The organism is Lentzea sp. NPDC051208 (genome assembly GCF_040682435.1).
Classification (GTDB): Bacteria; Actinomycetota; Actinomycetes; order Mycobacteriales; family Pseudonocardiaceae; genus Lentzea; species Lentzea kristufekii.
Genome location: NZ_JBFBAW010000003.1, coordinates 331,981 through 442,383, shown reverse-complemented (window position 1 = coordinate 442,383; position 110,403 = coordinate 331,981). Strand labels below are relative to the sequence as shown.

Here is a 110,403-nt window from a genome sequence, read left to right as displayed (position 1 = left end):
GGCCGCCAGGGTGACGGTGAAGGACGAGCCCGCCTACTCGTGGCGGCCGGCCGTGACGGCGGGGGAGCACGTGCCCATGCTGCCGGTGATGCCGGAGTTCGGGTACGAGGTGAAGTCGAGCACCGGCGCGTTCTTCGACCTCGCCGCGGCGTCGGCGCTGGACCGGCTGGCGAGCGATGACGAGGCGGGCAACTGCGACCTGATCGACGCGCTCGGCGCGGTGGGTGGCGGCCGTGGCCCGGCCAACGTGACCGACGCCAGGTCCGGGTTGAACGTCGTGGCGTTCTCGACGGGCTGGGGTGACGGGGTCTACCCGACGTGGGTCGGCCGCAACACCGCGGGCGACCCGGTCGCGTTCGTGACTGATTTTTTCGTGATCAACCGGGTCTAGCAGCGGGCGGTACCGGCCGTTTTGGCGTTTCAACGCGTCGAAGGTGGGTACGCGATGGTGATGAGCGAAGCAGAGGAGTCCGATCAGCGCAGACTCGCCCGCAACCTCAACGAGCTCCTCCAGGAGCTCCGCGTGGCCCAGGCCGGCGTGCAGATCCTGTTCGGCTTCCTGCTCTCCATCGCGTTCACCGGCAAGTACGCCTCCGTCAGCGGCTACATCCGCATCACGCACCTCGTCACCGTGCTGTGCGCGGCCGTGGCCGTCGCCTTCCTGACCGCCCCCGCCGCGTGGCACCGCGTCCTGTTCCGCCAGGGCCGCCGCGAGGAGGTGGTCCGCTCGGGCAACACGTTCGCCCTGACCGGCCTGGCCTTCCTGGCACTCGCGATGACCGGCACCGTCCTGCTGCTCGCCGAGGTGATCCTGGGCGGCTGGCCGGCGGTGGTGGTCGGCGTGCTGGCGTTCGTCGTCTTCGCCGGCCTGTGGTTCGTGCTGCCGATCGCCTCAGCCCATGGTGCTCAGGACGGCGAGCGCTCCTAGTCCTATCGCCGCCGGCACCGCGATCAGCACGTTCTTGCGCGTGGGTCGCGGCTGCTCCCGCAGCACCTGGATCCCCAGCGGCACCAGCGCAACGCACAGGCCGGCCGTGCCGACGATCGACAACATCTCGGTGCCCTTGAGAACCCCGAGAGGCAGCAGTCCCATCGTCGCCAGCGCCACCGCCCGGACCTTGCCGAGCACGCCGCCGCGATACGTCCCGATCGCCAGCACGAACCAGCCGAACATGATCGTGAACGACAGGAAGCTGACCAGGTGCAGGTCTCCGTACCCGCGCGCCACCAGTTCCGTTGCTCCCTCGGCCCCCAGGTGCCTCGTGGCGCTGAACGCCGCCTGGTCGACCCCGGCGTGGAACGTCCGCCCGAAGAGGCCGATGGTCACCAGCACCCCACCCCAGGCCGCCCACCTGCGATTTCGAGCCCCGATCTCGTGCGCCAAGTGCGCCACCGCCGCCCACATCACGACGTTGCCCGCCAGGAACGCGGTGTAGGCAGCTGCCATCAACCCCGGATGCTCGGCCACCGCCCGCAGCTGGTCGGGGAAGAAGAAGTGGAACGGCGACCGCAACAGCGTGCCCGCCAGCATCAGCACCGGTCCGGCGATCAGCGCCGCGCCACCAACCCATCCGTTCGGAAACCTCATGGTCGTAGACGCTGTCACCGTCGTGGCGACTTCTGATCGGCCCGCGGTCCGACTTCCTCCTCGGCCCGTGGTCCTAGTCCCCTAGGGGGCACCCTGCTTTCTCCCTGATTCCCGGAACCGGTTTCCCCGCAACGAGTCCGGTGCTCTCTACCGTCAGTGCATGAGAGCCGCCGTGCACACGAGTTTCGGCCCGCCCGACGTCGTCCAGGTGGTGGAGAAGCCACTCCCCACCCTGCGTCCCGGTGACGTCCTGATCAAGGTCCACGCCACCACCGTGACCTCGGCCGAGTGCGCGATGCGCCGCGGCGAACCGTTGTGGGGCCGCGTGATCCTCGGCCTGCGCCGACCACGTGCGGCGCTGCGCACCCTGGGCCTCGAAGTGGCCGGCGTGGTGGATTCGGTCGGTTCCGCGGTGACGGGTTTCCGGGTGGGCGACGAGGTCTTCGGCTTCACCGGTTTCGCGGTGGGCGCCCACGCCGACTACGTCCGCCTTCCCGCCACCGGCTCGCTGGCCCCGAAGCCCGCGAGCCTGACCTTCGTCGAAGCCGCCGCCGCGGTGGACGGCGCCACCACGGCACTGTTCTTCCTGCGCGACAAGGCAAAGGTCCGCCCCGGTGACCGCGTCCTGGTCAACGGCGCGTCCGGCAGCATCGGCACCTACGCCGTCCAGCTGGCCAAACACCTGGGCGCCACCGTCACCGCGGTCTGCGGCCCGTCGAACGTCGAGTGGGTGAGGTCGCTGGGCGCCGACGAGGTGATCGACTACACCGCGCACGACTTCACCGCCGACGTCGACAGCTACGACGTCGTCTTCGACACGGTGACCAAGTCTTCGTTCCGCGCGTCCCGACGTTGTCTGCGCGCCGGCGGCAAGTACCTTCCGACCACCGGTCTCCCGAACAACTTCCGGGCCCTGTGGACGGCATTGCGCGGCGGCAAGCGCGTCGTCGTCGGCATGTCCGTCAACAAACGCGCGGCCTTGCCCGTGATCAGTTCTCTGCTGGACGACGGAAAGCTGCGCGTGATCGTCGATCGCACCTACCCGCTGGCCCGGATAGCCGACGCGCACCGCTACGTCGAGGCAGGTCACAAGCGCGGCAACGTCGTGGTCACCGTGGCGGAGTGATCCGGTAGGCCGCCGACCCGTTGTGCAGGAACCGCGCCCGCCCGCGTTCGTCCTCGCCGACCAGCGAGAACACCTGGTAACCGTCACTCGTGGGAGTCACGGCGATGACCGAGCTGTCGCCGTGCCGCACTACCTCGACGCGTTTCGCCCGGCCGAGTTCGGTGCGCGGCCGGTAGATGAGGACGGTTCGGCCGTCCGCGGTGGTGAGCGTGATGTCGTACAGCTGGTTGCGGTAGGTGCCGTACATCCGATCCGCGATCTCTCCGGGGTTCACCGCCGGCGTTGGCGGCGCATCAATGCTTTTCAGCACCTCGGTGAAGATTTCGTGCGCCAGCGGTTCGCTGTCCGCGCTGTTGGCAAGCACGGCCACCGCGGTTCCGGAGTCCGGCGCCACACGAAGAAAAGCCTTGTGCCCCTTCGCAACCCCGGTGTGGCCGACAACGCCGTCCCGGTAGAGCATCCACCCCAGACCCCACCCGAGGACCCCTCCTCCGAAGTCCGGAACGGCCTCGACCTGCGTCTCCCGCAGCACTGCGAGCTTCGGGTCGTCGAGATGCAGTCGCACGAATCGCAGCAGCTCGCGAGCACTCATCGCGAAGTCCGAAGCCCCAGGCGCCGTGCCGTGACCAACCTCGGTGACAACCGTCCGCAATCCCAGCGGCTGCACCAGGCGTTCGCGCAGCACGTCGTGAAAAGGCCTGCCGCTCAACACCTCCACCAGCCTGCCGAGCACCACGAACCCGCTGTTGGAGTAGGAGAACACAGTGCCGGGCGGGATGGGGTGCTCCGCCGTCGCGAGTGCACTGGCGTACCTCGCGAGCGCGTCGTCGCCACGCCCGATGCCGAAGAAGTGGTTGCTGTCGAGCCCGCCCGTATGAGTGAGGAGATGACGTGCCGTGAGTGACGGCGCGAACCCCGGCAAGTACCGGCAGACCGGACGATCAGGATCCAGCAGCCCTTCGTCCACCAGCCGCTGCACGAGCGTCGCCGTCCAGATCTTGGTGATCGAACCGACCCTGAACGCGGAGTCGCTCGTGACCTGATCGCCGGTGCTCGACACACCCGCGGACTCGTCCCGGATCTCCCCGCCCGTGAGCACGGCCACCTGGGCGCCCGGCACGTCGTACTTCGCGATCAGCTCGCCCAACCCCATGCGGAAAAACTACGGCCGACCGTGTCGATTCCGGGTCTGGCCGTTCGACGCACAGGTGGATGGACCGGAAAACCGGGATGAGACCAACGCGGCGATGAGAGAGACTCGGGTGTACCGATGAGTTCCTTCGACGCTGCAGGTCTTCTCCGGTGTCACGAAGAACCTGATGCCAGCAACCTAGTGAGGGCCTGACATGCCTGCTGCGATCCAAGACAAACCCACCGCACAAGCGGGCAAGACACCGCTGGTGGTGCGCCTGCTGGTGCTGGCGACGTTCGTCGTGATCCTCAACGAAACGCTGATGATCAACGCGATTCCGCGCCTGATGGAGTCGCTGCACGTGACCGAACAGGCCGCCCAGTGGGTCTCCACCGCGTTCATGCTCACCATGGCCGCCGTGATCCCCGTCACCGGCTGGTTCCTGCAGCGGGTCACCACCCGCCAGGGCTACGCGATCGCGATGGGCGTCTTCCTGGCAGGCACCGCCCTCTCCGCAGCGGCGCCGACGTTCGCGATCCTGCTGGTGGGCCGCATCGTGCAGGCCGCGGGCACGGCCGTGATGATGCCGCTGCTGATGACCACGCTGATGACCGTCGTCCCGGAACAGGACCGAGGCCGCGTCATGGGCAACGTGACCCTGGCGATCTCGGTGGCCCCGGCCCTCGGCCCGGCCATCTCCGGCCTGATCCTGCAACTGGGCTCCTGGCGCCTGCTCTTCGTCGCCGTCCTCCCGATCGCCGGCGCCGTGACCTACTTCGGCCTCCGCCATCTGGACAACATCGGCGAGCCGAAGGTCAGCACCCTCGACTGGGCATCGGCCGCCATGGCCACCCTGGGCTTCGGCGGCCTGGTCTACGGCCTGAGCCTGTTCGGCGAGCGCGAGTCCCACCTCGGCCCGAGCATCGGCATCGTCATCGCAGGCGCGGCCCTCATCGCGTTCTTCGTCCTCCGCCAGCTCAAGCTGCAGCGAACCGGCGCCCCGCTGATGGACCTCCGCACCCTCAAGCACCGCACCTTCACGCTGTCGCTGGCCCTCATGTGCATCGCGTTCCTGACGATGATGGGCTCGATGATCCTGCTGCCGCTCTACCTGCAGAACCTGCGAGGCCTCACCCCGCTGCAGACGGGCCTGCTCCTCATGCCCGGCGGCCTCGCAATGGGCCTCCTCGGCCCCACGGTGGGACGCCTCTACGACCGCCTGGGCAGCCGCCCCCTGGTCCTCCCGGGCTCGATCGGCATCGTGCTCTCCCTGGCAGGCTTCACCCAGATCTCGATGACCATGCCGTACTGGCAGGTTTTGGCCCTGCACGCCCTGCTGATGGTGAGCCTGGCAGCAACCTTCACCCCGATCTTCACCCTCGGCATGGGCGCCCTCCCGCCGAACATGTACCCGCACGGCAGCTCGATCCTCGGCACCCTCCAACAGGTGGCAGCAGCCCTGGGCACCGCCCTCGTCGTCACCGTCATGTCGGCCCGCGCCACCACCCTGGTCGCCGAGGGCGCCGCCGCGGGCGCGGCACAGTTGAGCGGCATGAAGCTGGCCTTCGTGATCGCAACGGTCCTGGCCGTGGTGACGATCGTCGTCGCGTACATGCTGCCGAGCCGCACCGCCACGTCCGGCGACGTCGTAGCCCACTGACCCCTGGGTCGTCGCCTTACATCGCTGGGGGTTCGGCCGTAGGAACCGAAGCAGGCTTGCAGGCCCTGCACGGTTCCTACGGCCTCGCCACGTCGCGACTGGTGAGACGGCATCGACCAGATGCGAAATCCTGCCAGGACCTCGAACACTGTCGAGTGTGGTCGATCTTGACCCTTCTTCTTTCCTGTGCCTCTGCCAGAACCCGAAGTTTGCGAATCTTGCTTGGTAATCCACTGTGGATATTTGCCGATACTTGTTGTGAGCTTACGGTCATCATGACTCTTGTTGCATGCGGCCCTTTGTGGACATTCGACGTCATAAACGAGCGGCAAGCGGAGGATCAGCCCATGACGTCATGGGCTGATCAGCTCGGGTAGAGGCCCGCAACTGCTTCAGCCACCAAGGGCACGAGTTGAGCAGGCCGGGCAGCCTTGTTCTCTGGGTCGGATTCACGGAGGGCACCGTTGATGTAGGCGTACGCGTCGTCAAGGGTGCTGTAGCCCTCAGGAACGCGCTGGTACCACCTGTAGCCACGAGGCGGGCTCGGTACCTGGGCGCCAGTCAGGTACTCGTCAACCCCATCGTCGATCATGTCCTGGTCGACCTGGCCCCGCGGCTCACTCGTCCTCGTTGCGGTTCCGTCTTGGACGGTGGTAACGGCGACGGTGTGCAGCTCGCAATCGGGTAGACGGGCCAGATTTTTCGGTCCGACCAACCATGCAATGAGCATGCTCAAGCCAGTGTCGGGAACCCTGCCGTAGACGGCGCCGTCGACCTCAAGATGAGCAGAATCCGGACGACCGGCAACTGAGGTAACCGCTACGTCGCTGGAGACCTCGGGCACCTGCTCCCAGCGCTCTGGGCTGTGCTCACATACCGATGCTTCCTGGCCCATGTCTCTCGTGCCTCCAATCTGTGCCAGCAGGGCTGCGAATAGCAGGCGAACCGGCCCCGCGCACCACGCGCGAGGCCGGCCACATGGTCCCGGACGGTATCGGTTAGTTCACGACCCGATCAGACGAGTCACGGGTAGTTGCAGTTGTCCCGGCCGTAGCAGTTGAAATAGGCGCCTTGCAGCGCGCCCATTGTGTAGCCGGGGTACCCGCTGGGCGTGAACGAGCCGTTCACCGCGCCGTCGTACTCATTGGAGTTGTTGAGCCGGTTGCCGTAGATGATGTTGCTGTCCCAACGGCCCTGGACGTTCGGCGTCCCCGCACCATGAACCCCACAACTGTTGCCCGGCCAGTTGTTGATCTCTTCCTAGCAGTTGACCTGCGCGTTGGAGAACGAGAGCAGAGGACCGGAATCACGGATCAAGGCCACGTGCCACTGTGCTTGACGGTGACCTTCCGTACGCTCCGCTGCACGGTTGCGACCCTGCTCGATGAGACAGGCGTGACTGCCGGCGGATCGCCAATGTGCTCGGCCACGCGCGGCCCTCGATGACCCAGGACGTGCACATGGGACGTCGTGCGCCTGGCCGTGCCGCTGCTGACGCGCTCGGTGCGGTGATCGGCGGTGATGCGCATAAGTGAGGGGTAAGCGGGGTCTTTGATCTTGCAAAGCGAAACCCCCAGGCCTGTGACCTGGGGGTTTGGTGGGCCGCCAGGGACTCGAACCCTGAACCCGAAGATTAAAAGTCTCCTGCTCTGCCAATTGAGCTAGCAGCCCTCGCCGGGACAGCCTACCGATCTCCACCTCCGCATGTCCTCCGGGTTCCAACCTCACGGTTGACGCACTGGCCACCCCGACGGAGTCGTCGAACGTCTGCCGCCGAGCCGCGTCCGCCACCGGGGTAGAGCCTGCTCCACCCCAAGGACGGAAGCGTGCGTGACTGCGCGGACACCCCCTTGATTGGAAATCTGTCCTCACCACGGCAAGGGGAGGCACAAGATGAAGAAGACGCTGGTAGGAGTGCTGGCAACGGCCATGCTGTTCACCGGGACGGCGATGGCCACGCCGCCGAGCGATGTCCAGAAGCAGCTCGACGGGCTCACGAAGCAGCACGAGTTCCCGGCTGCACTGGCGACGATCACCGAGGGCAACGGCCGGACGGCCGCCTACACTTCGGGCACGTCCGAGCTGGGCAAGCGCACGGCTGTTCCGAGGAACGGGCAGGTGCGCGCCGGGTCCAACACCAAGGCGTTCGTCGCCACGGTGGTCATGCAGCTCGTCGGTGAGGGCAAGGTCGAGCTCGACAAGCCGATCAACCACTACCTGCCGGGCGCGATCAAGGACGACCGGATCACGGTCCGGCAGTTGCTCAACCACACCAGCGGGCTCGCGAACTACACGAACTACCTGGGGCTGGAGAAGTTCGAGGAGGTGCGGCACCGGTACCTCGAGCCGCGTGAGCTGCTCGACATCGGCAACGCGCACCCCGTCACCAACCAGCCGGGTGAGAAGTTCAAGTACAGCAACACGAACTACGTGCTGCTCGGCCTGTTGATCCAGAAGGTCACCGGGCGGCCGGTCGCGGAGAACGTCGACCAGCGCATCGTGCGGAAGCTGAACCTGAACGACACCTACTGGCCCGGTGTGGGTGAGCAGGGCATTCGCGGCAAGCACCCGCACGGGTACGCCAAGACCGGCAACGGCATCGAGGACGTGACCGAGCTCGACCCGAGCTGGGGCTGGGCGGCCGGGCAGATCATCTCCACGACCAAGGACCTCAACGCCTTCTACCGCGGCCTGCTGAAGGGCGACCTGCTCAAGAAGGCTCAGCTGGACGAGATGAAGAAGACCGTCGACACCGCCGGCGAGATGTGGCCGGGTGTTGAGTACGGGCTCGGGATCGCCAGTGCGCCGTTGTCCTGTGGTGGCCGGTCGTGGGGTCACGGTGGCGACATCCACGGTTACGAGACGCGGGGTGGGGTCACCGACACCGGTCGTGCGTTCTCCGTTGCTGTCACGGCGTTGCCCGGCACGTTCCAGGACACGCAGGAGGAGGCCGGCAAGGCCCACGAGGCTGTTCTGGCCACTGTGGACGCTGCTTTGTGTGGTGCCAAGTGATCGCGATGGCCGCGCTCACGGCGCTGACTCTCCTTGTCCCCCAGCAGCTCGCTCAGATCGTCGAGGACAAAACGCCCGGCGTCGAGGCCCACGTCCACGGTCGCAACCACGTGGCGGGCAAGGCTCCGCTCAACGGGCAGGTGCGGATCGGCAGCATCACGAAGTCGTTCGTGGCGGTCGCGACGCTCGAACTCGTCGCGGAGAACAAGGTCGAGCTCGACGGGCCCGTGAACAGGTACGTGCCGCACATCAAGGACGACCGCATCACCGTGCGCCAGGTCCTGCAGCACACCAGCGGGTTGCCGGAGTACGTGCTCGAGATCGGCGTCCCGAAGATCGCCGACATCCGGGACCGCTACTTCGCGCCGCACGACCTGCTGGACGCCGCCCTGCGGCTCCCGCCGAGCTTCTCGCCGGGCGAGAAGTACGCGTACAGCAACACGAACTACGTCGTGGCCGGGCTGCTGATCCAGAAGGTGACCGGGCGTCCGATCGGTGAGGCGATCCAGAAGGTCATCACCGAGGCCGGCCTGAAGGACACGTACTGGCCTGGCCAGGGCGAGCAACGCATCCGCGGCCGCCATGCGCAGGCCTACGCGCTGAGCGACCTGCTCGACCCGAAGTCCGCGGTCGTCAACGCGACGGAGATCGAGACGTCGGCGGCTTGGGCGTCCGGTGCGATGGTCTCCACGCCCGCGGACGTCGCCAAGTTCTTCAGGACGCTGCTGAACGGCGGCCTCCTCGCGAAGCCGCAGCTCGACGAGATGCGCAAGGCCGTCACGGTCGACGAGAAGAGCGCCTACGGGCTCGGGCTGGAGAGCACCAAGCTGAGTTGCGGCGGGGTCTGGTGGGGGCACGGCGGGTCGATCCACGGCTGGGCGTCGCTCGGCGGTGCGACCGATGGCGGCAAGAGCGCGGCGATCACGCTCACCGCGCTGCCCGGCACGTTCGGTGACGACCCGGCGAAGAAGTTCCAGCAGGTGTTCGACGTGATGGACACCGCGTTCTGCAAGAAGTGACGTCAGCGGACGTACCGGAGCACCCAGAGCATGTCCTGCTCGGTAACCGGTCCGTCCGCGACGCACGCCAGCAGCCAGTCCGTCAGCGCTTCCGGATCGATGCCCGCCCCGATCAGCACCAGCTGAGTCGGGGCGTCGTCGACGGGTTCGAAGGAGACGTAGGCGCCGACGGTGTGCAGCATGAACGTGCCGCCTGGGAACCGCACGAAGCCCTTGGCGCGGAACAACCCCTCCGGCCGCGCGCTCAGGAAGTCCATGAACAGCTTGGGGTGCAACGGATCCGGCCACTCGAACGACACGCTGTCGTAGCGGGCGTGCGCGTGGGTGGAGTGGTCGTCCAGGTCGTCGAACGACAGCTGCCGCGGCCCCAGGTCCGGCGGCCGCACCTCGAACAACAGCGCCGGATCGATCCGCCCGTAGGAAACCGGAAGCACCGGTGCCGAACAGGGCAGCGAGGGCAACGACGACACCCGGTCGACCTTGTTCAGCACCACCAGGTCAGCCAGCGCGAGGTCGCGAGAAAGGTGCGGCACGGCGTCGAGCTCCACGGCGTCGACCACGTAGATCAGCCCGCCGTAGGCCACCCCCGGCGCCTGCAACACCATCCGCACCATCGCCGCCGGCTCGGCGAGACCGGACGCCTCGATCACGATGACGTCCAGGTCCGCCGAAGCGAGCTTCGCCAGCATCCCGTCCAGTTCGGTGCCGTCGACCGCGCAGCACAGGCAGCCGTTCGACAGCGACACCATCGAGTCGACCTGGGCCGAGACGGCGAACGCGTCGATGTTGATCCGCCCGAAGTCGTTGACCACGACGCCGATCCGCGTGCCGCCGGACGTGCGCAGCAGGTGGTTGAGCAGGGTGGTCTTGCCGGAGCCGAGGAAGCCGGCGAGCACGACGACGGGGATCACGACGTTCCAGGCTAGCCGGTGAACTCCGAGTTCCTCTTCAAGACCTCTTCCACCGTGCCGTCGAACATCGGCGGGTAGATCACGAGCTCGTCCACGCCGAGGTCCTCGTACTCGCGGATCACCGAGGCCGACAGCGGGACCTGCGCGGACACGCTGATCCGGAAGCCGTCGGGTCGCGAGGGGAACTTGGCGAGGTGGCCGCGGATGTCTTCGGGCGTGCCGATGCCGAACCACCCCTGGGCACGCGTCACCGCCCGCCGGATCGCCGAGGCGCTGTGGCCGCCGACGACCACGCGCACGTTCGACGGGCGGGGGTGGGCCTCGACGCCGGAGAACGACACGAACTCGCCCTGGAAGGACGGCTCCGGCGCGTGCCAGAGCTGGTCCATCGCGTCCAGGTACTCGTCCGTCCTCTTGCCACGGTCGTTGAACGACACCCCGACCGCGGCCATCTCCTGCGGAACGTAACCCGCGCCGACGCCGAGCGTCATGCGCCCGCCGCTGAGCAGGTCGAGCGACGCCACCTGTTTCGCCAGCACGACCGGGTTGCGCTGCGGCAGGATCACGATGCCGGTCGCGAGTTGCAGCGTGGATGTGACCGCCGCCACATAACTCAGATGTGCCAGCGGATCCACGATCACGGTGTCAGGCTCTGACGGCGACGGGTCGACGCGTGGGCTCGGCAGCACCACGTGATCCGATGCCCACCACGAGCGGTAGCCGAGTGATTCAGCCAGTTGGGCGAGCCGTCGCGTCTCGTCCGGTCCGGCGGTGTCGCCGGTGTTCAGTCCCTGCACCCCGATGTCCATGATCGGGACAACGATCGATCGGCATCGATGATTCCCGGAAGTGCAACGGATTCGGAGTTTCGCGCATCTGAGTGTCGAGATAGGGGGCGATGATGACCGAGTTCCTGGCTGCCGCGGTGGCGTTTCCGACCGTGGTGTTCAGCCTGCTGGTGCTCGTGGTGCTGGCGTACTGGCTCACGGTCGCGTTGGTGGGCCTGGACTTCGACGCCCCGGTCCTCCCGATCTCGATCTCGCTGTTCATCGTGATCACCTGGTTCGCCGCGCTGGTCGGCACGGTGTTCACGCCGGAAGGTTCGTTGCGGTACGCCGTCCTCGCCGGTTCGCTGCTCGTGGGCGCGCTCGTCACGAAGATCCTTTCCATCCCGCTCCGGAACTGGACGAAACCGGAGAAACCGGCGTCCCGCAACGACTTCGTGGGCCGCACCGCGATCGTCAGGACGTCCACGGTCACCGAGCGGTACGGGCAGGCCGAGGTGACCGCAGACGACGGCGGCACGGCGGTCGTGCAGGTGCGAGCGGCGCAGAGCACCGAACTGAAGGCGGGCCAGACCGCGCTGATCTTCGACTACGACGCAGAGGGCGAGTTCTTCTGGGTCGTGGACATCACCACAGGGGGCTGACAATGGGTGCGATCTCCACCGGGCTGATCGTGATGATCGCCGTGATCGCGGTTGTGCTGATCTTGGCGCTGATCACGCTGAGCAGGCTGTTCAAGAAGTGCGAGCAGGGCAAGGCGCTGATCGTCTCGAAGATGCGCAAGGTCGACGTGACCTTCACGGGCACGGTCGTACTACCCGTGCTGCACAGATGCGAGACGATGGACATCTCGGTGAAGACCATCGAGATCCGCAGGGCCGGCAACGAGGGCCTGATCTGCAAGGACAACATCCGCGCCGACATCCGCATCACGTTCTTCGTGCGGGTCAACAAGACCGTCGAGGACGTCATCAAGGTCGCGCAGGCGATCGGCACCGAGCGCGCGAGCCACGAGCAGACGCTGCAGGAGCTGTTCAACGCCAAGTTCTCCGAGGCGCTCAAGACCGTCGGCAAGCAGCTCGACTTCGTCGACCTCTACACCCACCGCGACGAGTTCCGCGACCGGATCGTCCAGGTCATCGGCACCGACCTCAACGGCTACAGCCTCGAGGACGCGGCCATCGACTACCTGGAGCAGACGCCGCTCAAGCAGCTCGACCCGGCGAACATCCTGGACGCGCAGGGCATCCGCAAGATCACCGAGCTGACCGCGATCGAGCACGTCAAGACCAACGAGTTCACCCGCAACGAGGAGAAGGAGATCACGCGCCAGAACGTCAGCGCGCGTGAGGCGATCCTGGAACTCGAACGGCGCCAGGCCGACGCGGAGATCAAGCAGAAGCGCGCGATCGAGACGGCCCGCGCGCAGCAGGAGGCGGAGACGCAGAAGGTGCAGGCCGAGGAGCGTCTCAAGGCCAACACCGCGTTCATCCGCACCGAGGAGCAGCTCGGCATCCAGACCGAGAACAAGGCCCGCGAGATCGCCGTCGCCGAGAAGAACCGCGAGCGCGTGATCGCCGTCGAGACCGAGCGCATCGAGAAGGACCGCATGCTGGAGGTCATCGCCCGCGAACGCGAGACCTCGCTGCGCATGATCGAGAAGGACAAGGAGCTCGAGCACGAGCGCCGCGCGATCGCCGACCTGGTGCGCGAGCGCGTCGCCGTCGAGAAGACGGTGGCCGAGCAGGAGGAGAACATCAAGCGCCTGCGCGCGGTCGAGGAAGCCGAGCGCGACCGCCAGCAGATCATCATCAGGGCCGAGGCCGAGGCGCAGGAGTCGCTGGTCAAGGACATCAAGGCCGCCGAGGCCGCCGAGCAGTCCGCGCAGCACAAGGCCCGGGAAGAGGTCGTGCTCGCCGAGGCGCGCAACAAGGCCGCCGAGCTGGACACCCGCTCCAAGATCCGCCTCGCGGAGGGCACGCAGGCCGAGGCCGCGGCCAAGGGCCTGGCGGACGCGCTGGTCAAGGAACGCGACGCCGCCGCGTCCGAGGCGTTCGGTCGCGCCGAGGCCGTGGTCGACCGCGAGAAGGCACTCGCCGACGCCGAGGGCATCAAGGAACGCCTCAAGGGCGAGGCGGAAGGCCTGTCGCACAAGGCGGAGGCGATGGCCGCGCTCGACACAGCGACCCGCGAGCACGAGGAGTACCGGCTCCGTCTCGAGGCGGAGAAGGAGATCCGGCTCAGGGGCATCGACGTGCAGCGCGAGATCGCCGAGGCCCAGGCCATGGTGCTCGCGGCCGGCCTGGAGAAGGCCGACATCGACATCATCGGTGGTGACTCGATGTTCTTCGACAGGATCGCCAGCTCGATCACCGCGGGCAAGCAGGTCGACGGCTTCGTCGGGAACTCCGACGTGGTCCAGGCGCTGGGCTCGAAGTGGATGGACGGGTCGGCGAACTTCCCGGAGGACCTGACCAAGATCCTCAGCTCGTTCACCACGGGTGACGCGCAGAACATCGCCGCGGCGATCGCGCTGACCCAGATGGCCAAGAACAACGGCCAGAACGCATGACCGTCCTCGACGCGGGCACCTACGAGGTGCTGCGAGCCCGGCTGGCCGAACAGGCCACCGGGCTCGCCCGGAGCACGGAAGCGCTGAACGCCCAGCGCGTCGAGACGTTCGGCAGCACGGCCCTCGAACTCCTCGCCACCGAACGCATCCGCACCGAGAACAACTGCGTCCCGCGCGACATCGTCGCTCTCGGCGACGTGATGCTGTTCGGCTACAACGTGTTCATGGGTCTCAAGCCCGAGACCAAGGTCAGCGACGTCTTCGCGGTGCACGGCAGGGACTTCGCCACGGTCGAGGCGGAGTTCCTGCAGGACCCGAGGTTCCGCAACGACTTCGCGGAGCTGTACCGGTACTACCGCGAAACGCGGCTGCTCCAGCTGCGCACGGTCGAGTCACGGCTGCTCGCGGTGTTCCAGACCGGCGCGCAGATCGAGGACATCCGCGTACTGCGCTGGGACATCAAGGTCGACGGCACGGTCACCTACGTCGACAACCGCGGCGACCGCGATCACGTCTTCCCGCCCTCGCACGACTTCACGTGGGTCGAGACGACCCGCGAGCAGCACGTGCTCGGCCGGCACCCGCACATCGCGATCGACGACGAGGTCTTCGTCGAGACGGTCGGCGGCACGCTGACCGTCAAGATCGAGAACAACACCGAGTCCGGCCAGGGCGTGTACGAAGAGCCCGTCGACGAGCCGTTGCAGAGCCTCGCGGACGCCGACGTGCACTACGCCCGCGTCGGCCCGCTGATCCTGCTGCGCGTCCTGCCGTACAAGGAGACGGTGTGGCGGCACCTCGTCTTCAACACCCGCACCAAGGTGGTGACGCGGCTCGACGGCATCGGTCAGGCGTGCCAGCGCCTGCCGGAGGACCAGGGGATCATCTTCCCCGGCGGCTACTACCTGGTCACGGGCGCGGACAAGACCTTCGACGTCGACACCGACGAGCTGGAGTTCGAGCGGGTCGTCCGGTCGGCGAACGGCGAGGACGTGCTGTTCGTCTTCCACGCCCGCAGGGAGGGCCGCAGCCTCCTGTTGCCCTACAACGTGATCCGCAAGGAGGTCGCGACCCCCATCGTCTGCCACGGCTACTCGCTCTTCGCCGACGGCACGCTGGTGGTCTTCCGCGAGACCGGCTCAGAGGCCGTGCGCGTGCACCCGATGCAGGTGTGGCGCACGCCGTTCGTCCTCGACGAGGTGCTGCCCGACCAGGCGGGCCCGCTCGCCCGCATCGGCAACGCCGAACTCGTCCGCGGCATCTCGGACTGCCTGTCCATCACCAGGATGAGCGCCGAGATGACCCCGAGCGTGCCGGTGTTCGAGGGCCTGATCGCCCTGTGCACCAGGGTGATCGACGGTGTCCACTGGCTCGACGAGCTGGGGCTCAAGCAGGACGTCCAGGCCGTGCGCGCCACGGCCGAGCAGGTGCTGGACGAGTTCGAGGCCGTCCGCACGCTCACCGAGCACGCCGCCGAGCAGCTCCACCAGGCCGCGGAGAAGCTGGCGAGCCTGATCAGGCTCGCCAGGTCGGCCGCGCCGCGCAGCGCCGACGAATGGGTGCGGCTGCTGGCCGACCTGCGGTCCGCCCAGGGCCGGCTGATCACCCTCAAGGACCTGAAGTACGTCGACGTCGAGGAGATCGACCGGCGCGAAGCCGAACTGGTCGAGGAACTCGGCGCGTCCGCGCGCCGGGCCGTCGCGTTCCTCAGCGGCGAGGGCGCGTTCGCCCAGTACCACGAGGAGATCGACCGGATCGCGGCCGCGGAGCTGACGACCGCCGCCGAGGCGAAGCCGTTGCGCGAACGGCTCGCGCAGCAGCAGGCCGGACTGGAGGTGCTGACCGAGGTCGTCAGCACCCTCGACGCCGCCGACACCACGACCCGCACGCAGATCCTGGCGAGCATCGGCGAGGTGCTGGCCGCGGTCAACCGCGCACGCGCCACCGTGGACGGTCGCCGCGCCCAGCTCGCGAACGTCGAGGGCCGCGCCGAGTTCGCCGCGGAGTTCGCGCTGCTCGGCCAGGCCATCACCGGCGCGCTGTCGGTGGCGGACACCCCGCAGCGGTGCGACGACCAGCTCGGCAGGCTGTTGCTGCAACTGGAGAACCTGGAGTCGCGGTTCGGCGAGTTCGACGACTTCCTCGCCCAGGTCGGCGCCAAGCGCACGGACGTCTACGAGGCCTTCTCCGCCCGCAAGCAGACGCTGCTCGACGAACGCGCCCGCAGGGCCGACAGGCTCGTGCAGTCCGCGGAACGGGTGCTCGGCACGATCCGGCGTCGCGTCGGGAAGCTGACCTCGACCGACGAGATCAACACGTACTTCGCCGGCGACCCGATGGTCGCCAAGGTCCGCGCGGTCGCCGAGCAGCTCAGGGAACTCGGCGACGGCAGGGCCGACGAGCTCGACGCGAGTCTGCGCGATGCCCGGCAAGAGGGAGGCCGGGCACTGCGCGACCGGGCCGATCTGTACGACGGCGCGTCGATCGTGCTCGGTCGCCACCGCTTCCCGGTGACGACCGAGCCGATGAACCTCACCCTCGTGCCGCGCGACGGCAGGCTGTTCTACGCGGTCACCGGCACCGACTACCGCAGCGAGGTCACCGACCCCGCGTTCGAGGCCACCAGGCCGTTCTGGGACCAGCTGCTCGTCTCGGAGACGCAGCACGTCTACCGCTCGGAGCACCTCGCGGGGAGCCTCCTCGCCGAGGGCCGCACCGACGTCGCGAACGCCGCCGCGGAACGCTACGACGAGGGCTACGAGAAGGGCGTCCACGACCACGACGCCGAGAAGATCCTCGCTGTCCTGCAACGGCTCCACGCCGGTGCCGGACTGCTCAGGTACCCGCCGCACACCCGCGCGGCGGCACAGATCTTCTGGGCCGGGCAGCCCGAGGACCAACGCGCTGTGTGGGCGCGCAAGGCCGAGTCGCTGGCCCGCGCCCGCACGATCTTCGGTGGCACGCACGGGATTCCCGAGCTGTGCGGGCAGTTCGGACTCGAAGAGCTCACCGCCGAGTACCTGTTCGAGGAACTCGCCTGCGAGCCCAGGGGATTCGTCACCAGCAAGGCCGCCCGCGCGGTGATCGACAGGTTCCGCGCCGTGGTCACCGAGGAACTCCACGACCGCGACCTGATCGAGGCGTGGCTGCGCGCGTTCCTGAAGGACGAGGACTGCCCGGAGTTCCCCGAGGTCGTGGCGATCCTGCTCACCGACCTGCCGCGCTACGACTCCAGCGCGGCGCTGACCGAGACCGTCTCGGGCCTGCTCGGCACGCATCCCCGCGTGCAGAACCAGTCGATGGACCTGCGCCTCGACGAGGCCCTGACCAGGCTCAGGGCCTTCCGCACCGGACAGGTGCCGGCCTTCCGCGCGTACCAACGCCGGCGCGACGAGCTGCTGGCCGGGGAACGGCGCAGGCTCAGGCTCGACGACTACCAGCCGGCCGTGCTGAACACGTTCGTGCGCAACAGGTTGCTGAACGAGGTCTACCTGCCGTTGATCGGCGACAACCTCAGCAAGCAGCTGGGCGACGGCACCGGCCTGCTGATGCTGATCTCCCCGCCCGGCTACGGCAAGACGACGCTGATGGAGTACGTCGCGAACCGCCTGGGCATGGTGTTCGTCAAGGTCAACGGCCCGGCGCTGGGCACCGGCGTCACCTCGCTCGACCCGCAGGAGGCACCGAACGCCACGGCACGGCAGGAGGTCGAGCGGATCAACTTCGCGTTCGCCCTGGGCAGCAACGTCCTGCTGCACCTCGACGACATCCAGCACACCTCACCGGAGCTGCTGCAGAAGTTCATCTCGCTGTGCGACGCCCAGCGCCGGGTCGAGGGTGTCTGGGACGGCGAGCCGCGCACGTTCGACCTGCGGGGCAAGCGCTTCGCCGTGTCGATGGCAGGCAACCCGTACACCGAGACCGGCCGGGCGTTCCGGGTGCCCGACATGCTCGCGAACCGCGCGGACGTGTGGAACCTGGGCGACGTGCTGTCCGGTCGCGACGCCCTGTTCGCGTTGAGCTACCTGGAGAACGCCTCCGGCTCGAACCCGGCATTGGGTGGCGTCGACGTGGAACCGTTGGTGCGCATGGTGAACGGCGAGAGCGTCCGGCACGAGTACGAAACCGTCGAACTCGAACGCATGCTGTCCGTCGTCCGGAAGCTGCAACGGATCCAGCAGGTCGTGCTCAAGGTCAACCAGGCGTACATCGCCTCGGCGGCGGAGGAGTCCGAGCGGCCGTTCCTGTTGCAGGGCAGCTATCGCAACATGAACAGGATGGCCGCGCGGATCGTGCCGGCGATGAACGACGACGAGGTCGAGGCGTTGATCGACGACCACTACCTCGGCGAGGCCCAGCTGCTCGGCGCACTGGCGGAAGCGAACCTGGCGAAGCTCAGGGAGCTCAAGGCCTAGCGTCGTCGTCGCAGCTCAGCTCGAACCGGTCGAACCGGCCACCGTCCGGCCCGTGCAGGTCGATCGGTTCGAGCTGGTGCTCCTCCAGGAACTCGCAGAGCTCCTCGGCGTCGAGCGGCCACTTCAGGCAGTGCTTGAAATCGTCGCCGAAGATCTTCGAGTCGCAGCGCAGCAGGTCGTGCAGGTCGGGCCGGGGCTTGCCCGGTCGCGGCGGAGGTGGCGGCCGGCGCCCGGGTTGCGGAGGCGGTGGCCGGTCGGCGGCTCCGGGGGGAGGCGGCGGAGGCGGTGGCGGAGGCGGAGGGTGCGGCCGCTCGACTCCGACGGCGGAGACGGTGGTCGTGGCGGTCGCGGTGACGACCTCGGGCGGCAGGGGCGGCGGTGCGACCAGCCGGATGTCGACGGGCTTGTCCGGGAGTGGCGAGAACAGAGCCGCGATCAGGGCAGCGCCCATCACCGCGACCGCGGCTGTGAAGTAGCCGCGGCGTCTGACACCAGTCATCGCTTCCGCTCCCCAGGTTCCGCCTGCCCGGTAGCCGCCGTCCCCGTGGAATCGTTGCGCCCGCTAACGGTGTTACAGGCTCAGCCCGTCTTGTCCGGTCCGGCGGAGGTCAGCGAAATCCGCAGGATCACGCGTTGCTCGCGCTTCATCGCCGCCCGGTAGTCGTTCCAGTCGGAGTGCTCGCCGGAGATCGTCCGGTAGTACTGGACCAGCAGGTCCATGGCCTCGGGCAACGGCACGACCGTCGCGGTTCCGTTGATCTGGATCCAGCGGCCGAAGAAGCTGTCCGGCAGCACGCACAGCGAGACGTGCGGATCCCGCTCCACCTGCTTCGTCTTGTACGCGGTGGCTCGTGTGGAGACGAGCACGTCGCCGTTGTCGTCGAGCGCGACGAGCACCGGTGACATGGCCGGTGTGCCGTCGGACTTCAGTGCGCAGAACACCGCGCGGTGCTGACTGCGGAGCACTTCCCGTGCCTGGTCCAGGTCCATGGTCCTCATCCTGGCGACGCGGGACGATGTCCGCATGCCCGATCCGAACTCCGTGAGCTGGCAGATGCACGCGGACCCGGCGATGTGGATCGCCGGGATCGCGAGCCTCTACCTGCAGGCACTGCACCCCAAGGCGGTCGCGGGTGTCGTGCAGAACTCGAACTTCCAGGCCGATCCGCTCGGCAGGCTCAAGCGCACGGCGGATTTCGTCGGCCTCGGCGTCTACGGCACCGACGAGGAGATCGCCACCGCCGCGGCACGGGTGCGGGCCACGCACCGGAGCCTGCGCGGCGTCGTCGACGGCCAGACCTTCCGCGTGGACGAGCCCGAACTGCTGCTCTGGGTACATTGCTCGGAGGTTTCGTGCTTCGAAACAGTGCTCGACCGTGCGGGGTACGGCCTGAGCGACAGGCAGAAGGACCTCTACTACGCCGAGCAGCGATCCGCAGCCGCTTTGGTCGGATTGCACCCGGATGAAGTACCGGGATCCAGGCGTGAAATGGCCGAATACTTCGACCGGATGCGTCCCGTTCTGCGTCGAACGACCGATTCCGATGTGATCTACGACTTCTTGCACGGTCCGCCGGTGCAAGGTCCGCTCCGCCACGGACTACCCGTGTACCGGGTTCTCGTGGGCCACCTGGCCTATTCGGTACTACCCGACTGGGCTGTCGAACTACACGGCCGAAAGTCGTACGCGCACGCCGATCTGTGGCTGCGAATGATGCGCCGAACTGCGCTTTTGATCCCCGGCAAGGTCAGAAGGCTGGCTCCGCCCGGCCATCTCAGGCGCGCGATCGAACGTCACGGAAGGCATGTGACACCGAGCAAAGCGAGGCTTCCGTAGTTGTCATACATCACAGTCGATCATCGCCGCAGGTCCGTAGCATTGCGCACGAATCCACACCACCCCCGGAAGGCCTGTCGTGATCCGTCGTGCCGCGCTACTGACTGCCATTGCGGTGTTCGCCACCGCCTGTGGGAGCGGTGACACCAGCACAGTCATCGGACGTGCCGACTCCGGGAAGCTGACGATCGGCATCCGTTACGACCAGCCCGGCATGAGCCAGCGCCGGCTCGACGGCCGGTACGTCGGCTTCGACGTGGACGTCGCCAAGTACGTGGCGAACGAGCTCGGGGTCGAGGAACGTGACATCACCTTCAAGGAGGCCCGCGGCGCCGCCCGCGAGTCGATGCTCGAGAACGGCGAGGCCGACCTGATCATCGCCTCGTACTCGATCACCGACGCCCGCAAGGAGAAGGTCGCCTTCGCCGGCCCGTACTTCGAGACGGGCCAGGGCATGCTGGTGCGCTACACCGAGAACGCCATCCAGGGCCCGGAGACCATGAACGGCCGCAAGCTGTGCTCGGTCAAGGGATCCACCTCCGCGCAGAAGGTGAAGACGGACTTCTCGCAGCAGGTGCAGATCGTCGAGTACGGCCAGTACTCCGACTGCGTGATCGCTCTCATGGCGGGCAACGTCGACGCCGTCACGACCGACGAGGTCATCCTCGCCGGGTTCGCCGCGGAGAACCCCGAGCTGCTCAAGCTCGTCGGCAAGACGTTCTCCAAGGAGCGCTACGGCATCGGCGTGCCGAAGAATGACACCGAGTCGCGCGACGCGGTGAACAAGGCGATCGAGAAGATGATTTCAAGCGGTGAGTGGAAGCGGGCCCTCGAACGCAACGTCGGTCCGTCGGGTTACGAGATCCCGCAGCCACCCCAGATCACCGAGAAGAGTTAGCTGATGGCCGCGGACTTGGCGGTCCAGGCCGCCCAGTCCAGCGTCCACTGCCAGTAGTCGCCGTGAGCAGGCCCGTTCGGGTCGGCCAGGCCGAGCTGCACCGAGGAACCCACGACCTCGACCGGGTCACCGACCATCGTCAGGTCGAAGAAGATCCTGGCGTTGGGGCCGGACAGGTTCGCGCACCCGTGCGACACGTTCTCCTTGCCCTGGTTGGGGATCGTGCCGTTGTTCTCGTGCACGAACTCGCCGTTCTGGGAGATCAGCACCGCCCAGGTGACCGGGACGTCGTAGTCGTACACCGTGCTCTTCATCCTCCGCGAGGCTTCCTTCTGCTGCACCACGTGGATGCCGGACCGCGTCACCCTGCCCGGGTCGCTCTCCAGGCCGTACGACGCCGGGAAGTCGTGCAGCAGCACGCCGTCGCGGTAGATCTCGAACCGCTTGGTCTGCGTGTTCGCCTTGGCCACCAGTGCGCGGTCCGCGATCTTGAACTGCGCGTGCATGTCGGCCTTGCCGAACGCGCCCCCGCCGAACGGCACGCCGTAGATGGCGACGTCGAGGAAGACCTCGGTGCTCGGCTTCCAGTACTCCTTCGGCCTCCAATGCGCCTCGGTGTCGGACAGCCACGCCCACGCGCCCTCGGTCGGCACGGACGTCTTGACCGTCATCGCCTTCTGCACGGAGGCCTTGTCCTGCACGGGCGCGCTGAAGGTCACCTTCAACGGCATGGCGACGCCGTAGGTCTGGTTGTCGCCGACGTTCAGCTTCGCGCTGGTGAGCCGCTGCGGCTTGACGGTGCGGAACGACCCGGTGACCGGGACGTCGGTCCCGTCCTCACCCTTGGCCGAGCCGGACCAGGTGTAGGCCTTGTCGTAGCCCAGGTCCTCGGTCGCGACCCAGCGCCCGGCGGAGAGTTCCCCCTTCACCACCCGGCCGTCGGGGCCCGTCAGCACGACGGCGGTCAGCGCGCCACCGGTCATTCCGACCTCGAATGGGCCGGCCGGGCTGATCCCCTCGCCCGATGCCGGCGTCACGGTGAGTACTGCCTTCGCCTTCTGCTCCGCAGCCGGTGCAGTGGTCTGCGAACCGGCCCCGGTCGCACCATCGGGTGCGGCGCTGCAGGCGGTCAATCCCAGTAGTAGAGCCAAAACCAGTGGCCGGAACACGTTTCTCCCCAAGATCCCCTCGTCCAACGAACATGAGGACGCGCGGCGGCGGAACACGTTGCTCGGCGAATTGCGATCACCCACCCGGACCAGCGCATTTACTCCTGTTGAGGCACCCAACCGGCCGGTAATGACCTGTAGTGCTATGACCAATCACACGTTAGGCTGACCCGCGCAGGCCGTGGTTTCTGTGTTCGTGCTTCACACGCTCGCGGAACGACACGCGGGCGTGCGGTGCGCTCTCAGCGAGTTTGCCTAACGCCCCCGGGACGGCCGGGGTTGCACGGTGCAGCCCCAAGCTTTCCTGCGATGGAGGCAGGTACATGGCACAGGGCACTGTCAAGTGGTTCAACTCCGAAAAGGGCTTTGGCTTCATCGCCCAGGACAACGGCGGCGCTGACGTCTTCGTCCACTACTCGGAGATCCAGGGTCAGGGTTTCCGCACCCTGGAGGAGAACCAGCGAGTGGAGTTCGAGGTCGGCCAGGGCACCAAGGGTCCGCAGGCCCAGAACGTCCGCGCGGTCTGAGGTTTGCACTAAGCCGCAATTGAGTCGTACGCGAGAAGGACCCTCGACCGGGCTCGGTCGAGGGTCCTTCTTCGTCTTTGCTCTGGGCTGGGCCGTGTCCCGGAAGTTCGTCCGGTGGCAGGCGCGGCCGAGAGACTCGGAGACGGCGCCGCCGCGATGCCCTCATACCGGGCGTGTTGGGGCGTCGCGGCGGTGTCGTCTCCGGGGCACTCGGCCGCTACTGCCGCCCGACGGGACTTCCGGGACACGGCCTAGTGGCCGCGCTGACGCGCTTCCCACTCCAGGCGCTGCATGACCCACTCCGTGGCGAGAGCCTGCGGGGAGGTCTGGCGCTCGGCAGCGAGTTCCTTGAGCTGCTCGTTGGCCATGAGTTGCAGCCTCAGCTGGTACACCTGCGCGCTGCCGAAGCCCGAGGCGGTGGTCTCGTTGTCCGCGTCCGGGGCCAGGGCGGCCAGGTAGGAGGTCAGCTCGTCGTCGTGCGACGTCTCCGGTTGCTGCGGGTCGTCCGCAGGGCGGTGACGGCCGGACTTGGAGCGTCCGAGGGATCCGATAGGCACCGGGACACGATAACGGCTCGGTCACGGAAGCCAAACCCCTGTGAGCCGGGTCACCCCAAGGTGTAGACGGGTCTACTCAGAGTGGATCTCCGGCGAGCACCTGCCCGAGCCGGCCGCCGGGGAGCTGCGGAGGCCCCCGCGCCAGGGGGAGGAACGCGGGGGCCGGAGGGGATCTCCACAGGCGCTGACCGGGGGTGTGTCAGCTTTTGGATTGTTGCACGCGCACGCGCTCGTTGGGGAGTGTTCGCAACGAGATTCTTATGCTGCCGATGGACGGAAACCCCGTAGTCGCAAGCTGTTGGTAACAACGAACACGCTGCTGAAGGCCATTGCGGCGCCCGCGATCATGGGGTTCAGCAGACCGAGGGCCGCGAGCGGGAGTCCAGCGACGTTGTAGGCGAACGCCCAGAACAGGTTTCCCTTGATCGTGGCCAAAGTCTTGCGGGACAACCGAATCGCGTCCGCCGCCACGCGCAGGTCGCCGCGCACCAGCGTCAGGTCGCTCGCCTCGATCGCGACGTCGGTCCCGGTTCCCATGGCCAGCCCCAGATCCGCGGCCGCGAGGGCCGGCGCGTCGTTCACGCCGTCGCCGACCATGGCCACAACTCGGCCCTGTGCTTGAAGATTCCGGACCGCTTCGACTTTGCCGGACGGCAGGACGTCGGCGATGACCTCGTCGATGCCCACCTCGGCCGCGACCTCGGCGGCCACGGAGGCGTTGTCGCCGGTCAGCAACACCGGCCGCAAACCGAGTTCCTTCAGTTCCTGAATCGCTTGTGCGGACGTGGGTTTCACGACGTCCGCCACGGCGATGGCGCCGACAACCTTGTCATCAAAGGAAACCGCGACAACAGTCCGAGTTGTGTGGGCAACCAGGGCCTCGGTCAACCCCTGCGGAAGAACGACGTTCCGCACCCGGCCCACGACGACGCGTCGGCCTTCGACGGTTCCGCTGACGCCCACGCCGTCCGTGGAAACGAAGTCCGACACCATAGGAACGTCGTTGGCCTCGCGGACGATCGCCGCGCCGATCGGGTGCTCGGACGCGTTCTCGACGGCCGCCGCGAACCGCAGCACCTCGTCGGAGTCCACACCCGCCGCGGGGATCACGTCGACCAGTGTCAGGCGGCCGGTCGTGACGGTGCCGGTCTTGTCCAGCACGACGGTGTCCACCCGCCGCGTCGACTCGAGCACCTCGGGACCCTTCACCAGGATGCCGAGCTGCGCGCCGCGGCCGGTGCCCACGAGCAACGCCGTCGGCGTCGCGAGGCCCAGGGCGCAGGGGCACGCGATCACGAGCACGGCCACCGCCGTCGTCACCGCGAACTCCAGCGGCCGTCCGGCGAGCAGCCACGCGCCGAACGACGCCAGCGCGATCAGCACGACGACCGGGACGAAGACGGCGGACACCCGGTCCGCCAGCCGCTGCACCTCGGCCTTGCCCGCCTGGGCCTGCTCGACCAGCCTGGCCATCCGCGCGAGCTGCGTGTCCGCGCCGACGGAGGAAGCCTCGACGACCAGCCTGCCGCCCGCGTTCACGGTGCCGCCGACGACCGGATCACCCTCGCCGACCTCGACCGGCACCGATTCCCCGGTGACCATCGAGCGGTCCACAGCCGAACTGCCCTCGACCACTAGGCCATCGGTGGCGACGCGCTCACCAGGGCGGACCACGAATCGTTCGCCGACCCGAAGCAGGTGGACCGGCACTCGGGTCTCCACGCCGTCGCGCAGCACCGCCACGTCCTTGGCGCCGAGTGCGAGCAACGACCGCAGGGCCGCACCCGCGCTGCGCTTCGAACGGGCCTCCAGCCAGCGTCCGAGCAGCAGGAACACGGTCACGCCGACCGCGACCTCCAGGTAGATGTCGCCGGAGGTGGTGGGCCGGGGCAGCAGGCTGAACTCGTGCCGCATGCCGATGACGCCGGCCTCGCCGAACACCAGCGCGTAGAGCGACCAGAGGTACGAGACCGTGACGCCCATCGACACGAGGGTGTCCATGGTGCTGGCACCGTGCCGTGCGTTGACGAAGGCCGCGCGGTGGAACGGCCAGCCGCACACCCACACGACCACGCTCGCCAGTGCCAGCGACACCCACTGCCAGGTCGGGAACTGCCACGCCGGGACCATCGAGAACGCGATCACCGGCACGCCGAGCACCGCGGCGAGGGTGACCCTCAGCCGCAGTTCACCGGCCTCGTCCACGTCGGGAGCCTCGGGCCGGGGCTCCTCCGCGTCGTAACCCGCCGCCCGCACGGTCGACACGAGGTCGTCCACCCGCAGGTTGTCCGGGAACTGAACGCTGGCCTTCTCGGTCGCGTAGTTCACCGTGGCGGAGACGCCGTCGAGCCTGTTCAGCTTGCGCTCGATGCGGTTCGCACAGGAAGCGCACGTCATGCCGCTGATGCTGAGCTCGACGTGGCGAGGCTCGGTGGTGGTCATGCGACCTGGTACCCGGCCTCGGTGACGGCGGCGACGACCTCGGCGCGGTCGAGCTCGCGGTCGCTGGTCACGGTGACCGCGCCGGTCTCCAGGACGACGTCGACACCCGTGACGCCCGAGACCTCGGTCAGCTCCTCGGTGACGGAGCTGACGCAGTGGCCGCAGGTCATGCCGGTGACGGTGTAGGTGGCGCTGACGGACATCGGAGCCCTTTCTCTCTTCGGAGCTCCGAGTCTATACCCCCCTGGGGTAAGCGCTCTACTGAGGACTGTCAGGTTTGGGCTGGTCCAGGTTCTGGATATCGCTCTCGATCTTGTTGACCAGGTCGTCGAGACCCTCGAGCATCTTGTCGAGCTCGGCCATCCGCGAGCCGAACGCGGACTCGATGTCGGCGTCGATGGTGTTCAGATCGATGCCGCTGAGCGCCTTGAAGATCGCTTCCTGGTCGGCTGGAGGCGGTGTCTGAGACGCGTTTTGGCCCTCGGCATCGGGGGAAGGCTCCGGCGTGGGGTCGGTCATCGGTCCATCATCCACTGGCCAGTTCCCCACCGGTACGCACGGCACCAGTACGGAAAGTAACGCTGGGTGCTGATGGAATCACTCTGCGGGGGGCTGCGGTCGTTGTCCCAGGTCGCTTAGCCTCGCGCCAACCTCAAGTCGGGGAGGGTGCTCATGAGCGGGTCACTGGAAGTGCGGAACTTCCTGTTCACGCAGGACGACAGCATGTCGCGACAGGGCGGGCCGAACGTGCCGGCCCAGCGCAACGGAGAACCCTCGCGGATCTCCGACGAACAGGTCCACCGGGCCAGGCTCGCGGTCGCCAGGAGCGCACTGGGTACCGAGGACTGCCGGATGCTGCTGGACATGCTGGGCCTGTCACCGGGCGAGGACGGCGGGGTGCCTCCGGTGCAGCGGTGAACGTCGTGCGCACGCGAAAGCGGCCCTGACTCCAGACGCGCACCCCCCGGAGCGCGTCTGCAGAACAGGGCCGCATCTCGAAACATACCCACGGGTCTCTTTAGCGGCAACGGCTAACCTTCATCCATGCCCCAGCAGGACCGGGCGTACGCGACACGTGAGGCGATACTCCACGCCGCGGCGGAGGAGTTCGACCGGCTCGGGTACGAGCGCACGTCGCTGACCGCCGTGCTCGCGCGCGCCGGCATGACCAAGGGCGCGTTCTACTTCCACTTCCGTTCGAAGGAAGCGGTCGCCGACGCCCTGATCGAACGGCAGGGCGAGCTGTGGGCGCAGGTCAGGGAGTCGTGGCGGCTTCGCGAGCTCGACCCTCTGAGTGCCCTGCACGGCATGTTCGCCGAGTCGGCCGACCGGATGGCGGCCGACGTGGTGCTGCGCGCCGGCGTGCGGCTCGCCGCCGATCGCGAGGTCGGTTATCCGGGTGTCCCGAGCGCCCACGTCATGTGGGAGAAGCTCATCGCCGCGTACGTGATCGAGGCGGCCGGGCGCGGAGACCTGCGGGAAGGCGTCGACCCGGAGGCCGTCGCCCGCACGTTGTGCAGCGCGGCGCTCGGTTCGCGGTTGATCTCTTCCGCCACGACGGCGTGCGCGGACTTCCCCTCACGGATCCGCGAGGTTCTGGGGCACGTGCTGCCCTGCGTCGCGTCTTCCGGCTGGAAGTTGTCTGGATCACAAACTGCTTCTGAACCCGCGTGACGGGCCCGAACAGCCCTGATCAGGCATTTGTTGATCTGGGCCATCCGGCCCGGAAGGGGGTTTCAGCAGGTCAGCGCATAAGTGGGACCCCCGTTTTGGAGGTGCGCGGACCTATGGCATATGCTTACGATGCTTCCAGAGACCAGCTAGTCCCCATCATCTAGCGGCCTAGGATCCCGCCCTTTCAAGGCGGTCGCGCGGGTTCGAATCCCGTTGGGGGCACGCAGTAAAGTACGGTACGGTAAGACAGCACGAAGCAAGGCCCAGTGGCGCAGTTGGTTAGCGCGTCGCCCTGTCACGGCGAAGGTCGCGGGTTCGAGTCCCGTCTGGGTCGCTTTTCTTTCTCATGGCCAGGTAGCTCAGTTGGTACGAGCGACCGCCTGAAAAGCGGTAGGTCGGCGGTTCGACCCCGCCCCTGGCCATACCTTCTTCGAAAAGAAGCCCCACAGAGTTTCTGTGGGGCTACTTTCGTCATGCGCTGAAGGTGATTCGGGCGATCGCCTGGTCGTCGTGCGTTTTGTAGCGCGGCCAACGCTGGTGCTCCGAATCACCGCGTTCTGCTTCGCGGATTCGGTCGAGCACTTCGCCGAGCGGCAATTGCTCCAGGTCCTCCCAGGAGAAAAGCCCGTACTCGGACACTCCACAGGAGACACCGTCCGTGAGAGCGATCACACTCTTGGTCTCGTCGCGGCGCCAGGTCGCCGTCAGGGCCTGGTGTCCCGCAACGGGATCGGCCTCCGCGACCCAGTAACCGCCCGGTTTGTTCGTCCACCTGAGGATGTCCGGATCGGGCCGGAGGTCTTCGAGCCTGGTGTCCTCGAGCACGCGGGTCGACTGTCCGAACGCGACGACCGGGGTGTCGCACAGCACGAGCGCCTCGATCGTGTCGTCGTTCCAGCGCACCATCGACGCGGTGGCGGCGGGCGAGTCGCCGGGGACGAGGTCGTGTTCCGCCACGAGGTTCGCGATGGCTCGGGCGAGCAGGTCCGTCAGCGGATCGGTGCCGGTGAGCAGCCGGACCAGTTCGTCGGCGAGTTTCGAGGCGTACCAGCCACCGTTGCGATCGGGTGGCCTGGTCCGGGACGTCACGCCGTCGAGTACGACGACGGCGTTCGGCAGCACGCGGATCCGATCCTCGGTGACGCGGCCCGGAGCCCCCTGCTCGGCGGTCTCGATCTTCACGCTCTCACGGTACGTGTCAACTTCGGTTGACGGATGCCGGTTGTCAACGTACGTTGACATCATGACGGAAGCAACGGATCTCGCCACAGCGGCTGGGGATCGTGACCCGAAGGTCGGGTTGCGGGCCGTCAGCGCGTTGCGGCGACTGCTCGAACATCTGGAGGCGGCCCAGGTCCGCAGTGCGCGGGCGCAGGGCTGGTCGTGGCAGGACATCGCGGCGGAACTCGGGGTGTCCCGCCAGGCGGTCCACAAGAAGCACGGGGGGCGATGATGATCGCGGAACGGTTCACGAAGGAAGCCCGTGAGGCGGTCAAGGCCGCGGTGCGGGAGGCGGAGCAGATCCACGCCGCCGAGGTCGGCGTGGAGCACCTGCTGCTGGCGTTGCTCGACTCGCCGGTGCTGGCCGGGTTCGACCTGCCGCGCGACGAGCTGGAGACGGCGTTCCGGGACTACCGGCGCAAGGGCGGGCTGACGAAGGCCGACTCGGAAGCGTTGCGCGGCTTGGGAATCGACGTCGACGCGGTGATCGAGTCGGCGGAGCAGTCACTCGGGACCGGGGTGCTGCGGCCCGGCCCGCGCCGGCGGTGGTTCGGGATGCCCCTGGAACGGGACTTCAAGAAGGCGCTGGAGAACTCGTTGCGCGAATCGCGCGACCTCGGCCACAACTACCTGGGTGTGGAGCACATCCTGCTGGCGTTGTTGCAGGGCACGGGAATCGTGGCCGAGGTGCTGACGGAACGAGGTGTCACGTACGCGGAGATTCGCAAGCGGGCCGCGAGCGCTCGCGCCACGTGAGCGCGGGCAGGAACAGCTGTGCGAGCGGGCCGATGCCCAGCGCGTAGAGGACCGTACCGATGCCGACCGTGCCGCCGAGCAGCCAGCCGGTGCCGAGCACGATCAGTTCGAGCACGGTCCTCGTGAGCCGCAGGGAGATGCCCGTGCGGCGGCAGAACCCGGTGACCAGACCGTCACGCGGGCCCGGTCCGAGCCGGGAACCGACGTACGCGGCGAACGCGACGGCGTTCAGGACGATGCCCAGTGTCAGGAACACGATTCTGGGCAGAAGTCCTTCCGGTGCGGGCAGGAGCCAGAGCGTCACGTCGACGCTGACGGCGATGACCACGACGTTCGCGATCGTGCCGATGCCGGGCTTCTGCCGCAGCGGGATCCAGGCCAGCAGGACGAGCACGCCGGTGATCGCGGTGATCAGGCCGAAGCTCAGGCCGGTGATCTTCGTGAGGCCCTCGTGCAGCACGTCCCACGGGTTCAGGCCCAGGGTGGCGCGGATCTGCATCGCCATGCTCGCGCCGTAGAGCCACAGCCCTGCGAACAGCTGCGGGAGGCGACGGGCCGGTGAGATCCGGACGGAGACCTGGTGGAGTGCGGTCATGGAGGCCATGTGGCCATACTGAGCTTCGATTGGCCTGGTAATCCATAGCCAATTCGGGATAATTGGCTTCATGCTCCCACCAGGTGGACGTATATCCGGTGCTCGACTGGCTCGGCTGCTGGGTGAGTGGCGTCGCGGCGGTGCCCGGCAGGGGTCCGTCGACCTCGCCGCGGCGCTGAAACTGCTGGTCGCGGACGGCCGGTTGCCCGTCGGGACGCGGCTGCCGTCCGAACGCGAGCTCACCGACGCGCTGCCGGTGAGCCGCACCACCATCACCGCCGCGCTGGACCAGCTGCGCACCGAGGGGGTCGTGGCGTCGCGGCGCGGGGCCGGGTCGTGGATCAACGGTCCGGTCGGCGCCGGTGGCGGCATCACGGGCGGCGACGACACGTTGATCGACCTGACCCGGTGTGCGCCGCCGGCGCATCCCGGCCTGCGGCAGGCCATGGTGGCGGCGATGGCCCAGATGCCCGAGCATCTGGGCTCGCACGGCTATCACGAACGCGGGCTGCCCGTGCTGCGTCAGGTGATCGCCGATCGGTACACCGCGAGAGGACTGCCGACCTCCGCGGACCAGATCGTGGTCACGTCCGGAGCGCAGCACGCGTGGGCGTTGACGCTGCGGTTGTTCGCCGGGCCCGGCGACCGGGTTCTGGTCGAGCAGCCGACCTATCCCAACGCGCTGGAGGCGGTGCGGGCGGCGTCGGCGATCCCGGTACCGGTGCCGATGACGGAGGACGGCTGGGACGTCGACGCCTACGAGGCGGCGTTGCGGCAGGTCGGGCCGCGGCTGGCCTACCTCATCCCGGACTTCCAGAACCCGACCGGATCGCTGCTCCCCTCCGCCGGACGGGAAGCTCTCGTCGCCGTGCTGCGGAAGGCCCACACGCCGCTCGTCGTCGACGAGACGCTGGTCGAGCTGTCGCTGACCGACGAACCGATGCCGTTGCCGATGGCGGCGTTCGGCGGAGACCTGGTGGTGACGCTGGGATCGGCGAGCAAGTCGCACTGGGGCGGACTGCGCGTCGGGTGGATCCGGGCATCGGTGGACATCGTGCACCGCCTGACGTCCACGCGGGCGGCGATCGACCTGGGGACGCCGGTGTTCGAGCAGCTGGTGCTGGCCGACCTGCTGAAGGATCCGGAACCCGTGCTGCGGCAGCGGCGCCTGGAGTTCGCCGCGCAACGGGACGTCGCGGTGCGGACGCTGGCGGAGCACTGTCCACAGTGGAGTTTCAAGGTGCCGGCCGGCGGTCTCGGCCTGTGGTGCACGCTCGACGCGCCGGTCAGCACCCGGATCGCCGTGATGGCGCAGAACCACGGCCTGCGGCTCGTGCCCGGCCCCAGGTGGGCCGTGCACGGAGGGTGCGAGCAGATGCTCCGAGTGCCGTACACGCAGTCACCCGAAGTGCTGCGAGAAGCGATAGGCCGTTTGGGTGTGATAGCTGCATCTGTTGCAGGAACAGGCTTTCCGTCGGATGCCGAGCTGTCGACGCCGGTCGCGTGAAACACGTCGGCCCGGTCTCCCGCAGCGGGGGAGACCGGGCCGACGAACCTGCAAACGAGAGGCCTGCGGAGGGGAACGTCCCAGGGATTGGCGTTCCCCGTCCGCAGGTTTCCCGTGTGGTCCGAGACTGCGGGGGCAGCGCGGCACTCGGACCAGACCCGACCTGCCAGGGCGCGGTTGGCAGGTCAGGAAGACTGGGGGTTCCTTGCGTACAACGGGAAATGAGAGGAGGAGTTACTGGCGCGACGGAACGAGACGGTCACAAATCGCGCAGAGGGCAGACTTGTCCTGTCGGACTCAGTCGGGTGACGTGCTGGGCAGACCCGGAATGCTGCCGGGCGCAGTGCCGTCGCGACGCTCCTCGACCGACCACGTGGCGGGCGGGAAGAGCGAGTTGTGCGACGTCAGGACAGCGAGCACGCCGCGCGTGCCGCCGGAGTTGTCGGTGTGGCCGGACGACGCGAAGGCCGTCGCGACCACGGGGGCCTGCTGCGGTGCGGGCAGCGGCGCGTCCGGGCCGGGAACGGACCAGTTGTAGTCGTTCGCCGGCGCGGGTTCGGTCTTCACGGGAGCGGGCACCGGAAGATCGGGCAGGAGCTGCACGGCCTTCTTGACCACCAGGACGGGCGCGGGTGGCGGAGGAGGCGGCGGCGGGGGCAGTGCGGCCGCGAGCCTCGCGGCGATTTTGGCGGCGCGGACCTTGGCCTTGGCCTCGATGACCTCGGGCGGTGCCTCGTTCGAGATGGTGCCCGAGCGCGAGTTGCTGGTCGAACCGCCGGTGAAGTCGAGGATCGGGCTCTCGTCGGGCTCTTCCTGGGGCTCTTCTTCCGGCTCGGTCAGCACCGGCGGCGGCGGGACGAACGTCTCCGGCTGGTGCTTCTCCAGCACCGACGCGGTGAACGCCTCCGCCCATCCGGCCGGGTCGTCGAGCAGCTGCGGGGCTTGGGCGGCGGCCTCGGTGGTGATCTCGGCGGCAGGGGGTTCCTCGGGACTGGCGGACGCGGTCGTTCCGCTCAGCAGCCAGGCGGCGGCGCTGAGCCCGCCGAGGGCAGCAGTCCGCAGCAGCAGTGCACGCACTCCACCACCTGCCACGAGATCACCACCCGTCCACCGTTTCGGGTCACCTTCAACGCACAGCGCGCCATCGGAGGTCGACGTAGAGCTATGTCTAGCACCGGTGAGTGACTTTGCGAACCCACTCCGCGCTAAACACCCGGAAGGGCGGTCTTGTGCGGCTGTCCGTGTCGCTCTGATCAGGCGTGAACACCCTCAGTGTCGTCATCGGATCGAGTGACATTGCGCGTCGGTCCCCTGTGGACCGTGTCGCGGCGCGAGATGGTGTCCGTCGTGGACGCGCCCAAGCAGGTCAACAGCCTCTCTGAGCTGGTCGATCACGCCTCCGCCGAGCTCGGTCCGGTGGTCGTGCACGATCCGGCCGGTCCAAACGAGTGCTTGGTCCGTTCGGGGGAACTGGTGGTCCTGCCAGCGGACGCACCCACTGTGCGCAAGCGCTTGCGAGGCGTCTACTCGCACGAGGAGATCGCTTCGGGCGCCATCCGCATGTACCTGAAAGCCCCCGAACGAGCACGCGTCGTCGAACTCGCCGCCGAGGTGGGTGCCACCCCGAACCACGTCCACCTCGCCTGCCCGATCATGATCGGCACCTCCCGGCCGGTGATCGGCGAGCGCCTTCCGGACCTGCTGGGCGAGTGCACGGTCGCGTTGCTCGACACCCCTCTCGACGCCCCGCACGGCGCGTTGGTCGCCGGCGTCCTCCGCCACCACGGCGCCTCGGTGCGCCCGTTCCCCGTCCTGGGCGCCTCGGGCTTCGGCGACGACCTCACCCTCGCCGCCGCGTTGCGCGCCACCCGCGACCTGCCGGTGGTGCTGGTCGCGTCCGGCACCTACTCGTTCGACGACCTCTGCCCGCCGGTCCTGGCCGGCTGCGGCGGCACCGTGGTGGCCGCGGCGGGCAACGGCGGTTCCGAACGCCCGTGGTGGCCCGCCGCCCTGCCCTCGGTGACGGCGGTGGGTGCCTCGGCCGCCTTCTCCGGCCGCGGGGCCTGGGTGGACGTGGTCGCGTCCGGGGTCGACGTGCCGGCGACGGTCGGGACCTCTCAGCTGCTCTGCACCGGCACGTCGTTCGCCGCCGCCCTGCACGCCGCCACCCTCGTGCCGGTGCCGTAGCAGCTGAAGCCCAGGTGGGCGACGGCCCGCGCGGCTTCCGCCGGGTGGTCGACGAGGCGGTGGACCTCGGCCATGGCCGCGCCGACCCGCGCGTCCGGCACCGGCAGCACGCTCGCGATCACCGCTCTGGTGCCCGCGTCGAGGAACGCGCGGGCGAGGCCCGACTCGCAGGCCGACAGGACGACCGTCTCGGGCGGGTGCTCGATCCTCGCGATGTCGTAGCCGTAGAGCGGGCCGTCCCGCAGTTCGAGGTGGGAGAACAGCGGGTTGTCCGGGTGCACGTGCCCGTGCGCCGCGATGTGCACGATCCCGGCGCCGTCGAGCTGCTTGAGCGTCGACTCCACAGTGGACTCGATGATGGTGCCCCCGTGTTCCCGTTGCAGTGCGGGCACTTCGTCGTGGGACAGCCCCGGTCCGGTGACCCAGAGCCGGTGGCCGCCGCGACCGGAAGGCCTCCACCGGCTCAACGACGGAACGACGTGGACCCGGCGGCCCAGCGCCGCCCACGGCATCTCGTTCAGCACCCCGTCGGGGATCACGACGACCTCCTCCTCGTCCGGCAGCAGGTCGGTGGTGACGGCGCGCCCGGCGCGCAGCGCGAGCTTCGCGGAGCGGACGAGTTCGGAGGGATCGGGAACCACGCGCATGCGGGCACGTCCGTCGACGAGCGTGACGGCCTTCATCTGTCCTTCGTGGACGATGAAGCTGACGAGCGGCAGTCCCGTCGGTACGGCGTTCGTGCCCACGCTTCTCCTGGACGCGAGGGTCAGCCTTCGCACGTCCCGCTCCAACGGCTCCAGCGGCAGTCCGAACGCCTTCGCGCGGCGCAGGTCGGTGAGCGCCTGCGCGAGCCCGGGGTCGTTGGGAGGCAGCGGAACCGAGGTCCGGTGCCGCTCTGACCAGTGCAGCACCTCGCGAGCCGTCCTGGCGAGCCCGAGCGCGTGGCCGGTCAGCTCGCGGCGCGGCCAGTCGCCGTGGTGTTCGTCGAGCACCTTCAGACCCGCCCGGCACGCGGCCAGCGCACCTCGCCGATCAGACCGCAGGGCCTGCGCGAGCCACCCGAGCGCCCGTGTCTGGGCCGGCCCGCGAAACCGGTGCGCCGCAACGGCGTCCAGCTTCCCGGCCGCCAGCATGAACTCGACGTCCGTGCCGCCGTGCCGGATCGCCGGAGCCGGATCCCCGTCCCGCAACGCACAACGCGCGCTCAGCACGGCCAGCTCGGGTACGTGCCGATCGCACCGCCGCAGCAACTCCATCGCGGGCGCCAGCACCCGCCGCGCGTCCGCCGTCAGCCCGGCCGCGAGCAACGCCTCCGCCCGGTCGACGAGTGCCTCCGGCCGGCTCGCCGAGTCCAGACCGGCCTTCGCGGCCTCCTCGTACCTGCGCAGGGCCAGCGGCAGATCGCCGGCGAGCATCGCGACGAACCCCCTGTTGTGCAGGCACATCGCTGCCCTTCCCGGCTCGCCCATCGCCCGCAGCAGCGTCTCCGCGGCCCTGAAGTCGGCCTCGGCGGACGTCAGCCTGGTCGCGTTGCACCGGGCGATCCCGCGTCCGATCAGCGCGTTGGCCAGCCACCTCTCGTCGCCGTACCTGCGCAGCTCCCGGATGACCGCGGTGAGTTCGGCGATCGCCAGCAAGGGCTCCTGGCAGAGGTGCAGCCCGCGAAGACACCTGGCCCGAGCCAGCTCCCTGCCGCGCAGCAGGGGTGTCGCGAGGTCGAGGTGCTCGAGGCTCCGCTTGCGGCGGCCCCGGTCCAGCTCGATCCACGCCAGCGTGAGGTGGAACCGCGCCTCGCCGGTGAGCCGCAGCCCGCGACGGGCGAACCGGGCGGCGACGTCGAGGTGGCCGAGCTCGACGTGGGCGACGCTGAGGTCGTGCAGGGCGTCGGCGCGCTGGGCCCTGGTGCCGCGGACCTCGGTCGTCTCGATGGTCGCTCGCGGGTCGGCGCTCGCGCTCATGCGACGAACCAGCCGGTCGTGAGGCCCAGGCCGGGCACGGTCACGCACACCGGGCCCGGCCGGACGGTCGCGCGGAACCAGCCCTCGGGATCCGGCCGCAGTGCCTGGACGGACGACGGCGTGTGGATCTCGACGGCGAGGCCGCTGTCGTCCAGCACGCCGGTGAGGTGGCCGGGGTCCAGCTGCAGGTGCAGGCGGCCGGTGCCGAGGTGGAACACGAGCTGGCGCGAGGGGCCGCGGACCGGTTCGTCCACAGGGGCCATCGGTTCGAGGCCCGTCGGGCGCGGTGCGACGGCGGGCGGTGGGGTGTCCGAGCTGAGCAGGCCGGCGATCTCGTCGAGCAGCGAGTCCCTCATCGCGAACCTCCGGGGTTGAGCACGCTGTGGACAACTGGCTGAGGCGAGGTGTCGGCGCAGGACATGGCGACGGGTTCGGCCTGGGGCGGCACGTCAGCGCATGTCAGGACCGCAGCCTCCGACGGGATGCCTGCACAGCCCGGAGTTGTGGGCAGCTTGCGGACGCCTGGCCGGGGCGGGGCGTCGGTGCGATCGAAGAGGTCGGCCAGCAGGGCCAGAAGGTCGTCCCTCATCGCAGGTCCACCAGCTTCCGCCGCAGCTCAGCGAGGCAACGACTGCGCGTGGAGCCAACGCTCCCCAGCTTCATCCCCAGGGCGTCGGCAACCTGTGCATAACTCAGTTCGGGGCTGTGGGCAGCGATCCTCAGCAGCCGCTGGCAGCGCTCGTTCAAGGTCATCAGCGCGGACCACAGCCGGCGCTGCCGATCGTTGGTGATGGCGACCTCGTCCGGAGTCGGCAGGACGGACGCCGGCTCCCAGAGGTCGTAGGACACCTCGCGGCCCCGAGTGCGCAGGACCGCTATCGACTGGCGGGACGCGGTACGGACCAGCCAGGTCGCGAGGTGCTCGGGTTCTCGGAGGCGGGTGAGGTGTTCTGCCAGGCAGAGCCAGGTGCACTGGTAGACGTCGGCGGCGTCGGTCTGGCTCAGGCGGAACGATCTGGGCACCGCCCAGACCAGCCGGGAGTAGCGCTCGACGAGGGCGTCCCAGCCGGAGAGACCGGAACGCCACGCGGTGAGAACCTCAGTGTTCGAGTCCATGCCATTTGGAGTCGAACTCCGGAGCCACGGCTCCACACCTCACCCGAAAGTGGGTTGTCCACAGTTGTGGAGAAACTCATCCACACCTGTGGACAACTACAACTTGTGGAGGCGCTCCACGGCTTCGTCGATCACGGCGTCCTGCTTGCAGAACGCGAACCGGATGAGGTGCTTCCACTGGTCGGGCCGGTCCGTGAACACCTGCACCGGCACGGCAGCGACGCCGATCCGGGCGGGCAGGTCGCGGCACAGGGCCAGGCCGTCCGTGTAACCCAGCGGCCGGACGTCCGCGCAGATGAAGTAGGTGCCTTCGGACGAGCGGACCTCGAAGCCGGCCGCGCTCAGGCCCTCGGCCAGGCGTGCGCGCTTCGACGCCAGCGAGTCCCGCAGCCCGGTGACCCAGTCCAGTTCGGCGGTCAGGGCGTGGGCGACGGCGGGCTGGAACGGTGCGCCGCCGACGAAGGTCATGAACTGCTTGGCCGCGCGGACCGCCGAGACGAGTTCGGCGCGGCCGCAGACCCAGCCGATCTTCCAGCCGGTGCAGTTGAACGTCTTCCCGGCCCCGGAGATCGACAACGTCCGCGTCGCCATGCCCGGCAGCGAGGCCAGCGGGATGTGGACGAGTCCGTCGAACACCAGGTGCTCGTAGACCTCGTCCGTGATCGCCAGCAGGTCGTGCTCCACGCACAGTGCGGCGATCGCTTGGAGCTCCTCCAAGCGGAAGACCGTGCCGGTCGGGTTGTGCGGCGTGTTGACCAGGATGGCCCGAGTCCGCGGCGTCACGGCCGCGCGCAGGGCGTCGACGTCCAGCGCCAGCCGGCCGGAGGCGTCCTCGCGCAGGCCGACGGTCACCCGCGTCGCGCCCGCCAAGGCCACGGAGGCGGCGTACGAGTCGTAGTACGGCTCGATCAGGATCACCTCGTCGCCGGCCTCGACCAGCGCCAGCAACGAGGCCGCGATCGCCTCGGTGGCGCCGACGGTCACCAGGACCTCGGTGTCCGGGTCGTAGGAGAGTCCGTAGCGGGAGCGGTGGGCGGCGACGGCGCGGCGCAGCACCGGCATGCCCGGACCGGGCGGGTACTGGTTCACCCCCGACGCGATCGCCGACTGGGCGGCCTGCAGCATCGACGACGGACCATCGGTGTCGGGGAAGCCCTGACCGAGGTTGACGGCGTCGTGCTGCACGGCCAGCGCCGTCATCTCCGCGAAGATGGTCGACGTGAACGGCTGCAACCGGGGAACTAGCGCTGGTACCCGCACAACGCAGGATCTTCACGGACAATGTGGTTGTGGAGCAACTGACCGCCGCTGACCAGCAGAAGCGCACCGACCTGCGCAAGATGAAGCTCGTCGCGACGAGCTTCCTCATAGGCGCGACGATCATCTTCTTCGGCACGCACGCCTTCGAGGGCGCCTGGGTGGGCTACGTGCGGGCCGCCGCGGAGGCTGGCATGGTCGGCGCTCTCGCAGACTGGTTCGCCGTCACGGCCCTTTTCCGCAGGCCACTGGGGCTGCCGATCCCGCACACCGCGATCATCCCCGAACGCAAGAACATGTTCGGGCAGACGCTCGGCGACTTCGTGGGGGTCAACTTCCTGAGCCCCGAGATCGTGCAGGACAAGCTCCGCCGGGCGGGCATCGCGGAACGCGCGGGCGCCTGGATCAAGCAGCCCGCCAACGCCGAGCGGATCACCAACGAGCTCTCGAACGTCCTCAAGGGCGCGATCACGGTCCTGAAGGACGAAGAGGTCCAGGCGGTCGTGGAGCAGGCGATCGTGAAGCGGGTCACGGAGAAGCCGTGGGGTCCGCCGCTGGGCAAGCTGCTCCAGCAGGTCCTGACCGACGGCGCGCACCACAAGCTCGTCGACCTCATGTGCGACCGCGCCTACGAGTGGGTGCGCGACAACTACGACAAGGTCAGCCTCATCGTCTCGGACCGCGCGCCGACCTGGTCGCCCAAGTTCGTCGACGCCCTGCTCGGCGACAAGGTCTACACCGAGCTCGTCAACTTCGCCTGGGCGGTCAAGACCGACGTCAACCACCCGATGCGCCTCGCCGTCGACCAGTTCCTGATCGAGTTCTCCGGCGACATGCAGACCGACGAGGCGACCATGCAGCGCGCCGAGCAGGTCAAGCAGCAGGTGATCGGCCACCCGGACGTCCAGAAGCTGATCAACAGCGCTTGGGGCACGGCCAAGAAGATGCTGCTCGACGCCGCCGAGGACCCGTCCAGTGAGCTGCGCAGGCGCGTCACGCAGGGCCTGATCACGCTCGGCACCAACCTCACGGACGACCCGGAGCTGCGCGCCAAGGTCGACGGCTGGCTGGAGCAGGCCGCCGGGTACGTCGTCGGCAACTACCGCGCGGAGATCACCACGCTGATCACGGACACGGTCGAGCGCTGGGACGCGGAGGAGACCTCGCGCAAGATCGAACTGCAGGTCGGCAGGGACCTGCAGTTCATCCGGATCAACGGCACCGTGGTCGGCGCGCTCGCCGGCCTGGTGATCTACACCGTGGCCAACGTGCTGTTCTGAGCTCTTGTCCGTTTTCGGAACGTGCGGGCCTTCTCGCGGTTCCCGCACACCTGCATCGAGCACCAGGTGCGCGAGCGGTTGCGCGAGCGGTCGAAGAACGCACGCTGGCAATCATCGGCCGGACAGATCTTGAAGCGTTCCCAGGAGCCCAGCACCGCGAGGCGGGCCGACGCGGCGAGCACCGCGCCGAGCGCGTCCGAGCTCGACAGCACCGGAACGCCGTCGGTGAGCTCGATGTGGACGACGCCCGCTGCCGTCTGAGGTCCTGACGACCCCTCGATGGACGACCGCAGTGCCGCACGAGCGGTGCGCGCCTGCGCGAGTTCGCTGCTCCGCCCGAGGCCGCGCTCGGTCACCCACGCGCGCCAGGAGGCTTCACTGTCCAGTACTTGTCGAGTGTTCAGGAAGTCGAGCAGCAGCTCGACGTCGTGATCCCAGCCGACAGTCAGACCAGTCACCCCTCCACTGTAGGCGCACGGCGGTCGCCCGTCAGGGCATCCAGGCAATACACCCGGTGTATACATCGTGTGTATAGTGCTCCGCATGTCGATCGGACACGCACTGTTGGGCCTGCTAGAGGGCGGTCCAAGGCACGGATACGACCTGAAGCGCGCGTATGACGAGCGTTTCGGTCACGACCGGCCGTTGCACTACGGACAGGTGTATTCCACCCTGTCGAGACTGCTGAAGAACGGCCTCGTGAGCGAGGCGGGCGTGGAGGCGGGCGACGGCCCGGAGCGCAAGCGGTACGCGATCACGGACGCCGGGGTCACCGACGTGGAGCGCTGGCTCGGCACGCCGGAGAAGCCCGAGCCGTACCTGCAGAACACCCTCTACGCGAAGGTCGTGCTGGCCCTGCTGTCCGGCCGCAGCGCGACCGAGGTCCTCGACACGCAACGCTCCGCGCACCTCACCGCGATGCGCGAGCTGACCAGGCGCAAGGCGGACGGCGACCTCGCCGACCAGCTCATCTGCGACTTCGCCCTGTTCCACCTCGAAGCGGACCTGCGGTGGCTCGAACTGACCGCGGCCCGCCTCGACAAACTCGCCGAGGAGGTGGCCCGATGACGTCCCTGCTCACCGCTGAGGGCCTCTGCAAGTCGTTCGGGAAGACGAACGCGCTGGACGGTGCCGGCATCTCGATCCGCGAGGGCGAGGTCGTCGCGATCATGGGCCCGTCGGGGTCCGGCAAGTCCACCCTGCTGCACTGCCTCGCGGGCATCCTGCCGCCGGACTCCGGCACGGTCACCTACCGCGGCCGCGACCTGACCGGGATGAGCGACGGCGACCGCAGCGAGTTGCGTCGCACCGAGTTCGGGTTCGTCTTCCAGTTCGGTCAGCTCGTGCCGGAGCTCACCTGCCTGGAGAACGTCGCGCTGCCGCTGCGGCTGAGCGGCATGAAGCGCAGGGACGCCGAGCGCGCGTCGAAGGAGTGGATGGCCCGGCTGGAGGTCGACGAGGTCGCGGACCAGCGGCCCGGCGAGACCTCCGGCGGCCAGGGGCAACGGGTCGCGGTGGCACGTGCGCTGGTCACGGCGCCGAAGGTGATCTTCGCCGACGAACCGACCGGCGCACTCGACTCGCTCAACGGCGAGCGGGTGATGCACCTGCTCACGACCGCGGCAAGGGAGACCGGCGCGGCCGTCGTGCTGGTCACGCACGAACCGCGGGTCGCCGCGTACTCGGACCGCGAGGTCGTGGTGCGCGACGGCCGTTCACGGGACGTGGAGTTCGTCAGGTGAACCGCGTCCTCAGCGACCTCGCCCTGGGCGTCCGGCTGGCTGTCGGGGGCAGCCGGAAGTCCTGGGTGAGGCTCCTGCTCCAAGGTGCCGGCATCGGGATGTGCGTGGCGGTGCTGCTGGTCGCCGCGTCGATCCCCACCGCGTTCGGCAACCGCGACCTGCGCGCGGACGCCCGTGACGTCGTGTCGAAGGGTTCCGGGGCCGCGCCGCTGCTGATCGAGGACGCGGTGGTGGCGTTCCGGTCCGACCACGTCCGGGGCTCTTACGTCCGCGTGCTCGCGCAGGACGCGCCGAAGCCCGCCGGCGTCGACCGGTTGCCGGGCGACGGGGAGGTCGTCGTCTCGCCACGGCTCGCGCAGCTGCTGGCGAGTCCGGAGGGCGAGCTGTTGCGGCCGCGCTTCCCGCAGAAGGTGATCGGCACGTTCGGTCCTGCGGGCATGGACGGCCCGCAGGACCTGCGGTTCCTTGCGGGTGACTCGACGATCGAGCCCACGAAGAGCAACCAGGTCTACGGCTTCGGCCGGACGGGTCTCGGCGGTGGGTTGCCGACCATCCTGCTGATGCTCAGCATCGTTGGCATGGTCGTGCTGCTGTTCCCCGTGCTGGTGTTCGTCAGCGTCGCGACCAGGCTCGCGGCGGCCCAGCGTGACCGCAGGCTGGCGGCGCTGCGGCTGGTCGGAGCGGGGGCGACGCGGGTCAGGCTGATCGCGTCCGGCGAGGCGCTGGCCGGTGCGCTGGTGGGACTGGTCGTCGGGTTCGGGCTGATGTTCGCGTTCCGCCCGTTCGCCGATGACATCCCGTTGCCCGAGATGGCGGTGTTCCCGAGCGATCTCACGCCGACGCTGCCGTTGACGCTCACCGTCGTGGTCGCCGTGCCGGTGCTGGCCGTGCTGACCTCGGTGGTCGCCATGCGCCGCACGATCGTCGAACCTCTCGGCGTAGTGCGGGAGCAGAAGCCGGTGCGGCGCAGGCTGTGGTGGCGGGTCGTGCCCGCCCTGGCCGGCGCGGGGCTGCTGGCGAGCCAGTTCGGTGTTCTTGACGAGAAGTCGAGGCCCACCCAGTGGCCGGTCGTGCTCGGGGTCGTGCTGCTGATGTTCGCCATCCCGGTGCTGTTGCCGTGGCTGGTCGAACGTGTGGTGTACCGGATGCGCGGCGCCACCCCCGCGTTGCAGCTGGCCGTGCGCCGGTTGCAGCTCGACGCGGGCACGGCGGCTCGGGTCGTCGGCGGGGTGGCGGTGGTGCTCGCGGGCACCGTGACGTTGCAGGTGATCTTCGCGGGCGTCGAACACGAGGTGAAGGCCGAGCAGGCGGCGGAGGCCAACTTCCGCTACCTCGCCGTCTCGGTGAACGAGACCGTCGTGGTCCGGGACCTGGCGGACGTGCTCGCCAAGACCCCGGGAGTGGTGGGCGTGCACGAACTGACGCGCACGTACGCGGCAGTGCCGGGCGACAACTACACCAGCATCGTCATCGGTTCGTGCGCTGCGCTCAAGTCGATGGCGAACGTCCCGGACTGCGCGGACGGCAAGGCTTTCAACGTGCCGTCCGAGGAGGGCCGCGACGACGCCAAGCCCGGTGACGTGCTCGAGTTCGAGGAGAACGGCACCACCTGGACGGTGCCGGCGCTGGAGCAGTCGACCGGGAGCCGCTCCGGTCTCTACCTCACCCCGGCCGCGGCCAGGGGCATGAGCCTCGCCGACGCGACCACCGAGGTGCAGGCCGAGCTGGACACGGCGGTGCCGGACGTCGCGGAGCACGTGCGCAACGCCATCGCGCCTTATTCCTGGCGGGTGTACACCTACTACGTCGGCCAGGACGACTCGGCGGAGATCGAGCAGGTGTTCCTCGCGTTGCGCAGGGCGTTGTACGCCGCCGCACTGATCACGTTGTTGCTCGCAGGAGCGTCACTGCTGGTCGTGGCGCTGGAGCAGGTGCGGGAACGACGCCGTCCGCTCGCCGTGATGGCGGCCAGCGGCGTGCCGCGCGGCACGCTCGCCTGGTCGCTGGTGTGGCAGAACGCGATCCCGCTGGTGATCTCCACGGTGGTGTCGGTGGGCACCGGCATCCTGCTCGGAGTACTGGTCACGCGGGTGTTCGGCACCGAGGTGGCTTACGACTGGGCGGGCATCGGGACCGTCACCGGCATTTCTGTCGGGCTGGTCGTGCTGGTCACTGCTCTGACGTTGCCTTCGCTGAGAAGGGCGACCGGAGCGCTGGGCCTGCGGACCGAGTAGTCCTGGACGTCTCCTCGTGCTCTGCCAGGCGGTCCTGCACCAGTCCGTGCCGGAACTGGTAGCAGGCTCCCGCCCGGCAGAGCACGCCGAGCTTGCGCGCGTCCTCCAGGAAGACCATCAGCTCCCAGGGCAGCTTCCCGCGCAGTGCCAGCCAGATCCGGGCGACGGTGAACCACCACCAGCGCAGGTGCAGCACGGCCAGCGCGAACCCGAGCATCAGCCCGGACGCGAGCCCCAGCCCGACCATGCCGGTCTGGGCGGGGCCGAAGACCAGCGCCGCCGCCGATCCGAACACCACGGCCAGCACGAGAGATCCGGTCCAGACGGCGATCCGGTCGCGCGCCATCGTCCACTGAGGACTGGAGGCCTGCGACAGCTCGGTGGCGCTCGACAACGCGAACCGCAGGGCGATCGCGACGGCGAGCCCGAGGCCGACCACGAGCCCGGCGGAAAGTCCGTACAGGGCACCGAAGACGAGTCCGGCGGCGAGTCCGACGACGCCCGGGACGAGCAGCAGACTGCGCCAGATCCCCAGCCGCGGCTTGGCCTTGCGTTCGTGCGACGCGGTCAGCGCGGCGGCGCCGACACCGATGCCCGCGACCAGGCCGGTGATCGGGGCGAGTGACGGCGTGATCGAGTACGCCATCAGCCAGCCGACGCCGAACCCGCCGATCGCGCCCAGCACCAGCGCGCCGAGCACGGCGAGCCACGTGTTGCCGACCGACCGGCGCAGCTCCCACCAGGCCAGCTCGCGGATGCCGCGGTCGCGCATCTCGTGGGCCAGGAACTCGAGCCACTTGCGCGCCCTGTCCCGCGGCCAGACCTGCGTGGCCCTGGCGTGGTGCGCGAACGCCCTGTTGCCGAACGCCCGCGACACCAGCTCGTCGCAGAGGTGGTCGGAGATCGCCCGCGCGTCCGGGAAACGGCCGCGGTCGATCAGTTCGGTCGGCTCCGCCTCGCTGTCCGCGTAGACCACGCTGGCGAGCCACATCGTGAGCGGCGTCGACAGCGCGTCCGCGAGCCTGCCGTCCGGCTCCTCGCGCAGCTGGATGAACACCGGTTCCCAGCGCGCCGCACCCCAGCTGTCGGCGCTCGCCCGCAGGTAGGCGGCGACCTCGTCCAGGTCGAGCGGGGCCAGTTCGACGACGTCCGCGCCGGGCAGCGGACCGGCGAGGTGGACGGCCTGCGCGAACTCGTCCGTGCGGCAGGTCAGCACCAGCGGGCGCTTGGCGGGGAACGCCTTGGCGATCCGCGCGAGAGCGTCCGCGCGCTGGTGCGCGGGGATGTCGTCGAGACCGTCGAGCACGGGCAGGACGAGGTGCTGCTCGATCAGCAGGTCACCGGCGTAGCTGCCGTACAGCTCGGTGTTGCGCAACGCCGGATGGTCCTCGTACAGCCTGCGCGTGAGCCACGTGCGGATGTCCTCGACCGCCGGGTTCCACGTGGACAGAGGCAGCAGCACCGGCACCATGCCGCCGTCGTAGCGGTCCAGCAGTCCGCACGTCAGCAGCATCGCGACCGTCGACTTGCCGGTGCCGGCCCCGCCGATGATCACCATGCGCCGGTTGATCTGGCGTTGGAACGCGTCCACGACCGCGTCGCTGCGTCCCGGCGGCGCGGCCGGTTCGTCGCTCACGTCCAGGTCGGGCGCGATCCAGTGCAGGTCGAGCAGGTCAGGATCGGTGAGGCCGCGCGAGCGGACCTCCTCGTCCCACTGGGCCTGCAGGCCGACGGCGAGCGCGCGGCACGCCGCGTCGAGGTGCTCGTCGGTGCTCAGCGCGGCGTTGTGCCGGCGGCGGACCCAGGGATCGAGCAGAGCCAGCAAGCCCAGGAACGCCAGCGCGAGCACGATCAGCCACAGGTGCGCGTTGATGCCGTGATCGGTCACGAACAGCCCGGCCGCGGTGAGGAGCGCGGTCAGCACGCAACCGGTCAGCAACGCCTGCTGACGGAATCTGGACATGCGTCGCATCATGACGCACCGCATCCGCTGGGGGCCGATTCAGTGACCCGTGTCGTGACGTTTGGTTGTTGATCACAGCTGCCACCGGAGATCGCCCAGGGTGAGGTGCTGCCCGTCGGGCCCGATCGTGATCCCGAACTGGCCGCGGCGGGGTTTGCCCAGGTCGTGCCAGGTGACGAGCGCGTCCTCCGCGATGTCCCACAGCCGGCGCGGGCCGCCCTGGTCGACGCGGGAACCGTGGTGGTGCACCCAGGATCCGTCCGAATGGGCCAACCAGTCGGGCCCCGCGACGACGTCCCGCAGCGAGATGCCCGCGAAGAACTCGAAGGGACTGGCCGGGTCGAGCACGGTGTTGAACGGCAGCGTGGTGGTGCGGCGGTCGAACGTGCCTGCTCCGGCCGGCGCCGGTGGGTGGGCGTGCGCGCGCAACGGCATGAAGCGCCCGTCCTCGGTGAGCACGCGTCCTTCGCCGGTGCCGTCGCCATTGGAGACGATGCGGACGAGCCCCGCGCCGATCGGACGGTGCAGCGTGGTGACCACCAGGCCGCCCGGTGCCGTCTGCTCCAGCCAGGCGAGCGGGATCGTCGCGACGGAGCAGGTGGCCAGCAGGCGGTCGTACGGTGCGCGGTCCGGGTGGCCGAGCGCGCCGTTGCCCGTCACGCAGGTGGGGAAGAAACCGTTGGCGTGCAGACGTTCGCGCGCTCGCCGCGAGATGTTCGGGTCGACGTCGATCGTGGTGACGTTGCCCGAACCGACGGCGTGGCACAGCAGAGCCGCGTTGTACCCGGTGCCGGTACCGACCTCGAGCACCGACTGTCCGGTGTGGACGTCCAGCGCCTCCAGCATGATCGCCATGATCGTGGGCATGCTGGACGAGCAGGTCGGTGTGCCGCCGGTCACCGTGTCGTCGCCGTCGAACTGGGTAACCCACACCCGGTCGGCGTAGACGAGCTCCAGCCAGCCGGGGTCGCTCGCGGTGAGCTGCTCCCAGTCGCCGTTGTGCAGCTGGCGGTAGAAGCGCGGCAGGAACTCGTGCCGTGGGACGGCCTGGAAAGCCTTGTGCCACTTGGGGTCGCGCAGCACTCCATCGCCGAGCAGGTGGTTGGCCAGCTCGGTGCGCAAGGCCCCGGCGTCGTCCATGTCACCTCCCACGGTATCCCTGTGGCGGAGCACACGCAGCAGTTGCTAGCAGGGTGCTTGCAACTGCTAGCACTCATCGCTAACGTGGTTGGTGGCACGAGGAACGGGAGCGGGAACAGTGGACAAGTCCATCGACAAAGCAGTCGCGGACCTCGGCCGCAACATCGGTGAGTACATCCGCGAGCAGCGCAACACCGCCAAGATCTCCCTGCGGGAGTTGGCGAAGCAGGCGGGTGTCTCCAACCCATACCTCAGCCAGATCGAGCGAGGTCTGCGCAAGCCCAGCGCGGAGATCCTCCAGCAGATCGCCAAGGGCCTGCGCATCTCGGCCGAAGTGCTCTACGTCGAGGCCGGGATCCTCCAGCAGCGCGAAGGCGGTGCGTTGGCGGACGCCATCGTCGCCGCGACCGATCTGACCGAGCGGCAGAAGCAGGTGCTGCTCGACGTCTACGAATCTTTCAGGCGGGAGAACACCGCCACCAACGAGGAGGACTGATCTCCATGCCGAAGCTCACCCAGGACGACGTTCGCAAGGCCGCCGAGCAGGGCGCCCACGCCGCACGCCAGGCGCTGCTCGCCGCGCTCGGTGCCGGTGACCTCGCCGCCAAGGCGGTCGTCGAGGCCCTGACCAAGGCCAAGGAGCGCGCCGAAGAGGCCCGCACCCAGGCCAAGGACCTCCCGACCGAGCTGACCGACCTGCGCGACAAGCTGCAGCCGGCGGAGCTCAAGAAGCTCGTCGACGCCTACACCGCCTCCGCGGTGAACCTGTACACCTACCTCGCCGACCAGGGCGAGCAGACGCTGGAGCAGATCAAGGCCCAGCCGCAGGTCAAGCAGGCCGTGGAGCAGGTCGAGCACGCCGTCGAGGCCGCGCAGAAGCGCGCCGGTTCCGCTGCCGCCGACGCCCGCGTGATCGCGGACGACGTCCTCGGCAAGGTGACCCGCCGCACCCGTTCGGTCGGCGAGAAGGTCGCCCACGAGGTCGAGGACGCGGCCGAGAAGCTGGCGGAGGAGATCGTCGAGGTCGGTGGCGAGGCCGCGCACGAGGTCCGCAGCACCACCCGCAAGACCGCGGCCCGCACCGCGCCCCGCAAGCCGGCGACGACGACCCGCGCCACGAGCACGACCGCCGCGCCGAAGAAGACCACGCCTGACACCACCAAGTGAGTCGCTGAAAAGTCACCGGGAGGGGAGCAGTCCGCGAGGGCTGCTCCCCTCCCGGCGTACGTGCACGTAGTCTGGTTGCGTGTTCGAAATCCCGATCTTCAGCATCTGGTACCTCGACACCGTCGTGTACTTCGTGTTCGACCTCGTGTTCAGCATCATGGGGCTGTTCGCGTTCTTCCACGCGCTGACCCAGCGCGTGGACGCCTACACGGCGGCCGAGCGGATGACCAAGCCCGCCTGGCTGGGTATCACCGGAGGCGGCGCGGCGGCGTTGCTGCTGTTCGGCCCCGGTGGGGTCGGGTCGATCTTCTGGCTGGCCGGCCTCATCGCGGTGCTCGTGTACATGGTGGACGTGCGCCCGAAGCTGATCGAGGTCCAGCGCGGCCCCCGTTGGTGATCACCCACTCGTACGGCTCCGGCTCACCGGTGACCCTGGTCGCCCACGGGCTCGGCGCCACGCCCGGCGAGGCGAGGATTCCCGCCTCCGGGCTCCCCGGCACCCGCGTCGTGGTGACCCTGCCCTCGCACGGCGACGCCCCGGACGCACCTGAGGGCTACTGGGACTACGGCCGGATCGCGGCCGATCTGGGCACCGTTCCCGCTGATCAGGCCGTCGGTGTCTCGCTGGGCGCCGGCGCGTTGGTCCGGCTGATGTCGCACGAACCCGATCGTTTCCGGCGCGTCGCGCTGCTGCTGCCCGCGGTGCTCGACCAGCCCCGGCAGCCGTTCACGCTCCAGCAGCTGTCCGACCTGACCGTCGGGCCCCCGATCTACGTGGCCGAGCGCAGGGCCGCGCTGACCCGGCTGGCGGCCGCCGCCGAGCAGCTGCCGGGCCAGGTGGCCGTTCCCGACGCCTCCGTGCTGGCCGCGGTGTCCGCTCCGGTGCTCGTCATCGGGGCCGTCGGCGACCCGCTGCACCCCGAGGACGTGGCGAAGGCGACCGCGGCCGCGTTCCCGGACGGCGAACTGTGGCTGATCGACTCGCCCTCACCGATGATCACCCATCGGACCGAGATCCGGCACCGGTTGGCCTCCTTCCTCGCCGGGTAGCCGAAGTGCATGGTCGAACAGAAGAAGATCGCGTTCCTGGTGGCCGAAGAGGGCATTGAGCAGGTCGAGCTCACCGATCCGTGGGCGCACGTCGAGAAGGCCGGCGGAGTACCGCGCCTGCTCGCGCCGAAGCTCGGCGAAGTGCGTGGCTTCAACCACCTCACACCCGCCGACGCGTTCCCCGTCGACACGACCTTCGCCGACGCTGACGCCAACGACTACGACGGTGCCGTCATCCCCGGCGGCGTGGCGAACAGCGATTTCCTCCGCATGGACGACGACGCGGTCGAGTTGGTGAAGGCTCTCGTCGCCGCGGGCAAACCCATCGCGTCGATCTGCCACGGGCCGTGGCTCCTGGTCGAGGCGGGCGTGGTGCGCGGCAAGATGCTGACCTCGTTCCCGAGCCTGCGGACCGACATCCGCAACGCGGGCGGTGACTGGGCCGACGAAGAGGTCCGGGTGTGCGACATGAACGGGTGGACGCTCGTGACGTCCCGCAACCCCGGCGACCTGCCGGCGTTCAACCGGGAGGCCCTGAAGGCGTTCGGCCTGGCCGAGTAGCCGGGATCTGCAGCTCCCGGCAATGTTCTACAGGCGCGTCTCGGCGTAGTGCGCCATGGCGTCACGCAGCCACTCGGCCATGTTGTCGCCACCGACCTCGAAGTTGACCCGGAACTCGTCCGAGTCGACGTAGAGGTCGCCGAGGCCCTTGTAGGACTCCCGGTTGGGCGTCCAGCTCAGGCAGATCCAGCGGTAGTGGCGGTCGACCAGCTCCTGCGTCCGAGGAGCGTCGATCGCCGTGCCCGCGGTGAACAGCGCACCGAGTTCCTCGGCGATCTCCCGCCACTGGGCCATGAACTGGTCCGCGTCGGCGCGCGTCCAGCCCTGCATCCTCTTGCGGCTCTCGGCGATGTGCTCCCGCGCACCGTCGCCGTAGCGCTCGACGAGCTCGGCCTCGTGCCGTTCCTGCTTCTTCGCGTCGAAGCCGTCGAACAGCTCTTCCATCTTCACCTCATCCCCTCCTTCCAGTTCTTCGATCGTCCGCGCGACGGTGCTCGCGAGCCGGTCCAGCCGCTGTCGTTCGCCCTGCAGCCACCGGTGGTGGTTGCGCAGGACGGTCAGCTGGTCCGTGCCGTCGAGCATCTCCGCCACCACGTCGAGACCCAGGCCCAGGTCGCGCAGCAGCAGGATCTGCTGCAGGCGGTGCACCTGTTCCTTCTCGTAGTAGCGGTAACCGTTGTCGCCGATCCAGGCCGGCGGCAGCAGGCCGATCGAGTCGTAGTGCCGCAGCGTCCTGGACGTCACCTTCGACATCCGGGCCACCTGGGCGATCGACCAGGCCATTTCGGTTCCCCCTTCGCGCTCTGGAAATGACGGTAAGGGTTGACGCAACGTCAAGGTCAAAGTGAATTTGGCAGGATGGACCGCGTGTGGACCATCGCTGGATCGCTGGAACCCGTCCCCGTGCTGTCGCGCCTCGACCTGGTGCCCGAACCGGTCGCGGCCGCCCTGAAGACCCTGGACGGCGCTGATCGCGTCGCCGTCGCCGAGATCGATCCGACGCTCGCCGACACCGCGGAGTTCTGCGCGCACTACGGTTCGCCGCTCGCGGCGTCGGCGAACTGCGTCGTCGTCGCGGGCAAGCGCGGCGACGTGGTTCGTTATGCGGCCTGCATGGTGCTCGCGACCATGCGTGCGGACGTGAACGGCGTCATCCGCAAGAGGCTCGACGCGCGCAAGGCGTCGTTCGCGCCGATGGACGAGGCCGTGGCCTTGACCGGCATGGAGTACGGCGGCATCACGCCCATCGGTGTGCCCGCGGACTGGCCGATCCTCGTCTCGCCCGAGGTGGCCGCCGCCCCCGAACTGATCGTGGGCAGCGGCATTCGCGGCAGCAAGATCCTGATCCCCGGTGACGTGCTGATGAAGCTCACCGGAGCCGAGGTCCTCCCCGATCTAGCCCGTGTACTTGAGCAGTAGCTCGATCGCCTCGTCCACGTCGTCCGTGACGAGGATCCACTGCTCGGCCTCCCGGCCCGCCGCGAGCTTCATCACGAGCGGCGCGGCCGGGATCTCGTCGGTCCAGAACGCCTTGCCCAGGAAGATCATGGGCGCGGCCGGGCCGACGCTGCCGTAGTAGTTCTGCGTGAAGTCCTGGAAGACCTCCTGGACCGTGCCCGCCTTGCCCGGCGTGTAGACGATGCCGCCGGTCGCGACGGTCAGCAGGCCCTCCTCGCGCACCGAGTTCGCGAAGTACTTCGCGTGCAGCTCACAGGCGGGGTTGGGCGGCTCGTGGCCGTAGAACCACGTCGGGATGCCGATCGTGCGCGGGGTGTCGAAGCTGCGGATCTCCGGGAACGCCGCGAGCCACCGGCCGATCGACTCGTCGTCGTTGCCGAACGTCGGGGCCTGCGCGATGGTGTCGAGGACGTCGGTGTTCACCTCGCCAAGCCGGACGCCGAGCGGCACGGCCTCCATCGCGCCCGGCCCGCCGCCGGTCAGCACGGTGAAGCCCGCGTTGCCCAGCGCGGCACCCAGTGCGACGGCGTCGCGGTAGCCGGCGGAGCCGCGGGCGAGCGCGTGGCCGCCCATGACCGCGATCGGCGAGCCCGTCAGCGTGTCGTCGAGGGCCTCGGTGATCGAGTGGTCGTGCAGGCGTTCGGCCAGCGCGTGCAACGGGTCGGGGTGGTGGCCCTGCTGCTTGCTGTGCCGGTAGATCTCCGCGTCCGGGGTGTCCGCGTACGACTTCGGGTTCGCCGGGTCGAAGCCCGCGAACAGCTCCGCGGGCGTGTACAGCTTCGACCGGTAGACGTCGTAGGGCAGGTCCGGGATGACCGGGAAGACCAGCGCTCCCGCGGCTTCCGCCCTGCGCTGCATCGTCTCGCTGAGGGTGCAGCCGAGCAGCAGGGCCCCGTCGAACGGCACCCGCACGTCCTCGCGAGTCAGGTCCAGTCCGATGATGACGGCTTTGCGCAGGTCAGAGGCTGCCCGCAGCTGGTCGAGGTCGGTGATTTCGATCCGCACGGGAAAAAGCCTATGCCTCGGGCGAACCAACGGGCCGTGCAATCCGAATGAGTTGGTGGGAACTGAGGTCCGCTCGCCATCCCGAGACGAGCGGCCGCGCGCCGCGCTGCCCAGGAAAGGTTCCCCGCAATGGCCACCGAACTGCTGACCGGATGCGTTGCCAGAGGCGCCCGAGTCGTGGATCCCCACCGCGTCGAATACCTGGACTGCGGTGGGTACGGAGTCCCCCTGCTCGGCCACGCCCACCCCGCCGTCGTGCAGGCCGTCGTCGGCCAGGTGCGCCGGCCGTCGCTACTGGACCGCCTGATGCTCGACCTGGTCACCCCGAACGGGCTCGACCACGTCCACACCTTCGCGTCGGCCTCCGAGGCCGCCCAGTTCGCCGTGGCCCTCGCACAGGCGAACGGCCGCCCACGAGTGTTGACCACCGGTGACGTCCCGTACGGCGGCATCGACACGTTGCGCGCCACCTTGGCCTCCGGACCACCGGCGTGCGTTCTCGTCGAACCGGTCCGCGGCGCCACGCTGCCCCCGACGGGCTACCTGAGCTCCGTGGCCGAGGTGTGCCGCGAGGCCGGCGCCCTGCTCGTCGTGGACGAGACGCGCTCCGGCCTCGGCCGCCTCGGCGTGTGGTGGGGTGTCGACCTGGACGGCGTGACGCCGGACATCATGCTGGTCGGCGAGGGCCTGTCCGGCGGCGTGCTCCCGATCGCCGCCGTGGTCGCCTCGGCCGAGGTCGAGGTGCCGCTGCGGCGCGGCTCGGAGGCCGTGTCACCGCTGGCCTCCGCCGCCGTCAACGCCTGCCTGCGCGTCACGGCGTCCGAAGGCTTGGTGGAACGCGCCAAGCTGCTCGGCGACGAGCTGCTCTTCGGGCTGCGCGCCGTCGTCGCCGGCAAGGCGCACGCGACCGGGCGCGGCCTGCTGCTCGGCGTCGAGCTGCCGGACCAGCGGGCCGCCGACGTCTTCACCGGTGAGCTGCTGCGGTCGCGGGTGCTCGCGGACTTCCGGGGCCGGACCGTCTGCTTCACCCCGCCCGCCGTGATGTCGGCGGAGGACGCGGGGTGGCTGGTGGAGGCGGTGGGCCGAGCCGCGAACAAGATCTGAGGGACGAACTGCTCGTGCTAGGTCTTCGGGCTCCACACCAGAGCGTCCAGCGCGAGCAGTTCTCCGCTCTTCACGTCCGCGAGCCGGACGCGGGCGAACGTCTTGCCGTTGGTCTTCACGCAGAACGTGGCGTCGGGGGCGATCTCCTTGCCGCTCATCGAGCTCTTGTACCCGGCGCTGACGCAGTCGTCGAGGGTCGCGTCCGCCTTGACGGGCGCCAGGTGTCCCCGCGCGATGAGGTTGTAGCCGTCGTAGGACAGGTCGTACCTCTCGTCCGACGCGTTCGTCCTCACCGCACCCCAGTCCAGCGCCCCCGAGTCGAGGTCCACCCCGTAGCCCCGCGTGAGCTGGATCAGCCTGTCCTTGCTCGTCCGCTTGACTCCGGGCGCCTCCTGCGACGGCGGAGGCGTGGTGGTCGGGGTCGGAACGGCCGGGGAGGAACCCGTGCCGGTCGAGGAAGCCGTCGTGGTGGTGGAACCGGACGTGGTCGTGCCCGAAGCCTGACCGGGCACGACCGTCAGGGCGCGGGTGGCGACGACCGTGACCGCCGCCGTTCCCGCGATGATGCCGACGACTGCCAGCAGGACCACCTTGTCGACCGGTTTGCCGATCTTCGCGGCGACCAGGCCCGCGCCGATCAGCAGTGCGACGACTCCGATCACCAGCGCCGCCGTCGACGCCGATCCGGACAGCACCGTCACGATCGCCGACACGTCGGCCACCAGGCTGACGGGCAGCAGCCACTGCCACCCGCGGTTGTTCTCGTTCTCCGTCAACGCGTCTCCCCCGAGACCCCGGTTCCTAGAAGATCACCGTCTGGTTGCCGTGCACCAGCACGCGGTCCTCCAGGTGCCAGCGCAACCCGCGCGCCAGCACCACCTTCTCGATGTCACGCCCCTTGCGCACCATGTCCGCCACCGAGTCGCCGTGGTGCACGCGCATCACGTCCTGCTCGATGATCGGCCCGGCGTCCAGGTCGGCCGTGACGTAGTGGCACGTCGCGCCCACCAGCTTCACGCCGCGGCGGTGCGCCTGGTGGTACGGGCGGGCGCCGATGAACGACGGCAGGAAGCTGTGGTGGATGTTGATCGTGCGGCCGGTCCAGGCCGCGCAGAGTTCCGGCGGCAGGATCTGCATGAAGCGCGCCAGCACCACGGCGTGCGGGTCGTGCTTCTCCACCAGCTGACGTAGCTGGGCGAACGCCGCCTGCTTGCCCTCGGGGTCGCTGGCCGGGAACGGGATGTGGTGGAACGGGATGCCGTGCGCGCGCGTGATGTCGCCGAGCTCCGGGTGGTTGCCGATGACGGCGGACACCTCGACGTCCAGCTCGCCGGTCGCGACGCGGGCCAGCAGGTCGTACAGGCAGTGGCCTTCCTTCGACACCAGGATGACCACGCGCTTGCGCTCGCCCGTGTCGGTCACCGTCCAGGTCGACTGCGCGCCCAGCGACGCGGCCACGTCGGCGAAGCGGGAGCGCAGTTCGTCCACGCCGAACGGCAGGGAGTCCGCGCGGACCTCCTGGCGCGTGAAGAACCAGCCCGTCTCGGGGTCGGTGTGGTACGCGGCCTCGACGATCCAGCCGCCGTTCTCCGCGAGGAACGACGAGATCCTCGCGATGATGCCGGTGCGGTCCGGGCAGCCGAAGGTGATCACATAGCGACGCTCAGGCGATGACACGCCGCAGAAGTATTCACGGCCTGGGCAGCGCCGCCAACAGCGACTCGTCTCCGGTCACGATCGCGTGCGTCGGCCGGCCCCACAGCGCGCGGTAGACCGCGTCGGCGGTGCCCGCGAGGGTGACGTCGGCGTCGACGGCCGAGTCCAGCACGCCGGTCGCGACCAGCGGCTCACCGGGCGCGAGCCAGACCTGCCAGCTGCGGCCCGCGTCGGCGGCGTGCACGAGCACCCGGCCGGTCGCCTCGATGACCCGGCCCAGCACCAGCTGGCGGGGCATCATGATCGTGAGCATCTCGTCGATGCCGTCCGCGGCGAACTCCGAGTCGAAGACCAGCGACGGCAGCTCGTGACCGGTCGCGAGCTCCGCGTCCAGGCGGTGGATCGACGTCTCGTGCGCCTGCCTGCGCGCCCAGAAGCTCGCGAGCGAGGGGCCCTGGAACGTCCACGCCGGACGGTCCGGCGGAGTGGAGCGCAACCGTTCGAGGAGCAGGGCCGTGCCGCTTTCCCACCAGGAGAAGGCTTCGTCCCAGTCCTGCGGAGCCGTGGGCCACGCCGGCCGGCCCGCCTCGGGCTCGGTGACGACGGCCTGCGCCGCCCACGTGTGCACCTCGGCCTGGTGCCGCACGAGGTCGAGCACCGTCCACTCAGGACATGTGGGAACGGGGGCGTCCGGACCGGCTTTCACAGCGGCCGAACGCATCAACGAAGCCTGGGTCTCGATCTGCGCGACGAAGTCCACGAACCCAGACTAGTGCTGTGACCGCCGACCTTCACCGCGTATTTCGGCGCTCAGCGGGGCACCTCGCGACACCGGCCCCGCGCCCCCGTACAACCAGTACGAGGACGCGGGGCCGGCGCCGCGATGCACCCGTCTGACCGTCGAAAGACGGGGCAAAGGCCGACGGTCACAGCACTTGGGGTGCGACGGCCGCCCATTCGAGCGTGATCTCGCCGAGCCGCCACCGCCGCCGGTCGTCCAGCACCGGCCAGCCGCGTTCGCGCAGCAGCCGAGCCGACTCCACCCACCGCGCCCGAGGCCCGAACGGGGCGAACGGCGCCGCGGTGGCCCAGCAGGCGTCCAGCTCGGTCAGCAGCGCGTGCACGCGCTCACCCGGCACGTTCTTGTGGATCAGCGCCTTGGGCAGGCGCTCGGCGAGGTCGGACGGCACGTCGATGCCGGACGGCTTGCACGCCAGCGTGAACCGCAGGGGCCCGTCGGCGGACAGCGTCACCCAGGTGCACCGGCGCCCGATCTCGTCGCAGGTCCCCTCGACGATCAACCCGCCGGGAGCCAGGCGCGAGAGCATCGTGTCCCACGCCTCGAACGACTGCTCCTCCGTGTACTGGCGCAGCACGTTGAAGGCGCGCAGCAACACCGGGCGCGCCCCGGCCAGTTCGAAGCCGCCGCGCCGGAAGTCGAGGAACGGCGGTGCGGCGACGGCCTTGCCCGCGTCCACCCGGTCCTGGTCGATCTCCAGCCCGAGCACGCGCACGTCGGGACGGACGGCCCGCAGGCGCGTGGCCAGCTCGACGGTGGTGATCGGCGTCGCCCCGTACCCGAGGTCGACCACGAGCGGGTCGGCCGCGTCCAGCAGGAAGCCGGACAGCGTCCCGGTCATCCACCGGTCGACCCGGCGCAGGCGGTTCGGGTTGGTCGTGCCGCGGGTCGGAACGCCGAGCGCGCGGGCCCGGCCGGCGGCTAGCCGCGGCTTGCGAGCCATTGCGACGTGAACCCGCTCTCCTTGTCGAGCAGCACCGCGACCTGCTCGGCGATCAGCTTCTCGATCTTGCCGCCCAGGAACGGGATGCTGACCTTGACCTCCCCCGAGAGGGTGACCTTCGAGCCGGATCCGTTGTCCAGGACGGTGAACGCGCCCTCGAGGCGGCCGGGCACGCCGTTGACCGTCACCTCGACCGTGCCGGCGCCCGCCGCCCACGTCTCCGTGCGCTGGATCACCAGGTCGCCACCGAGCGCCGCCTTGACCGCCGAGGGCACGTGCTCCGCGGGCACACCCTGCTTCAGCTGGTACGACGTCTTCTCGCCGGTGCTGGAGTACGTCACGAGCTGGGCGTCCTTGCCGCCGATCGCGGCCAGCCGGTCCCGCAGGTAGGTCTCGTCGACCATCGCCCCGAAGACCTTCTCCGCCGAATGGGGTGACGTGGTGTGGTGCTCGATGCGGCGTGCCATGTCGCGGAGGCTACCGTTGACGTCTGTGACCACCACGCAGTCCGTACCTCTGGCCGAGCGCACCACGCTCCGACTCGGTGGCCCGGCCGCGCGGTTCGTCCACGCCACGACCGCCGCTGAGCTGGTCGAAGCCGTGCGAACAGCCGACGCCGCCGCCGACGAGAAGGTCCTCGTGCTCGGTGGCGGGTCCAACCTCGTGATCTCCGACGGCGGCTTCGACGGCACTGTGGTGCACGTCGCCAACAAGGGTTTCCGGCTCGACCCGCTGGGCGGCGGCATCGTCCAGTTCACCGTCGAGGCGGGCGAGGAGTGGGACGCGGTCGTCGCCGAGGCGGTCGCGCAGGGCCTGGGCGGGCTCGAGTGCCTGTCCGGCATCCCCGGCCTCAACGGCGCCACGCCCGTGCAGAACGTCGGCGCGTACGGCGTCGAGATCTCCCAGGTGCTGCAGTCGGTGGACCTCCTCGACCGCCGCAGCGGCAAGGTGCACCAGGTGCCCGCCGCCAAGCTGGGCCTCGACTACCGCACCAGTGTGCTCAAGGGCACGGACAACGCGGTGGTGCTGCGCACCCGGTTCTCGCTGACCGCCGGGGGCATGTCGGCGCCGATCCGCTACGGCGAGCTGGCGCGCGTCCTCGGTGTGGCGCAAGGTGATCGCGTGCCGGCGGACGAGGCGCGCAAGGCCGTGCTGGAACTGCGGCGCGGCAAGGGCATGGTGCTCGACGCCACCGACCACGACACGTGGAGCGCCGGCTCGTTCTTCACCAACCCGATCATCGACGACTCGACGTTCACCAGCGTGCTGATCCGCATCGCCGAACGCCTCGGTGCCGACGTCGACGTGCCGAGCTACCCGGCGGGCCACGGCCGCCGGAAGCTCTCCGCCGCGTGGCTGATCGAACGCGCGGGCTTCCGCAAGGGCCACCAGGGCCCCGGCGGCCGGGTGTCGTTGTCGGGCAAGCACACGCTGGCGCTGACGAACCGCGGCGGCGCGTCGACCGAGGACCTGCTGGACCTCGCCCGTGAGGTGCGCGACGGCGTGCGGGCCGCGTTCGGCGTGGAGCTGCACCCGGAACCGGTCTTCGTAGGCGTTCGACTGTGAGGCCGTCCGGGTGACTCCGTGTGACGAACCGCTACCTGGCGTGTTTCATTGAGGTAGGGCCTGTTTCAGGTCCGGCTTGGTGAACGGGGGTTGCCATGAGCTACCTCGACGAGAACGCGCGTGAGGTCATCCGACCGGTCAAGCGCATGGTCGAAGACGAGTTCCTGTCCCGGCCGGGCGTGATCGGCGTCGACATCGGGGAGAAGGTCACCCGCGGCCGCCCGACGGGCAGGGCCGCGATCGTGGTCTACGTGTGCGCCAAGGGACCTGACCACCCGCAGCAGATCCCGGTGGAGGTCGGCGGCGTGCCGACCGACGTGGTCGCGGAGTCGATCGTGCTGCACCGGGCCAGGGTCAGTCGCACCGAGGCGGAGCAACCCGTTGCGGCGGAACGGCATCAGGTGCTGCGGGGTGGCATAGGCATCGGCCCGGCCAGGTCGTTCAGGGTCGTGCCGCCCGAGGTCGAGCGTGCCGGCGAGTTCGTGATCGCGGGCACGCTCGGCGCGTTCGTGATCACGCGCGGCGAGCCGGGGAAGGTGTTGGGGCTCACCACTTTCCACGTCGGTTGTGTCGACGACTCGTGGGCGGTGGGCGACGAGTTCGTGCATCCGTCCAGAGTGGACGGTGGGGTGCCCGGTGCCGACCGGGTCGCCGTGCTGGACCGGGCGGCGCTCGCGGGCGCGGTGTCGGCGGCGGGGCTGCGGATGGGCGCCAGGCCGTTCCGCGCGGAGGTCCTCGACATCGGCGCGATCACGGGCAGCGCCAGGGCGAAGATCGGTTCCACCGTGCGCAAACGCGGCCGCACCACCGAACTCACGTACGGCGTGATCGAGTCGACGGACTCGACGCTGCGGCTCGACTTCGGTGACGGGATCGGCGTGCGGATCCTGCGCGACCAGATCCGGGTGCACTCGTCCGAACGCTTCGGCGACCACGGTGACTCCGGCGCCGTGCTGGTCGACGCCGACAACTCCGTCGTGGGCCTGTACGTCGCCGGATCGGGCCCGACGGGATTCGCGAACCCCATCGAGCCCGTGCTGCGTCAGCTGGACGTGGACCTGCTCACTCCCGGTGTGCCCGAGTCGCGGAGGCCTGGGCCCGCGGCTTGAGCACGATCGTGTCCAGGTTCACGTGCGAGGGCCGGGTGACCGCGAACGCGATGACGTCCGCCACGTCGTCCGCCACCAGCGGCGTGATGCCCTGGTAGACCTTGGCCGCGCGCTCGGTGTCGCCGCCGAACCGGTTCGCCGAGAAGTCCGTCTCGACCATGCCCGGCTGGATCTCGGTGATCCGCACCGGCCGGCCCAGCAGCTCGCCGCGCAACGTGCGGTGCAACGCCGACTGGGCGTGCTTGGCGCTCGTGTAGCCCGAGCCGTTGTCGTAGGCCTCGTACGCCGCGATGGACGTCACAGAAACGATGTGCCCGTCCCCGGACGCGATCAGCTTCGGGATGAACGCCTTGGTCACCAGCAGGGTGCCGAGGACGTTCGCCTCCCACATCCAGCGCCACTCGTCCGCGACGCCCTCGGCCACGGTCGAGAGCCCGCGCGCACCGCCCGCGTTGTTCACGAGCACGTTCGCTTCGGGTACCCGGTCCGCGAAGGCGGCGACGGAGGTCTCGTCGGTGACGTCCAGCTCGATGGCCGTTCCGTCGATCTCCTTCGCGATAACGTGAAGAAGGTCCAGACGACGTGCGCCGAGCACGACGTGGAAGCCCTCGGCGGCCAACCGCCGCGCGGTGGCCTCGCCGATGCCCGCGCTTGCTCCGGTCACAACTGCGACAGGTCGATTCACGACTTCGATCGTAGGCTGCCGAGCCCGGTGTGACTGACGTCACTCACACCGCGACGGGGTGCTGGACGTCCACCATGGTGGGAGGTCGAAACCGTGAAGAGAACACTTGTCGCGCTGGTCGCTGGACTGACGCTGCTGACCGGCTGCTCGAGTGTCGAGACGGGCACACCCAAGGCGGACAGCTCGTTGCCGTCCGCGAAGGTGACCCTGTCCCCGGTCGACGGAACCAAGGACGTGCAGGTCACGACCCCGGTCCAGGTCACCGTGGTGGACGGCAAGATCGAGTCCGTCGCACTGAAGTCACCCGAGGGCGCCGACGTCAAGGGCACCCTCACCGAGGACAAGTCGGGCTGGACGACGGCCGAGCCGCTGGGCTACGGCAAGACGTACAGCTACGCGGGCAAGGTCGTCGGCACCGACGGCAAGCCCGTCGAGCTCAAGGGCTCGTTCACCACCGTCGCGCCCGGTTCGCAGACCCGCGCGACGCTCTGGCCCTCCGACAACCAGACCGTCGGCGTCGCGGCGCCGATCATGGTCAAGTTCGAGGCGCCGGTGCAGGACAAGGCGACCGTCGAGAAGGCGCTCAAGGTCACCAACTCGGCGAACGTGCAGGGCTCGTGGGCCTGGCTCACCGCCCAGGAAGTGCACTACCGGCCGGAGAAGTACTGGCCCGCCAACACCACGGTCAAGGTCGAGGCCAAGCTCTACGGCGTCAACTACGGCGGCGGCGCGTTCGGCAAGGCCGACGTGACCAGCGACTTCACCATCGGCCGCAACCAGGTCGTGAAGATCGACAACCCGACGCACCGGCTCAAGGTCTTCCGGGACGGCGCGCAGGTCGCCGACTACCCGGCGTCCTTCGGCAAGGACGCCGATGCCGAGCTCACCACGCCGAACGGCACGTTCGTGGTCATGTCGAAGCACGACACGTGGTCGTTCGACAACCCGCGCTACGGCTACACCAACGTCGTGAAGAAGTGGGCCGTCCGGTTCTCCAACCACGGCGAGTTCATCCACGAGAACAACGACAACGCGGCCAACATCGGCACGAACAACACCTCGCACGGCTGCGCGAACCTGCTGGAAGCCGACGCGAAGGCGTACTACGACTCCGCGCTCGTCGGTGACCCGGTCGAGGTGACCGGTTCGATCACGACGCTGCCGCCGCAGTTCGACTGGTACGACTGGCAGCTCTCGTGGGACCAGTGGAAGAGCAAGTCGGCCATCAAGTAGGACCGGCGGGAATGCGTCCCCCGACCAGGTCGTTCGTACGTGTGTGCAGCTGACACACGTCACGGCGACCGGCGGGGGACGGCTGGCCGTACGTGAATCAGGTCCGGCGGACGCGCCGCCGGTGGTTCTCGTGCACGGCTGGGCGCAGACGGGTGCCGTCTGGGACCTGCCCGACTTCCACACCTACGCCATCGACCTGCGGGGACACGGCGAATCAGACGACTTCGGCGACTACCGCGACTCCTCCCGGTGGGCCGCGGACCTCAGAGCCGTGCTCGACCACACCGGGCCCGCGACCGTCGTCGGGTGGTCCTACGGCGGGCTCGTCATCGCCGACCACCTCCGCTTCCACGGCACCGCCGGCATCACCGCGCTGGTGTTCGTGAGCGCCATCACCGAGATCGGCCGCGGTCGCCCAGGAGGCGAGACCGGGCCGGTGATGCGGAACGCCCTGCCGGGCGCGATCACCGACGACGCCGTGATGGCGACTTTCTGCGCGGCCATGGCACCCGTCCTGCCTGATGAGACGGTCACGAAGCTCACTGCCGCCGCGATCTCGGTCAGTCCTAAGGTGCGTGGCGAGCTGTTCCGCAGGGATGTGGGCAGCGCCGACGCGTTGAAGGCCGTAGACGTGCCGACCCTGGTCGTGCACGGAACTCAAGACGAGGTGGTCGCTCCCGCCGCCGCCGAGTACTCCGCCGCCCTGATCCCCGGAGCCGAGTTGAGCCTGTATCCCGACACCGCGCACGCGCCCTTCCTGGAGCGGCCAGAGCGGTTCGCCGCCGACCTCCTGCGAGTCGCCCGATGAAGCGCGTCGCGGTGCTCTCGGTGCACACCTCGCCGCTCGAACAGCCGGGCACGGGTGACGCGGGCGGGATGAACGTCTACATCGTGCAGACGGCCACGCGGATGGCCCAGCGCGGGGTCGAGGTGGAGATCTTCACCCGTGCCACGTCGTCGGAGCTGCCGCCGGTCGCCGAGCTCGCGCCCGGCGTGCGGGTCCGCCACGTCGCCGCGGGGCCGTTCGAGGGCCTGGGCAAGGAGGAGCTGCCCGGCCAGCTCTGCGCGTTCACGGCGGGTGTCCTGCGCGCCGAGGCACGCCACGAGCCTGGCTACTACGACGCGATCCACTCGCACTACTGGCTGTCCGGGCAGGTCGGCTGGCTCGCCCGCGAACGCTGGGGCGTGCCGTTGGTGCACACCGCGCACACGCTGGCCAAGGTGAAGAACCTCGCGCTGGCCGAGGGCGACGCCCCGGAACCCCGGATGCGGGTGATCGGCGAGGAACAGGTCGTGGGCGAGTCGGACCGGCTCGTCGCGAACACCGACATCGAGGCCAGCGAGCTGATCAAGCTCTACGACGCGGAACCGTCGAAGGTGGCCGTCGTGCCGCCCGGTGTCGACCTCGACCGCTTCACGCCTGGTGACCAGGCACGGGCCCGGCGGTGTTTCGACATCCCGCAGGACGCGGTCGTGCTGGCGTTCGTCGGCCGGATCCAGCCGCTCAAGGCTCCTGACGTGCTGCTCCGGGCCGCCGCCGAGATGCTCGTGCGCGACCCCGGGCTGCGGTCGAGGCTGGTCGTGCTGATCGTCGGCGGGCCCTCGGGCTCCGGCACCGAACGGCCGAAGGCGCTGGAGGAACTGGCCGCGCAGCTGGGGATCACGGACGTGGTGCGCTTCCTGCCGCCGCAGCCGGGACCGACGCTGGCGGAGGTCTACCGGGCCGCGGACCTGGTCGCGGTGCCGAGCCACAACGAGTCGTTCGGGCTGGTGGCGCTGGAGGCCCAGGCGTGCGGGACGCCCGTGGTCGCGGCGGCCGTCGGCGGGTTGCCGGTGGCGGTCAACGACGGAGTGTCCGGGGTGCTCGTGCACGGGCACGAGCCCGGCGAGTGGGCCTCGGCGATCAGCGGGCTGGCGTTGCCGCAGCGGGAGCACCTGGCGAGCAACGCCGTGGGCCATGCGCGACGCTTCTCGTGGGACCGCACGACTGACGCCCTGCTCGCGGGGTATCAAGAGGCGGCAGAAGTGTTCCGCCGGGAGGTTTTCGCTTGAGCGTCGACGCAGTGATCAAGGAGTTCCTGGACGAACGGGAGCTGAAGTACGACCGGCGCGAGCCAGGCAAGTTCTTCGTGACGCTGCCGGGCACCAAGAAGCTGCAGACCAACGTGTGGCTGGTCGAGACGACGCACGCGCTGGTGGTCGAGGCCTTCGTGTGCCGGCGGCCGGACCAGTCGTTCGAGGACGTGTACCGGTTCCTGCTGCGACGCAACGCACGGCTGTACGGCGTGCACTACACGATCGACGCCGAGGGTGACATCTACCTGGTCGGACGGGTCGGCAAGCACGCCGTGACGCCGGACGAGCTGGACCGCGTGCTCGGGCAGGTGCTGGAGGCGGCGGACGGCGACTTCAACCCGTTGCTCGAGATCGGGTTCGCCGACGCGATCCGGCGGGAGTGGGCGTGGCGGGTGTCGCGCGGCGAGTCGCTGGCGAACCTGCAGGCGTTCCAACATCTCGTTTCGGAGTAGCGGGCGACTCGTTTCGGCCTAGGCGGCAACCCCCGGCTGCTCCCGGCCCGTCCGAAGAGCATGCGCAGACCAGGGGTGTGGGTGGGAATCGCGTTGCTGTCCCTAGCAGCGACCGGGTGCGGCAGCGGCTTCAGCGGTGGCACGTCGGCCAAGGACGCCGCTGCTCCACCGCAGGCGGCCCAGGAGAAGGCGCCGCAGCAGGAGAACAACGCCGGGCAGGCCGTGCAGCCGGTGCAGCAGCAGGAACGTCAGTTGGTGCGCACGGCGAACGTCGACCTGCGCAGCGACGACGTGTTGAAGGCGATCGGGCAGGTCAAGGACCGGGCCGCCGCCGTCGGCGGGTTCGCGGGCGAAGAGGAGTCGACCAAGAGCTCCGGGTCCGTGACCGTGCGGGTGCCGTCGGCCGAGCTGGACAAGGTCGTCCGGGATCTCACGAGTGTGGGCGAGGTCACCCGCAGCGAGGTGCGCAGCCAGGACGTCACCGATCAGCTGGTGGACGTCGAGGCGCGGATCGCGACGCAGAAGGCCAGCGTCGAGCGGCTGCGCGTGCTGTTCGAGCGGGCGGGGTCGACCTCCGAGGTCGCGCAGGTCGAGCAGGAGCTGACCAAGCGGCAGGCCGACCTGGAGTCGATGCAGCGGCGCAGCGCGTCGTTGAGGGGCCAGGTCTCCCTGGCGACGCTGACGGTCCGGGTCGCGACGGTTCCGATCGCGGCGCCCGAGCCCGAGGAGGTCGGGTTCCTCGGCGCACTGGCGGGCGGCTGGAACGCGCTGGTCGCGGTCGTCGGCGTGATCTTGATCGGGGTCGGCGCGATGCTGCCGTTCCTGGTGGCGCTGGGAGTGCCCGCCGCGTTGGTGGTCCATCTGCTGCGCAAGCGTCGGCGCATCACCCGGATGAATGAAGCAGGGTGATCAAGTTCTACTGAGAGTGTGCCTTTGAATGATGCGCGGAACGGCTCGGGAGAGAGGGGGAGTCGCATCGAGCCGTCCCGCGTCAAAGGTCCCCGCTGCTGTGGATCCGTGGACGGGGGGAGCCTGCGGATCCCAAGCGGGCCACGCGATTCGACGGGGGGATGACGAATCGCGCTCGGTGCCTCGCGCTCGTCGAACAAGCGTGGGAGCCGACTCGCGGAGGCGGTATCAACTTCTCAGATACGTCCTTGCGATCACAAGTGCTTGTATTACTCCATTCGAGTGTATTTAGACCTGCTAAATAACGCATCTGTAGCGATCGAGGAGTCCTTGACCTGCTCAGTGGGCTGGATCACGATGTGCCCACAGGCTGGGTGTACAGCGCTGTACAGCGAGTAGATGAGGTCGCCGCATGGTCTTTCGCAGTCCGTATCCCGATGTCGAGATCCCCGATGTGTCGTTGCACCAGCTGCTGTTCGGCGACATCGCCGACCGGGCGGACCGGGTCGCGCTGATCGACGGCATGTCCGGTGCGACGATGACCTACGGCCAGCTCGCCGGGGCCGTCGACCGCATGGCCGCCGCACTGGCCGCGCGAGGCATTGGCAAAGGTGATGTGGTCGGCATCCTCAGCCCGAACACGCCCTACTACGCCGTCGTGTTCCACGGCATCCTGCGTGCCGGCGCCACGGCGACCACGATCAACGCGCTCTACACGCCCGACGAGGTCGCGCACCAGCTGCACGACGCCGGCGCGAAGATGCTGTTCACGGTGTCGGTGCTGCTCCCGAACGCCGCTCCGGGCGCCGAGAAGGCGGGCGTGACCGACGTGGTCGTGCTCGACGGTGCCGAGGGTTACCCGTCGCTGCCGGAACTGCTGGCGAACGACCACCCGGTGCCCGAGGTGGAGATCAACCCGGCCGAGGACCTCGCGGTGCTGCCGTACTCGTCCGGCACGACCGCGTTGCCCAAGGGCGTGATGCTCACGCACCGCAACCTGGTCGCGAACCTCGTGCAGTGCGACCCGATCATGGCCGACGTCGGGGAGCACACCCGGATCCTCGCCGTGCTGCCGTTCTTCCACATCTACGGCATGCAGGTGCTGATGAACAGCGGCCTGTACATCGGCGGTGTCGTCGTGACGCTGCCGAGGTTCGAGCTGCCGGAGTTCCTCCGGGTCATCGCGGAGTACAAGACCGACCGCGTCTACATCGCCCCACCGGTCGCCGTCGCCCTGGCCAAGCACCCGATCGTCGACAACTACGACCTCTCCCCGCTCAAGACGCTCTTCTCGGGTGCGGCGCCGCTGGACGAGGACCTGGCCGCCGCCGTGCGCAAGCGCATCGGCTGCCGCGTCGTGCAGGGCTACGGCATGACGGAGATGTCGCCGGTCAGCCACGCCATCCCGGACGGCCGTGACGACATCTCGGTCGGCACCGTCGGCGTGATCATCCCGAACCTGGAGTGCCGCCTGGTCGACCCCGCCTCCGGTGAGGACGTCGGCGTGGGCGAGCGCGGCGAGCTGTGGTGCAAGGGCCCGAACATCATGAAGGGCTACCTGAACAACCCCGAGGCCACCGCCGCCACCATCGACGACGACGGCTGGCTGCACACCGGTGACGTGGCCGTCATCGACGCCGACGGCATCGTCTCGATCGTCGACCGCGTCAAGGAACTGATCAAGTACAAGGGCTACCAGGTCCCGCCGGCCGAGCTCGAAGCCGTGCTGCTCACGCACGAGGAGATCGCCGACGCGGCGGTCATCGGCGTGCGCGACGCGGACGGCGAGGAGGTCCCGAAGGCCTTCGTGGTCCGCCAGGCGGGGTCGTCGATCGAGGCCGACGCCGTGATGGCGTTCGTGGCCTCGCACGTCGCGCCGCACAAGAAGGTGCGCGTGGTCGAGTTCATCGAGGCGATCCCGAAGTCGGCCGCCGGCAAGATCCTGCGCAAGGACCTCAGGGCCCGCGAACAGGCCTGATCCGGGAACCCGCGGACGGATGGTCACCGTCCGCCGGTGACCTCGCGGTTCTGGCACCGCTCACGGACACTCGCGGACCGACGAACGCCCCCAGCGAGATCATCGCTGGGGGCGTTGTCATTGAGTCCACCTGCGCGTATGCGCTGGTTGAGTCATCGCTGAGCAGATCGCCGATCTTCCGGTCGAACGTCGGACGGGGAGCGCTCGTTCCTCCCCGGTGGCCTGCTCGGTGTCAACTTGTCGACATCTCGGGATTTCTTCGACGTGTGTGCGGCCAGACAGCGGAGACCTTGTTCAGGCGCGGTAGCCACGATGCGGAAGTTGAGATCGCGCACGCCGACTACCGCCTTCTCGCTCTCTCTCAGGGAGCGAGAAGCGTACAGCCACGTCCAGCAACCCGCGACGACCGTCAGTGCCGGACCGCCGGCTTGCGCACGCGGAAGCGGAGCATCGTCACCGAACCCGACTGCGTGTTGGCGAACGGTTCCAGGTCGATCCGCCCGAGGTCGGAGGTCGAGTACCGCACGCCGTCGCCGAGCAGCACCGGCAGGACGTAGACCAGGACCTCGTCAACGAGCCCCTGCCGCAGGCACTGGCTGGCCACGTCGGCCCCGAGGATCTCCAGGTTCTTCCCGCCCGCCGCGGCGCGCGCCGTGGCGACGGCCTCGGCGAGGTCGCACGTGAGGAACGTGACGCTGGAGTCCGGCTCGTCCGGCGGCCGGTGCGTCAGGACGAACTGCGGTCCGCCGTCGTAGGTGGTGTCCTCCTGGCGCATCTTCTTGGCGACCTCGTAGGTGCCCCTGCCGACGAGCATGGCGCCGGTGGCCTGCTCGATTTCGGGGAACGGGTTGTCCCTGAAGTGCTCGATCGCCCAGTCCATCTCGTGGCCTGGACCCGCGATGAAGCCGTCCAGCGACATCGACCTGTTCACGACCACCTTGCCGAGATCGGCATTCGACTCACTCATGCCGGTGCAGACTAGGCGTGGACCGCGAACTCATCGGCGCCGGCGAATCCCATGGCGTGGATCACGGTGCCCGGCCGGGGTACGGCAGGCGGGTCGGCATGGCAGGCTAGCTGCCATGTCTGTCGGAACCTTGGTCCTGCTCCGCCACGGCGAGAGCACGTGGAACGCGGAGAACCTCTTCACCGGCTGGGTGGACGTTCCCCTGTCGGAGAAGGGCGAGAAGGAGGCCCGTCGCGGCGGCCAGCTGCTGCGCGAGGCCGGTGTCCTGCCGGAGATCCTGCACACGAGCCTGATGCGCCGCGCGATCATGACCGCGAACCTGGCGCTCGACGCCGCCGACCGGCACTGGATCCCGGTCAAGCGCGACTGGCGCCTCAACGAGCGCCACTACGGCGCGTTGCAGGGCAAGAACAAGAAGCAGACGCTGGAGGAGTTCGGCGAGGAGCAGTTCATGCTCTGGCGCCGCTCGTACGACACGCCGCCGCCGCCCATCGAGCCCGGCAGCGAGTACAGCCAGGACACCGACCCGCGCTACGCGGACCTCGGCCCCGACCTGCCGCTGACCGAGTGCCTGCTCGACGTCGTGAAGCGGATGATCCCGTACTGGGAGTCCTCCATCGTTCCCGACCTGCGCACCGGCAAGACGGTCCTCGTGGCCGCGCACGGCAACTCGCTGCGCGCGCTCGTGAAGCACCTCGACGGCGTCTCGGACGAGGCCATCGCGGGGCTCAACATCCCCACCGGCATCCCGCTGCGCTACGACCTCGACGAGAACCTGAAGCCGCTCAAGCCGGGCGGCGAGTACCTCGACCCGGACGCCGCGAAGGACGCCATCGCAGCAGTAGCGAACCAGGGCCGCTAAAAGCACACGCGGGGACCTTTCGTACTCCATGAGAGTACGAAAGGTCCCCGCGTGCTCTCTGCGTCGCAAGTGCGCGCCGGGCGACCGGGCGACCGGTCGTTGGGTGCTTACATCGCGAGTTCGCGACCGACTCCCCGGCGAACTCGCCGCCGTCTGCGGAGCAGCGGCCAGCCGGCACTGTCACGGTTGGGTGAACGCGGGCTGACCAGGGACGGAACAACCGTCCACTGAGGTGTCGCGGGTATCACGGTTCACGCTTCCGCACTAGGCCAGGACACCTCTGAGCTGCTTACCATTCGCCTCGTGACCACAACGGGTTACCTCGCTGTGTCGATCGGCCTCGGGCTCATCGGCGTAATCGCCGCTTTCCTCATCGGACGGGCAACCGCCCCGCGGCACCCCAGGAAGCCGGAAGGCCTCACGGTCGCCGACCTGATCCAGCAGATCGTGCACGACTCCCACGACGGCATCGTGGTGCTGAACCACTTCGGTGACGTCGTGCTGCACAACCCCCGGGCCGAAGAGCTCGGGATCGTCCGCAACAACCGCGTGGACGACCGGGCGCGCAAGGCGGCCGAGGGCGTCCGCGGCAGCAACGAGGTCGTGTACGTCGACCTCTCGCCGCTGGACGGCTACCGGACGGGCCGGCAGCCCGAGGCCGTGCACGCCGAGGTCCGGTTGCTCGTCGAGGACTTCATCGTCGTCGACGCGACCGACGAGTCCGAGGCCGTGCGGCTGGAGAAGACCCGCCGCGACTTCGTGGCGAACGTCAGCCACGAGCTCAAGACCCCGGTCGGCGCGCTGGCGCTGCTCGCGGAGGCCGTCCTCGACGCCAGCGACGACCAGGACGAGGTCCGCCGGTTCAGCGCGAAGATCATGCAGGAGGCCACCCGCCTCGGCACGCTCGTCACCGAGCTCATCGCGCTGTCCCGGCTGCAGGGCGCGGAGAAGCTGCCGGAGCTCAGCGACACCGAGATCGACGTCGTGATCAACGAGGCGCTGTCGCGGTCCAAGCTCGCCGCCGAGTCGGTCAACATCTCGATCAACGTCGACGAGCCCAGCGGGTTCGTCGTGCCGGGTGACCGGTCGTTGCTGGTCACGGCCTTGACGAACCTCCTGGACAACGCTGTCGCGTACTCGCCGCCCGGCAGTCCGGTCAGCGTGAGCCGCAGGCTCGTCGACGGGCACGTCGAGATCGCGGTGACCGACCGCGGCATCGGCATCGCCGAGGACCAGCAGATCCGCGTCTTCGAGCGGTTCTACCGCGTCGACAAGGCCCGATCGCGCGCGACCGGGGGCACCGGACTCGGGCTCGCGATCGTCAAGCACGTCGCCGCCAACCACGGCGGTGAGGTGAAGCTGTGGAGCCTGCCAGGAACGGGGTCCACCTTCACGCTGCGGATTCCCGCCGCGGCTGCCGAACAGAATCCGACTCCCGTGCCGGTGGGCACGGGTGACCCAGGAGGAGAGCTGTGACCAGGGTGCTCATCGTGGAGGACGAGGAGTCCTTCGCCGATCCGCTCGCCTTCCTGCTGCGCAAGGAAGGGTTCACCGCGGCGCTCGCGGCCACCGGCCAGGAGGCGCTCGAGGAGTTCGACCGCAACGGTGCCGACATCGTGCTGCTGGACCTGATGCTGCCGGGCATGAGCGGCACGGACGTGTGCAAGCAGCTCCGCCAGCGCTCGGCCGTCCCCGTGATCATGGTGACGGCCCGGGACAGCGAGATCGACAAGGTCGTCGGGCTCGAGCTCGGCGCTGACGACTACGTCACCAAGCCGTACTCGGCGCGCGAGCTCATCGCCCGCATCCGCGCGGTGCTGCGCCGCGGCGGCGAGTCCGAGGACCTGCTCCCGCAGATCCTGGAGGCCGGTCCGGTGCGGATGGACGTGGAACGCCACGTCGTCACCGTCGCGGGCCAGGACATCAGCCTGCCGCTCAAGGAGTTCGACCTCCTGGAGTACCTGCTGCGCAACGTCGGCCGCGTCCTCACCAGGGGCCAGCTGATCGACCGCGTGTGGGGAGCGGACTACGTCGGTGACACGAAAACGCTGGACGTGCACGTCAAGCGGCTGCGGTCGAAGATCGAACCGGACCCGTCGGCTCCCCGTCACCTGGTGACGGTCAGGGGTCTGGGTTACAAGTTCGAGTCCTGACGGACACGACCAGGTACCGTTTCCGGCGTGCGCCTGGGCGTTCTCGACGTGGGTTCCAACACCGTCCACCTGCTGGTGGTGGACGCGCATCGTGGTGCCCACCCCATCCCGATGACGTCCGAGAAGACGATCCTTCGTCTCGCCGAGCAGCTCGACGACTCCGGTCAGCTCTCCAAAGCGGGGGCTGACCAGCTCGTTCGTGCCGTTGCCGCCGCCAAGGCGTCGGCCAAGCGGTCCGGCTGCGAGGACCTGATGGCGTTCGCGACCTCGGCGGTGCGCGAGGCGGGCAACTCGGCAGAGGTGCTCGACCGGGTGCGCACCGAGACCGGGGTCGAGCTGAAGGTCCTCTCCGGCGAGGACGAGGCGAAGTTCACCTTCCTCGCGGTCCGCCGCTGGTACGGCTGGTCCGCGGGCAAGTTGCTCAGCCTCGACATCGGTGGCGGCTCCCTGGAGCTCGCCATCGGCCGTGACGAGAACCCGGACCTGGCCTTCTCCGTGCCGCTCGGCGCGGGAAGGCTCACCAGGACCCGGTTCAAGAAGGACCCGCCCCGGCGTTCGGAGGTCCGCGAGACCACCGACTGGCTCGCCGAACAGCTCGCGCCCGTGGCGCGGAAGCTGAAACGCGCGGGTGAACCCGATCGGGTGGTTGCGACCTCAAAAACTTTCCGAACGCTGGCGCGGCTCACCGGGGCCGCGCCATCGTCTGCCGGGCCCAGGGCACGACGCGTGCTCACCGACGCGGGCCTGCGGCAGCTGATCGCGTTCATTTCCCGGATGTCGGCCTCCGACCTCGCTGAGCTGGAAGGCGTGAGCACGTCGCGCGCCCACCAGCTCGTCGCGGGGGCGTTGGTCGCGGAGGCAACAATGCGAGCCCTGTCACTCACGCAGCTGGAGATTTGCCCCTGGGCACTCCGGGAGGGTGTCATCCTCCGACGGCTGGACCACACTGACGGGACGGACCAGAGCGATACTGGACGGACTGGCCAGACCGGGGCACGGTGGAGTTGATGAGTCGAGAGAGCGGATCGGACCAGACGCAGCGCACTGTCGCTGAGCTGCTCGCCCAGTACGGGGGCAGCGCAGAGAGTGCGCCACGTCGGCGACGCCGCCGCGCTGACGACGAGGAAGACGTCCAGCAGCCGGAGACCGCGCCCCAGTCGATCATCGAGCGGGTCCTGTCCGACAGCGGCCGGCTGATGGCGATCCGCGACGACGACGTACCGCAGCCCGGTCGTCGCGCCGCCCCGGAACCGCAGGCCGCCCCGCCGCCGCCCCCGGCCGCCGAGCGCACGGCGTACCAGCCGAAACCGCCGCCTCCGAAGGCGCCGCAGCCGTCGCAGCAGATGCCGGTGCCGCCCGCCGGGCCGCCGCAGGTCCGCAGACCTGCCCCGCCGATGCCCGCCCCGCCTCCCGCCAAGCCGGCCGCGCCCGTGCCGCCGCCTCCCGCGGCCGCCGAGCAGACCCGGCAGGTGCCGCAGGTCCGCGACCAGCCGTCGAGCTCGGGCATGCCGCGCCCGGACGTGCCCGGCCGCCTGGAGGCGCGCCTCGACCAGTCGACGCCGTCGCGCACGAACATCACCCGGCCGCCGAAGCCGGCGCCGCCGTCGGTGCCGATGCCGGTTCCCGGCCCACCGCGCGAGGCGATGACGGAGCAGCTCCCGCGCATCCCGGCGAAGGCACCGGTGGACAAGATCGCCGCGCTCGAGACCGAGTCCGTGCTGATCGTGCCGCCCGCACCGCCGAAGCTGCCGGAACCGCTGCCGGGCAACGAGCCCGACGCCTGGTTCGGTGATGACGACGTGGCGGCCGCCAAGACCGACCTGTCGATGGCGCCGATGGAGTCGACCGCGGCGCACCCCGGCCCGTACGTGGACGACGACTCGCAGGAGTACGCCGCCTACCGCCCCGAGGACGACGACTACCTCCCGGACGACGACGAAGCCGACGAGGACGAGGGCCCGGCCGGCCTCGACGACGCCGGCGAGGCAGAGGAAGAGCCGGACGCCGGACCGCGCTCGGCGGGCAGGGAATGGCTGATCATGATCGGCCAGCTCGCCGTCGGCGTGCTCGGCGGCGCGGGCCTGTGGCTCGCGTTCAACTACCTGTGGCGCTCGCTACCCGCCGCCGCACTCGTGGTGGCGCTTTTCGTTACCGTGGGCCTGGTGTTGCTGGTTCGAAAGATCCGCCGAGCGGACGATCTGCAGACCACCGTCCTGGCCGTGCTCGTCGGCCTCATCGTGACCGTCTCACCAGCGGCGATGCTGCTGGTGAAGAGTTGACCCCGCGCATCCCGGTCGGGCTTTCCACGGCGTCGGTCTACCCGCAGCCCGCCGGAGCGGCGTTCGAGATCGCGTCCGAACTGGGGTACGACGGCGTCGAGCTGATGGTGTGGGCCGACCCGGTGTCGCAGGACATCCGGGCGGTCGACCGGCTGTCGGCCAGGACGGGCATGCCGGTGCTGGCCGTGCACGCGCCCTGCCTGCTGATCTCGCAGCGGGTGTGGTCGCCGGACCCGTCGGAACGCTTGCGCCGGGCCGTCCAGGCGGCTGGGGACCTGGGCGCGCCGACCGTGGTGATGCACCCGCCGTTCCGGTGGCAGCGCAAGTACGCGGACGGGTTCGCCGAGCTGGTCTCGTCGCTGGAGGACTCGAGCGGGATCGCCATCGCGGTCGAGAACATGTTCCCGGTGCGCCGGCCCCTCGGGCGCGGGCGCTCGGTGGAGATGAACGCCTTCAAGCCGTCCGTCGACCCGACCGACGTCGGGCACCGGAACTACACGCTGGACCTGTCGCACTCGGCTGCCGCGCACATGGACGCGCTGGAGCTGGCGAAGCGGATGGGGGACGGGCTTCGGCACATCCACCTGGCCGACGGGTCCGGGGCGCCCAAGGACGAGCACATGGTGCCCGGCCGCGGGACTCAGCCCTGTGCCGAGCTGTGCGAGCTGCTGGCCCGGGGCGGGTTCGACGGACAGGTCGTGCTGGAGGTCAACACCCGGCGGGCCGGGTCTCCGGCTGCCCGGCGCGAGATGCTGGCGGAGTCCCTGCTGTTCGCGCGGTTGCACCTGGACTGGGCTGCCGAGGGCGGCGCGGGGAAGGCCCGGCCGGGGACGTCCCGCTGAGGCTCGCGGACCGGCGGGTTCCGGCACAGGTCGAGGCGAGTTCCGGCAAGGGTCGTTCGGTACTGTCGTGGCTCGTCCGGGTTAGGGTTCCCGGTGTGAACCCGCTGCGAGCGTTGATCATGGCCGCGTCTCGCAACGAGACGGTCCGCCATCTCGTCGCCAACGCGCCCATCAGCCGCGATGTCGTGAAGCGGTTCGTCGCCGGCGAGACCACCGCCGATGCCGTCGAGGTCGTGCGCGGTCTCGGGCTGCCGGTGACGCTGGACTACCTCGGCGAGGACACGAAGGACGAGGCCCAGGCCGAGAAGACCGTTCAGGCGTACCTGGAGCTGCTCGACGCGCTGCACGCGGCGGGGCTGGCCGGGAACGCGGAAGTGAGCGTCAAGCTGTCCGCAGTTGGACAGTCGCTCGACGAAGCGCTCGCCCTGACGAATGCCTCCCGCATCTGTGCCGCCGCCGAGCAGTGCGGGACGACGGTCACGCTCGACATGGAGGACCACACCACCACCGACTCGACGCTGCGCGTCCTGCACGAACTGCGCCGCAGCTGGCCGTGGGTGGGGGCGGTGCTGCAGAGCTACCTGTACCGGACGCTGGACGACTGCAAGCAGCTCTCCGGGCCCGGGAGCAGGGTCAGGCTGGTCAAGGGGGCCTACGCGGAGCCTCCCGAGGTTGCGATTCAGGATCCGTCCGAGGTTGATCTGAACTACGTGCGGTGCCTGAACGTTCTCCTCGCTGGAGAGGGCTACCCGATGTTCGCCACGCACGACCCCAGGTTGATCGAGATCATTGGCGAACGAGCCCGCTGGTATGACAAAACTGACTTCGAGTACCAGATGCTGTACGGCATCAGGACCGAGGAGCAGCGGCGTCTCGGCACTCGTGTTTATGTTCCCTACGGTGAGCAGTGGTACGGATATCTCATGCGGCGACTTGCAGAACGGCCTGCCAACGTGACCTTTTTCCTGCGGTCGCTGGCCAGCCGCTCATGACCTTCTCGAAGTCCAGCGCGGTGCGGTCGCTCGGTGACGGAACCTTCACCGCGTCACTGCCCGCCGAGTGGACCGTGGGCCCCAAGCCCCACGGCGGTTTTCTTCTGGCTGTGATGACCCGTGCGGCCGCTCAGGTCGCCGACGGTGATCCGTTGGCCGTGTCCGCGCAGTTCCTCCGCGCACCGGAGGTCGGGCCCGTGCTGGTCCGCACCGACGTGCGCAAGGCGGGGCGGACGGCGACGGTCATCGCGGTGACGCTCGAGCAGCGCGGGCAGGTGTGCGTCGAGGCCTCGGTGACCACCGGGCGGATACCCGAGCACCGGGCCGACTACGTGAACCTGCCCTCGATGCCCGCCGCACCGCCGCCGGGGTCGGTGGAGATGGCGACGTTCCCGACCGGCGGGGTCTACCGGGTGGGCGCCCTGTGCGACCTCCGGGTGGACCGCGAGTCGGCGACGTTCCTCGACCGGCGCACGGACGGGCCGCTCACGCTGAAGCTCTGGGCGCGGCCGACCGACGAGCAGCCCGACCCGTACTTCGCGTTGCTCGCGGGCGACCTGTCGATGCCCGTGACGTTCAACCTCGGGCGTTTCGGCTGGTCGCCGACGGTGCAGCTGACGGCGTTGCTGCGGGCCCGGCCCGCTCCGGGCTGGCTGCGCATCCACGTCACCTGCCAGGCGGTGCACGGCCAGTGGTTCGACGAGGACGCCACGGTGATCGACTCGGCCGGCCGATTGGTGTGCCAGGCACGGCAGCTTGCGTTGACGCCCGCTGTGTGAGACTTGACCGATGACGAAGATCGCGGTGCTCGGCGCGGGCAAGATCGGTGAGGCGCTGCTGTCCGGGCTCCTGCAGGGTGGTCGCGCGGCCTCGGATCTGCTGTTCACGGAGAAGCACGAGTCACGGGCTCGTGCGCTGACCGAGCAGTACGGGTTCGAGGCCGTCACGGTCTCCGGTGCGGCGGCGCAGGCCGACGTGCTGGTCGTGGCGGTCAAGCCGCAGGACATCGAGCCGTTGCTGGTCGAACTCGGGCCGGTGCTGCGGCCCGGCACGTTGATCGTGTCGTTGTGCGCGGGCCTCCCGACGGCCCTGTACGAGCGCAGGCTGCCCGAGGGCACCCCGGTGGTGCGGGTCATGCCGAACACGCCGATGGTCGTCGGTGAGGCCATGAGCGCCGTCTCCGGCGGCTCCAACGCCACGCCCGAGCACCTCGAGATCGTCGAGGAGCTGCTGTCGACCGTGGGCAAGGTCGCGGTGGTGCCGGAGTCGCAGCAGGACGCGGTGACGGCGCTGTCGGGCTCCGGTCCCGCGTACTTCTTCTACCTCGTCGAGGCGATGATCGACGCGGGCATCCTGCTCGGCATCCCGCGCGACCTGGCCTCGCAGCTGATCATCCAGTCGGCCGTGGGCGCCGCGACGATGCTGGCCGAGGGCTCCTCGCACCCGGTGATCCTGCGGGAGGCGGTCACGTCCCCCGCCGGCACCACGATCATGGCCATCCGCGAGCTGGAGAAGCACGGCGTCCGCGCGGCCATGCTCGCGGCCATCGAAAGCGCCCGTGACCGGTCCGCCGAGCTGGGCCGTCAGCACGAGGACTGAGTGCACGCGGGGAGCTTTCGTACTTCCGTGGAGTACGCGGGGGCCCCGCGTGACTTACAAGCAACACTGGTTGGACGTCGCAGGAGTCACACCAGTCCCGCTACTCTCAGGGCAGCACGTGCGTGTCGAACCGTCGGTGGGGAAGACCGACGGCACGACACGTGTCTAAGGATGCGGTGATGTATGCCTGCGAAGGAGAACGAACGAACAGGCCTCGCTCAGGTGCAGTTCCTGACCGTGGCCGAGGTGGCCTCGATGATGCGGGTCTCCAAGATGACCGTGTACCGCCTGGTGCACTCCGGTGAACTGCCCGCTGTGCGGGTCGGAAAGTCGTTCCGGGTGCCCGAGAAAGCGGTCCACGCCTACCTGGAGAACGCGTACTTCGACGCTGGCTGAAAGCTGGTGAACCCGGCCCGGTAGACTGGTAGGCCGATCGTGCTTACCGGCGCGCCGTGCTTGACACGGCCAAGGCTGGGGCGCGCCAGTCAAAGCAACGTCTAGAGCTAAGGAACCCGCATGGGCTCGGTCATCAAGAAGCGCCGCAAGCGCATGTCGAAGAAGAAGCACCGCAAGCTGCTGCGCAAGACCAGGGTCCAGCGCAGGAAGCGCGGCAAGTAAGCCCGCATGCGCTCTGCCGCCGCCGGTCTCCTCTCGCAGGAGGCCGGCGGCGGTTGCGTTTTCTCCGTCAGTCGCCACGTCCGGGTGCTTGCGCGGGCACGAATATCACTGCGTGGGACAGCGTCGCACTACCACGGGAACGGTGGCCGCCGTTCGGGTGATTAGCCCGTAAAGCCTTCGTGACCTGCGTCAAGACGGCGTTCCGGCCCCCTCCGGTTCCTGATCTGGTCTGTAGCATCGACCAATCGCAACGCCCTTCGTGCTTGGAGTCGCATGACGCCCAAGGTCGTCCTCGTCACCGGAGTCAGCCGCTTCCTCGGCGGTCACCTCGCCGCGCGCTTCGCCGCGAACCCGGACATCGAGCGCGTGCTCGGTGTGGACACCGAGCCGCCGCCGCGCGACCTGCTCCGCCGCATGGGCCGGGCGGAGTTCGTGCGGGCCGACATCCGCAACCCGTTGATCAGCAAGGTCATCTCCACCGCGAACGTCGACACGGTCGTCCACGCGTCCGTCACCGCGAGCCCGGCCGGGCCCACCGGCCGCACGGTGATGAAGGAGATGAACGTCATCGGCACCATGCAGCTGCTGGCCGCGTGCCAGAAGTCGCCCAAGGTGCAGAAGCTCGTCGTGAAGTCCACCAGCGCCGTCTACGGGTCCAGCAGCCGCGACCCGGCGGTGTTCACCGAGGACATGGGCCCCAAGGACCTGCCGTCGTCCGGCTACGCCAAGGACGCGGTCGAGGTCGAGGGGTACGTGCGCGGGTTCGGCCGCCGCAGGCCGGACGTGAACGTCACCACGCTGCGCTTCACGAACTTCATCGGCCCGCGCATCGACACGGTCCTGACGCGCTACTTCGCCCTGCCGGTCGTGCCCACCGTCCTGGGCTACGACGCACGCGTGCAACTGCTGCACTCCGAGGACGCCCTGGCGGTCCTGGAACGCGCGACGCTGCACGACCTGCCAGGAGTGTTCAACGTGGGAGGCGACGGCGTGCTGCTGCTGTCGCAGGCGATCAGGCGGGCGGGCAGGCTCAACCTGCCTGTGCCCAGCGCCGCCGTGCCCACCGTCGGCGGCTTCTTCCGGAGCGCCCGGCTCGTCGACTTCTCGCCCGACCAGATGAGGTTCCTCAACTGGGGGCGCGTGATCGACACCACCCTGTTGAAGAAGGAATTCGGGTTCACGCCGCGGTGGACCACCCAGCAGGCGTTCGACGACTACGTGAACGGCCGAGGTCTCAAGCCGCTCATCGACCCGGAGACGATTGACGCCGCGGAACGGGGAATCCTCGACGCGGCCGCTCGTTTCCGCTGATCTTGTCTTGAGGAGATGAACGCAGTGGCAGGAGCACGCGTTATCCCGCTGCACAACCCGGAACGCGACGCCGCGCGCAGATCGCGCCACGTCGAGGTGGTTCCCGAGCCGGAGCAGCAGCAGTCCGCGACACCGGACTGGGAACGCAGGCTGGCCGACCTGCTGTCGTTCGCGCGCAGGCGGATCGCCGGCGACTACCAGGTCGACGAGTTCGGCTTCGACCGCGACCTCACCGAGAACGTGCTGATGCCGCCGCTGAAGCCGTTGTACGAGAAGTGGTTCCGCGTCGAGACCATCGGCCTGAACAACATCCCGTCGGCCGGTGGCGCGCTCATCGTGGCGAACCACTCCGGCACCGTGCCCCTCGACGCCCTGATGACGTCGTTCGGCATCGCGTCGGAGCACCCGGCGCACCGCCACATGCGCATGCTGGGCGCGGACCTGGTGTTCCGCACGCCGGTGCTCGGCGCGCTGGCCCGCAAGTCCGGCCAGACCCTCGCGTGCAACCCCGACGCCGAGCGGCTGCTGTCGTCCGGCGAGCTCGTGGGCGTGTGGCCGGAGGGCTTCAAGGGCGTCGGCAAGCCGTTCAAGGACCGCTACAAGCTGCAGCGCTTCGGCCGCGGCGGCTTCGTGTCGGCGGCGCTGAAGACCGGCGCGCCGATCATCCCGTGCTCCATCGTCGGGGCCGAGGAGATCTACCCGATGATCGGCGACATCAAGGCGCTGGCCCGGTTGCTGGGCTTCCCGTACTTCCCGGTCACGCCGTTCTTCCCGCTGCTGGGGCCGCTGGGCGCCATTCCGCTGCCCTCGAAGTGGTACATCGAGTTCGGCGAGCCGATCCGCACCGACGTGTTCGGTGAGAACGCGGCGGACGACCCGATGCTCGTCTTCAACCTGACCGACCAGGTGCGGGAAACGATCCAGCAGACCCTGTACCGGCTGCTCACCCAGCGCCGGAACGTGTTCCTCGGCTGATCATCGCCTGGACCTCGTCGTAGCTGAACGCGGCGCTGGTGCCACCGTCGCGCACCGCCTGCGCGGTCGTGACGGTGTGGCGCAGGGCCGCCCGGAACAGCAGTGAGCCGGTGCTGATCCGCTTCACGCCCAGGTCTCCGAGCTCCTGCGGCGTGCGTTGCTGGGCCAGGACGTTGAGCGGGGCGAGTTGGGCGAGCTTCTCGATCTCGCGCGGCTCGCTCAGGCCTGCCACGAAGATCCCGTCCGCGCCGGCGTCGACGTAGCGGCGTGCCCGGTCCTCGGTCTCCCCGGTGGCCATGCCCAGCCAGTGGGTGTCGATCCGGGCGTTGAGGAACACCCCCGGCGCGCGTTCTTTGACGGCCGTGATGAGTGCCGCCTGCTCTTCGGGGGTGGCCAGGCCGTGCGGACGGCCGTCCTCGAGGTTGACGCCCGCCACGCCCAGGTCCGCGACGAGTTCGGCCACCTCCCGCGGCGGCTTGCCGAAGCCCGACTCCAGGTCCGCGGTGACCGGGCACGGCAGGGTGCTCAGCAGCTTCGCCAGCGCGACGGCCTGGTCACCGGCCAGGCCCATGCCGTCCGGGATGCCGTGCGCGGCGGCCACGCCGAGGCTCGTGGTGCCGATCGCGGTGAAGCCCGCCGCGTGCAGGGCCGCGGCCGAGGCGTAGTCCCAGGCGTTGGGGAGGATCAGCGGCTCGTCGCGGTGGTGCAGGGCGCGGAACGCCATGTTCTTGGCGATCCGGGTCGCCAGCCGCCGGCCGGGGCAGGCGTGTGGGCCGTGGCCGAACGGGTGGTGCTCCAGGCTGACCTCGACGACGCCCTGCGGCGCCTGCCTGCGGGTGATCGGGACCGGAGGGCTCTGGTCGCCGGTGACGAGGTGCTCCGCGAGGGCGTTCGTGGCCGCCCAGGCCTGGACGAGCAGGCCGATCCTCGCCGCCGTCTCCTCGTCGTGCGTGGTGGCCAGGCGTTCCACGGCGGCGTCGGCCGCCGCGGTCACGGGCTCGTGCGGCTGGTAGCACGGCGCGATCTCGGCGATGGCGTCCAGCGAGCCGGGAAGCCCCAGGGCGGCGGCCAGCTCGTCGAGCGTGGTGACGTCCAGGTCCTCGACGAGCCCGGCCGTCAGAGCGCGCCTGCGGGCGTGCTCCCGGCCGTTGCTGAACCTGACGACGGACGACCTGAGCCAGGCCACGCCCGCCTCTCCCGGCGGGACCTCGGGGACGGGGAGACGCAGCAGCTCTTCGCTCATGCGGACGACGCTAGGGGCTGGACGGTTCGGTGCCCGCCGAAGCGTTCCGGCCGCAGAATGACGGGTGTGGAAGCACTCGCCCAGGTCGCCGGACTGCTCGCGGACAGGACCCGTGCCGCGATGTGCGGAGCCCTGCTCGACGGACGGGCATGGACCGCGCGGGAGCTGGCCGTCCACGCCGGGGTGGCCGCGTCCACCGCGAGCGAGCACCTGACCCGGCTGGTCGAGGGCGGGGTCCTGGTCGAGCACCGGCAGGGACGGCACCGGTACGTGGCGCTGGCAGGGCCGCACGTCGCCGAGCTGCTGGAGGCCATGTCAGCTTTCGCCGGGCCTGGTCCCCAGCCCCGGTCGCTGCGGTCGGCGGCCGTCTCCGAGGCGCTGGCCCGCGGGCGCACCTGCTACGACCACCTCGCGGGCCGGCTCGGTATCTCGCTGAGGTCGGGACTGGTGGAACTCGGCGTGGTCGGCGACGGGCTCGCGGTCACCGGGACCGGGATGGTCTGGTTGAAGGAGCTCGGGTTCGAGCCGTCGAAGCGCGTGGTCAGCCGGGCCTGCCTGGACTGGACCGAGCGCGTGCCCCACCTGGCCGGCGCGGCCGGGGCGTTCCTGTGCGAGGTGTTCTTCGAACGCGGGTGGGTGCGCCGGATCGGGACGAGCCGTGCCGTCGTGCTCACCCCAGCCGGTGAGCAGGGGTGGCAGGAGCTCGGGCTGCTACCTGACCCGGCGCCGGTAGGCCAGCGTGGCGGCCACGGCTCCGGCCAGGGCACCGATGCCCAGCACTGACGGGACGCCGATCTTGGCCGCCTTGCGGCCCGTGCGGAAGTCGCGGATCTCCCAGCCCTTGCGGCGGGAGATCTCGCGCAGCTGCGAGTCCGGGTTCACGGCGACCGCGGTGCCCACCACGGACAGCATCGGGACGTCGTTGGACGAGTCCGAGTACGCGGTGCAGCGGCGCAGGTCGAGGCCCTCCTTGGCGGCCAGCGAACGGACGGCCTGGGCCTTGGCCTTGCCGTGCAGGAGGTCGCCGACCAGGCGTCCGGTGTAGATGCCGTTCTCCGACTCCGAGACGGTGCCCAGGGCGCCGGTCAGGCCGAGCCGGCGGGCGATGATCTGGGCGAGCTCGACGGGCGTGGCCGTGACCAGCCAGACGCGCTGACCCGCGTCGAGGTGCATCTGGGCGAGGGCCTGGGTGCCCTTCCAGATGCGGTCGGCCATCAGCTCGTCGAAGATCTCCTCGCCGAGTGACACCAGTTCGGCGACGGTGCGGCCCGAGACGAAGGAGAGGGCCTGCTCGCGGGAGGCCTTGACGGACTCCGGGTCCTCCCGGCCGCCCACCCGGAACTTCAGCTGCTGCCAGACGAAGCCCGCGAGGTCGGAGGACGAGAAGTACTTGCGCGCGGCCAGGCCACGCGCGAAGTGGAAGATCGACGCGCCCATCATCATCGTGTTGTCCACGTCGAAGAAGGCGGCCGCGGTCAGGTCAGGCGGGACGCTCAGCGACTGCTCGAGCTCTGGCGCCATCGCGGCGGCCTGGATCGCCGCGTCCGCCGATGCCTCGCCGGCCAGTGCGGCCAGCCGGTCGCTCTGCACGTCACGCTTGCCTGCCATGTCCCAAGCCTAGCGATCAGGCCCCCGTACCCGCTCAGACCTGGTCGAGAACACGTCGTGCGAGTTTCGGCGCGCAGGTCCGCGAACGTGGCACCCCGCGTGATCACGCGGGGTGCCGTGCTCAGCCGAAGCTGATCCCGGGCAGCAGCGGAAGCGAGATGCTCGGCAGCGGGAGCGGCAGCGGGATCGTGATCCCGGGCTTGCCCGGCGCGGGCGGGGTCGAGGTCCCCGGCTTCGCCGACGGCGCGGTCGACGTGCCTGGTGCCACCGACTGCGTGGGCTGCACGGACGGGTTGACCGAACCGGACGGCGCGGGCAGGTCCGTCGGGACCGGCGGCACCGAGGACGGCTTGCTGCCCGGTGACGAGTTCGGGTCCGTGACGACCGCGGTGCACGCGTCCCTGGCCGGCAGCGGGCCGAGGGAGTCGGAGGAACCGCTGGTCACGGTGTCGCAACCCGCTCGGGCGGCCAGGTCGTGGGCCCGCTGGGCGATGCTCGCCAGCAGCCACATCGTCGTGTCGGCGTGAGCGCCCGCGTCGCCGGGGAGCCGGGGGCGCAGGGTGCCGACCTTCTTGTACTGGACCAGGGCCCAGTCGCGGAGGTCCGGCAGGGCCTTCTCGTCGGCCGACGTGGCGTACGTGGTGAGCTGGCGGGCACCCTCGACCGCGTCGGCGTCCAGGTCGGCCAGTGCCGTGAGCTGGGCGGACTCCTCCGAGGCGCGTTCGGCCAGGGTCTCCATCTCGGTGACCCTGGACGCGGCGAACTCCAGGTGCTTGAGGGCCCGGTCCTGGTCGTCGAAGGTCAGGCCGAGCGAGGCGCCTTCGGTGGTGCGCTTGATGCCGTAGAGCGGGTCTCCCGGGAGCGCGTCACGGCTGAGCAGCACACTCATGCCGGCGAGTGACATCAGCAAGCAGAGGACCGCGGCCGCGGCGACCGCTAATCGTGCGCGCGCTCCCACCCGTCTTACCGACGAGAGCGCCAGTGGCTTCTCCGGTGGAGGCGCGGTGAGGACGCGCTGCTTCATCCGTTCGCGCGTCGCCGCGTCCGGGCCGACGTCCATCCTCCGGAGGAGTTCGACGATCGCGAGGTCCTCAGCGAGGTCGTCGTTGCCTACCGGCTGTGGGCCGCCTTCAACGGCACGGGCGAATCGCTCGTGCTCCGTCTGCCGCCACCGCGGTGTTCTTCCCTTGCCGTCCATCTCAGCCCGAGTAACGAAGTTGATCTGCTTTGGGTTACGCCCCTGCGATCGTTATCACCGCAACCAGGACGGGAGGATCTGTGCGAGCCGCCTCACGGCCCGGTGTTGCAGGGCCTTCACGGCGCCCTCGTTGCGGTCCATGAGCTGCGCGACCTCGGACACCGTCTTGCCTTCGATGAACCTCAGCGTGATGCACTCCCGCTGATCGTCCCCCAACTGTGAGACGCACCGGAGCAGTTCCGCGTTGGTCGCCTCGGTCATGACCTCCTGCTCGGGGCCGCTCGTCTCCTCGCGGTTGTCCTGGAGCTCGGCGGTCGTGACCTCGAGCCGGTAGCGGCTCGACTTCACGTGGTCGAACACGATGTTGCGGGCGATCGTCACGAACCACGCGCCGACGTCACGGCCCTGGTAGCTGACCGACCCGATGCTCCGCAGAGCCCTGAGGAAGGTCTCGCTCGTCACGTCCTCGGCGAACGCGCGATCGCCGCCCACCCGGAAGAGGACATAGCGGAAGACCATGTCGACGTACTTGTCGTACAGCACTCCGAACGCCCCGGTGTCACCCTCTTGGGCGGCCTTGACGAGCTGCCACGGCTCGTCTGCGGCGTTGTCGTGCTGACCCCCCGTCATGGTTCGGGTGGTCCTGATCGTGTTCGGTCGTGCCCGCGCGGTCATCGGCTCGCGGCACCTCCACAGAGTCGCCGTGGCGGCAGCATACGTGTTGTTACTCCGTAGTAGGTAGCGGTCGGTTGCGATGGTAAGACGCGGGAACCGCGGCTTCATGACGCTCGTCACGCGTGGAAGACTGCTCGGAGCGCCCAGTTGTTCATGAGGAGGCCATGTTGACTTCCGCTCGCAATGTGTCAGATCTGGTCCGTGCTTCGGCACAGCGGGGACCCAGCCACGTCGCCTTGGTCGACGTAGCGAGCGGTAAGAGCCTCACGTGGGAAACCATCGACGGCGCGACCGACGCTTTCGCCCGCCATTTGGCTGATTCAGGACTCCAATCGGGCGACCGGGTGGCGGTACGGCTGCCTACGAGCCCCGAGTTCGTGGTCGCCGTGTTCGGAATCCTCCGCGCGGGCGGGGTCGTGGTGCCGACCGGTCCCGGCATCCCGCCGCGCGAGCTCCAGCGCATCCTCGCCGACTCCGGCGCCACGCTGCTCGTGGGCGACGGCGAGGGCTCCGACGCCACGGTGATCGACGTTCCGGACGTCACCGCGTCCGCCGAGCCGTTCGAGGCCGTCCGCGGCGGCGAGGACCTGGCCGTCCTCGGTTACACCTCGGGCACGTCCGGCGTGCCGCGCGGCGCGATGCTCTCGCACCGGGCGTTGCTCGCGAACGTCACGCAGTGCGCCGCCCTGCGCCCCGCTCCGGTCACGGCGGCCGACAGGGTGCTGCTCGCGCTGCCGTTGTTCCACGTCTACGGCCTCGGCCCCGGCCTGCTGCAGGTGGCGGGCGCGGGTGCCACGGCGGTCCTGCTGGAGCGCTTCGAGCCGTCCAACGTCCTGGACGTCATCGCGGAGCACCGCGTCACCACCATGGTCGGCGTGCCGCCCATGTACCGCGCGCTGCTCGCGCACCCGGCCGAGGTGCTGCGCGAGAAGCTCGCCACGGTCCGCCTGTTCACCTCCGGCGCGGCCCCGCTCCCCGCGAAGGTCATCGCGGAGATGCGCGGCGCGATCGGCATCCCGGTCTACGAGGGCTACGGCCTCACCGAGACGGGCCCCGTGCTCACGTCCACCCTGGTCGGCGGCGTGCCGAAGCCGGGCTCGGTGGGCCAGGCGCTGCCGGGCGTGGAGATCCGCCTGGTCGACACGGACGGCTCGGTGCTCGACATCGACGAGGACGAGCCCGGCACCGGCCTCGTGTCCGCGAAGGGCGACAACCTCTTCAGCGGCTACTGGCCCGACGGCGCCCACGGCCCGGACGCGTCCGGCTGGTTCCGCACCGGCGACGTCGGCTTCATCGACGCCGACGGCGACCTGCACCTGGTCGACCGAGCCGGCGACCTGATCATCGTCAACGGCTTCAACGTCTACCCGCACGAGGTCGAGCGGGTCCTCTGCGAGCTGGAGCAGGTGCTCGAGGCCGCGGCCGTCGGCGTGCCGGACGAGAAGACCGGCGAGTCGGTGAAGGTCGTGCTCGTGCTGCGCGAGGGGCAGGAGCTGACCGCGGAGGACGTGGTGGCGCACTGCGCCGCGCGGCTCGCCAAGTTCAAGGTGCCGACGTCGGTCGAGTTCGCACCGGCCCTGCCGCACTCGCCGACCGGCAAGCTCGCCCGCGCCGTCCTGCGCAGGCCTTTGGGAGCATGACGGCATGACCCACCACGTGACGTTGATGAGCCGGGTGTCCTGCCACGCCTGCGAGGAGGCCGCCGTCGAGATCGAGCGGATCTGCGCCGACCTCGGCGCGACCTGGTCTGTCGAGGACGTGGACTCCGATCCGGAACTGCGGGCCGAGTACGGCGACCGGGTACCGGTGTTCCTGGTGGACGGGACGGAGCACGGGTACTGGAAGGTGGAGGAGGACCGCCTGCGGGCGGCCCTCACCCAGAGTTGATTACCGGGGCCTTACGGCTCGGGCGAACCAAGGGCGGATGGGTGTCGAATTAGAGGCATGAAGCCCGCCAAGGCCGCACTCACCGGACTGATCGCCCTTGTCACAGCGCTTGCGGCAGGGCACCTGGTGGCGGCCTTCGTGGGCCTGAGCGCCTCCCCGTACCTCGCCGTGGGCAACGCCGCGATCGACCTCACGCCGTCGTGGCTGAAGGACTTCGCCGTCACCACGTTCGGCACCGCCGACAAGCTGGTGCTGCTCATCTGCATGGGCGTCGTGCTCGTGGGCATCGGCATCGGTGCCGGACTGGCCAGCCGGAACAGCCCCGCGCCGGGGACGCTGGTGGCCGTGCTGCTCGGGTTCGTGGGTGTCGCGGCGGTCGTGACCAGGCCCGACGTCGGCCAGCTCGCCGTCCTCGCGCCCGTCGCCAGCACGGCGGCGGGCGTCTACGCGTTCCGGTACCTGCACCGGGAGGCCGAGGAGAGCGAGAGCCGGCGCGGCTTCCTGATCACCGCGGGGCTCGCGGTCTTCGCGGGGGTCGCGGGCCAGCTCTTCGGCAGCCGGACGGACGTCGAGGGCTCGCGCCAGGCCGTAGGCGACCTGACACCGAAGATCAAGGCGCCGGAGATCCCCGTCGGCGCCGACTTCGTCCGGGACGGCACCCCGAGCTTCATCACCAGCGGCACCGACTTCTACCGGATCGACACCGCGCTGAGCGTGCCGCGGATCAGGGCCGAGGAGTGGGCGCTGCGGGTGCACGGGATGGTCGAGCGGCCGATGGTGCTCACGTTCGAGGAGATCCGCAGCAGGGACCTCGTCGAGGAGACCGTCACGCTGACCTGCGTCTCCAACGAGGTGGGCGGGCCGTACATCTCCACGGCCAACTTCGTCGGCGTCAGGATCGGCGACGTGCTGCGGGAAGCCGGCGTGAAGGCGGGCGCGGACCAGCTGTTCAGCACGAGCGACGACGGGTTCACGGCGGGCAGCCCGCTCGACCACGTGCTGGAGAACGGCCTGATCGCGATCGGCATGAACGGCGAGCCGCTGCCCGCTGAGCACGGGTTCCCGGCGCGGCTCGTGGTCCCGGGGCTCTACGGGTACGTCTCCGCGACCAAGTGGGTCACCGACCTCAACGTCACCACGTTCGCGAAGGACCAGGGCTACTGGATCCCGCGCGGCTGGGCGACGCGAGCGCCGATCAAGGTCTCCTCGCGCATCGACCGGCCCACGAGGATGGGCAAGGTCCAGGGCAGGGCCGTCATCGCCGGAACGGCCTGGGCGCAGCCCAAGGGCGTGGCCGAGGTCGAGGTCAGGGTGGACGGCGGACCGTGGCGCGAAGCCCAGCTCGGCGCCGACGTCAGCGACACCACGTGGCGCATGTGGCGGGTCGAGCTGGACCTGCAGAAGGGCAATCACACGGTCGAGTGCCGGGCCACCGACAAATCCGGCTTCACCCAGGACCAGGCACGCCTCGATCCGGTTCCCGACGGCGCGACGGGATGGCACTCGGTCACCTTCACCGTCGAGTAGGCGCTCACCCCGTAGTGATCATGAACCGAGGAAGCGCTGGTCACGCCCTGTCACCAGCGCTGTGACACCCGATCACCGACTTTGTGCATGCGTTCACAAGCGGTACGGTGTCCTCATCACCACCACCGCGGGGTCCCTGCGGTGAAGCACACCCGGAGGTCGGAGAGCGTGGTTTCACAGCGGGGCGAAGGTGAGACGACCACCACCCCTGCAGAGGCTGCCGACAAGGAGCGCGCCCGCGCGATCCCCGAGGCCGCCGTGGCCCGGCTCGCCGTGTACCTCCGCGTGTTGTCCGGCATGGCCGAGAGCGGCGTGACGGCCGTCTCGAGCGAGGAACTGAGCCAGGCCGCCGGCGTCAACGCGGCGAAGCTCCGCAAGGACCTGAGCTACATCGGCAGCTACGGCACGAGGGGCGTCGGGTACGACGTCGAGGTCCTCGTGAGCCACATCGAGCGCATCCTCGGCCTCACCCGCAACCACTCCGTGGCCGTCGTCGGCATCGGTAACCTTGGTCACGCTCTCGCGAACTACGGCGGGTTCCCCGGCCGTGGTTTCCCGGTCACCGCCCTCTTCGACGTGGACGCCGATCTCGTCGGAATCCCTGTTGGGGGCATCCCCGTCAACCACATCGATGAGATCACCGAGGTCTGCCTGGAGCGCGAGGTGTCGATCGGCGTCATCGCGACGCCGCCGCCCGCCGCCCAGTCGGTTTGCGACCGTTTGGTATCTGCGGGCGTCCAGTGCATTCTGAACTTCGCACCAGTTGTCCTTCAGGTTCCAGACAACGTCGAGGTGCGCAAGGTTGACTTGGCGGTCGAGATGCAGATCCTGTCGTTCCACGTCGCTCGACGTGCGGACGAGGCTGCCAGCGTCTCGGTCGGCAACAACGGACTCGGTGTGGACGGGATGGTGATTCGCCCGTGAGCGTGAGCCAGACGGCTCCGGCAGACGTGGTGAGTGCATGAGCGTGCTCGTAGTCGGGCTTTCGCACCGCACCGCCCCAGTCCCGGTCCTGGAACGCGTCACCGTGGCCGAGCCGAACCTGCCCAAGGTCCTCGGCCAGCTGCTCGCCGCCCCCAGCGTCTCCGAGGCGATGGTCCTGTCGACCTGCAACAGGGTCGAGGTCTACGCCGTCGTCGAGTCGTTCCACGGCGGCATGTCCGAGGTCGTCGAGGTGCTCGCGCAGCACGCGCAGATCGAGCCTCAGGCGCTCTACGAGCACTTCTACGTGCATTACGCCGCCGCAGCCGTCGAGCACCTGTTCTCCGTCGCGGCCGGCCTCGACTCGATGGTCGTCGGCGAGTCCCAGATCCTCGGCCAGCTGCGCGGTGCGTACGCGGCGGCGGACGAGGCGGGCACCGTCGGCAGGACCGTCCACGAACTCACCCAGAACGCGCTGCGCGTCGGCAAGCGGGTGCACACCGAGACCGGCATCGACCACGCGGGAGCGTCCGTCGTGTCCGAGGCCCTCGGTGACGCCGAGGCCCAGCTGGGCACCCTCGTCGGCAAGCGCGCGCTGCTCGTCGGCGCCGGTGCCATGGGCGGCCTGGCCGCCGCCCACCTGCGCCGGGCGGGCATCGGCGAGGTCGTCATCGCGAACCGGACGCAGGCCAACGGTGTGCGTCTCGCCACGTCGCTGAAGGCCGAGGGCGTCCCCGCGACGGCCGTCGACCTGAGCGCGCTGGCCGTCGAGATCGACCTCGCGGACATCGTCTTCGCGTGCACCGGGTCGGTCGACACGGTCGTCCGCGCGGACATGATCAGCGCCCGCTCGCGGCCGCTGGTCGTGTGCGACCTGGGCCTGCCCAAGGACGTCGACCCGGCCGCCGCCGAGCTGCCGAACGTTCGTGTGGTGGACCTGGAAACGTTGCAGCGCCGCCTCTCCGACGCGCCCGCCGGTCAGGACACGCGCCTGGCGGTCCAGCTGGTCGGCGACGAGGTCAAGGCCTACCTCGCGGGCCAGCGGTCCGCCGAGGTCACGCCGACCGTCACGGCCCTGCGCAAGCGGGCCGCCGAGGTGGTCGACGCCGAACTGCTCCGTCTTGATTCGCGACTTCCCGAACTGGACGCCGCGACACGCGGTGAATTGGCCAAGACGGTGCGCCGCGTTGTAGACAAGCTCCTGCACACGCCGACCGTCCGGGTGAAGGAGCTCGCCTCCGCCCCTGGTGGTACCGGCTACGCGGAGGCTCTCCGCGAACTGTTCGGGCTCGACCCCCAGACGCCTGGGGTTGTCAGTCAGACCAAGCAAGCTCCTGTGGATGGTGAAACGCGGTGACCCGCACCCTACGGATCGGTACCCGAGGCAGCGCACTGGCGCTCGCGCAGACGGGGACCGTGGCCGAGGCGCTGAAGGCTGCCGGAGCACAGGTCGAGATCGTCGTCGTCAAGACGCCGGGCGACCTCTCCGACGCGCCCATCGCCCAGATCGGCATCGGCGTCTTCACGTCGGCTCTTCGTGACGCGCTCGCGAACGACGAGATCGACGTCGCCGTCCACTCCTACAAGGACCTCCCGACCGCGCCGGACCCCCGTCTGACGCTCGCGGCCGTGCCACAGCGCGAAGACCCGCGCGACGCCCTCGTGGCGCGCGACGGTCTCACGCTCGGCGAGCTGCCGCCGGGGTCCACTGTGGGCACCGGATCTCCGCGCCGTGCGGCGCAGCTGGAGGCGTTGGGCCTCGGGCTGAACATCGTCCCGTTGCGCGGCAACGTGGACACGCGCATCGGCAAGGTCCGGGGCGGCGAGCTCGACGCGGTGGTGCTGGCTCGCGCCGGCATCTCGCGTCTCGGCCGCACGAGCGAGATCACCGAGAACCTGGAGCCGATCCAGATGCTTCCCGCACCCGCGCAGGGTGCGTTGGCAGTCGAGTGCCGGGTCGACGACGTCGACGCCGAGCACCTGATCCAGTCCACTTTGGACGATTCGGCCAGCCGGGCCGCTGTGACCGCCGAGCGCGCCATGCTGGCCGCGCTCGAGGCGGGTTGCAGTGCGCCGGTCGGCGCGCTGGCCGATGTGGTGGAAGACCTCGATGACGACGGGAAGGTCGTGTACCGACTTTCCCTGCGCGGGGTCGCAGCGACGCCGGAGAACGATCTCCTCCGGGCGTCCGCCACCGGTGACTTGACCGAAGCTGAGGGACTCGGCCGGGCGCTGGCCGCCGAGTTGCTCGACCTCGGGGCCGCGGTTCTCAGCGGTCCAGAGGCGTAATCGATGGGGAGTGCCCTGATGACCCGCGCACGCAAGACCCCCGGACGCGTCGCCTTCGTGGGCTCCGGCCCCGGCGACACCGGGCTGCTCACGGTCCGGGCCCACGACTTGCTCACCAGGGCTGAACTCGTGGTCACCGACCCGGACGTCCCCGCTGACGTCCTCGCGACCGTGCCCGAGGGAGTCGAGGTCCGCCCCGCTGTCGGCGAAGCCGCCGACGTGGCCAAGGACCTGGTGACCGAGGCGCGCAACGGTGCGACCGTCGTCCGTCTCGTCGCGGGTGACCCGCTGACGCTCGACTCGGTCGTGAAGGAAGCGCAGGCCGTCGCGAAGTCGACGATCCCGTTCGACGTCGTACCCGGTGTGCCCTCGGGCACCGCGGTTCCGGCGTACGCGGGTGTGGCTCTCGGTGGCGTGCACACCGAGGTCGACGTCCGCGCGGTGACGGACTGGGCCGGCCTCGCCGCCGCGCCCGGCACGCTCGTCCTGCACGCGACCGGCTCGCACCTGGCCGAGGCCGCGTCGAACCTGGTCGAGAACGGCCTCGCGCCCCAGACCCCGGTCGCCGTGACCGCCGAAGGCACGGGCTTCCAGCAGCGCACCATCGACACCACGCTGGCCGCCGTCGCGGCCGACGCCGGTGAGATGGGCGGCCCGCTGGTCGTCACCGTCGGCGCTGCCGCCGCCAACCGCTCGAAGCTCTCCTGGTGGGAGTCGCGGGCGCTGTACGGCTGGCGAGTGCTGGTCCCGCGGACCAAGGAGCAGGCCGGCGCGATGAGCGAGCGTCTGCACTCGCACGGCGCCATTGCCGTCGAGGTGCCGACGATCTCCGTCGAGCCGCCCCGCAGCCCCGCGCAGATGGAGCGCTCGGTCAAGGGTCTCGTCGACGGCCGCTACCAGTGGGTCGTCTTCACCTCGACCAACGCCGTCCGCGCGGTGTGGGAGAAGTTCCGCGAGTTCGGCCTGGACGCCCGTGCGTTCTCCGGCGTGAAGATCGCCTGCGTCGGCGAGGCCACGGCCGCGAAGGTGCGCTCGTTCGGCATCATCCCGGAGCTCGTGCCGTCGGGTGACCAGTCTTCCGAGGGACTGCTGAACGACTTCCCGCCCTACGACGACATCCTCGACCCGGTCGACCGCGTGCTGCTGCCGCGGGCCGACATCGCCACCGAGACGCTGGCCGCAGGCCTGCGCGAACGTGGCTGGGAGATCGACGACGTGACGGCGTACCGCACCGTGCGTGCGGCCCCGCCGCCCGCCGACACCCGCGAGATGATCAAGTCCGGTGGCTTCGACGCGGTGTGCTTCACCTCGTCGTCGACCGTGCGGAACCTGGTCGGCATCGCGGGCAAGCCGCACGCCCGCACGCTCGTCGCGTGCATCGGCCCGCAGACCGCCGAGACGGCGCGGGAGTTCGGCCTCCGGGTCGACGTGCAGCCCGAGGAGGCGAAGGTGCCCGCGCTGGTCGACGCGCTGGCCGCGCACGCCGCCCGGTTGCGCGCCGAGGGAGCCCTTCCTCCCCCGCGCAAGACCAAGCGCCTGCGCAGGAGCTAGAACACACTGAAGCCGTCGGGGCCACTCAAGATCCTTTGAGTGGCCCCTTCGACTCTCTTCCGTCAGGGAGTCTCCAGATGTACCCACTTCACCGGCCGAGGCGTCTGCGCACGACGCCCGCCATGCGCCGCCTCGTGTCCGAGACCGAGGTGCGCCCGAGGCAGCTCGTGCTGCCGATGTTCGTCAAGGAAGGCCTGGCCGCGCCTGCTGAGATCAGCAGCATGCCGGGTGTTCTCCAGCACTCGCGTGACTCGTTGCGCAAGGCCGCGGTCGAGGCCGTGCAGGCCGGCGTCGGCGGCATCATGCTGTTCGGCGTCCCGGCCGAGCGCGACGCCGTCGGTTCCGGCGGTACCGACCCGGACGGCATCCTCAACGCCGCGCTCGCCGACCTGCGCGCGGAGCTGGGGGACAGCACCGTTCTCATGTCGGACTGCTGCCTCGACGAGTTCACCGACCACGGCCACTGCGGCGTGCTCGCCGCCGACGGCACGGTCGACAACGACGCGACCCTCGAGGTCTACGGCGAGATGGCCGTCGCGCAGGCGCGCGCCGGTGCCCACGTCGTCGGCCCGAGCGGCATGATGGACGGCCAGATCGCCTTCATCCGCAACGCCCTGGACCAGGCGGGCCTCGCCGACACCGGCATCCTCGCCTACTCCGCCAAGTACGCGTCGGCGTTCTACGGCCCGTTCCGCGACGCCGTCGAGTCGCAGCTCGCGGGCGACCGCAAGACCTACCAGCAGGACCCGGCGAACGCCCGCGAGGCGATCCGCGAGGTGCAGCTGGACCTCGCCGAGGGCGCGGACATGGTCATGGTCAAGCCCGCGCTGCTGTACCTGGACGTGCTGCGCGCGGTGGCCGAGGTCTCGGACGTTCCCGTTGCGGCGTACCAGATCTCCGGCGAGTACGCGATGATCGAGGCCGCTGCCGCGAACGGCTGGATCGACCGGGAGCGCTCGATCCTCGAGTCGCTCACGTCCATCCGCCGTGCCGGCGCGGACATCGTGCTCACGTACTGGGCAGTGGAAGCCGCCCGGTGGCTGGACCGGTAGGCGCCCCCGTCCCGAAGCTGGTCGACGTCGCGCGCTGGCTGTGGATCGCCAGCGCGTGCGTGGGCATGCTGCGGTTCCTGGAACAGCTCCTCGACCGCGAGATGCTCGTGGCCGAGGTGCGCCGCCAGAACCCGGCGATGGGCCAGGACCAGATCGACGCGAGCGTGGACGGCGGTGTCCTCTTCGGACTGCTGATCGCCGTGGCCCTGCTGGTCGCGTACACGCGGCTGGCGAACGCGATGGCGCGCGGCCGCAACTGGGCCCGCGTCGTGCTGACCGTGCTGGGTGGCGCGTCCGTCTCGTTCGGGCTGTTCCGGCTGGCGGCGTGGGGCAGCGGGTTCGCCGCGCAGCTCGGGGTGGAGATGCGTCCGGTCGATCTGGCCGTCACGGCGGTCACCACCGTGCTGGACGCGTCCGCGATCGTGCTGATGTACCGGGTGTCCGCGCACTTCAGGAAGCGGGTCGCGGTGGACAGCGCGATCCAGCCGTCCTAAGTTCGCGACCGTGACGTCTCCGAAGGAATCGGGCACCCCTGGCACGATCACCGCGGGCTACTGGCTCGTCGTGGCCGGCGCTGTGCTCTGGGTTCTCGCCGCCGTGTTCCAGTTCGCCAACAAGCAGGTTCTGATCGACCAGGTGAAGTCCACGACCACCGACGGCAAGCTGACGCCGGAGATGATCGAGTCGACGGCGACGGCGATCGTCGTCGCCGTGCTGGTGGGCTCGGTCGTGCTGGCAGGGCTCGCCGTGTGGTTCGCGGGCAAGGTCAAGGGCGGGCTGAAGAAGAGCCGCACCGGCCTGATGATCACGGTGTTGCTGAACCTGTTCTTCCAGATGATCGGCAACGGGCTGGCCGTCGTGCCGGCGCTGATCGCGATGTCGGGTCTCGTGCTGTTCTACTTCCGGCAGTCGACCGAGTACCTGACGCAGCGCGAGCAACTGGCGTGAAGTACGACGGCACGCCGCGGACGGTGCGCATCGCGGTCGGCCTGTGGCTCGCGATCGCCGTCTTCGTCCTCTTCACGACCGCGGGGCTGTGGTTCCAGCGCGGTGAGGTCCAGCGGCTGACCGGCTGGTCGTCCGGGCAGGTCACGAGCTTCCTGGGGACGCTGACGGCGGTCGCGGTGATCTTCGTGGTGGCCTACGCGTGGCTCACGAGGCTCTTCCTGAAGCGGAAGAACTGGGCGCGGATCGCGCTCTCACTCATCGCGATCCTGCACATGATCTGGATCCTGTTCGTCGGGATCAGCGCTTCGAGCTTGGTCACGTTGCTGCTCATCTGTGCCGCAATCGTCTTCACGTGGCAGGCGCGTACGGCACAGTGGCTGGTGGAGGTGCGTGAGCAGTGACCAATCCGCAGGACCCGAACCCCTGGCAGCCGAGCCCGGACACCCCGCAGGCCCAGCCGAGCCAGTACGGCGCCACCGCCGGGACGTACGAGGTGACGGCCGTGAACAACATGGGGCTGCCGATGCCGCCCGCGCCCGAGATGGCACCGCCTCTCGACCACGCGCAGTGGCAGAACCCGGCCGGTACCGGGTGGCAGAACCCCACCAGCGCCTATCCCACGCCACCTGGCGGGCACTACCAGGTGAATCAGGTCGCGCAGGCGAGCTATCCGATGTCGCCGGTGCAAGCCCACGAGCTGCCACCGGCGCGGCCGGCCACGATCAACGCCGCGATGTGGATCTGGATCCTGGGTGCCGTGCTCTCCGTCGCCGTGCTGCCGGTGATGCTGCTGGTCAACGCCGACTTCTTCCTCACCCAGGACAGCATCGTCACGGAAGAGGACCGCCGGGCGGGCGAGATCGGTGTGCGGGCCATGGCGGTGATGTTCGGCTTCATGATGCTGGTCGCGGCCGCGCCGTACGTCGCGTTCGCGATCGTGCTGCGCAACGGCCAGAACTGGGCGCGCATCCTGCTCTCGATCCTCGGCGGGCTCGGACTCGTGTCGATGATCTCGATCGCGTTCGTCTCGATCGGCGCGCGGGTCTGGCAGCCGAGCGTGGCGATCTGCATCGTGGTGATCGGGCTGACCATCGCGGCCATCGTGCTGCAGTTCCTGCCGGCGTCGAACAGGTTCGTCCGCTAGTGCTCTACCGCGAGTCCGGCAGCAGCTGGTGGCCGCTCCTGTGGGGCCCGGCGTTCGCCGTCGCCGGGTACCTGGTCGAGCGCGTCACCGGGCCCGCGTCCGTGACGCTGTGGGCCGTCGCGGGACTCGGCCTGACGCTCGGCGCGGTGCTGTGGGTGTACGGGCGGGTCAAGACCGGCAGCATCGAGCTCACCGCCGAGGACGCGCGGTTCGGGCGGGAGACGCTGCCGGTCGCGATGATCGAGGCCTGCCAGGACGTCGGCGCGCCGGCCGGGGCGAAGGTGCTCGGTGGCGGCTGGTCGGTGCCCAAGGGGACGACCGCGGTGCCGTTGCGGCTGGCCGACGGCTCGGTGGTGCTGGCGTGGGCGCGCGATCCGGAAGCCTTCCTCGCGGCACTGCGGCGGGTCGTGAGAAGGTGAGCGACGTGACAGAGGCCGTGACTGAGCAGGAGCCGGACGCCGTGGTGGAGGAGCCTGAGCAGGCGCCGCCGGCCGGTCCGAGCCTGCACCAGCCCAAGCGGTGGCTCATCGCCGCGGGCGAGGCCGTCGCGATCGTTCTGCTGGTGATCGCCGCCGTGTGGTGCTGGAACCGCGGCGTCGTGCCGCTGGAGTACCCGTTCGAGGGACGCGAGCCGTTGATCTCCACGCGCTACCACGGCAACTGGCTGGGCACCGCCGTCGGCGCCGCCACGCTGGCCGTGGTCCTCGCTCTCGACGCGGTGCGGCAGGTCCTTCTGGCCGTGCGCACCCGGCCGCAGAAAGCCGCCGACTCCGACATGTGAGACTGGGGTACGTGACTGCGAGTCGATCCCAGGCCCTGTTCGAGCGCGCGTCGACGCTGACCCCCGGCGGGGTCAACTCTCCGGTGCGGGCGTTCCACTCCGTCGGCGGCACCCCGCGCTTCATGGTGCGCGGCGAGGGTCCGCACCTGTGGGACGCCGACGGCAACCGGTACGTCGACCTGGTGGCCTCGTGGGGCCCGATGATCCTCGGGCACGCCCATCCGGCCGTGGTCTCCGCGGTGCAGAAGGCCGCTTCGGCCGGGCTGTCGTTCGGCACGCCCACCGAGGGTGAGATCGAGCTCGCGGCCGAGCTGATCGACCGCGTCGAGCCGGTCCGCCAGGTCCGCCTGGTCAACTCGGGCACCGAGGCCACGATGAGCGCGATCCGCCTCGCGCGCGGCTTCACCGAGCGCCGCAAGGTCATCAAGTTCGCCGGGTGCTACCACGGTCACGTCGACGCGCTGCTGGCCCAGGCCGGCTCGGGTGTCGCGACCCTGGGCCTGCCGAGCTCGCCCGGTGTCACGGGCGCGCAGGCCGAGGACACGATCGTGCTGCCCTACAACGACATCGAGGCCGTGCGCGCGGCGTTCGCGGAGAACCCCGGCGAGATCGCCTGCGTCATCACCGAGGCCGCGGCGGGCAACATGGGCGCCGTCGCGCCCGGTGCCGACTTCAACGCGGGTCTGCGCGAGATCTGCGACGCCGACGGCGCGTTGCTGATCATGGACGAGGTCATGACCGGCTTCCGCGTCTCGCGCGCCGGCTGGTTCGGCCTGGAGCGCGTGCGCGGCGACCTCTACACGTTCGGCAAGGTCATGTCCGGTGGACTCCCCGCGGCTGCGTTCGGCGGCCGTGCCGACGTGATGGAGCGGCTGGCCCCCTCCGGCCCCGTCTACCAGGCGGGCACGCTGTCGGGTAACCCCGTGGCGGTGGCCGCCGGTCTCGCGACGCTGCGCGCGGCCGACGACGAGGTCTACACGGCCCTGAACCGCAACGCCACGCGCCTCGGCGCGCTCTTCACGGCCTCGCTGACCGAGGCGGGCGTCGAGCACCGCGTGCAGTTCGCCGGGAACCTGGTGAGCGTGTTCTTCGGTTCTACCGAGGTGAAGGACTACGCGGGCGCGCAGGCGTGCGAGACGTGGCGCTTCCCGCCGTTCTTCCACGCCCTGCTCGACCGAGGCGTCTACGCCCCGCCGTCGGCGTTCGAGGCGTGGTTCGTGAACGCCGCCATGGGTGAAGAGGAGTTCGCCGTGATCGCCGACGCACTGCCGCACGCGGCCCGTGCCGCCAAGGAGGCCCGCAAGTGACCCGCACCGTCGTCCACCTGCTCCGCCACGGCGAGGTGCACAACCCGACCGGCATCCTCTACGGCCGTCTTCCCGGCTTCAAGCTGTCGGAGCGGGGGCAGAAGCAGGCCCTCACCGTGGCCGAGCACCTGGCGGACCATGACCTGGTGCACGTCGTGGCGTCTCCTTTGGACCGTGCACAGCAGACTGCCGCTCCTATAGCCGACTCGCATCGGCTTGAGCTGGCCACTGATGAGCGGCTGATCGAGGCCGACAACCAGTTCCAGGGGCTGAAGGTCGCTGTGGGGGACGGGGCTTTGCGGTCTCCTCAGCACTGGCCGAAGCTCGTGAACCCGTTTCGGCCCTCCTGGGGTGAGCCCTACATCGAGATCGCTCACCGGATGATGGGGGCGGTGCAGAAGGCTCGGGCTGCTGCTGAGGGGCATGAAGCCGTTTGTGTCTCGCATCAGTTGCCGATTTGGACTGTGCGGCGGTTCTTGGAGGGGAAGCGGATGTGGCACGACCCTCGTCGGCGGGAGTGCTCGCTTGCTTCGCTCACCTCGTTGATCTTTGAGGGGGAGCAGTTGGTTCGGATTGCCTACTCCGAGCCTGTGGGGGCTACTGATCCTCGGGTGACTGGGGCATGAAGCGGTTCTTGGTGCTCTTGTTGTTGGTTGGTGGGTGTGCTACCGGGAAGGATGCTGCTCAGGTTGGGGCTGGGGATTTTTATCTCGTTGCTCCTGGTGGGCAGGTCGAGATTCGGTATGCGCCTTCTGAGCGGAAGCAGTTGAAGGGGCTCGAGGGCGAGTCTCTGCTGGAAGAGGGTAAGACCGTCCGGCTTTCTGATTATGCGGGCAAGCCCGTTGTGATCAATATTTGGGGGGCCTGGTGTGGGCCCTGCCGGACTGAGGCTCCTGAGATGCAGAAGGTTTTTGATTCTGGGACTCAGGTTCTCGGGGTTGATGTCAAGGAGACTTCCAAGGATCATCCTCGGGATTTTATGAGGGATCGGTCTTTGACCTACCCTTCTATTTATGATGCTTCTGCTCGTAGTTTTATCAATGTGTTTCGCGGGGTTCCGGCTAATAGTGTTCCTTCCACGTTTGTTGTGGACAAGGAGCACAGGGTGGCGGCTGCGTTTTTGGTGCCGGTCTTGGCTTCGGATTTGCAGCCTGTATTGGATGAGCTTGCCAAAGAGTGATCTTTGGGGCGCGCCGGTTGGGATGCGTTCCCCGGTTGCGTTGGCGGGGCTGCGGTTGCTTGCTTCCCCTGGGGGCTCTGCCCCCAGACCCCCGGCAATCTGATCAGGGGGCCCGCGCCGTGCGCGGGTAGATGGCACGCCTGCTGCGTTGGGCGGCCGCCTGTTGCTTAGAGGGTTGCGGTGGCGGTGGGGTCCCATCACGAGCCGAGCCAAGAGCGGGCCACACCTGAAGAAGGGTGTCAAGCGGACGAAAAGCGTGTCCGCTTGACACCCCTTCTCCCATGCAGCAAGAGCTGTGGTGCGACTCGTGACGGGACCCCACCGCCCTTGCCTTGTGGAAGTACGGCTCGCCTTCGGCTTCGCTTGGGAGGGGGCTTCGCGTGGGTTAGTGCTGGTAGGTGGGGGTGATGATCGCCCTTGCCAGGGTGTGGAAGGCCAGGTTGAAGCTCACCACTGCTGGGGAGGCGTTCTCGTCCACGTCCAGCTTCTCTACGTCTACCGCGTGCACCACGAAGTAGTAGCGGTGCGGGTGGTCGCCCTTGGGTGGGGCCGCGCCGCCGAAGGCTCGGGTGCTGTAGTCGGAGCGGACGTGGAAGGCGTCGCCTGGGAGTGTGGCGTCTTCGGCGCCTGCGCCGGTGTCCAGGTGGGTTGTCGTTGCCGGGATGTTCACGGCCACCCAGTGCCAGAAGCCCGACGGGGTGGGGGCGTCCGGGTCGAAGCAGGTGACCACGAAGCTGCGGGTCTCCTCGGGGAAGCCCGACCAGGCCAGGTGCGGGGAGGTGTTGCCGCCCTCGAAGACCTGGGCGTCGGGGAGTTGCTCGCCGTCGCGCACGTCCTTCGAGGTGACGGTGAAGGTGCCGACCTGCGGTAGCAGCTCGTAGGGGTCGGGAGCGACTGGGCGCTCGAGGCTCATGGGGGTCCTCCTTTTGTGATCACTTCGACCCTAGTCCCGTGCAACCATGAGGGCCTGCGCGACGTCTTTCGCGTGGAGGGGGATTTTGATGTCCGTGTTGCGGCTTTTCGCTGCCTTTTTGCTGGTTGTCGGGGTTGTGGCGTGTGGGGACGCGCCTGGGTCCCAGTCCGGTGGTCCGGTGTTGACGACGTCTTCGGCGCCTGTGCCGACCAGTTCGCCGGAGCGGCCCGAGCGGATGTTCGAGGCGCCCTATCCGTACGGGACCGTGCAGGCGAAGGCGCCTGCTGTTGCCGACGGGATGGTGCCTGTCGTGACGCGGATCGAGACGGACAAGCCGTACGTGTTCATCACGATCGACGACGGTGCTGTGCAGCATCCGAAGGCTCGTGAGCTGATGATCGAGGCCGGGGTGTGGCCGTCGGTGTTCCTGAACACGAAGTACGCCGAGGGGCACAAGGACTACTTCAAGCAGTTGCCCGTGACGGTGCACAGTCACACGTCGACCCACCCGAACCTGATGGGGAAGGGGTTCGAGTTCCAGAAGCACGAGATCTGCGGCAACGCGGACTTCCTCGCCGGGGACTACGGGAAGCGGCCCACGTTGTTCCGGCCGCCGTTCGGGAACTACGACGCGACTACTCGTCATGCGGCGGCCAGTTGTGGGTTCAAGGCGTTGGTGAACTGGACTGCGGCGGTCAACGACGGGCGGGTGCAGTTCCAGCAGGGGGACGAGCTCGTTCGTGGCGACATCGTGCTCATGCACTTCCGCACGACGTTCGTCGAGGACTTCACGGCCTTTCTGAACCGGGCGAAGCAGGACGGGCTGACGCCGGTGCCGCTGGAGGACTTCCTCGGGTAGGGGGCAACCCGGGGGGCTCGTCCGGCGTGTGAACGTGGGGAGCCTTTCGGCAGAGGGGGAGAGATGAAGCGCATTGCTGTTGCGCTCGTCGCCGTGGGGATGGCGATGAGTGTCGTGCCGGCCGCGTCGGCGGCCGGGGCGAGCGAGCTCACGAACATCCGGACCGAGCGGCACGCCGGGTTCGACCGGGTGGTGTTCGACTTCACCGGGCCGCGGCCCGAGGTGACGGCGGGGCGGTCGGCCGAGCCGTACCACTGCGGGTCCGGCAAGCCGATCTCGGCCAAGGGCGACGAGTTCCTGGACGTCACCATGCAGCCCGCGAACGCCAACGGCTACACCGGGCCGCGTTCGTTCGACACGCCTGCGCTGCTGAACGTCCGGAGCGTCACGAACACCTGCAACTTCGAGGCGCACCTGGGCTTTTCGCTCGGGTACGCGGGTGCGGGACGGGCCTACGCGATCTCGTTCCTGGACAACCCGACCCGTGTCGTCGTCGACATCGACCACTGACGTCCAGAGGGGGAGACAAGTGAAGAAGCGACTGGGTGCGGTGCTGCTTGCGGTGGCCGCGGTGTTCACGATCGTCCCGATGGCGTCGGCCAGTGGGCACGCCGAGCTGACGAACATCAGGACCGGCAAGCACGACGGGTTCGAGCGGGTCGTGCTGGACATGAACGGCCTGCCGGGCAACTACATCTCCAAGGAGACCACGCCCGCCGAGATCTCCAACTGCAACACGGGTGATCCAGTGCCGATGCAGGGCGTGGAGGTCCTCCACTCGACGATCTACGGCGCCGCTACGTACGACGAGAACTTCGATCCGACGTACTTCGGGCCGCGCAACTTCGTGCCGCAGGGGCTGACCAACGTGAAGGGCGTCGCCATCACGTGCGACTTCGAGGGGACGCTCGGCATCGCGGTCAGCTACGACGACCCCGAGTCGTGGCACAAGGTGTTCACGCTGGCCAACCCGGACCGGCTCGTCGTCGACGTCTACTCGTTCTGACGCAACTGTGGCCTGAGTCACACGTCCTGATAGACATCTAATGAGCCCTGAGAGGGGGCCGAAGATGCACAGACGTCTTGTCGCACTGATGGTGGCGGTACTGGCGGTCTTCACGTTCGTCCCGAACGCGTCGGCGCAGAGCACGCCCACGCTGTCGAACATCCGTACCGGGCAGCACGCCGGGTTCAGCCGCGTGGTGCTGGACCTGTCCGGGCTGCCGACGGAGCACCGGGTCAGCGAGGTCACCAGCGTGTCGCACTGCGCGTCCGGGAACCCGATCACCGTTGCGGGAACCGGGATCAACGAGATCCTGTCGGTCATGTTGATCGGTGCGGCCGCGCACGACGACAACGGGAACCTGACGTACACCGGGTCGCAGAACTTCGCGACGCCCGGCCTGAGTCACATTCGCGGAGTCGCGCTCACGTGCGACTTCGAGGCCACGCTCGGGATCGCTGTCGGCTACAGCAATCCCTACTCGTGGCACCGGGTCTTCACGCTGACGAGCCCGAACCGGCTCGTCATCGACGTCGGCCTGTAGGCAGGAAAGGTAGAGCAAAGCCTCGTGGGGCAGCAGTCGCCGCTGCTGCCCCACGAGGGGTCTGTTCCGTTACGCCGCAACGGTTGCGACGGTCTCCTTCGAGAGTGCGTGCTCCAGCACCTGGGCCACGTCGGAGACGAAGTGCACCGTCAGCTGCTCACGCACCGACTCCGGCACGTCGTCCAGGTCCGGCTCGTTGCGCTGCGGCAGCAGCACGGTCGTGATGCCCGCACGGTGAGCGGCCAGCAACTTCTGCTTCACGCCACCGATCGGCAACACCCGGCCGGTCAACGAGATCTCGCCCGTCATCGCCACGTCGGAACGCACCGGGCGGCCCGAGAGCAGCGAGGCCAGTGCCGTCGTCATCGTGACGCCCGCGGACGGACCGTCCTTCGGCACCGCGCCCGCCGGGACGTGGATGTGCACTCCCCGGTCGGCCAGCGCCGCGGCCCTGTCGTCGTGCGAACGCAGGTACGACAACGCGATCTGCGCGGACTCCTTCATCACGTCGCCCAGCTGGCCGGTCAGCGTCACGCCGGACGCGCCGGTGTCCTTCGGGGCCAGCGAGGCCTCGATGAACAGCACGTCGCCACCGACACCGGTCACGGCCAGACCCGTTGCCACGCCGGGGACGGACGTGCGTTCCGCCGACTCGGGCGTGTTCTTCGGGCTGCCCAGGTACGACTTCAGCGACGGCTGGTCGACGGTGATCGGCAGTTCCTCCTCGCCCAGGGCGACCTTCGCGGTCACCTTGCGCAGGATGCGCGAGAGGGCCCGTTCCAGTTGCCGCACACCGGCTTCCCGCGTGTACTCGCTCGCGAGCTGGTGCAGCGCGGGCTTGGAGAACGTCACGTCCTCAGGCGCGAGGCCGGCGCGTTCGATCTGGCGCGGCAGCAGGTGACCGCTGGCGATCGTGACCTTCTCGTCCTCGGTGTAGCCGTCGAGCTGCACGAGTTCCATGCGGTCGAGCAGCGGCGCCGGGATCGACTCCAGCACGTTCGCGGTCGCGAGGAACACCACGTCCGAGAGGTCGAGCTCGACCTCCAGGTAGTGGTCGCGGAACGTGTGGTTCTGCGCCGGGTCCAGCACCTCGAGCAACGCCGCCGTCGGGTCGCCGCGGTAGTCGGAGCCCACCTTGTCGATCTCGTCGAGCAGCACGACCGGGTTCATCGAACCGGCCTCGCTGATCGCGCGCACGATCCGGCCCGGCAACGCCCCGACGTACGTGCGGCGGTGGCCGCGGATCTCGGCCTCGTCGCGCACGCCGCCCAGGGCGACACGCACGAACTTGCGGCCCATCGCCCGTGCCACGGACTCACCGAGCGACGTCTTGCCCACGCCGGGAGGGCCCGTCAGCGCGAGCACGGCGCCGGAACGACGGCCGCCCACGACGCCCATGCCGCGGTCGGCACGGCGCTTGCGCACGGCCAGGTACTCGGTGATGCGCTGCTTCACGTCGTCGAGGCCCGCGTGGTCGGCGTCGAGGATCTCGCGCGCCGCCTTGATGTCGTAGGAGTCCTCGGTCCGGGAGTTCCACGGCATCTCGAGAACGGTGTCGAGCCACGTCCGGATCCAGCCCACCTCGGGCGACTGCTCGGAGGTGCGCTCCAGCTTGTCGACCTCGGCCAGCGCGGCCTTCGCGACCTTCTCCGGCAGGTCCGCCGCCTCGACACGGGCGCGGTAGTCCTCCTGCTCGGTCGCCGGCTTGCCGTCGAGCTCGGCCAGTTCCTTGCGGATCGCGGCCATCTGCTGGCGCAGCAGGAACTCCCGCTGCTGCTTCTCGACGCCTTCCTTGACGTCCTTCGCGATCGTCTCGTTGACGTCGAGCTCGGTCAGGTGCGCCTGACCCCACTCCACCAGCTTCTCCAGCCGGGTGGTGACGTCACTCGTCTCCAGCAGCCAGATCTTCTGCTGGTCGTCGAGGTAGGAGGCGTAGCCCGCGAGGTCGGCCAGCGCGGACGGGTCGCTGATCTGCTGCACCGAGTCGACCATCTGCCACGCGCCACGCGTCTGCAGGATGTTCGTCACGAGAGCGCGGTACTGCTTCGCGAGCTCGCGGGTGCGGTCGGTGATCGGGGAGTCGTCCGCGATCGTGGCGTTGACCCACAGCGCCGCGCCCGGCCCCGTGGTGCCCGTGCCGATGCGCACGCGCTTGGTGCCGCGCACGACGGCGGCGCGTTCGCCACCGGGCAGGCGGCCCACCTGTTCGATCTCGGCCAGCGTGCCCACCGCCGCGTACTTCCCGTCCAGCCTGGGGACGAGGAGCACTTGATGATTCGCCGCCGTCGTGGCCGCGTCTACAGCCGCACGGGCCTCGGCGCTCGCGTCCGCACCGGAGATGCGGATCGGCACCACCATGCCGGGCAGCACCACGACGTCGTCCAGCGGCAGAACCGGCAGGGCCAGGGTCTCGCCCATCTCGTCACCCTCCAAAGTTGAGTCTGTACCGCTCAACCAAATGGAGTGGGCCGGTGTTCCCCCGCCGTGTTCGCTGTCAGCGAGCACCTGCCCGAAGGCGTCTGACCAGCGCGATCTCGCCGGTCACGCGGGCCAGCGCGGTGCTCGTGGGGCACGCGGCCAGCACGCCGACGGGCCTGCGGCGCAGGTCGAGGCGATCGCCACCTGGGAATCGCACCGAGCACCGGTTGGCCGCCGCGACGACCGGCACGAGCACCTCGCCTGCTTCGACCGTACGCCCGCTCAGCACGACCGGGCCGGGTGTCCGGCGGGCGGGAGCGACGGGGATCGGGGTGTCGAACCGCAGCAGCTCCTCGGCGGCGTCCCTGGCGAGTTCCGGGGTGGTCCTGAGCAGCTCGGCCTGATCGGGGTGGTCATGCAGGGCGCGTAACGCGTTGACGAGGAACGCCTGGGTGGTGGCCAGGGTGGCGGCGGCGAACGCCTCCACCCCGTGCGCGAGGGTGAACGCCTCGGCCGCCGTCGCCGCAACCGATCGCGCGAACCGGCAGTCGTCGGCGTCGAGCATTTCGAGGGCGCTCAGGGTGATCACCGGCCGGGCGAGCTTCACGGCGTGCGCGATCACCCGTTTGGGTAGCGGTTCCGGAGCACCGGAATCGATGCCGAGCACTGTGAGCACGTCGTCGTAACGGGTGATGCACCACCCACCGGCACCGGCGTCGAAGTGCACCGGTGAGCGTTCCCTGAGGTGGCGAAACCTCGCGTGGCGTTCAGCAGTGCTGGAGTGCATGGTTCTCACACGTGACCGAAACCATCTCGGTTCGGTGGTGTGGCGGTGGACACCCGTGCGGCGACGACGGAGGATGCGCACGTGATGGAAGAGCTGAAGTGGGTCCCGTCCACGGTCGACGTCACGCGTCCGAGCGTGGCTCGGATGTACGACTACTACCTCGGCGGCTCGCACAACTTCGAAGCCGACCGCGCCGCAGCCAAGCAGGTGGAGCAGATCTTCCCCGGCGTCACCCAGAGCGCACAGGCGAACCGCTCGTTCCTGCGCCGGGTCGTCCGCCACCTGATGACGGAGGGGGTCGACCAGTTCCTCGACCTGGGATCCGGCATCCCGACCGTCGGCAACGTCCACGAGATCGCCCAGCACGACAACCCGGACGCGCGCGTCGTCTACGTCGACTTCGAGCCCGTCGCCGTCTCGCACAGCAACGCCCTGCTGGCCGGCAACCCCAACGCCAACGCGATCCTCGCCGACCTGCGCGCGACCTCCACGGTCCTCGCCAGCGCACGCGAGACGCTCGACTTCTCCCGCCCGGTCGGCGTGCTGGTCATCGCCGCGCTGCACTTCGTCCCGGACACCGACAGCCCGTACGAGGCCATCGCCCAGTACATGGCCGACCTGCCGTCCGGCTCGTACCTCGCCATCACCCACGCCACCTGGGACACGCTGTCCGACGAGGAGCTCGCTGAGGCCCAGGAGGCCGCCAAGATCTACAGCAACTCGGACAACAAGGTCACCATGCGCACGCACGCCGAGGTGACGCGGTTCTTCGAGGGCATGGAGATGGTGGAGCCGGGCGTGGTCCCGGTCACCGACTGGCGCCCGGACTCCTTCGACGGCGCAAACGTGAGCATCTACGGCGCCGTCGCCCGCAAGCCCTGAAGCAGCCTGTCCCTGATCTCGTTGGTCTCGCGGTCGGTGAGGGTGCGTTCCGGCGCCCTCATCGTCACGCGGATGAGCACGTTCTTCTGGCCCGGCTCGGCTTCCAGCCTCTCCTGAACGTGTACCGGCAGTTGTTCCGACGGCGTCTCGCTGAGGATCTCGATCTCCTCGACGACGTCCTCGGGTACCAGCGCGCGGATCCGGTCGCCCAGCGTCTCGGCGTCGTCGTCGTTGCTCGCCATGATCGAGACGTCCCTGATCGCGGCCGGGTGCCGGGAGATCGGCCGGTACTCGGTGAGGTCCAGCATCTGCGCGCTGATGCGCGGGTCGGGGTTGCGCAGCAGCCGGATGTCCGGGATCCCCTTGCGCAGCATCAGGATCCGGTCCAGCCCGAGGCCCATCGCGAGGCCGTGCGGGTGGTGTTTCAGCACGTGTCGCGCGGCCCGTCCGCACTCGCCGACTTCGACCCACTGGCCGTCGTGCTCGACGTCGATCTGCTTGCCGTGCGTGGTGTACGGGTGTTCGGCGTCGATCGTGCGATAACGCTTGCCGGGCAACAGGGTGGTGACGACCGTGTGGATCAGGTCGTCGAGCGGTTCGGGGGCGGTGCTGATCCGCCAGACGTCGAGCTGGTGCGGTGTGCCGGTGTGCAGGCGGTCGACCGTGTCGCGGCGGTAGACGAGGCCGGGGCAGAGCAACGTCACGTCCGGGGACGCGGTCCGGAGCGCGGGCGGGATCATCGCCGTGGTGTGGCTGCGCAGCATGCAGGTCTCGCTGACGTACCTGGTGTACCGGGCGTCGCGGGTGATCGCGTCGCGCGGGTAGCCGAGGTGCTCGTAGTTGTGCTCGACCGGGACGAGCGGGTGGTGGCGGACCTCCCGCGGGTGGTCCAGCACGGCTTCGAGGCCGGCGATCAGGAGCTGCATCGCGTGCGGGCCCTGCGCGGGATCGGTGAGATCGCGGACGTTCAGGGCGTGCACGAGTTCTTCGGTGCGGTACATGGGTTTCCCGTTTCTTCTGGCCGAGTGGGTGCGGAGTCCCCCGACCAACGGGAATTTCAGGCGCGCGCCACCCACGCGGGTCGGGGGTGGCTGAATCGCGTCACGGGACCAGGCTAGCGCGGCTACTCGGGTGGCGTCAGCCGCAAATCGGGATCGACCGGCGGCACCCCGTCGAACGGCCCGTCGTCCTCGAGTCGCCCGACGTGGTCCAGCGCCACCTCGATCCCGGCCCGGAACGGATCACCGCCGGCCGGGGGAGTGCGGAACCAGTCGTGCAGTTCCTCGGGGATCTCGAACCGCTCCAGCAGCTCCTCGTACAGCGCGTCGCGGTCGGCGGCCTGCGCGCCGAGGTCCTGGTACTCGCGCAGCGCGATGCGCAGCCGGATCCAGCGGTAGCGGTCGGTGTTCTGCTGCTGCTGGAAGCGTTCGCGCAGCAGATCGCCGGCCCGCTGGCCGCGCAGCGCGAGCTTGCGGATCGTGGCCGGCGGCATGAACAGGTTCGAGCCGCCCTCGTCGGCCGACTGGCGCACGTGCGCGATGCGGCCCCGGTAGCCGGGGAGCGCCGACTGCATGGTGTCGCGCCAGTCCAGGAACGTGTTCAGGATGGAGACCAGGAACCGCGGCGCGGAACCGATCGACGAGTAGGGCGTGCCCGAGGCCGACGCGTCCTGTTCCGGCAGCCACACCTCGGTCGTGTCGCCGTTCGGGTAGGGCTGCAGGCTCAGGCCGAACGTGGGCCAGCGCGGCAGCAGCGCGTCGAAGAAGTGGATCGGGAAGTTGCTGGTGATGCCACCGTCGGAGAACCAGTGCACGCGCCCGTCCCGGCACAGCGGCACGGCGGCGATCAGGCCGGGGAACGACAGCGACATCCGCACGGCGAGCACGACCGGCAGCTGGTCCCTGGAAGGCAGGTCCCGCAACGGCATGCGCTCGTGCAGCGGGCACTTGGCGGCCGTCTCGCGCCCGTTCAGCTGCTCGACCACCCGGCGCGGCAGCACGTAGCCGAGACACTCCTCGCAGTACTGCCACTTTTCCTTGAACGGCAACCGGTACGGCCGTCCCTCGGACAGGTCGGTCGTCATGAGCACGAGGTTGATGTCGCCGAGGTCGCCGAACGTCAGCGCTTCGGACGTGCCCGCGATGTCGTCGAGCCGGTCGGCGATCCAGTCGGCCAGCGGCGGCACGCCCGTCGACTTCGGCACCCCGGCCAGCCGGTCGAGCCACGACGGCCTGAAGTCACCGGTGCCGGGCACGAGTCCGAAGTGGATGGACCGCGCGTTGCCGGCCAGGAACCGCTGCATCGCGTACCCGTACGTGACGAACAGCGCGCTGACGGCCGCCAGCGACAGCACCAGCCACACCAGCAGCACGATCGCCGCCGTCGCGTGGTGGCGGGAGAACGCCAGCCCCAGAACGAGTGGCACCGCCGCGAACACCCAGGCGGGCCAAGGCAGACTCGATCGCAACGGCCACAGCACGATCACCAGGCATGCCAACGCCACCACGACGACCACCGTCGCGAGCCAACCCGGATACACCGACGGCGCGAGCCACGCAGAGAACAGCACGGGCCCGCCCAGCCACAGCAACGCCATCAGCGCCAGCACGGACTTCGCCCGCATCCCCACCGCACCGAGCAACGCGAAGAACAGGCACGAGATCGCGCTGCGCCCCGTCGTCTCCCGCTTCTGCATGGACGCGACGACGATCCGGTACAGCGCACGGGTCTTCTCGCCGGGCTGGAACAACTGCGCCATCCGCCACCGCTCAGCGCCCGACCCGGACGTGAACCAGTCGATCAGCCCGGCCAGCTTCTCGAAGCCACCCGAGGCGCGCCCGCGTTCGGCGGCGGCCGTGAACCCCGCGGCGATCGCTCCGGCGGACGCGCCACCGATCTGCTTGAACTCGTAGTGGCGGGCCAGCGAGGCGACCGCGAGGGGGTACACGACTCCGCTGGTCGTGCCGCCCCGCATGGTCAGGTCGCAGTAGCGGTCGTACTCCATGTGCCGATGATCGCGCGATCAGCGTGATCTGGCGGAAAAGTTCACTCGGACGCCATCGAACCGATCTACGACCGTTCCGCGGCCAGCCACCACGAGATCACGTCCTGCGCCACCTCGGCCACCGGCTGGTCAGCGGCGATCACGAAGTCGTCGATCCAGGTGGCGCTGAAGAGCATCTCCAGCTCCTCGGCCCGGTTCAGGTGCCACCGCAGGACAGCCTCGTCCTGGTGCCGCCGCGAGAGCCGTTCGTGAACGACGGACAGGTCCGCCTTCAGCCGGCACACGGTGAGCTTCGCGCCGATGACCTCGGCGTACCGCTCGCGGTCGGCCCGGCTCTCCACCACTCCCGCGAGCACGACGCGGTGCACGCCGGCATCGACGTAGTTGCGCACCACGGCTTGCAGGTTCCGCAGCTGCAGCTCGAGGTGGAACGGGTCGTCGGCCGGCGCGGGCCAGCACGCCGACAACCAGTCGAGGTCGATGACGGCATGCGGGACCTTCGCCTCGACGAGTCGCGAGCCGACGGCCTCCGCCACCGTCGTCTTGCCGACCCCGACCGGGCCGGTGATCAGCAGTGCCTTCACCCAGCGACCGCGGCGAGCTCGGCCGGCGTACCGGCCATGATCACGCGGACGTGTTCCGTCACCTTCTCCACCGGCCAGTCCCACCACGCGATGCGTTCCAGCAGTGCGACGTCCGACTCGCTGTAGCGCGTCTTCAGCAGCTTCGCGGGGTTGCCGCCGACGATGCCGTACGCGGGAACGTCCGACACCACCAGGGAACCGGCGGCGATGATCGCGCCGTTGCCGATCCGCACGCCCGGCATGATCACCGCGTTGTAGCCGATCCAGACGTCGTTGCCCACCACCGTGTCACCACGGCTCGGTGCTCCCAGCGCGATGTCGAGCGTCTTCTCGCCCCAGACGCCGCCGAAGATCGTGAACGGGAACGTCGACACGCCCGCCATGCTGTGGTTGGCGCCGGACATGATGAACCGCACGCCTTCCGCCAGCGCGCAGTAGCGTCCGATGACCAGCTTCTCCGCGCCGTAGTTGTAGAGCACGTTGCGCTGCTCGAACTCCGTGGCGTGGTGCGGATCGTCGTAGTAGGTGTACTCGCCGATCTCGATCTGGGGGTTCTTCACCAACGGCTTGAGCAGCACTGTGCGCGCGTAGTCCGGCAACGGGTAGAGGTTGTCGGGCGAGGGGATGGTCACGGTGCTCCGATCGGTTCTTCGCTGAACTGAGTGCGGTACAGCTTGGCGTAGTGGCCTTCCAGGGCCAGCAACGCTTCATGCGTACCACGTTCGACGATCTGCCCCTTGTCCACGACCAGGATCTGGTTCGCCGCCCGGATGGTCGAGAGCCGGTGCGCGATCACCAGTGACGTCCGGCCGGCGAGCGCCTCGACCAGCGCCTCCTGCACGGCGGCCTCCGATCGCGAGTCCAGGTGGGCGGTCGCCTCGTCCAGGATCACCACGCGGGGCTTGGCCAGCAGCAACCGCGCGATGGTCAGCCGTTGCCGTTCACCACCCGAGAGACGGTATCCGCGTTCGCCGACGACGGTGTCCAACTGATCTGGCAGCGACGACACGAGGTCCGCGAGCCGGGCGCGGGTCAGCGCGTCCCAGATCTCCTCGTCCGTGGCCGTGGGGGCGGCGAGCCGCAGGTTCGCGCCGATCGACTCGTGGAACAGGTGCCCGTCCTGCGTCACCATGCCCACGGTCTCGCGGATCGAGTCGAACGACAGGTCGCGAACGTCCACACCGGACAGCCGGACGGTGCCGGAGTCCGCGTCGTACAGGCGGGGAACCAGCGAGGCGATCGTCGACTTGCCCGCACCCGACGCACCGACCAGCGCGATCAGCGAACCGGGCTCGGCGACGAACGACACCCCGCCCAGGATCTCCTCACCGCCGCGGGTGTCGAGCGACGCCACCTCCTCCAGCGAGGCCAGCGACACCTTTTCCGCGGACGGGTAGGCGAACTTCACGTCCGAGAACTCGACGGACACCGGCCCCTCGGGCACGGAGACGGGTGAGGGCTTCTCCTTG

116 protein-coding genes and 4 tRNA genes (2 of these 120 cut by a window edge) are annotated in these 110,403 nt (G+C 69.3%); 76 read left to right on the top strand and 44 right to left on the bottom strand.

Translation table 11 applies throughout. The annotated features are described in order from the left end of the window. Window positions 1-391 carry the 3' portion of a DUF4241 domain-containing protein gene (locus AB0M48_RS09585; RefSeq protein WP_363837898.1) on the top strand. It extends 290 nt beyond the left edge of the window, so the window shows 391 of its 681 coding nt (coding positions 291-681); the start codon falls outside the window, past its left edge; the stop codon is at window positions 389-391. Window positions 392-451: 60 nt separating this feature from the next. After that, window positions 452-928, top strand: a complete 477-nt coding sequence (locus AB0M48_RS09580) for a DUF6328 family protein (RefSeq protein WP_363837895.1) — start codon at window positions 452-454, stop codon at window positions 926-928. Here the strand turns inward: AB0M48_RS09580 and AB0M48_RS09575 are convergent. Continuing rightward, entirely contained in the window at window positions 893-1,588 is a 696-nt protein-coding gene (locus tag AB0M48_RS09575; protein WP_363837892.1) for a hypothetical protein, read from the bottom strand. The two genes, AB0M48_RS09580 and AB0M48_RS09575, sit on opposite strands and share 36 nt — an antisense overlap. Before the next feature lie 160 nt (window positions 1,589-1,748). Between AB0M48_RS09575 and AB0M48_RS09570 the strand changes: the two genes are divergently transcribed. Beyond that, complete coding sequence (locus tag AB0M48_RS09570) at window positions 1,749-2,714, top strand: NAD(P)-dependent alcohol dehydrogenase (protein WP_363837889.1); 966 nt, start codon at window positions 1,749-1,751, stop codon at window positions 2,712-2,714. Here the strand turns inward: AB0M48_RS09570 and AB0M48_RS09565 are convergent. Continuing rightward, entirely contained in the window at window positions 2,698-3,867 is a 1,170-nt protein-coding gene (locus AB0M48_RS09565; protein WP_363837885.1) for a serine hydrolase domain-containing protein, read from the bottom strand. The genes AB0M48_RS09570 and AB0M48_RS09565 overlap by 17 nt on opposite strands. Window positions 3,868-4,060: 193 nt before the next feature. Here AB0M48_RS09565 and AB0M48_RS09560 point away from each other — a divergent pair, with 193 nt between their 5' ends. Further along, a complete protein-coding gene (locus tag AB0M48_RS09560; protein ID WP_363837881.1) occupies window positions 4,061-5,506 on the top strand; it encodes an MDR family MFS transporter in 1,446 nt (481 codons plus the stop codon). A 364-nt stretch (window positions 5,507-5,870) separates the two neighbouring features. Here the strand turns inward: AB0M48_RS09560 and AB0M48_RS09555 are convergent, their stop codons facing one another. Both AB0M48_RS09555 and AB0M48_RS09550 read right to left on the bottom strand, forming a co-directional pair. Further along, window positions 5,871-6,350: a DUF5956 family protein gene (locus AB0M48_RS09555; protein WP_363837878.1), complete on the bottom strand. Its 480-nt coding sequence runs from the start codon at window positions 6,348-6,350 to the stop codon at window positions 5,871-5,873. A gap of 751 nt (window positions 6,351-7,101) precedes the next feature. Further along, window positions 7,102-7,177: transfer RNA gene (locus AB0M48_RS09550), tRNA-Lys, on the bottom strand. A gap of 222 nt (window positions 7,178-7,399) precedes the next feature. Between AB0M48_RS09550 and AB0M48_RS09545 the strand changes: the two genes are divergently transcribed. Next, complete coding sequence (locus AB0M48_RS09545) at window positions 7,400-8,518, top strand: serine hydrolase domain-containing protein (protein ID WP_363837875.1); 1,119 nt, start codon at window positions 7,400-7,402, stop codon at window positions 8,516-8,518. Window positions 8,519-8,523: 5 nt separating this feature from the next. Next, a complete protein-coding gene (locus tag AB0M48_RS09540) occupies window positions 8,524-9,537 on the top strand; it encodes a serine hydrolase domain-containing protein (protein WP_363838355.1) in 1,014 nt (337 codons plus the stop codon). 2 nt (window positions 9,538-9,539) lie between these two features. Here the strand turns inward: AB0M48_RS09540 and AB0M48_RS09535 are convergent, their stop codons facing one another. Both AB0M48_RS09535 and AB0M48_RS09530 read right to left on the bottom strand, forming a co-directional pair. Further along, a complete protein-coding gene (locus AB0M48_RS09535) occupies window positions 9,540-10,448 on the bottom strand; it encodes a GTP-binding protein (RefSeq protein ID WP_363837872.1) in 909 nt (302 codons plus the stop codon). An 11-nt stretch (window positions 10,449-10,459) separates the two neighbouring features. Beyond that, on the bottom strand, window positions 10,460-11,257 hold the full coding sequence (locus tag AB0M48_RS09530; protein WP_363837868.1) for an LLM class F420-dependent oxidoreductase: 798 nt from the start codon (window positions 11,255-11,257) through the stop codon (window positions 10,460-10,462). Between the two features lie 92 nt (window positions 11,258-11,349). On the opposite strand from AB0M48_RS09530, the gene AB0M48_RS09525 reads away from it, so the two are divergent. The 3 genes from AB0M48_RS09525 to AB0M48_RS09515 are packed head-to-tail and all read left to right on the top strand — an operon-like array spanning window position 11,350 to window position 18,220. Then, a complete protein-coding gene (locus AB0M48_RS09525) occupies window positions 11,350-11,877 on the top strand; it encodes a hypothetical protein (RefSeq protein WP_363837864.1) in 528 nt (175 codons plus the stop codon). A 2-nt stretch (window positions 11,878-11,879) separates the two neighbouring features. After that, window positions 11,880-13,805, top strand: a complete 1,926-nt coding sequence (locus AB0M48_RS09520; protein ID WP_363837861.1) for a flotillin family protein — start codon at window positions 11,880-11,882, stop codon at window positions 13,803-13,805. Then, complete coding sequence (locus AB0M48_RS09515) at window positions 13,802-18,220, top strand: DNA repair ATPase (RefSeq protein ID WP_363837858.1); 4,419 nt, start codon at window positions 13,802-13,804, stop codon at window positions 18,218-18,220. The genes AB0M48_RS09520 and AB0M48_RS09515 overlap by 4 nt, the downstream gene beginning before the upstream one ends. Here AB0M48_RS09515 and AB0M48_RS09510 read toward each other — a convergent pair. Both AB0M48_RS09510 and AB0M48_RS09505 read right to left on the bottom strand, forming a co-directional pair. After that, window positions 18,210-18,719: a hypothetical protein gene (locus AB0M48_RS09510; protein WP_363837854.1), complete on the bottom strand. Its 510-nt coding sequence runs from the start codon at window positions 18,717-18,719 to the stop codon at window positions 18,210-18,212. The two genes, AB0M48_RS09515 and AB0M48_RS09510, sit on opposite strands and share 11 nt — an antisense overlap. A gap of 80 nt (window positions 18,720-18,799) precedes the next feature. Beyond that, the gene (locus tag AB0M48_RS09505; protein WP_363837850.1) at window positions 18,800-19,210 is read right to left on the bottom strand and encodes a PPOX class F420-dependent oxidoreductase; all 411 of its coding nucleotides are present in this window, start codon (window positions 19,208-19,210) and stop codon (window positions 18,800-18,802) included. Between AB0M48_RS09505 and AB0M48_RS09500 the strand changes: the two genes are divergently transcribed. Both AB0M48_RS09500 and AB0M48_RS09495 read left to right on the top strand, forming a co-directional pair. Further along, on the top strand, window positions 19,209-20,057 hold the full coding sequence (locus tag AB0M48_RS09500; protein WP_363837847.1) for an oxygenase MpaB family protein: 849 nt from the start codon (window positions 19,209-19,211) through the stop codon (window positions 20,055-20,057). The genes AB0M48_RS09505 and AB0M48_RS09500 overlap by 2 nt on opposite strands. 115 nt (window positions 20,058-20,172) lie before the next feature. Continuing rightward, window positions 20,173-20,955: a glutamate ABC transporter substrate-binding protein gene (locus AB0M48_RS09495; RefSeq protein ID WP_363837844.1), complete on the top strand. Its 783-nt coding sequence runs from the start codon at window positions 20,173-20,175 to the stop codon at window positions 20,953-20,955. Here AB0M48_RS09495 and AB0M48_RS09490 read toward each other — a convergent pair. Beyond that, window positions 20,952-21,992, bottom strand: coding sequence for an Ig-like domain-containing protein (locus tag AB0M48_RS09490; protein WP_363837841.1), 1,041 nt, complete (start codon window positions 21,990-21,992; stop codon window positions 20,952-20,954). The two genes, AB0M48_RS09495 and AB0M48_RS09490, sit on opposite strands and share 4 nt — an antisense overlap. 455 nt (window positions 21,993-22,447) lie before the next feature. Here AB0M48_RS09490 and AB0M48_RS09485 point away from each other — a divergent pair, with 455 nt between their 5' ends. Beyond that, on the top strand, window positions 22,448-22,651 hold the full coding sequence (locus AB0M48_RS09485) for a cold-shock protein (RefSeq protein WP_030477903.1): 204 nt from the start codon (window positions 22,448-22,450) through the stop codon (window positions 22,649-22,651). Between the two features lie 251 nt (window positions 22,652-22,902). Here the strand turns inward: AB0M48_RS09485 and AB0M48_RS09480 are convergent, their stop codons facing one another. The 4 genes from AB0M48_RS09480 to AB0M48_RS09465 form a co-directional block, all read right to left on the bottom strand. Continuing rightward, entirely contained in the window at window positions 22,903-23,208 is a 306-nt protein-coding gene (locus AB0M48_RS09480) for a hypothetical protein (RefSeq protein ID WP_266035609.1), read from the bottom strand. A 258-nt stretch (window positions 23,209-23,466) separates the two neighbouring features. Next, window positions 23,467-25,650: a heavy metal translocating P-type ATPase gene (locus AB0M48_RS09475; protein ID WP_363837835.1), complete on the bottom strand. Its 2,184-nt coding sequence runs from the start codon at window positions 25,648-25,650 to the stop codon at window positions 23,467-23,469. Then, window positions 25,647-25,853, bottom strand: a complete 207-nt coding sequence (locus tag AB0M48_RS09470; protein WP_030477906.1) for a heavy metal-associated domain-containing protein — start codon at window positions 25,851-25,853, stop codon at window positions 25,647-25,649. Before AB0M48_RS09470 ends, AB0M48_RS09475 begins: the two co-directional genes overlap by 4 nt. A 55-nt stretch (window positions 25,854-25,908) precedes the next feature. Continuing rightward, complete coding sequence (locus tag AB0M48_RS09465) at window positions 25,909-26,169, bottom strand: hypothetical protein (RefSeq protein ID WP_363837830.1); 261 nt, start codon at window positions 26,167-26,169, stop codon at window positions 25,909-25,911. A 153-nt stretch (window positions 26,170-26,322) separates the two neighbouring features. On the opposite strand from AB0M48_RS09465, the gene AB0M48_RS09460 reads away from it, so the two are divergent. The 5 genes from AB0M48_RS09460 to AB0M48_RS09440 all read left to right on the top strand — a co-directional run bounded on the left by AB0M48_RS09460 (window position 26,323) and on the right by AB0M48_RS09440 (window position 27,746). Further along, a complete protein-coding gene (locus tag AB0M48_RS09460; protein ID WP_363837827.1) occupies window positions 26,323-26,568 on the top strand; it encodes a hypothetical protein in 246 nt (81 codons plus the stop codon). A gap of 126 nt (window positions 26,569-26,694) precedes the next feature. After that, entirely contained in the window at window positions 26,695-27,324 is a 630-nt protein-coding gene (locus AB0M48_RS09455) for a ScbR family autoregulator-binding transcription factor (protein WP_363837824.1), read from the top strand. A gap of 149 nt (window positions 27,325-27,473) precedes the next feature. Then, window positions 27,474-27,546 (top strand) — tRNA-Glu (locus tag AB0M48_RS09450). Between the two features lie 38 nt (window positions 27,547-27,584). Next, a tRNA-Asp gene (locus AB0M48_RS09445) sits at window positions 27,585-27,658 on the top strand. A gap of 14 nt (window positions 27,659-27,672) precedes the next feature. Further along, window positions 27,673-27,746, top strand: a tRNA-Phe gene (locus tag AB0M48_RS09440). A 49-nt stretch (window positions 27,747-27,795) separates the two neighbouring features. On the opposite strand, the gene AB0M48_RS09435 is transcribed toward AB0M48_RS09440, so the two are convergent. After that, window positions 27,796-28,506: a hypothetical protein gene (locus AB0M48_RS09435; protein WP_363837821.1), complete on the bottom strand. Its 711-nt coding sequence runs from the start codon at window positions 28,504-28,506 to the stop codon at window positions 27,796-27,798. Between the two features lie 61 nt (window positions 28,507-28,567). Between AB0M48_RS09435 and AB0M48_RS09430 the strand changes: the two genes are divergently transcribed. Together AB0M48_RS09430 and AB0M48_RS09425 are read left to right on the top strand one after the other, a co-directional pair. Next, on the top strand, window positions 28,568-28,777 hold the full coding sequence (locus AB0M48_RS09430) for a helix-turn-helix domain-containing protein (RefSeq protein WP_030473166.1): 210 nt from the start codon (window positions 28,568-28,570) through the stop codon (window positions 28,775-28,777). Next, entirely contained in the window at window positions 28,774-29,301 is a 528-nt protein-coding gene (locus AB0M48_RS09425) for a Clp protease N-terminal domain-containing protein (protein WP_363837817.1), read from the top strand. Before AB0M48_RS09430 ends, AB0M48_RS09425 begins: the two co-directional genes overlap by 4 nt. On the opposite strand, the gene AB0M48_RS09420 is transcribed toward AB0M48_RS09425, so the two are convergent. Next, window positions 29,252-29,905 (bottom strand): hypothetical protein, encoded by a 654-nt coding sequence (locus AB0M48_RS09420; RefSeq protein ID WP_363837813.1) that lies wholly within the window; start codon window positions 29,903-29,905, stop codon window positions 29,252-29,254. The genes AB0M48_RS09425 and AB0M48_RS09420 overlap by 50 nt on opposite strands. Before the next feature lie 61 nt (window positions 29,906-29,966). Between AB0M48_RS09420 and AB0M48_RS09415 the strand changes: the two genes are divergently transcribed. Next, complete coding sequence (locus AB0M48_RS09415) at window positions 29,967-31,403, top strand: PLP-dependent aminotransferase family protein (RefSeq protein ID WP_363837810.1); 1,437 nt, start codon at window positions 29,967-29,969, stop codon at window positions 31,401-31,403. Between the two features lie 297 nt (window positions 31,404-31,700). On the opposite strand, the gene AB0M48_RS09410 is transcribed toward AB0M48_RS09415, so the two are convergent. Further along, entirely contained in the window at window positions 31,701-32,480 is a 780-nt protein-coding gene (locus tag AB0M48_RS09410) for a hypothetical protein (RefSeq protein WP_363837807.1), read from the bottom strand. 243 nt (window positions 32,481-32,723) lie between these two features. On the opposite strand from AB0M48_RS09410, the gene AB0M48_RS09405 reads away from it, so the two are divergent. After that, window positions 32,724-33,590 carry a hypothetical protein gene (locus AB0M48_RS09405; protein ID WP_363837803.1) on the top strand — a complete coding sequence of 289 codons (867 nt, stop codon included), beginning with the start codon at window positions 32,724-32,726 and terminating at the stop codon, window positions 33,588-33,590. Here the strand turns inward: AB0M48_RS09405 and AB0M48_RS09400 are convergent. The 4 genes from AB0M48_RS09400 to AB0M48_RS09385 form a co-directional block, all read right to left on the bottom strand. Next, window positions 33,521-35,548, bottom strand: coding sequence for a CHAT domain-containing protein (locus AB0M48_RS09400; RefSeq protein WP_363837800.1), 2,028 nt, complete (start codon window positions 35,546-35,548; stop codon window positions 33,521-33,523). The genes AB0M48_RS09405 and AB0M48_RS09400 overlap by 70 nt on opposite strands. After that, the gene (locus AB0M48_RS09395; protein WP_363837796.1) at window positions 35,545-35,904 is read right to left on the bottom strand and encodes a hypothetical protein; all 360 of its coding nucleotides are present in this window, start codon (window positions 35,902-35,904) and stop codon (window positions 35,545-35,547) included. The genes AB0M48_RS09400 and AB0M48_RS09395 overlap by 4 nt, the downstream gene beginning before the upstream one ends. A gap of 229 nt (window positions 35,905-36,133) precedes the next feature. Continuing rightward, window positions 36,134-36,664, bottom strand: coding sequence for a sigma-70 family RNA polymerase sigma factor (locus AB0M48_RS09390; RefSeq protein WP_363837792.1), 531 nt, complete (start codon window positions 36,662-36,664; stop codon window positions 36,134-36,136). A gap of 96 nt (window positions 36,665-36,760) precedes the next feature. Further along, entirely contained in the window at window positions 36,761-37,924 is a 1,164-nt protein-coding gene (locus tag AB0M48_RS09385) for a pyridoxal phosphate-dependent aminotransferase (protein WP_363837788.1), read from the bottom strand. 80 nt (window positions 37,925-38,004) lie between these two features. On the opposite strand from AB0M48_RS09385, the gene AB0M48_RS09380 reads away from it, so the two are divergent. Then, complete coding sequence (locus tag AB0M48_RS09380) at window positions 38,005-39,201, top strand: DUF445 domain-containing protein (RefSeq protein WP_363838351.1); 1,197 nt, start codon at window positions 38,005-38,007, stop codon at window positions 39,199-39,201. Here the strand turns inward: AB0M48_RS09380 and AB0M48_RS09375 are convergent. Beyond that, entirely contained in the window at window positions 39,174-39,659 is a 486-nt protein-coding gene (locus AB0M48_RS09375) for a CGNR zinc finger domain-containing protein (RefSeq protein WP_363837785.1), read from the bottom strand. The two genes, AB0M48_RS09380 and AB0M48_RS09375, sit on opposite strands and share 28 nt — an antisense overlap. Window positions 39,660-39,744: 85 nt before the next feature. Here AB0M48_RS09375 and AB0M48_RS09370 point away from each other — a divergent pair, with 85 nt between their 5' ends. From AB0M48_RS09370 to AB0M48_RS09360, 3 genes are read left to right on the top strand one after another with little or no spacing between them, the layout of a single operon-like run. Next, on the top strand, window positions 39,745-40,269 hold the full coding sequence (locus tag AB0M48_RS09370) for a PadR family transcriptional regulator (RefSeq protein WP_363837782.1): 525 nt from the start codon (window positions 39,745-39,747) through the stop codon (window positions 40,267-40,269). After that, a complete protein-coding gene (locus AB0M48_RS09365; RefSeq protein ID WP_363837779.1) occupies window positions 40,266-40,943 on the top strand; it encodes an ABC transporter ATP-binding protein in 678 nt (225 codons plus the stop codon). The genes AB0M48_RS09370 and AB0M48_RS09365 overlap by 4 nt, the downstream gene beginning before the upstream one ends. Then, the gene (locus AB0M48_RS09360) at window positions 40,940-43,177 is read left to right on the top strand and encodes an FtsX-like permease family protein (RefSeq protein ID WP_363837776.1); all 2,238 of its coding nucleotides are present in this window, start codon (window positions 40,940-40,942) and stop codon (window positions 43,175-43,177) included. Before AB0M48_RS09365 ends, AB0M48_RS09360 begins: the two co-directional genes overlap by 4 nt. Here the strand turns inward: AB0M48_RS09360 and AB0M48_RS09355 are convergent. Continuing rightward, the gene (locus tag AB0M48_RS09355; RefSeq protein WP_363837773.1) at window positions 43,113-45,140 is read right to left on the bottom strand and encodes an NACHT domain-containing protein; all 2,028 of its coding nucleotides are present in this window, start codon (window positions 45,138-45,140) and stop codon (window positions 43,113-43,115) included. The genes AB0M48_RS09360 and AB0M48_RS09355 overlap by 65 nt on opposite strands. A gap of 72 nt (window positions 45,141-45,212) precedes the next feature. After that, a complete protein-coding gene (locus AB0M48_RS09350; protein WP_363837770.1) occupies window positions 45,213-46,280 on the bottom strand; it encodes a methyltransferase domain-containing protein in 1,068 nt (355 codons plus the stop codon). 118 nt (window positions 46,281-46,398) lie between these two features. On the opposite strand from AB0M48_RS09350, the gene AB0M48_RS09345 reads away from it, so the two are divergent. The 5 genes from AB0M48_RS09345 to AB0M48_RS09325 all read left to right on the top strand — a co-directional run bounded on the left by AB0M48_RS09345 (window position 46,399) and on the right by AB0M48_RS09325 (window position 49,058). After that, on the top strand, window positions 46,399-46,776 hold the full coding sequence (locus AB0M48_RS09345; protein WP_090066023.1) for a helix-turn-helix transcriptional regulator: 378 nt from the start codon (window positions 46,399-46,401) through the stop codon (window positions 46,774-46,776). Between the two features lie 5 nt (window positions 46,777-46,781). Beyond that, on the top strand, window positions 46,782-47,447 hold the full coding sequence (locus AB0M48_RS09340) for a hypothetical protein (RefSeq protein ID WP_363837765.1): 666 nt from the start codon (window positions 46,782-46,784) through the stop codon (window positions 47,445-47,447). Between the two features lie 103 nt (window positions 47,448-47,550). Then, window positions 47,551-47,844 (top strand): DUF2516 family protein, encoded by a 294-nt coding sequence (locus AB0M48_RS09335; protein WP_319990193.1) that lies wholly within the window; start codon window positions 47,551-47,553, stop codon window positions 47,842-47,844. After that, the gene (locus AB0M48_RS09330; protein ID WP_363838346.1) at window positions 47,841-48,497 is read left to right on the top strand and encodes an alpha/beta hydrolase; all 657 of its coding nucleotides are present in this window, start codon (window positions 47,841-47,843) and stop codon (window positions 48,495-48,497) included. Before AB0M48_RS09335 ends, AB0M48_RS09330 begins: the two co-directional genes overlap by 4 nt. Before the next feature lie 9 nt (window positions 48,498-48,506). Beyond that, window positions 48,507-49,058 carry a type 1 glutamine amidotransferase domain-containing protein gene (locus tag AB0M48_RS09325; RefSeq protein WP_363837762.1) on the top strand — a complete coding sequence of 184 codons (552 nt, stop codon included), beginning with the start codon at window positions 48,507-48,509 and terminating at the stop codon, window positions 49,056-49,058. A gap of 27 nt (window positions 49,059-49,085) precedes the next feature. On the opposite strand, the gene AB0M48_RS09320 is transcribed toward AB0M48_RS09325, so the two are convergent. After that, complete coding sequence (locus AB0M48_RS09320) at window positions 49,086-49,841, bottom strand: MerR family transcriptional regulator (protein WP_363837759.1); 756 nt, start codon at window positions 49,839-49,841, stop codon at window positions 49,086-49,088. A gap of 75 nt (window positions 49,842-49,916) precedes the next feature. Between AB0M48_RS09320 and AB0M48_RS09315 the strand changes: the two genes are divergently transcribed. Further along, entirely contained in the window at window positions 49,917-50,477 is a 561-nt protein-coding gene (locus AB0M48_RS09315) for a YbaK/EbsC family protein (protein WP_363837755.1), read from the top strand. Here the strand turns inward: AB0M48_RS09315 and AB0M48_RS09310 are convergent. Then, window positions 50,454-51,521, bottom strand: coding sequence for a hypothetical protein (locus tag AB0M48_RS09310; protein ID WP_363837752.1), 1,068 nt, complete (start codon window positions 51,519-51,521; stop codon window positions 50,454-50,456). The genes AB0M48_RS09315 and AB0M48_RS09310 overlap by 24 nt on opposite strands. 129 nt (window positions 51,522-51,650) lie before the next feature. Between AB0M48_RS09310 and AB0M48_RS09305 the strand changes: the two genes are divergently transcribed. After that, complete coding sequence (locus AB0M48_RS09305) at window positions 51,651-52,625, top strand: aminotransferase class III-fold pyridoxal phosphate-dependent enzyme (RefSeq protein WP_363837749.1); 975 nt, start codon at window positions 51,651-51,653, stop codon at window positions 52,623-52,625. 17 nt (window positions 52,626-52,642) lie between these two features. On the opposite strand, the gene AB0M48_RS09300 is transcribed toward AB0M48_RS09305, so the two are convergent. The 5 genes from AB0M48_RS09300 to AB0M48_RS09280 all read right to left on the bottom strand — a co-directional run bounded on the left by AB0M48_RS09300 (window position 52,643) and on the right by AB0M48_RS09280 (window position 56,490). After that, window positions 52,643-53,401: a hypothetical protein gene (locus tag AB0M48_RS09300; RefSeq protein WP_363837746.1), complete on the bottom strand. Its 759-nt coding sequence runs from the start codon at window positions 53,399-53,401 to the stop codon at window positions 52,643-52,645. A gap of 25 nt (window positions 53,402-53,426) precedes the next feature. After that, complete coding sequence (purU, locus tag AB0M48_RS09295) at window positions 53,427-54,278, bottom strand: formyltetrahydrofolate deformylase (protein ID WP_363837743.1); 852 nt, start codon at window positions 54,276-54,278, stop codon at window positions 53,427-53,429. Window positions 54,279-54,315: 37 nt separating this feature from the next. After that, the gene (locus tag AB0M48_RS09290; protein WP_363837740.1) at window positions 54,316-55,041 is read right to left on the bottom strand and encodes a maleylpyruvate isomerase N-terminal domain-containing protein; all 726 of its coding nucleotides are present in this window, start codon (window positions 55,039-55,041) and stop codon (window positions 54,316-54,318) included. 166 nt (window positions 55,042-55,207) lie between these two features. Then, window positions 55,208-56,023, bottom strand: a complete 816-nt coding sequence (locus tag AB0M48_RS09285; protein WP_363837736.1) for a class I SAM-dependent methyltransferase — start codon at window positions 56,021-56,023, stop codon at window positions 55,208-55,210. Further along, window positions 56,002-56,490: a DUF2505 domain-containing protein gene (locus AB0M48_RS09280; RefSeq protein WP_363837733.1), complete on the bottom strand. Its 489-nt coding sequence runs from the start codon at window positions 56,488-56,490 to the stop codon at window positions 56,002-56,004. Before AB0M48_RS09280 ends, AB0M48_RS09285 begins: the two co-directional genes overlap by 22 nt. Here AB0M48_RS09280 and AB0M48_RS09275 point away from each other — a divergent pair. Both AB0M48_RS09275 and AB0M48_RS09270 read left to right on the top strand, forming a co-directional pair. After that, window positions 56,489-57,589 carry a UDP-N-acetylmuramate dehydrogenase gene (locus AB0M48_RS09275; protein WP_363837730.1) on the top strand — a complete coding sequence of 367 codons (1,101 nt, stop codon included), beginning with the start codon at window positions 56,489-56,491 and terminating at the stop codon, window positions 57,587-57,589. The two genes, AB0M48_RS09280 and AB0M48_RS09275, sit on opposite strands and share 2 nt — an antisense overlap. Window positions 57,590-57,684: 95 nt before the next feature. Then, entirely contained in the window at window positions 57,685-58,698 is a 1,014-nt protein-coding gene (locus AB0M48_RS09270; protein WP_363837726.1) for a hypothetical protein, read from the top strand. Here the strand turns inward: AB0M48_RS09270 and AB0M48_RS09265 are convergent. Then, on the bottom strand, window positions 58,652-59,383 hold the full coding sequence (locus tag AB0M48_RS09265) for an SDR family NAD(P)-dependent oxidoreductase (RefSeq protein ID WP_363837723.1): 732 nt from the start codon (window positions 59,381-59,383) through the stop codon (window positions 58,652-58,654). The genes AB0M48_RS09270 and AB0M48_RS09265 overlap by 47 nt on opposite strands. A 93-nt stretch (window positions 59,384-59,476) precedes the next feature. On the opposite strand from AB0M48_RS09265, the gene AB0M48_RS09260 reads away from it, so the two are divergent. The 6 genes from AB0M48_RS09260 to AB0M48_RS09235 all read left to right on the top strand — a co-directional run bounded on the left by AB0M48_RS09260 (window position 59,477) and on the right by AB0M48_RS09235 (window position 66,031). Next, window positions 59,477-60,616, top strand: a complete 1,140-nt coding sequence (locus AB0M48_RS09260; RefSeq protein WP_363837720.1) for an Ig-like domain-containing protein — start codon at window positions 59,477-59,479, stop codon at window positions 60,614-60,616. A 43-nt stretch (window positions 60,617-60,659) separates the two neighbouring features. Next, a complete protein-coding gene (locus AB0M48_RS09255; protein WP_363837716.1) occupies window positions 60,660-61,424 on the top strand; it encodes an alpha/beta hydrolase in 765 nt (254 codons plus the stop codon). Then, window positions 61,421-62,668 (top strand): D-inositol-3-phosphate glycosyltransferase, encoded by a 1,248-nt coding sequence (gene mshA / locus AB0M48_RS09250; protein WP_363837712.1) that lies wholly within the window; start codon window positions 61,421-61,423, stop codon window positions 62,666-62,668. The genes AB0M48_RS09255 and mshA overlap by 4 nt, the downstream gene beginning before the upstream one ends. Further along, the gene (locus AB0M48_RS09245; RefSeq protein WP_030477947.1) at window positions 62,665-63,144 is read left to right on the top strand and encodes a YbjN domain-containing protein; all 480 of its coding nucleotides are present in this window, start codon (window positions 62,665-62,667) and stop codon (window positions 63,142-63,144) included. Before mshA ends, AB0M48_RS09245 begins: the two co-directional genes overlap by 4 nt. Before the next feature lie 60 nt (window positions 63,145-63,204). Further along, entirely contained in the window at window positions 63,205-64,053 is an 849-nt protein-coding gene (locus tag AB0M48_RS09240; protein ID WP_363837707.1) for a DUF4349 domain-containing protein, read from the top strand. Between the two features lie 412 nt (window positions 64,054-64,465). Next, the gene (locus tag AB0M48_RS09235) at window positions 64,466-66,031 is read left to right on the top strand and encodes a 4-coumarate--CoA ligase family protein (RefSeq protein ID WP_363837704.1); all 1,566 of its coding nucleotides are present in this window, start codon (window positions 64,466-64,468) and stop codon (window positions 66,029-66,031) included. A 409-nt stretch (window positions 66,032-66,440) separates the two neighbouring features. On the opposite strand, the gene AB0M48_RS09230 is transcribed toward AB0M48_RS09235, so the two are convergent. Beyond that, the gene (locus AB0M48_RS09230; RefSeq protein ID WP_363837700.1) at window positions 66,441-66,998 is read right to left on the bottom strand and encodes a dihydrofolate reductase family protein; all 558 of its coding nucleotides are present in this window, start codon (window positions 66,996-66,998) and stop codon (window positions 66,441-66,443) included. 115 nt (window positions 66,999-67,113) lie between these two features. Here AB0M48_RS09230 and AB0M48_RS09225 point away from each other — a divergent pair, with 115 nt between their 5' ends. From AB0M48_RS09225 to AB0M48_RS09165, 13 genes are all read left to right on the top strand, one after another. Next, window positions 67,114-67,860: a phosphoglyceromutase gene (locus AB0M48_RS09225; RefSeq protein WP_363837697.1), complete on the top strand. Its 747-nt coding sequence runs from the start codon at window positions 67,114-67,116 to the stop codon at window positions 67,858-67,860. A gap of 303 nt (window positions 67,861-68,163) precedes the next feature. Then, the gene (locus AB0M48_RS09220; protein WP_363837694.1) at window positions 68,164-69,336 is read left to right on the top strand and encodes an ATP-binding protein; all 1,173 of its coding nucleotides are present in this window, start codon (window positions 68,164-68,166) and stop codon (window positions 69,334-69,336) included. Continuing rightward, window positions 69,333-70,013: a response regulator transcription factor gene (locus AB0M48_RS09215; protein WP_030477953.1), complete on the top strand. Its 681-nt coding sequence runs from the start codon at window positions 69,333-69,335 to the stop codon at window positions 70,011-70,013. Before AB0M48_RS09220 ends, AB0M48_RS09215 begins: the two co-directional genes overlap by 4 nt. Window positions 70,014-70,040: 27 nt before the next feature. After that, window positions 70,041-71,021 (top strand): Ppx/GppA phosphatase family protein, encoded by a 981-nt coding sequence (locus tag AB0M48_RS09210; RefSeq protein WP_363837689.1) that lies wholly within the window; start codon window positions 70,041-70,043, stop codon window positions 71,019-71,021. Continuing rightward, window positions 71,021-72,292: a hypothetical protein gene (locus tag AB0M48_RS09205; RefSeq protein ID WP_363837686.1), complete on the top strand. Its 1,272-nt coding sequence runs from the start codon at window positions 71,021-71,023 to the stop codon at window positions 72,290-72,292. The genes AB0M48_RS09210 and AB0M48_RS09205 overlap by 1 nt, the downstream gene beginning before the upstream one ends. Then, entirely contained in the window at window positions 72,289-73,134 is an 846-nt protein-coding gene (locus AB0M48_RS09200) for a sugar phosphate isomerase/epimerase family protein (protein WP_363837681.1), read from the top strand. Before AB0M48_RS09205 ends, AB0M48_RS09200 begins: the two co-directional genes overlap by 4 nt. 95 nt (window positions 73,135-73,229) lie before the next feature. Further along, window positions 73,230-74,126, top strand: a complete 897-nt coding sequence (locus AB0M48_RS09195; protein ID WP_363837678.1) for a proline dehydrogenase family protein — start codon at window positions 73,230-73,232, stop codon at window positions 74,124-74,126. Beyond that, window positions 74,123-74,905 carry a thioesterase family protein gene (locus tag AB0M48_RS09190; protein WP_090065995.1) on the top strand — a complete coding sequence of 261 codons (783 nt, stop codon included), beginning with the start codon at window positions 74,123-74,125 and terminating at the stop codon, window positions 74,903-74,905. The genes AB0M48_RS09195 and AB0M48_RS09190 overlap by 4 nt, the downstream gene beginning before the upstream one ends. Before the next feature lie 10 nt (window positions 74,906-74,915). After that, the gene (proC, locus tag AB0M48_RS09185) at window positions 74,916-75,725 is read left to right on the top strand and encodes a pyrroline-5-carboxylate reductase (protein WP_363837673.1); all 810 of its coding nucleotides are present in this window, start codon (window positions 74,916-74,918) and stop codon (window positions 75,723-75,725) included. A 183-nt stretch (window positions 75,726-75,908) separates the two neighbouring features. Next, window positions 75,909-76,121, top strand: coding sequence for a helix-turn-helix domain-containing protein (locus AB0M48_RS09180; protein WP_030477960.1), 213 nt, complete (start codon window positions 75,909-75,911; stop codon window positions 76,119-76,121). 120 nt (window positions 76,122-76,241) lie between these two features. Beyond that, on the top strand, window positions 76,242-76,343 hold the full coding sequence (locus AB0M48_RS09175) for an AURKAIP1/COX24 domain-containing protein (RefSeq protein ID WP_015105422.1): 102 nt from the start codon (window positions 76,242-76,244) through the stop codon (window positions 76,341-76,343). A gap of 273 nt (window positions 76,344-76,616) precedes the next feature. Beyond that, the gene (locus tag AB0M48_RS09170; RefSeq protein WP_030477961.1) at window positions 76,617-77,654 is read left to right on the top strand and encodes an NAD-dependent epimerase/dehydratase family protein; all 1,038 of its coding nucleotides are present in this window, start codon (window positions 76,617-76,619) and stop codon (window positions 77,652-77,654) included. Window positions 77,655-77,669: 15 nt separating this feature from the next. Further along, window positions 77,670-78,629, top strand: coding sequence for a lysophospholipid acyltransferase family protein (locus AB0M48_RS09165; RefSeq protein WP_363837668.1), 960 nt, complete (start codon window positions 77,670-77,672; stop codon window positions 78,627-78,629). Here AB0M48_RS09165 and AB0M48_RS09160 read toward each other — a convergent pair. Then, complete coding sequence (locus AB0M48_RS09160) at window positions 78,598-79,872, bottom strand: isocitrate lyase/phosphoenolpyruvate mutase family protein (protein WP_363837665.1); 1,275 nt, start codon at window positions 79,870-79,872, stop codon at window positions 78,598-78,600. The two genes, AB0M48_RS09165 and AB0M48_RS09160, sit on opposite strands and share 32 nt — an antisense overlap. A gap of 57 nt (window positions 79,873-79,929) precedes the next feature. Between AB0M48_RS09160 and AB0M48_RS09155 the strand changes: the two genes are divergently transcribed. Next, window positions 79,930-80,655 carry a winged helix-turn-helix domain-containing protein gene (locus AB0M48_RS09155; RefSeq protein ID WP_363837662.1) on the top strand — a complete coding sequence of 242 codons (726 nt, stop codon included), beginning with the start codon at window positions 79,930-79,932 and terminating at the stop codon, window positions 80,653-80,655. On the opposite strand, the gene AB0M48_RS09150 is transcribed toward AB0M48_RS09155, so the two are convergent. From AB0M48_RS09150 to AB0M48_RS09140, 3 genes are all read right to left on the bottom strand, one after another. Beyond that, window positions 80,584-81,480 (bottom strand): HAD-IB family hydrolase, encoded by an 897-nt coding sequence (locus AB0M48_RS09150; RefSeq protein WP_363837659.1) that lies wholly within the window; start codon window positions 81,478-81,480, stop codon window positions 80,584-80,586. The genes AB0M48_RS09155 and AB0M48_RS09150 overlap by 72 nt on opposite strands. Before the next feature lie 121 nt (window positions 81,481-81,601). Further along, window positions 81,602-82,678, bottom strand: a complete 1,077-nt coding sequence (locus AB0M48_RS09145) for a DUF5667 domain-containing protein (protein ID WP_363837656.1) — start codon at window positions 82,676-82,678, stop codon at window positions 81,602-81,604. Window positions 82,679-82,732: 54 nt separating this feature from the next. Then, window positions 82,733-83,308 carry a sigma-70 family RNA polymerase sigma factor gene (locus tag AB0M48_RS09140; protein ID WP_363837653.1) on the bottom strand — a complete coding sequence of 192 codons (576 nt, stop codon included), beginning with the start codon at window positions 83,306-83,308 and terminating at the stop codon, window positions 82,733-82,735. Between the two features lie 209 nt (window positions 83,309-83,517). Here AB0M48_RS09140 and AB0M48_RS09135 point away from each other — a divergent pair, with 209 nt between their 5' ends. The 17 genes from AB0M48_RS09135 (at window position 83,518) to AB0M48_RS09055 (ending at window position 97,940) form a co-directional block, all read left to right on the top strand. Continuing rightward, the gene (locus AB0M48_RS09135; protein WP_363837650.1) at window positions 83,518-84,993 is read left to right on the top strand and encodes an AMP-binding protein; all 1,476 of its coding nucleotides are present in this window, start codon (window positions 83,518-83,520) and stop codon (window positions 84,991-84,993) included. Window positions 84,994-84,997: 4 nt separating this feature from the next. Further along, window positions 84,998-85,240, top strand: coding sequence for a glutaredoxin family protein (locus tag AB0M48_RS09130; RefSeq protein WP_363837647.1), 243 nt, complete (start codon window positions 84,998-85,000; stop codon window positions 85,238-85,240). Window positions 85,241-85,297: 57 nt separating this feature from the next. Next, window positions 85,298-86,767: a molybdopterin-dependent oxidoreductase gene (locus tag AB0M48_RS09125; RefSeq protein ID WP_363837644.1), complete on the top strand. Its 1,470-nt coding sequence runs from the start codon at window positions 85,298-85,300 to the stop codon at window positions 86,765-86,767. A gap of 243 nt (window positions 86,768-87,010) precedes the next feature. Continuing rightward, window positions 87,011-87,691 (top strand): redox-sensing transcriptional repressor Rex, encoded by a 681-nt coding sequence (locus AB0M48_RS09120; protein ID WP_266036574.1) that lies wholly within the window; start codon window positions 87,011-87,013, stop codon window positions 87,689-87,691. Between the two features lie 37 nt (window positions 87,692-87,728). Next, a complete protein-coding gene (locus AB0M48_RS09115) occupies window positions 87,729-89,045 on the top strand; it encodes a glutamyl-tRNA reductase (protein WP_363837640.1) in 1,317 nt (438 codons plus the stop codon). After that, complete coding sequence (gene hemC, locus AB0M48_RS09110; protein ID WP_363837637.1) at window positions 89,042-89,977, top strand: hydroxymethylbilane synthase; 936 nt, start codon at window positions 89,042-89,044, stop codon at window positions 89,975-89,977. Before AB0M48_RS09115 ends, hemC begins: the two co-directional genes overlap by 4 nt. A gap of 18 nt (window positions 89,978-89,995) precedes the next feature. Continuing rightward, window positions 89,996-91,528: a bifunctional uroporphyrinogen-III C-methyltransferase/uroporphyrinogen-III synthase gene (locus AB0M48_RS09105; RefSeq protein ID WP_363837634.1), complete on the top strand. Its 1,533-nt coding sequence runs from the start codon at window positions 89,996-89,998 to the stop codon at window positions 91,526-91,528. A 77-nt stretch (window positions 91,529-91,605) separates the two neighbouring features. After that, window positions 91,606-92,580 (top strand): porphobilinogen synthase, encoded by a 975-nt coding sequence (hemB, locus tag AB0M48_RS09100; protein ID WP_363837630.1) that lies wholly within the window; start codon window positions 91,606-91,608, stop codon window positions 92,578-92,580. Continuing rightward, complete coding sequence (locus tag AB0M48_RS09095; protein ID WP_363837627.1) at window positions 92,565-93,074, top strand: hypothetical protein; 510 nt, start codon at window positions 92,565-92,567, stop codon at window positions 93,072-93,074. The genes hemB and AB0M48_RS09095 overlap by 16 nt, the downstream gene beginning before the upstream one ends. A 10-nt stretch (window positions 93,075-93,084) precedes the next feature. Further along, on the top strand, window positions 93,085-93,528 hold the full coding sequence (locus AB0M48_RS09090; protein WP_363837623.1) for a hypothetical protein: 444 nt from the start codon (window positions 93,085-93,087) through the stop codon (window positions 93,526-93,528). Next, the gene (locus AB0M48_RS09085) at window positions 93,525-93,929 is read left to right on the top strand and encodes a hypothetical protein (RefSeq protein ID WP_363837620.1); all 405 of its coding nucleotides are present in this window, start codon (window positions 93,525-93,527) and stop codon (window positions 93,927-93,929) included. Before AB0M48_RS09090 ends, AB0M48_RS09085 begins: the two co-directional genes overlap by 4 nt. Beyond that, window positions 93,926-94,672: a hypothetical protein gene (locus AB0M48_RS09080; protein WP_363837617.1), complete on the top strand. Its 747-nt coding sequence runs from the start codon at window positions 93,926-93,928 to the stop codon at window positions 94,670-94,672. The genes AB0M48_RS09085 and AB0M48_RS09080 overlap by 4 nt, the downstream gene beginning before the upstream one ends. Next, window positions 94,672-95,091: a DUF3093 family protein gene (locus AB0M48_RS09075; protein ID WP_266035473.1), complete on the top strand. Its 420-nt coding sequence runs from the start codon at window positions 94,672-94,674 to the stop codon at window positions 95,089-95,091. Before AB0M48_RS09080 ends, AB0M48_RS09075 begins: the two co-directional genes overlap by 1 nt. A gap of 5 nt (window positions 95,092-95,096) precedes the next feature. Beyond that, window positions 95,097-95,453, top strand: a complete 357-nt coding sequence (locus AB0M48_RS09070) for a hypothetical protein (RefSeq protein ID WP_363837612.1) — start codon at window positions 95,097-95,099, stop codon at window positions 95,451-95,453. 11 nt (window positions 95,454-95,464) lie between these two features. Further along, window positions 95,465-96,760 (top strand): glutamate-1-semialdehyde 2,1-aminomutase, encoded by a 1,296-nt coding sequence (gene hemL / locus AB0M48_RS09065; protein ID WP_363837609.1) that lies wholly within the window; start codon window positions 95,465-95,467, stop codon window positions 96,758-96,760. Further along, window positions 96,757-97,386, top strand: a complete 630-nt coding sequence (locus AB0M48_RS09060) for a histidine phosphatase family protein (protein WP_363837606.1) — start codon at window positions 96,757-96,759, stop codon at window positions 97,384-97,386. The genes hemL and AB0M48_RS09060 overlap by 4 nt, the downstream gene beginning before the upstream one ends. Continuing rightward, window positions 97,383-97,940, top strand: a complete 558-nt coding sequence (locus tag AB0M48_RS09055; RefSeq protein WP_363837603.1) for a TlpA disulfide reductase family protein — start codon at window positions 97,383-97,385, stop codon at window positions 97,938-97,940. The genes AB0M48_RS09060 and AB0M48_RS09055 overlap by 4 nt, the downstream gene beginning before the upstream one ends. A 385-nt stretch (window positions 97,941-98,325) precedes the next feature. On the opposite strand, the gene AB0M48_RS09050 is transcribed toward AB0M48_RS09055, so the two are convergent. Further along, window positions 98,326-98,853: a YbhB/YbcL family Raf kinase inhibitor-like protein gene (locus AB0M48_RS09050; RefSeq protein ID WP_363837600.1), complete on the bottom strand. Its 528-nt coding sequence runs from the start codon at window positions 98,851-98,853 to the stop codon at window positions 98,326-98,328. A 310-nt stretch (window positions 98,854-99,163) separates the two neighbouring features. On the opposite strand from AB0M48_RS09050, the gene AB0M48_RS09045 reads away from it, so the two are divergent. From AB0M48_RS09045 to AB0M48_RS09030, 4 genes are all read left to right on the top strand, one after another. Beyond that, a complete protein-coding gene (locus tag AB0M48_RS09045) occupies window positions 99,164-99,712 on the top strand; it encodes a polysaccharide deacetylase family protein (protein ID WP_363837597.1) in 549 nt (182 codons plus the stop codon). Window positions 99,713-99,775: 63 nt separating this feature from the next. Continuing rightward, complete coding sequence (locus tag AB0M48_RS09040; protein ID WP_363837594.1) at window positions 99,776-100,222, top strand: hypothetical protein; 447 nt, start codon at window positions 99,776-99,778, stop codon at window positions 100,220-100,222. 19 nt (window positions 100,223-100,241) lie between these two features. Next, window positions 100,242-100,718 carry a hypothetical protein gene (locus tag AB0M48_RS09035; RefSeq protein WP_363837591.1) on the top strand — a complete coding sequence of 159 codons (477 nt, stop codon included), beginning with the start codon at window positions 100,242-100,244 and terminating at the stop codon, window positions 100,716-100,718. 64 nt (window positions 100,719-100,782) lie between these two features. Next, the gene (locus AB0M48_RS09030) at window positions 100,783-101,259 is read left to right on the top strand and encodes a hypothetical protein (protein ID WP_363837588.1); all 477 of its coding nucleotides are present in this window, start codon (window positions 100,783-100,785) and stop codon (window positions 101,257-101,259) included. A 69-nt stretch (window positions 101,260-101,328) separates the two neighbouring features. On the opposite strand, the gene lon is transcribed toward AB0M48_RS09030, so the two are convergent. Then, on the bottom strand, window positions 101,329-103,677 hold the full coding sequence (gene lon / locus AB0M48_RS09025) for an endopeptidase La (RefSeq protein ID WP_363837585.1): 2,349 nt from the start codon (window positions 103,675-103,677) through the stop codon (window positions 101,329-101,331). Between the two features lie 76 nt (window positions 103,678-103,753). Continuing rightward, on the bottom strand, window positions 103,754-104,404 hold the full coding sequence (locus AB0M48_RS09020; RefSeq protein ID WP_363837582.1) for a hypothetical protein: 651 nt from the start codon (window positions 104,402-104,404) through the stop codon (window positions 103,754-103,756). A 105-nt stretch (window positions 104,405-104,509) separates the two neighbouring features. Between AB0M48_RS09020 and AB0M48_RS09015 the strand changes: the two genes are divergently transcribed. Continuing rightward, window positions 104,510-105,346 carry an SAM-dependent methyltransferase gene (locus tag AB0M48_RS09015; protein WP_363837579.1) on the top strand — a complete coding sequence of 279 codons (837 nt, stop codon included), beginning with the start codon at window positions 104,510-104,512 and terminating at the stop codon, window positions 105,344-105,346. Here the strand turns inward: AB0M48_RS09015 and AB0M48_RS09010 are convergent. The 5 genes from AB0M48_RS09010 to AB0M48_RS08990 form a co-directional block, all read right to left on the bottom strand. After that, on the bottom strand, window positions 105,319-106,347 hold the full coding sequence (locus tag AB0M48_RS09010; protein ID WP_363837576.1) for a hypothetical protein: 1,029 nt from the start codon (window positions 106,345-106,347) through the stop codon (window positions 105,319-105,321). The genes AB0M48_RS09015 and AB0M48_RS09010 overlap by 28 nt on opposite strands. 122 nt (window positions 106,348-106,469) lie before the next feature. After that, window positions 106,470-108,350, bottom strand: coding sequence for a patatin (locus AB0M48_RS09005; RefSeq protein ID WP_363837573.1), 1,881 nt, complete (start codon window positions 108,348-108,350; stop codon window positions 106,470-106,472). Between the two features lie 65 nt (window positions 108,351-108,415). Continuing rightward, window positions 108,416-108,934, bottom strand: coding sequence for an AAA family ATPase (locus AB0M48_RS09000; protein ID WP_363837570.1), 519 nt, complete (start codon window positions 108,932-108,934; stop codon window positions 108,416-108,418). Further along, entirely contained in the window at window positions 108,931-109,566 is a 636-nt protein-coding gene (locus AB0M48_RS08995; protein WP_363837567.1) for a CatB-related O-acetyltransferase, read from the bottom strand. The genes AB0M48_RS09000 and AB0M48_RS08995 overlap by 4 nt, the downstream gene beginning before the upstream one ends. Continuing rightward, window positions 109,563-110,403 carry the 3' portion of an ABC transporter ATP-binding protein gene (locus AB0M48_RS08990; protein WP_363837564.1) on the bottom strand. 1,034 nt of this gene lie beyond the right edge of the window, so 841 of the gene's 1,875 nt are visible here — the last part of the coding sequence; its start codon lies off the right edge, out of view; the stop codon is at window positions 109,563-109,565. Before AB0M48_RS08990 ends, AB0M48_RS08995 begins: the two co-directional genes overlap by 4 nt.

What these genes read in the sequence shown, in the direction of transcription:
- AB0M48_RS09465 (WP_363837830.1), bottom strand. Translation starts at nt 26,169, where the DNA reads ATGACCGACCCCACGCCGGAGCCTTCCCCCGATGCCGAGGGCCAAAAC.
- AB0M48_RS09370 (WP_363837782.1), top strand. Translation starts at nt 39,745, where the DNA reads ATGTCGATCGGACACGCACTGTTGGGCCTGCTAGAGGGCGGTCCAAGG.
- AB0M48_RS09010 (WP_363837576.1), bottom strand. Translation starts at nt 106,347, where the DNA reads ATGTACCGCACCGAAGAACTCGTGCACGCCCTGAACGTCCGCGATCTC.
- AB0M48_RS09355 (WP_363837773.1), bottom strand. Translation starts at nt 45,140, where the DNA reads ATGTCCAGATTCCGTCAGCAGGCGTTGCTGACCGGTTGCGTGCTGACC.
- AB0M48_RS09125 (WP_363837644.1), top strand. Translation starts at nt 85,298, where the DNA reads ATGAAGCCCGCCAAGGCCGCACTCACCGGACTGATCGCCCTTGTCACA.
- AB0M48_RS09155 (WP_363837662.1), top strand. Translation starts at nt 79,930, where the DNA reads ATGACGGGTGTGGAAGCACTCGCCCAGGTCGCCGGACTGCTCGCGGAC.
- AB0M48_RS09205 (WP_363837686.1), top strand. Translation starts at nt 71,021, where the DNA reads ATGAGTCGAGAGAGCGGATCGGACCAGACGCAGCGCACTGTCGCTGAG.
- AB0M48_RS09470 (WP_030477906.1), bottom strand. Translation starts at nt 25,853, where the DNA reads ATGTCCGTCAGCGCCACCTACACCGTCACCGGCATGACCTGCGGCCAC.
- AB0M48_RS09580 (WP_363837895.1), top strand. Translation starts at nt 452, where the DNA reads ATGAGCGAAGCAGAGGAGTCCGATCAGCGCAGACTCGCCCGCAACCTC.
- AB0M48_RS09560 (WP_363837881.1), top strand. Translation starts at nt 4,061, where the DNA reads ATGCCTGCTGCGATCCAAGACAAACCCACCGCACAAGCGGGCAAGACA.
- AB0M48_RS09160 (WP_363837665.1), bottom strand. Translation starts at nt 79,872, where the DNA reads ATGAGCGAAGAGCTGCTGCGTCTCCCCGTCCCCGAGGTCCCGCCGGGA.
- AB0M48_RS09175 (WP_015105422.1), top strand. Translation starts at nt 76,242, where the DNA reads ATGGGCTCGGTCATCAAGAAGCGCCGCAAGCGCATGTCGAAGAAGAAG.
- AB0M48_RS09230 (WP_363837700.1), bottom strand. Translation starts at nt 66,998, where the DNA reads ATGAGTGAGTCGAATGCCGATCTCGGCAAGGTGGTCGTGAACAGGTCG.
- AB0M48_RS09140 (WP_363837653.1), bottom strand. Translation starts at nt 83,308, where the DNA reads ATGACGGGGGGTCAGCACGACAACGCCGCAGACGAGCCGTGGCAGCTC.
- AB0M48_RS09190 (WP_090065995.1), top strand. Translation starts at nt 74,123, where the DNA reads ATGACCTTCTCGAAGTCCAGCGCGGTGCGGTCGCTCGGTGACGGAACC.
- hemB (WP_363837630.1), top strand. Translation starts at nt 91,606, where the DNA reads ATGTACCCACTTCACCGGCCGAGGCGTCTGCGCACGACGCCCGCCATG.
- mshA (WP_363837712.1), top strand. Translation starts at nt 61,421, where the DNA reads ATGAAGCGCGTCGCGGTGCTCTCGGTGCACACCTCGCCGCTCGAACAG.
- AB0M48_RS09485 (WP_030477903.1), top strand. Translation starts at nt 22,448, where the DNA reads ATGGCACAGGGCACTGTCAAGTGGTTCAACTCCGAAAAGGGCTTTGGC.
- AB0M48_RS09115 (WP_363837640.1), top strand. Translation starts at nt 87,729, where the DNA reads ATGAGCGTGCTCGTAGTCGGGCTTTCGCACCGCACCGCCCCAGTCCCG.
- AB0M48_RS09170 (WP_030477961.1), top strand. Translation starts at nt 76,617, where the DNA reads ATGACGCCCAAGGTCGTCCTCGTCACCGGAGTCAGCCGCTTCCTCGGC.
- AB0M48_RS09050 (WP_363837600.1), bottom strand. Translation starts at nt 98,853, where the DNA reads ATGAGCCTCGAGCGCCCAGTCGCTCCCGACCCCTACGAGCTGCTACCG.
- AB0M48_RS09280 (WP_363837733.1), bottom strand. Translation starts at nt 56,490, where the DNA reads ATGGCACGCCGCATCGAGCACCACACCACGTCACCCCATTCGGCGGAG.
- AB0M48_RS09130 (WP_363837647.1), top strand. Translation starts at nt 84,998, where the DNA reads ATGACCCACCACGTGACGTTGATGAGCCGGGTGTCCTGCCACGCCTGC.
- AB0M48_RS09540 (WP_363838355.1), top strand. Translation starts at nt 8,524, where the DNA reads ATGGCCGCGCTCACGGCGCTGACTCTCCTTGTCCCCCAGCAGCTCGCT.
- AB0M48_RS09425 (WP_363837817.1), top strand. Translation starts at nt 28,774, where the DNA reads ATGATGATCGCGGAACGGTTCACGAAGGAAGCCCGTGAGGCGGTCAAG.
- AB0M48_RS09040 (WP_363837594.1), top strand. Translation starts at nt 99,776, where the DNA reads ATGAAGCGCATTGCTGTTGCGCTCGTCGCCGTGGGGATGGCGATGAGT.
- AB0M48_RS09545 (WP_363837875.1), top strand. Translation starts at nt 7,400, where the DNA reads ATGAAGAAGACGCTGGTAGGAGTGCTGGCAACGGCCATGCTGTTCACC.
- AB0M48_RS09430 (WP_030473166.1), top strand. Translation starts at nt 28,568, where the DNA reads ATGACGGAAGCAACGGATCTCGCCACAGCGGCTGGGGATCGTGACCCG.
- AB0M48_RS09285 (WP_363837736.1), bottom strand. Translation starts at nt 56,023, where the DNA reads ATGGCTCGCAAGCCGCGGCTAGCCGCCGGCCGGGCCCGCGCGCTCGGC.
- AB0M48_RS09165 (WP_363837668.1), top strand. Translation starts at nt 77,670, where the DNA reads ATGAACGCAGTGGCAGGAGCACGCGTTATCCCGCTGCACAACCCGGAA.
- AB0M48_RS09145 (WP_363837656.1), bottom strand. Translation starts at nt 82,678, where the DNA reads ATGGACGGCAAGGGAAGAACACCGCGGTGGCGGCAGACGGAGCACGAG.
- AB0M48_RS09420 (WP_363837813.1), bottom strand. Translation starts at nt 29,905, where the DNA reads ATGGCCTCCATGACCGCACTCCACCAGGTCTCCGTCCGGATCTCACCG.
- AB0M48_RS09030 (WP_363837588.1), top strand. Translation starts at nt 100,783, where the DNA reads ATGCACAGACGTCTTGTCGCACTGATGGTGGCGGTACTGGCGGTCTTC.
- lon (WP_363837585.1), bottom strand. Translation starts at nt 103,677, where the DNA reads ATGGGCGAGACCCTGGCCCTGCCGGTTCTGCCGCTGGACGACGTCGTG.
- AB0M48_RS09570 (WP_363837889.1), top strand. Translation starts at nt 1,749, where the DNA reads ATGAGAGCCGCCGTGCACACGAGTTTCGGCCCGCCCGACGTCGTCCAG.
- AB0M48_RS09500 (WP_363837847.1), top strand. Translation starts at nt 19,209, where the DNA reads ATGGTCCTCATCCTGGCGACGCGGGACGATGTCCGCATGCCCGATCCG.
- AB0M48_RS09270 (WP_363837726.1), top strand. Translation starts at nt 57,685, where the DNA reads ATGAGCTACCTCGACGAGAACGCGCGTGAGGTCATCCGACCGGTCAAG.
- AB0M48_RS09180 (WP_030477960.1), top strand. Translation starts at nt 75,909, where the DNA reads ATGCCTGCGAAGGAGAACGAACGAACAGGCCTCGCTCAGGTGCAGTTC.
- AB0M48_RS09400 (WP_363837800.1), bottom strand. Translation starts at nt 35,548, where the DNA reads ATGAGCGCGAGCGCCGACCCGCGAGCGACCATCGAGACGACCGAGGTC.
- AB0M48_RS09320 (WP_363837759.1), bottom strand. Translation starts at nt 49,841, where the DNA reads ATGGCCTGGTCGATCGCCCAGGTGGCCCGGATGTCGAAGGTGACGTCC.
- AB0M48_RS09505 (WP_363837850.1), bottom strand. Translation starts at nt 19,210, where the DNA reads ATGGACCTGGACCAGGCACGGGAAGTGCTCCGCAGTCAGCACCGCGCG.
- AB0M48_RS09325 (WP_363837762.1), top strand. Translation starts at nt 48,507, where the DNA reads ATGGTCGAACAGAAGAAGATCGCGTTCCTGGTGGCCGAAGAGGGCATT.
- AB0M48_RS09305 (WP_363837749.1), top strand. Translation starts at nt 51,651, where the DNA reads ATGGCCACCGAACTGCTGACCGGATGCGTTGCCAGAGGCGCCCGAGTC.
- AB0M48_RS09510 (WP_363837854.1), bottom strand. Translation starts at nt 18,719, where the DNA reads ATGACTGGTGTCAGACGCCGCGGCTACTTCACAGCCGCGGTCGCGGTG.
- AB0M48_RS09520 (WP_363837861.1), top strand. Translation starts at nt 11,880, where the DNA reads ATGGGTGCGATCTCCACCGGGCTGATCGTGATGATCGCCGTGATCGCG.
- AB0M48_RS09395 (WP_363837796.1), bottom strand. Translation starts at nt 35,904, where the DNA reads ATGAGGGACTCGCTGCTCGACGAGATCGCCGGCCTGCTCAGCTCGGAC.
- AB0M48_RS09565 (WP_363837885.1), bottom strand. Translation starts at nt 3,867, where the DNA reads ATGGGGTTGGGCGAGCTGATCGCGAAGTACGACGTGCCGGGCGCCCAG.
- AB0M48_RS09105 (WP_363837634.1), top strand. Translation starts at nt 89,996, where the DNA reads ATGACCCGCGCACGCAAGACCCCCGGACGCGTCGCCTTCGTGGGCTCC.
- AB0M48_RS09135 (WP_363837650.1), top strand. Translation starts at nt 83,518, where the DNA reads ATGTTGACTTCCGCTCGCAATGTGTCAGATCTGGTCCGTGCTTCGGCA.
- AB0M48_RS09530 (WP_363837868.1), bottom strand. Translation starts at nt 11,257, where the DNA reads ATGGACATCGGGGTGCAGGGACTGAACACCGGCGACACCGCCGGACCG.
- AB0M48_RS09460 (WP_363837827.1), top strand. Translation starts at nt 26,323, where the DNA reads ATGAGCGGGTCACTGGAAGTGCGGAACTTCCTGTTCACGCAGGACGAC.
- AB0M48_RS09475 (WP_363837835.1), bottom strand. Translation starts at nt 25,650, where the DNA reads ATGACCACCACCGAGCCTCGCCACGTCGAGCTCAGCATCAGCGGCATG.
- AB0M48_RS09150 (WP_363837659.1), bottom strand. Translation starts at nt 81,480, where the DNA reads ATGGCAGGCAAGCGTGACGTGCAGAGCGACCGGCTGGCCGCACTGGCC.
- AB0M48_RS09380 (WP_363838351.1), top strand. Translation starts at nt 38,005, where the DNA reads ATGAAGCTCGTCGCGACGAGCTTCCTCATAGGCGCGACGATCATCTTC.
- AB0M48_RS09515 (WP_363837858.1), top strand. Translation starts at nt 13,802, where the DNA reads ATGACCGTCCTCGACGCGGGCACCTACGAGGTGCTGCGAGCCCGGCTG.
- AB0M48_RS09055 (WP_363837603.1), top strand. Translation starts at nt 97,383, where the DNA reads ATGAAGCGGTTCTTGGTGCTCTTGTTGTTGGTTGGTGGGTGTGCTACC.
- AB0M48_RS09575 (WP_363837892.1), bottom strand. Translation starts at nt 1,588, where the DNA reads ATGAGGTTTCCGAACGGATGGGTTGGTGGCGCGGCGCTGATCGCCGGA.
- AB0M48_RS09455 (WP_363837824.1), top strand. Translation starts at nt 26,695, where the DNA reads ATGCCCCAGCAGGACCGGGCGTACGCGACACGTGAGGCGATACTCCAC.
- proC (WP_363837673.1), top strand. Translation starts at nt 74,916, where the DNA reads ATGACGAAGATCGCGGTGCTCGGCGCGGGCAAGATCGGTGAGGCGCTG.
- AB0M48_RS09350 (WP_363837770.1), bottom strand. Translation starts at nt 46,280, where the DNA reads ATGGACGACGCCGGGGCCTTGCGCACCGAGCTGGCCAACCACCTGCTC.
- AB0M48_RS09240 (WP_363837707.1), top strand. Translation starts at nt 63,205, where the DNA reads ATGCGCAGACCAGGGGTGTGGGTGGGAATCGCGTTGCTGTCCCTAGCA.
- AB0M48_RS09365 (WP_363837779.1), top strand. Translation starts at nt 40,266, where the DNA reads ATGACGTCCCTGCTCACCGCTGAGGGCCTCTGCAAGTCGTTCGGGAAG.
- AB0M48_RS09235 (WP_363837704.1), top strand. Translation starts at nt 64,466, where the DNA reads ATGGTCTTTCGCAGTCCGTATCCCGATGTCGAGATCCCCGATGTGTCG.
- AB0M48_RS09415 (WP_363837810.1), top strand. Translation starts at nt 29,967, where the DNA reads ATGCTCCCACCAGGTGGACGTATATCCGGTGCTCGACTGGCTCGGCTG.
- AB0M48_RS09340 (WP_363837765.1), top strand. Translation starts at nt 46,782, where the DNA reads ATGCCGAAGCTCACCCAGGACGACGTTCGCAAGGCCGCCGAGCAGGGC.
- AB0M48_RS09315 (WP_363837755.1), top strand. Translation starts at nt 49,917, where the DNA reads ATGGACCGCGTGTGGACCATCGCTGGATCGCTGGAACCCGTCCCCGTG.
- AB0M48_RS09390 (WP_363837792.1), bottom strand. Translation starts at nt 36,664, where the DNA reads ATGGACTCGAACACTGAGGTTCTCACCGCGTGGCGTTCCGGTCTCTCC.
- AB0M48_RS09005 (WP_363837573.1), bottom strand. Translation starts at nt 108,350, where the DNA reads ATGGAGTACGACCGCTACTGCGACCTGACCATGCGGGGCGGCACGACC.
- AB0M48_RS09525 (WP_363837864.1), top strand. Translation starts at nt 11,350, where the DNA reads ATGACCGAGTTCCTGGCTGCCGCGGTGGCGTTTCCGACCGTGGTGTTC.
- AB0M48_RS09275 (WP_363837730.1), top strand. Translation starts at nt 56,489, where the DNA reads ATGTCGCGGAGGCTACCGTTGACGTCTGTGACCACCACGCAGTCCGTA.
- AB0M48_RS09225 (WP_363837697.1), top strand. Translation starts at nt 67,114, where the DNA reads ATGTCTGTCGGAACCTTGGTCCTGCTCCGCCACGGCGAGAGCACGTGG.